The sequence below is a fragment of the Candidatus Clostridium helianthi genome (genome assembly GCF_045310795.1).
Classification (GTDB): domain Bacteria; phylum Bacillota; class Clostridia; order Clostridiales; family Clostridiaceae; genus Clostridium; species Clostridium helianthi.
Window position 1 is genome coordinate 57672 of sequence record NZ_JBJIAB010000009.1, and the last position, 88034, is coordinate 145705.

Genomic DNA, 88034 nt, shown 5'->3' on the forward strand with positions numbered 1-88034 from the left:
AATGGAAAGATAATAAATAATGAAACAAATGAATTTAAGTACGATTACATCCATAACGATGATGGAACTTGTGATATAGTGACACATATTTACTTAGACAATATAGATACAAGTCAAAATTTAAATATTTTAATCGATTATGATAAGATAGGGGTAACTAGTACAGCCAATATTGACTCGTATGTAACAGGGAATTGGAAATTCAATTTTGCAATTGGCGCATCTCAAATAGACAAGCCAATTTTAACCAAGGATATTAATCAAACTCTAGTAATAGATGGCCATGAACTATATGTGCACAATATAAAAATATTCCCATACAGAATTGAATTTACAGGAGGCAGTGATATCGATAGTTTTAGTGATACTACAGATATGGCATCATGGGAACTTACGGATGATAAAGGAAATAAGATTAAGGAATCAGATGGTCATGGATCTGATAAAAGTATAATGTTAAATTATTTTGTTGACACAACTGATATGAGAAGTGTAACGATAATCCCAAGAACTTCTTTTAACAACCCTGATACAGCATATCCTAGAAAATTTCCTACTATTAGCAATTATGATAAAGCCATTACAATAAATATAAGATAATAAGTAAAAGAAATACTTAGAGTAATAAGAACTTTAAGTATTTCTTTACTTATGTAGGAGAATTATCATGAGAAAAAAACTAAGCGTATCTATATTTTTAATTACTGTGCTAATAGTTTGCGCATCATATTATTTATATCCTAGAAAAGGAACTTTAAATAATTTTTTATTTAGTAATTATAACAAGGAAAATATAGAGGAAATTGAGATTAGAAGTACATCTGGAGGTGAAGATAAGACAATTAAAGATAAGATTGAGATAAACGATATTTTATTTAATTTATCTAAAATAAAACTAATTCAACATTATGGTAGCATATCAAATAGGTCAAAAGGTTCTTATAATATATATATTTACGATAAAAATAGTATATCTGCTGAAGTTACTATACAAGGCAAGGAATATATCAGTATTGCTAATAATATTAATAATTCTAATAAAGAATATAGAATTATTGAAAATACTTTAGATTTGGATTATATAAATAAACTAATTTCGCAGTGAGGAATATCCAGCGTTCATATAAGTCAATAATATGTTTTTAATATTTGGATACCAAAATACAAATAAGCTTCGAGTAGTATGTTTCTATAGCTATAATTACATATAGATTAAGCATTTATATTTTAAGTAGGCAAAATAAAATTTTTACAAATTAAATGTTGTGTATATTGTATAGACAAGCAATACAATATATATTTTCTAGATAAGATTAAGGAAATTTACGCTTTTTATAAGGTAATTGAGGTATAAGAACCATACTAATAACATAAAAAAGAATACTAAAATAAGTATTAAATTTAGATAGGAAATTTATAAGTAGATTGTATTACAATTCCCATATGAAAGTATTTGAATGGAATATAGGAGCAAGAAAGTAGTTATGACAACATATATAATAGTGTGCTAAGATTGAATAGTAAGATAGTAATGTATTACAATAATGTTATTGCAACTATTGAAATCGTATAATAATTAGAGGATGATTAAAAATGAAAGTTGATCTAAGCAAAATTGTTAATAATAAAAAAATCACACCTATAGAAGAACAAGTATTAGAATATATAATCAATAATATTGATAGTGTAATGGATCTTGGCGTTAGAGGGGTTGCTGCTGAAAACTACACATCTACATCAACTATTATGAGACTTTCAAAAAAATTAGGTTTTACAGGATTTATAGATATGATTTATAATATAACACCACTAATAGATGGTGGTGGCACGGGAATTATAGAAGAGTCAGAAGCATTAATAGGTACTGATATTAAGTTTTTATCTAAATATACAGATGAGGAAAATGTAAAAAGGTTTATAGAAATATTGGCAAGTGGAACCAAAAAGTATATTTTTATTTATGCAAGAGGCTACTCTGAAATCACTGGAGAATACTTTAACAAAAAGCTGCTTGGGGTAGGGATAAAGAGCATATTAATAGATTCTAAGGGGAGTTTTGAAAATAATCTAGAAGACATGGAAACATTAATAGTAATATCAAAGTCTGGAGAGACTAAAGAAGTATTAGATAAGGTTCAAGTGGCGAAGAAGAAAAATAAAGTAGTAATTTCCTTCACAAAGGAAGTAGAAAACAGTATTTCAGCTCTTTCGGATATTTCATTTAAGATATTTGATATGCATAAATTAGATGACAGTAATGTGCTGCCTAACTCGTTTTTTGCAAATATGCTTATGTTTATGGAATACTTAATCTACAGATATTATCAAGAAACAAGAAAATAAATAGTCAAATTAAGAAACCTGTTATCTTTTAAGCTAACAGGTTTCTTAATGCTTGCAATCTATTTCAATTAAATGAAAACGTATATATAATGAGCCTATGGATGACACAATAATTTGATAAGAGGTGGAATATATGAAGGATAAAATTATGAATGCTATGCAAAGATTTTCTAAGGCCATGTTTATTCCAGTATTAATACTTCCGATTGTAGGTATATTAATAGCTTTTGGAAATATTCTCACAAATACCAAATTAGCAGAATATGCACCGTTCTTAAAAAATAGTGTAATATTTGGATTTGGAAAAATATTATCAGGGTCCTTGGTTCCTATACTATCAAACCTTGGAATAATATTCTGTGTTGGTTTAGCTGTAGGACTTGCAAAAGAGAAAAAAGCAGAATCAGGTTTCACATCAGTATTAGTTTATTTAATATTTAATAATGCGATGAATATTTTCTTGAGTTTATCAGGGAAGTTAGTAAATCCAGATAATTTAAGAGGTTCTGGTCAGGCGATTGTGCTTGGGACTCAAGTTTTGGATATGGGAGTTTTTTTAGGAATAATTTTAGGTATAGTGGTAGCGTATTTTCATAATAAATATTGCAGGAAAGAATTTAATGGAGCATTTCAAATATATGGAGGTTCAAGATTAGTATTCTTAATATTAATTCCAGTAGTTGTTGTATTAGCTGTAATACTTTCTTATGTTTGGCCATCAGTACAGTGGGGAATATCAAGTTTAGGGTATTACATACAAAAGAGTGGTAACTTTGGAGTATTTATGTATGGAATGCTAGAAAGACTTTTAATTCCAACAGGATTGCATCATTTGGTATATACTCCATTCTTATATAGTCAGCTTGGAGGAATAGAGACTATAGGGGGGAAGGCGATAGAAGGAGCAAGAAACATTTATTTTGCACAAATTGCAGATCCTTCAATTAAAGTTTTATCTAGCACAGTTATATGGGATGCTAGAGGATTATCAAAGATGTTTGGATTAGTAGGAGCATGTTTAGCACTTTATCACACAGCTGATGCTGATAAGAAAAAGAAGGCTAGAGCGATTCTTATACCAGCAGCAGTAACTTCAATAATAGCAGGTGTTACAGAACCTATAGAATTTTCATTCTTATTTACAGCACCAATATTATTTGGAGTACATGCAGTTTTAAGCGGTCTTGGAATGGTAGCTTTAAATATATTAAACGTAAGGGCTATAGCACCTAATGGATTTATAGATTTCTTACTTTATAATTTACCATTAGGTATAGAGAAAACAGGTTGGCCAATGTTTATTTTAGTAGGTGTAGTGCAATTCGCAGTTTACTATGTAATATTTAGATTTCTAATAGTTAAGCTTAACTTAAAGACTACTGGAAGAGAAGACAGTAATGAAGAAGTTAAACTTTATACTAAGCAAGATTATAAGGATAAAGTAACAGGAGGCCAAGGGTCTGGAGATAAAGAATCAACATCAGGAAATGAAGCACTTGTAATAATAGAGGCCCTAGGAGGAAAAGAAAATATTAAAAAAGTAGATAACTGTTTCACAAGACTAAGATTAATCCTTGATGACACATCAAAAGTTGATGAAGCTACATTAAAGGGAACAGGAGCTACAGGAGTAGTTAAAAAAGGAGAAAATGTTCAAGTAATTTATGGGTTACATGTAACTAGAATAAGATCTATAGTGGATGAAGCATTAGGAATTGTAGGAGAATAATAATATAAATCGTAGAAGTATTTGAAGAATAATATAAATTAAAGGAAAGAGGTAATATATATGAAAAAACATTCTATTGTTATTGCAGGAGGCGGAAGTACATTCACTCCAGGAATAGTTATGATGCTATTAGATAATCTACACCGTTTTCCAATTAGAAAATTAAAATTATATGATAATGATGCTGAGCGTCAAAGTGTCATTGGTGAAGCTTTAGAAATTGTATTAAAAGAAAATGCACCAGATATCGAATTTTCTTATACAACAGATCCAAAGGAAGCGTTTACGGATGTTGATTTCTGTATGGCCCATATACGTGTTGGAAAATATGAAATGCGTGAGAAGGATGAAAAGATTCCTTTAAAATATGGAGTGCTTGGTCAAGAAACTTGTGGACCAGGAGGAATTGCTTATGGAATGAGAAGTATAGGAGGTATGCTAGAGTTAATAGATTTGATGGAAAAATATTCACCAGACTGTTGGATGTTGAATTACTCTAACCCAGCATCAATTGTTGCTGAAGCCTGCCGCAGATTAAAATCAAATTCGAAGGTATTAAACATTTGTGACATGCCGGTTGGAACACTTCGTCGTATGGCTGGTATTGTGGACCTAGAACCAAGTGATTTAGAAGTTAAGTACTTTGGATTAAATCACTTTGGATGGTGGACTAGCATTAAGGATAAACAAGGGAATGATCTAACAGATAGAATTAAAGCCTATGTTGCAGAAAATGGATATTTGACAGTAAAAGAAGTAGAGACACAACATACTGATCCAAGCTGGCAGGAAACTCATAAAAAAGCAAAGGATTTATTAGCAGTAGATCCAAGATTTTTACCTAATACTTATTTAAAATATTATCTATATCCAGATTATGTTGTAGAGCATTCTAATGCAGAATATTCTAGGGCAAACGAAGTAATGGACGGAAGAGAAAAAGATGTATTTAATGCAGCGCGTGCTATTACAAAGGCAGGAACAGCAAAAGGCGAAGAATTCCATATTGATGCTCATGCTACCTTTATCGTAGATTTAGCTAGAGCGATTGCCTATAACACTCACGAAAGAATGTTATGCATTGTAGAAAATAAAGGTGCCATTTCTAATTTTGATTCTACAGCTATGGTGGAAGTTCCATGTATTGTTGGAAGTGATGGACCAGAACCTTTAGCACAAGGAGAAATTCCACAATTCCAAAAGGGATTAATGGAGCAACAAGTATCAGTAGAAAAATTAGTTGTTGAGGCATGGATTGAAAATAGCTATTTGAAATTATGGCAGGCACTTACTTTATCTAAGACTGTACCAAGTGCTAGAGTTGCTAAATTATTACTAGATGATCTTATTGAAGCTAATAAGGGATATTGGCCGGAATTAAAGTAGGAGTATGTATGTTTAAGAATTTGTTTAATAAAAATAAGAATAAAGTATTTTATGCTTTTGCTAATGGTGTAAGTGTTGACCTAAGTGAGGTTAATGATGAAGTGTTCTCACAAAAAATGATGGGGGAAGGAGTTGCGATTAAACCAAGTGAAGGAAAAATATATTCACCTTGTGATGGAACGATAGCGGCAGTTATGAAGGAAAGTAAGCATGCTGTTGGAATAAGGACCAAAGATGGAGTAGAATTTCTAATTCACGTGGGAATTGATACTGTAGCTCTAAACGGAGAAGGTTTTGAACTATATTGTGAAGAAGGAAAAGCGGTAAAAAAAGGTGATCTTCTTTTAAGCTTTGACAGAAAATTTATTAAGGAAAAGGGCTTAGACGATATTACTATGCTAGTAATATCAGAACTTAATAATCATAAAATTGTGGATATTCATATTGATTTGGATATGAAGGCAAATGAGATAATCCTACTAGAGTACAACTAGTTTGTTAAAGATATAATAAATTAAAATGATAAATTATGAAGGTTGATTTAAATAATCTAGAGTATAATATGCGAATATATGCTCTAGATTATTTTTTATTCTCTAAGATTATAGTTGTTAAATAATCCTTTGTATAAATCAATATACTGGCAAGAGAGTCAAGTCTATATACTGGAGTGACTTATGCAAGTGATAATGTTTATATAATATAAAAAACAAAATACGAAAGAAGTCGAGAGATTTTATAATTTTTATACTATATTTTTACAAAAAAATGTAAAACAAGTGTGATATTGTATGTAATGTATAAATCGTAATTACATTATATACATTACGTAGAATGGGGGGATACGATGAAAGATGCTACCATAATGCTCAGAGTTACAACAGAACAGAAGCTAGCTATAAAAAGAATGGCTAGAAAGCAAGGAATGACTATTACAGAATTTATGCTATTTAATATGATGAAATCGATTAGTAAATCTGAATTATCTGAAATAAATGGAGATATTGATTTGGATTTAGAATCAAAAGAATAGCAAGTTGATCGTGAGTTTTACCTGCTTGTATATAAAATATAGACAAGCAATACATTGTACAAATACTGTTTAATGGCCTAAGGTAATAGCAGTATGATAGCTATATAAACTACATACAAAGGAATATTAATGGAGAAACATTTCATAAGGATAAATAATTTTTAGGTGAACGGTGGTATAAACGCCATAAAAAGATATTCAAATAGAATGTAAAAGTAAAAAAGGGGGATTAAAAAATGAGAATCAGTGCAGATATAGGCTACAATACAACAAATTTTATTGGACATAACATAGAAGGCTCCTTTTCATCGACAGTAAAAGAAAAGATGCACGAGTTAGAGACCGCTAAATATACTGTTGAGTACAATAATAAAACATATTTAATTGGTAATGATGATGGATTTACCAGCATAGAACATTCAAGAGATAAGGATATTATATTTCATATTTGCCTATATACAGCTATAGCAGCTACAATGAGTTCAACAATAGATAACAATGTAAGGGTTATAACAGGACTTCCTGCTCAATTTTTTGCAGAACAAAAGAATTCTCTGATAAAAGCTCTTGAAAATAGACGAGTCTTTATGAAACTTAATGGAGAAAATAGAAGTTTTACAATTACCAAAGTAATTGTATTTCCTCAGTCGGCAGGATTATTTTTATATGATAAATCATTAGTAGAAAAGGATACGCTAGTAGTAGATATAGGTGGTGGTACATTAGATATAGCATATATGAGCAATGGCCAATTTAAAGAAGGTAGAACATATCCATTGGGAGTAAATCCCACATATGATGTACTTCTACAAGAGTTAACCAAATATGGAGTGAACTATTCTAATCGTATGAAAGCAGAACAAATAATTGCAGATAAAGCTATATTTGTAGAAGGAAAAGAAGTAGATGTAAGTAACGATATTGATAATGTATTAAGTTTGAGAGCAGGAGAAATAATAAATGCTATAAAACAGGCATTTCCAGAGCAATCAAAATATTCGAGATTTGTTTTCATAGGTGGGGGAGCCTTATTGCTTAAAAATTATTTAAAAGACTACAGAGTATTAGATGATGCACAGATGATTAATGTAAAAACTTATGACATAATAGGTAAGAGTAAGAATGTGTAAAAAGTTAAAAACTACAATTACTTTAGCTCCCCATATTAAGGAATTTGCATCTAAAGAAGCCAAATCTCTTGGCTTAGATTTTTCTGCATATATAACTGTACTAATAGGTGAAAAAATGAGAGGGACTATGATACCTTCAACTATTAAAAAAGTTAGTGATGATAAAATTGATGAGGCAGCCATATCCATAGACGAAAAAGAATCTATAAAAATAGATAGTGAGCAGGAAAATGAGATAGATAGATTGCTTCAGTGGTAAAGAACAGATGAAAATTTTCATCTGTTCTTATGCATCTCATTATTAATAAAAGGATATGAATGTATAGTTGCTGGATTATAGAAATTTATATGAAATCTATGTAATATTTCACAAAAAGTAAAAGAACTAATATAATTTATTGCTCTTAGTATGTATAATAGTAATTAAGTAATGATAAAATGAAATTTTCATTGAAATAAATTTTGATTTTATGCTTACTACATCATATAAATTAATTTAAAATATTTACTATAGATATAACTGTTTAAAGGGGGAGTGAGAATATGGAAGTTGTTTTAGAACAGTTTATTCCATCAGATAAGCCTAAGAGAATTAGTAACATACTCCAAAAGATTTCAATTGTTTTTTTTGTAGTTGGATTAATGATTGTTTTTGCATCACCAATAATCGGAATAGCGCTAATAATAGTAGCATTAATATTTTTTGTGGGAAGTTACTTTATGTATATTGATTATGAGTATGAGTTATATAATGGTGATATAACAATAACTAAGGTCTATAATGCAAGTAGAAGAAAGATTGCTCAAAAGATTAGTAGAGATGATGTGAGAAAAGTATACATTACAGAACGGAAAGATGCTCTTAAGAGCGGGGTGGCAGCATATTATAATACTAATATAAATGGACTAAAGATTTATACTTTTGAATTAAACAACAATAAAATAATACAATTAGCCTTAAATGAAGAACTTGAAAAAATAGTTAAGATAATCTATGTTCAAAAAATTACATTTTAAAAATAAAGTATAGTTAATAAGTGTATTCCTTAAACTACAAAAAGGAGTACACTTTTTTTATGTTCTAAGAACTAATTGTTTTATATATAAATTTAATTTTTAAAATTAGCAATAATAGTGGGAACAGTACCACATAAGATGAATTATAGTTTTCGAAAATATAAATCATATGAATAGGGAGGCGTAATGGATAATGTATTAGAAACCATGCATTGTACATGGGGGAGAAAGGAAATTTATATAATTTATTATTTAGGTAAAAAACGTATTGACACATTATGTATGGAACTGGTATCATATTAACATGAAAACGGTTTTCGAGGTTAATTGAATTAGGAGGGGACATTAATGAAGGAACAAATAGTAGCAAAAGAAATTCTAGAGAATATTGGTGGAAAAGAAAATATAAAATCAGTAGAACATTGTGCAACTAGATTAAGACTTATACTTAATGATAAGGAAAAAATAAATGAAAAAGCTATTGAAAATATTGATGGTGTAAAAGGACAATTTTTCTCGGCAGCGCAATACCAAATAATTCTTGGAACAGGATTTGTAAATAAAGTTTATGATGTCATAGTTGGACAAAATTCTGACTTAGTAACTGGAAATAATAAAGAGGAAGCTTATAGCCAAATGACATTAATTCAAAAAATATCTAGAACTTTTGGAGATGTATTTGTACCTATAATACCAGTATTAGTTGCAACAGGTTTGTTTATGGGACTAAGAGGTCTTTTGACAAATCTAGGAGTTCAAATGAATGAGAATTTTGTTCTCTTTACTCAAGTATTAACAGATACTGCTTTTGCATTTTTACCAGCATTAGTTGCATGGTCAACCATGAAAAAGTTTGGAGGTACACCAGTAATAGGTATAGTAATAGGATTAATGCTTGTATCACCGAGTTTACCAAATGCTTATGCTGTGGCAGCGGGAACAGCAACTCCAATTAATCTAACTATACTAGGATTAAATATTCCTGTAGTTGGATATCAAGGGTCTGTGTTGCCAGCATTAGTATTAGGAATTATTGCAGCTAAAACTCAAAAAGCACTTAAGAAAGTAGTTCCGGATGTATTAGATCTAATAGTAACTCCATTTATTACATTATTATTTTCAATGGTACTCGGATTATTAATAGTTGGGCCAATTATGCATAATGCTGAGCAATTAATATTTGGAGCAATCAAAGGATTCATGGGGCTTCCATTTGGATTAGGTGGACTAGTTGTAGGAGGAGTACATCAACTTATAGTTGTTACTGGAGTTCACCATGCATTAAATGCTTTAGAAGTTGAATTACTATCTAGCACAGGAAAAGATGCATTTAATGCAATGATAACTTGTGGTATTGTAGCACAAGGTGCGGCAGCTTTAGCAGTAGCCTTCAAAACAAAAGATAAAAAGAAGCGCTCATTATATATTTCATCAGCAATTCCAGCATTTTTAGGTATTACTGAACCAGCAATATTTGGCGTTAACTTAAGATTCATAAAGCCATTTATATTTGGATGTGCAGGAGGGGCAGTTGGAGGGATGCTTTCAGGAATACTTCATCTAGCAGGTACAGGAATGGGAATTACAGCATTACCAGGTATGCTATTATATGTGAACAATCTTGGAAGTTACATTTTAGTTAACGTTGTAGCTATAGCTGTTGCTTTTTGCTTAACATTGTTCTTCTTCAAGCCAGAAGAATAGGAATAATAAAAAATATTTAGATGAATTATAGATAGATTTAGTAGGGATAATTTTGCTTGCTAAATCTATCAAGCTATATAAAGCTATATTTTATATATTAATATCCATATAAGTTTATAAGTTATCTTTTCAATAATATGTATTAATGATATATAATAATATTTATATAAAACATATATGGAGGATAATATGGATCGAAAAGTCACAATTCAAGATATTGCTAATATGGTTAATGTTTCAAAGAGTAGTGTTTCTAGATATTTGAATAATGGATATGTGAGCGAAGAAAATGCTAAGAAGATAAAAGAAGCGATTGAAAAGACTGGATTTGAAACTAATTTTTTTGCAAAGAGATTAAAGACTAAAAAAAGTGGATTAGTTGGAATTGTAATTCCTAGAATCGATTCTGTTACAATAGGCAAAGTATTAACTGGTATCAATAAAAAATTAATGGAAAATGATTATCAAGGAATTATCTTGATCAGTGAATTAGATATAGAGAAAGAACTAGCAAACATTAATAGCCTTTATCAGCAAGGAGTTGATGGAATAATTATTAATTCTATGGCTATTACTAAAAAGCATATTCAATTAATTAGTAGGCTTAGTATTCCAACTATATTTACAGGACAAAAAAATGAGTTTACTAATTATATAAAAATAGATGATTATGAAGCAGGAAAAATACTTGGAAGTTATTTTAAATCTAAGGGGCATAAAAATATAGTATTTTTAGGAGTAAATGAATGGGATATAGCAGTAGGAGTGGATCGTAAAAATGGATTCATTGATGCCGTGAAGAAAGATAATCCAGATTGTAATGTTCAATTTGTTGAAACTGATTTTTCATTTACTAATGCATACAGTAAGGCTAGCCAGATATTAGAATATAAGCCCACAGCAATAGTTTGTGCAACTGATAATATTTGTTTAGGAGTACTTAGATATTTACATGAAAATAATATTAAAGTTCCAGAAGAAATTTCAGTAGCTGGATTTGGAGGATATGATATAGGAAGTGTTTCATACCCTACACTTACAACAGTAGCTTTTGATTATGAATTAATTGGTATAAAAGCAGCTCAAGGAATTCTAGATTTAATAGAGGGAAAAGAGTTAGAAGAGAATAAGGATACTTCCTTGAGGCTAATAGAAAGAGAAAGTGTGGGTGGGATTAATTAAATTAATAGGAGAAGAGGAAAGATGCCAAACCCAAAATCATACCAGGAAATAAACCAAAATTTAAATAATTATTACAGTAATAAAGAAACGAGTATATGGCGAAACAACTTTCACATTGAGATGCCGTTTGGTCTGATCAATGACCCAAATGGATTAAGTTATTACGACAATAAGTTTTATATATTCTATCAATGGAATCCATTTGGATGTGAGCATAAAACAAAGCACTGGGGATTAGTAACAACAACCAATTTCATTAACTTTACTAAGCCCAAAATAGCGTTAAAACCACAAGATTGGTTTGATAGAAATGGATGCTATTCAGGGTGTGCATTGATTAAAGATAATGAGTTAAAGTTATACTACACAGGAAACGTAAAAGGTCCAAATGGTGAAAGAGAGTCATATCAGTGCTTAGCCACTTGTAATAAAGATGGAATAATAGAGAAACATGGAGTAATTATAGATAAACAACCAAACGGATATACATCTCACTTTAGAGATCCATACGTATTTATAGAAGATGACACTTATTACATGATATTAGGTGTTCAAAGTGAAGATTTAAAAGGAAGAGCTTTAATTTATGAATCAATAGATTCAGTTAAATGGAATTTGCTTGGTGAGTTAAAAACCGATATGAAAGACTTTGGATACATGTGGGAATGCCCTAATATAATAAGGATAAGTAAAGATAAACACGCATTGATATTTTCACCACAAGGTTTAGAAAAAGAAGAATTGAAAAATCAAAATTTATATCAGTCCGGATATGTAATTGGTGAGCTAGATATAAAGAGTGTTGAGTTGAAAAATCATAGCAGATTTAAAGAATTAGATATGGGATTTGATTTTTATGCTCCGCAAATATTTAATCATAATGGTAAAAATATAATGATTGGATGGATTGGAATGCCAGATAGGGACTCTGAATATCCGACATATGAGAATGGATGGATGTATTCACTAACTATACCTAGAGTTTTAGAGTATAAGAATAATGTCCTTTATCAAAAGCCCATTAATGAAATTAGAAATTTAAGAGAAACTCAATTAATAGATATTAAAGGATTAACTTTGAATAACTACAATTTAGCTTTAGAGTCTCGTTCAGTAGAAATAATGATAAGTATAGAAGTTGAGAATGTTGAATTTACAGAAGTTAAATTTAAATTTAATGACGAGTATATTTCTATAACATATGATAATAAAAAACAACTATGTACAGTTGATAGAAGTAATATGAATATTGGCGGAAAAGGTATAAGAAAATTCAAATTAAATTCTTTAAAAGAACTAAAAATGAATGTATTTATTGACAATTCGGTGATGGAAATATATTATCAAGATGGATTGGAAGTAACAACATTAACATATTACCCTAAGAGTGAAGGATTAGAACTTGAAATAAGAAATGATAGAAAAGTTACAATTAATGAGCTAAATATGTGGAACTTAAGGAGTGTGAAGTATGAATAATAATGTTTTTTGCATTGGGGAACTTTTAATTGATATGGTTTGTGTAGATAATAAAGGTTTAAAAAATGGAGAGAAATTTGAGAAAAAAGCAGGTGGAGCACCAGCAAATGTAGCAGCGAGTATTTGTAAATTAGAAGGTAATGCTTATTTTTTAGGACAAGTAGGTAATGATTTTTTTGGTAAGCACTTAGTTGAGCTGCTAAAAAGCTTGAATATAAATACTGAGATGACCGTAGAAAGAGGAAGTACAACAATTGCATTAGTTGGAATTGATGCAAATGGTGAACGTAACTTTGACTTCTTAAGAGGTAGTGATGGGGAATATTCGTTTGATAATATAGATTTATCAAAGATAAGTAATTCGGATATAATTCATTTCGGGTCCGCAACGGGATTTTTAGAGGGAGAGTTAAAAAAGACATATTTTAAACTATTAGAATATGCGAAATCTAATAACATATATGTATCATTTGATCCTAATTACCGCGATGCACTAATCACTCAAGACAAGTTAGAGCTGTTTGTTGAGGATTGTGTTAAATTCTTGAGATACAGTAACTTTACGAAACTAAGTGATGAAGAATTATATTTAATAACAAAAGAAAAAGATATAGAAAGCGCTGTTAACAAGTTACATGAAATTGGAGTTAAGGTTGTAACAGTTACTTTAGGGTCTAAGGGCACATACTTAAGTGTTAATGGAAAAAATGAAGTAATACCATCTATAAAAATTAAGCAAGTAGATTCCACTGGTGCAGGAGACGCATTTGTTGGAGCTGTATTAAGACAGGTATCTGATATTGATGACAAAGAGAGTATAAGTTTTGATAGATGGAAAGATATAATTTCATTTGCAAATAAGGTAGGCGCAATAACATGCACTAACTACGGTGCTATAGCTTCAATGCCGACACTAAACGAATTAAATTAAGCCGAGCTAGATGAATTCATATATAGGAGGGAGATATTTTAAATATATCCCTTCTATATTTTTGGATTTTTATTTGATCATTGAATATAAGTTGATAATAATGAGTATGAAACTTATGATTTTATATTTTTATTATATGGTAGAATATTGAGAAAGGAACATATATAATATTAAAAATATTTAGTCAAGAAAATTCATGATGGGAGCATTACAGATGGTTGATTTTCTAAAAATTGCAAAAGAAGAAGCTAAGATGGCAATGAAAAAAGGGGAGATTCCAGTAGGAGCAGTAATTGTATTGGATGATAAAATAATAGGAAGAGCTCATAATTTAAAAGAAACCTTAAATGATAGTACTGCTCATGCTGAGATTTTAGCCATTAAAGAAGCTTCGAAATTTATTGGAGATTGGAGATTAAATAGAGCTGAGATGTATGTTACATTAGAACCTTGTCCTATGTGTGCGGGGGCGATAATTCAGAGTAGAATATCTAAAGTATATATAGGAACATTTAATAAAGATATGGGTGCTTGTGGTTCAGTAATTGATGTTACAGATAATAAATGGTTAAATTCTTTTGTAAGTACCAAATGGCTATATGATAAAGAATGTTCGGATATCATGTTGGAATTTTTTTGCCAGAGAAGAAATAAGTATAAATAAATTATAAAAAATATATATAGTTAAAATAGAATTAATTTTTAATTTCATTACAATATGGAAATAAAATATGCACTTTAAATCTTAAAAGTATTAGATTTAAGGTGCTTTTCTTATTTAAAGAGATTAGTAAAGATATAGGTAGTTAGTGAGAGCCAATTGGAAATATGGGGAATAAAATCACATTTTTAGAATATTATGAAGTTGAGATATAAAAATAAATATGATATAGTAATAACAACTGGTCAGACCACTATACCAATGATTTTTACACAAGAGGTGATTTTTAGTTGAAGTATTTAAAGCAGTTAATGATTATTCTAGTATCATATTTTTTAGGAACAATAGTACAAGTAGTTTTTAAATTACCTATACCAGGGACAGTTTTAGGTCTCATTTTTCTTTTCTTAGCTTTATATTTTGGAATTGTTAAAGTTGAGATGATTGAAGATATATGTGAGGTATTAATATCTCATATGTCATTCTTATTTATTCCAGCAGGGGTAGGGTTAGTGACATCCTTCCAAGCAATTAAAGGTAAGATTATACCTTTCTCCACTATAATTGTTATTTCCACATTTGTAGTTTGGATTGTGACTGCCTACGTTGTTAAATTTTTAAGGAAGGTGACTTCAAAATGAATGATATGATAAATTCACCTGTTTTCGGGGTTTTAATATCTATTATTGCTTATGAAATAGGTCTTTTAATAAAACAAAAACTTAAGCTTTCAATATTTAATCCATTACTTATAGCGATAATAATTCTGATTACATTTTTATTAAAATTTAATATTAAGTATGATGATTATAATAGCGGGGGACAAATAATTTCTTTCTTTTTAGCTCCAGCAACTATTGCATTAGCATTACCATTATATAAAAAGTTTTCTTTGTTTAAAGAAAATGCTTTACCTATCTTATTAGGTATTTTATTTGGAGCTGTATCTGGAATGATATCTGTAATTCTGCTTTCGAAGGCATTTAATCTTTCAAGCGAGCTTACAAAATCATTAATTCCTAAATCTATAACAACTCCTATAGGAATGGCATTATCTAAACAGTTAGGAGGGCTTCCTTCTGTAGCTGTTGTTGCTATTATAATTACTGGAATATTAGGCTCTATCATTGGACCATTTCTATATAAAATATTAAGGATAAATGATAAAGTAGCAATGGGAATTGCCATGGGAAGTTCATCACATGCTGTTGGGACAGCAAAAGCTATGGAAATAGGTGAAATTGAAGGAGCTATGAGTAGTTTAACTATTGCAATTTCTGGGATTGTGACTGTACTGATAGCACCTGTATTATGGAGTTTATTTTCAGTATTTTTAAATTAGTTAGGGGGTATTATCTTTGAGTGGAGATAAAAATAACTACAAAAAGGGAGAGAGTCCAATTAATAAGTTATTTAGTTCTATTGATAATTTATTAATTGAAGAGAGAGAACAGAGGTTAAAAGTAAAGTTAGGAAAAGAAATAAAAAATAGCATATTTACAGATGAAATTATAATGAAACTTAATGAAAATGACTTCTCTGGTTTAATTGATGAGGAAGATAATAATATGGCGATGCTTTTTTCTAGTATATTTCCAATATTTATAAAAAGTAGAGATGTTGTTTTTAGACTATATAAGCATAAAATAGAAGTTAATTTATCCGATGAAATGAGCGATAGATATATCTATATCTTTTCTGATGGGAGGTTGACCTCTGGATTATTTCAATGTTTTAAACTGAGCGATGATGAATATGTATATGGAATAAAGAGAATAATTGATAGTATTCCTCTTTTTAAAATTGCTATTATGAACACATTGGATAGCTTTAGAAAAAATATTAGTATACATAATCATAAAATAGAGAATTCAAAAAATAAAGAACTGTTAGCAGAAAAAAATTACAACGAATTACTTAACTACTTATCAAAAGCAAACATATAAAGTTTTGAGAGGATGATATCGATGTTAAGTCCTGTGAAGAGTACAAAAATATATGAAATAGTAATAGAGCAAATAAAAGAAATTGTTAAAAGAGGAGAACTAAAGAGTGGAGATAAATTACCATCGGAGAGAGATTTATGCGAGAAGCTTGAGGTTAGCAGAGCATCTGTTAGAGAAGCACTAAAATCTTTACAAATGCTTGGACTTATAGAATCTAAGCATGGGGAAGGGAATTTTATCAATGAAAAATTTGAAAATAGTCTGCTTGAACCTCTATCTATTGTATTCTTACTTCTAGGAAGCAAAAGTGAGGATGTTCTTGAGCTTAGAAAAATAATTGAACCAGAAACAGCAGCTATCGCTGCTAAAAATATAACTGATGAACAACTTATAGAATTGAAGGAAATAATGGACGAATTAAATAATAATTCAGATATTCAAGCCTGTGCTATATTAGACAAAAAATTTCATTATAAAATAGCGCAAGCTACTGGCAATCACTTAATTTCAACTATAATGTTTTCTATATCTTCTTTGGTTGAAAAATATATTGAAAATTCAAAAGTTCATACTATTAATAAAATACTTGTTAAAGACCATCATGAAGAAATATGGAAGGCTTTAAAAGACCACAATTCTAGTGCAGCTTCAATTGCAGCACAAAAACACTTGGAATTAAATCATATTGTTTAGAATCTATTTAGAAATTTAATTTGCATATTTCTGTTTAAAGTTCTATATTTAATAATTAATTTTAAATGGGGAGATGATTATCATGATTATTGATAAAATATTTTACAAAACATTATTTAAGAATTTATTTTCAGATACTTTTGAATTAAAACTTTGGGATGGAAGTTCAGAAATTTATGGGGAAGGGAATCCAGAATTTGGAATAATATTTAATGAGCCTATTCCTAAAGCCGATATTATAAAGGATCCTTCATTAACATTTGGTGAAGCTTATATGACTAAAAAAATAGATATTGAAGGAAGTATTCAAAAGGTTATAGAATCTTTATATAATAATCAGGAAAGTTTTTTGAGTAATAGTGACAAATATGCAAATTTACTAAGGATGGCTACAAATAGTATCAAAAATAGCAAGAAAAATATTGAGTTCCACTACGATATTGGAAATGATTTTTATAAGTTATGGTTAGATGATACTATGACATATTCATGTGGATACTTCAAATCCAAAAGTGATTCATTAACTCAAGCACAAAAGAATAAAGTAGAACATATTCTTAAAAAGTTAAACTTAAAAGAAGGAGAAACACTACTTGATATAGGTTGTGGTTGGGGTGAACTGATAATATCTGCGGCAAAAAAATATAAGGTAAAAGCGATGGGTATAACTTTAAGTTCTGAACAATTAGCAAAAGTTAAAGAAAGAATAAAAAGTGAAGGATTAGAGGATCTTCTTGAAGTTGAACTTGTAGATTACAGGGAACTAAAAAATAGAACATTTGATAAAATAGTTAGTGTGGGAATGTTAGAACATGTAGGGCAAGATCATCTTGCAGAGTATTTTTCAAATGTCAATAACTTATTAAATGATAAAGGTGTATCTTTACTCCACTGCATAACATCAACAGAGGTTGGAGGAAATAATACATGGATTGATAAATATATATTTCCAGGTGGATATGTTCCAGCAGTTAGAGAGCTAATCAATTGTATGTCGGATGAAAAGTTCACTTTAATCGATGCAGAAAACTTAAGACTTCATTATGGAAGAACTTTGGAGCATTGGGCAAAGAATTTTGAGAATGCATTGCCAGAGATAAGGAAGACTAAGGATGAAACATTTATAAGAATGTGGAGATTGTATTTAAATGCTTGTGCAGCATCTTTTAACTCCGGAAATATAAGTATTCATCAATTTGTATTCAATAAAGGAGTAAACAACGATTTACCATGGACTAGAGAGTATATGTATAAATAAGTTTATATAAGCACTTTAAGAGATAACTTTGTGTTATTACTATCTATTTCATTATAGAAATGATAGCTAATTAAATTAGAAGTAATTTATAGTAGGCAAAAGTACTTAAATTTTAAGTATTTCTGCCTATTATTTGCATTAATTACGAAAATGGAAGGATGATGGTTTATATTGAATATGAATAAATAGATTCTATTATATTAAATGATAGGATTTCTATATATAAAATATTCAGTTGAATCGATAACAATTATATGATATTATAATAAAGCATTAAATACTATATGGAGAGATGTCCGAGTGGTCGAAGGAGCACGCCTGGAAAGCGTGTATAGGGGCAACTCTATCAGGGGTTCAAATCCCCTTCTCTCCGCCATGAAATAAGATGTGAAGAATGCCTGAGTGCTAAGTAAAACTAAGCACTCAGGCATTTTTTAATATTTTTTAGTTGTCCAAATCATACCTCAAACTACCGTATAAGACGTTAATTTTCCAGCTATATTGTAATCAAATAGGGCGATGCAACCAACGCTTTATGCGAGCGTGGATGGGAGATAATAATATAAAGAAGGAGTGTGCTACTTAGAGTGGAAAAAGACTTACACAGCGTTTCGAGATATATAGAATTTTAAATGAACTGTTATGGCTAGATAAAAAATATAAATAAGTTTGTAAAAATAATTTTGAAGGACAGTGGAGAACTAAGATGTGAAGATGAAGCGTTGCAAGATTATAACAAATGATTAATTGCATCTATAGCCATATCATCATTATTACCAATTATGAGTTAAATGAGTTTTTGCTTCATCTTCATAAAATATGTAAAAATAAACAAATAGATTGACTAGTCAACTTGACGATGACAAAGTATTGTTGATTGGTCAATTATATTGGGATATGATAAGATGATAAATTTTAAAAGTATAAATTTGATAATGTTTATAAGTAAATATTGATAAGGAGCTGTTATATTATCACTTTGTAGTAAGAGATCAACTATGATGCTTTCAATAATTAAAAAGATTATTCAAAAGTAATTTATATAAGTCTGTTGTGAGAACGGGGTGTATGATGATCAAGATTATATGAATATAAATAGAATATTTGTATTCTATTTAGTAAAAATGTTCCATTATAAAAGTTGACAAGTCAACATAGTGTAAATATAATATAGTAGACTAATCAATTATATTATAAGGAGAGAATGATTATGGATGTTGAAAGCATGAACCTCATAATGATTACAAGTAAAATTTTTAGATATAAGCAAATGTATTTAGAAAAGGCCTTAAAAAAATATGGATTAAGCAGTGGTTCCAGCCCATATTTGTTTAATCTTGAAGGAAACGAAGGTATAAGCCAAAACGGCTTAAGCAAAGAACTTGGTAATGACAAGGCAATGTCTGCAAGAACAATTACAAAATTAGTAGATCTTGGTTATGTTTATAAAAAACAAGATGAAAAAGATAGTAGATCTTATAAATTATATTTAACAGAGAAAGCTAAAGAAGTATTGCCAAAAATTCATGAAGATGTTCAAACGTTGATGAGTTTAATAACACAAGATATATCAGAAGCAGAAATGTTAATTACAATGCAGTCTTTAAAGAAAATTCTAATCAATATTCGAAGATTAAACGAATTTGAGAATTAAGGTAATATGGCTATGTAAGCTAAATAGTGACAAGTGATAAAGGAGGAAAATTGATGGAAAATGCAAAAAATAGAAACAAGTGGTCTATATTGGTAATAGTTTTAATGTTTACAGTTATGTCTGCCCTAGATGGTAGCATTGTAAATGTAGCATTACCTAAAATGGCCATTGCTTTAAATGTAACAACATCTAGTATACAATTAGTTGCAACAAGTTATTTAATAGTAATCGCTGGGACAGTATTGATTTTTGGAAGACTTGGAGACATGGTTGGAAAATCCAAGATGTTCACATTTGGATTAGGATTATTTACCCTTGGATCTTTGTTATGTGGTATAACAAAATCTTTTCCAATACTTATTTTAGCAAGAATAGTACAAGCTATAGGCGCTGCTGGAACTATGGCTAATAATCAAGGGATTATTACAGAAACATTCCCTCCACATGAAAGAGGAAAAGCTCTTGGATTTTTAGGTACTTCTGTAGCTTTAGGATCTCTAATAGGACCAGGACTTGGAGGACTAATAGTAGGCGCAGCAAGTTGGGAATATATTTTTTTGATAAATGTACCTATTGGAGTAATAGCATTATTTTATGCTATTAAATTGTTGCCGAAGGGGAATAAAACAGTTAAGGGAAAATTAGATATCTTAGGAGCTGTATTATTTATGTTTGCAATAGTTCCACTTTTTGGAGCTTTAGATGAAGGTTTAAACATTGGCTTTTCAGATCCAATAATTTTATTGAGCTTTGCCATAGCAATTATCTCATTTATAATATTTATTTTTGTGGAAAAGAAAAAAGAAGATCCTCTATTACAATTGAATATATTTAGTAATAAATTATTTTCTTTAAGTATATTTTGTGCATTTGTAACTTTTGTGGCAATCTTCTGTAACAATATTATTCTGCCATTTTATCTTCAGGATGTAATGAATTATACACCCGAGCATACTGGATTAATAATGATGGTTTATCCATTACTCTTAACTGTAGTAGCACCTCTTAGTGGAAGCCTATCAGATAAAATTGGCTCAGAGCTTTTAACCTTCATAGGTTTGATACTTATAAGCCTAGGTTTAATATTAATGTCCACTTTAAATGTAAATTCAACTGTAATAATCACAATAATATTCATAGGAATTATGTCTATTGGTATGGGATTATTTCAATCGCCTAATAATTCTTTGATAATGTCAACAGTACCGAAAGAGAAACTTGGAATTGCAGGAAGCGTAAATGCTCTTGTAAGAAACTTGGGAATGGTATGTGGGATAGCTTTAGCTACAACGCTTTTATATAGCATGATGAGTTCTATAATTGGATACCGTGTTACAGATTTTGTAGCAGGAAGAAATGATGCTTTTATATATGCTATGAGAACTGTATATATAGCGGCTGCAGTAATAAGCTTAATCGGGGCTGCCTTGACTTTTTTAAGACTAAGAAGTAAAAAACTGAAAAGCTCTAATATGTATTTGGAGCACCAGTTTAAAGTTTAATATGAACAAAGGTAAATATATACCTTTATTCATAGAAACATATTTAAAAAGATAACTATATTCCTATGTAGCTATAAATATATGTAAATATTTATAGGACACATAAGAACTTGAGACATCATTGTGTAAAATAAGAGTTTATAAAATATAAGCTCTTATTTTTTTGTAGTTTGCCCAGCATGGGCGCGTGCTAATTGGTGAAAGTCCGTAATGGAGGCTGATAGTGCCAGAATCATAATTATAAGAAATATACGAACATATGTTTGAAATTAATGCATTATTATTGTATAATATGGATAAAGTATAAATTTAAGGAATAAGGAAGAACGAAAGCTATGGGTATAAAGAGTGAACTTGAAAGAACTAGAGAGGAATTAAATATATTAATTAAGAATAAGGAAATAATTACAAATGATAAGGAATTATTAGAACTTAGTATAAAGTTAGATAAGTTAATTAATGAATATATGAATAGTATTAATAAAAGTATTTAGGTATTTTTTTTATCGCAAAAATTCGAACTGATGTTTTTATATTATCTGTAAATTAGTATCTATAAATCATATAGTTTTATGAAGATATAAAAACAATGATATTAGCCAGAAAATAATAAAACATGTTCTTACCATTTGCACTTAAGTGAAAATAGCAAGGCATGTTTTTCTCTTGCAAGTGTAATATTAGAATATAAGGGCTTTACAAATTTATAATTTTAATAATTCATATAAAGATAAAATAAAGTAAAATAGTCCAAGTATTAACCCAAGAGAAGAATAACTTTTAATTTTTATATCAGTTTTTTTAGATTTTATTAAGGATATCAAACTAATTACTATAGTAACAGCTGGGATAATTATTATATAACGATCTAGTATAGTATTCAATAATCCACCCATAATGAATAATGTTAAGCCTAGCAATGCCCCGACTAAAGAAAGTCTAGTGTTTAGTTTATTCGATTCCATTTAAACACCTCCTATTACAATTATATCCATTGAAATAGGATTTTCAACGCTAATTTATGAAATTTATTATGAAAGGTGAATTTGGAAGTTACAAGCCATTAATTGAGCATTAACTAGTGCATATAAATTATTATGATGAAAAAAATTATAAGCTTTTTAATAGAAGAAATAATACTATGTGGAATATATGGTTTTATATTCTAGTATATTTAATTTTATATTACACACAATAATAACTGAAAGAGGTGGTTCTCATGGACATTGATTTTAACAATAATATTTTAGGATTAGTCCGAAAATGATTTTAAAGTCCCCATAAGTACACTTGTTTCGAAACAGACCAGGGTTTAAAAATAAACCCTGGTTTTGTATTTTTTATAATTAATGAAATACTAAAAATGAATTGTTTTAATGTAGTTTAAATCTTAATACCAAGGGAAATAATTCTAATATCATTAAATTCATGGAGGAAAGTACGGTATGAATGATAAGGAAGAAAATAAAAGTGAACTTGAGGGTGTTGGAGGCATGTTTTATGGTATTGGTTGGGTAGAAGTTTTATTGATTTTAGCATATATATTTGCGCCATTAGTAATTAGAATACTATGACAGTTACTTCTACAATAACTGAATAGATAAGAGAGTATTAAAATAATGTTTACATTTATTTTAATACTGTTATTTTAACTACGTTTCAAATACTTTAGTTTCTTAGCTTTAACCTTATTAATATTTTCCCACTTAAAGTTATTATAAATTCCAGTATAACTTTCATTAGCTATGCAAAGTTTTATATTTTTTGATACTCTTGATTTTAATTATTTATAACCAAGAATATCAATATGAATAAGTTGAAATTCATACAATGGACAAAATAGTAATCGCATTTATAGACGTTTGAGAATACTGGAATTTCCATCGCTTAGTATTTAATTAACTGTAGATTAAAAGTTTCTATAAGTTTTTGGAGTCATATTCATAATCTTAAGAAAGTTTCTATTAAATGAACGGATGCTTGAGTAGCCACATTTATAAGTAATATCAGTAATCGTGTCCTCTGTATTTTTTAATAAATATGCCGCGTAATTAATTCTATTCTGATTAACAAAATCAACAAACGATATTCCGAGTACATTATTTAAATATTTGGATAGGTAATTGTAACTGTAGCAAAATTCATCTGCAATGCTTTTTAATGAGATATCTTTAGTAAAATTATTTTGAATATAGTTAAGGATTTTATGTAATAATTCATAATCATTTTTCACGCTTACAAGTAATTGCGTATGTTCCATAACTTCAGAACAAAGCAAATAAAGACAAGCTTTCATCTCGAGAACATTGACATTATCTCTGAAAATTTTGTCTAGTATAAGAGATCGCGCGTTATGTGATAAATTAAAGACTGGATTTTCGAGAAATTTACCATAGATCATGCTGTCAAATGTTTTTACATATTCAGGGGAAAATATACAAATACGAGCATCAGAGTACTTATTAGTTGAGAGAGAGTGGATTTCGTAAGGCAAAATTAATATACATTCATCCTTTTTTACTTCAAAATTTCTATTATTAACAGAAATTTGAAGATCTCCATCAATAACAGATATGAACTCGAAGCTTCGATGTAGATGAACAGGGTAATTAAGGCTAATTGGATGGTAGTGGGAAAAAAGAGTGTTTTCTCCAAAGTGATGCGACTCGTATTTTAACATAGAATACCTCCAAGAGAGTAAATTTTGTCTACAATTATATAAATACTTTCTTGTTAAGTCAACCATAAATTTTATATTATTAAATTACGAAGTGAATATTGTATTATAAATTTTAATCTCCATAAATATTTAAGGAATAGAGGGATATAGATGAATGGCGAGCAAGAAAATACTCATGAATTTGCAGTAAAGGCAGCAAAAGAATTAGTATCTAAAATGACATTACAAGAAAAAGCGGAGCAATTAACTTATCAATCACCAGCAATAAAGCACTTAAATGTACCCGAGTATAATTGGTGGAATGAAGGTCTTCATGGGGTAGCTAGAGCTGGAACAGCAACTGTGTTCCCTCAAGCGATTGGTTTAGCCGCTATATTTGATGATGAATTCCTTGGAAAGGTTGCAAATATTATTGCTACAGAGGGACGTGCTAAATACAATGAATACAGCAAAAAAGATGACAGAGGCATATATAAGGGACTAACTTATTGGTCTCCAAATATAAATATTTTTAGAGATCCTAGATGGGGACGTGGACATGAAACTTACGGGGAAGACCCTTATTTAACATCGAGATTAGGGGTTGCATTCATAAAAGGATTGCAAGGAGAAGGAAAATATTTAAAGTTAGCTGCTTGTGCAAAACATTTTGCAGTTCATAGCGGACCAGAAGGGTTAAGGCATGAATTTAATGCGGTAGTTAACAAGAAGGATCTATATGAAACATATTTACCAGCATTTGAGGCATGTGTAAAAGAGGCAAATGTTGAAAGTGTAATGGGAGCATATAATCGTACAAATGGGGAGCCATGTTGTGGTAGTAAGACTTTGTTGAAAGATATCTTAAGAGGCAAATGGGGATTTAAAGGACATGTAGTATCTGACTGCTGGGCTCTTGCAGATTTTCATTTACACCATATGGTTACAAGTACTGCAACTGAATCAGTAGCATTGGCTATAGAAAATGGCTGTGATCTTAACTGCGGAAATATGTATCTTAATTTGCTATTAGCTTATAAAGAAGGTTTAGTAACTGAAGAACAAATAACTACAGCAGCAGAAAGATTAATGACAACAAGATTTAAATTAGGTATGTTTGATGAAGATTGTGAATATAACAAGATACCATATGAAGTAAACGATTCTAGAGAACATAACGAAGTTGCATTGATAGCATCTAGAAAATCCATGGTATTACTAAAAAATAATGGAACGCTTCCATTAGATAAATCAAATTTAAAATCAATTGCAGTGATTGGTCCGAACGCAAACAGTGAGATAATGTTAAAGGGAAATTACTCAGGAACAGCATCTAAGTATACAACAATATTAGAAGGAATTCATAATGCAGTTGGTGATAATGTGAGAGTGTATTACTCTGAAGGGTGTCACCTATTTAAAGATAAAGTGGAGGATTTAGCAAGACCAGATGATAGATTATCAGAAGCGATTTCAGTAGCAGAAAGATCTGATGTAGTTGTATTATGCCTAGGATTAGATTCCACAATTGAAGGAGAACAAGGTGATGCTGGTAATAGCTACGGGGCAGGAGACAAAGAGAATTTGAACTTGCCAGGAAGGCAACAAAATTTACTTGAAAAAGTAATTGAGGTTGGAAAGCCTGTTATTGTGATTTTAGGAGCAGGAAGTGCTTTAACACTTAATGGAGCAGAAGAAAAATGTGCAGCTATTTTAAATGCATGGTATCCAGGTAGCCATGGAGGAACTGCTGTAGCAGATATATTATTTGGAAAATGTTCACCAAGTGGAAAGTTACCAGTAACTTTTTATAAAGACGCAGCTAAGCTTCCTGAGTTTACTGATTATTCAATGAAGGGAAGAACTTATAGATATTTAGAGCATGAGAGTTTATATCCATTTGGGTATGGCTTAACTTATTCAACAGTAGAATTATCTAATTTACAAGTGCCTTTTGTTAAGCCTGGCTTTGAGAGTTTTGATATCAGCATAGAGATTAAAAATACTGGGGAATATGATATTGAAGAAGTAGTTCAATGCTATGTAAAAGATATAGAATCAAAATATGCTGTACTAAATCATAGTCTCGCAGGATTCAAACGTGTTTCATTGAAAAAAGGAGAAAGCAAAACTGTAACAATGAAATTGGATAAGAAATCATTCGAAGTTGTAAATGATGACGGAGAAAGGCTTCTTGATAGTAAGCAATTCAAATTATTTGTAGGGGTATCACAACCAGATAAGAGAAGCTTTGAGCTTACCTCAGTAGCACCATTGGAAGTAAATATTGAATTAATATGAAGATTTAAATTAAGTATTAAACGCTTAAATCGTAATTATAAAAGAATAATCGTAAGTTGACTCGTAAATAAATATTCAAAGAAAAGATAGGAGAGAATCATATGAAAGATATTGCAAAACAAAACGAACCTCTAGTAACTCATATTTATACGGCAGATCCTTCTGCTCATGTATTTGAAGGTAAAATCTACATCTACCCTTCTCATGATCTTGACCAAGTACAGATTTCAAACGATAATGGTGACCAATATAACATGGAAGATTACCATATTTTATCTCTTGATGATACTAATTCACCTTGTATCGACAATGGAGAAGCACTGCACTTAAAAGATATTCCATGGGCAAGTAAACAATTATGGGCTCCAGATGCTGCTTATAAGAATGGAACTTATTACTTGTTTTTCCCGGCAAGAGATAAAGAAGATATCTTTAGACTTGGAGTAGCTACTAGTGAATCGCCTTCGGGACCATTCAAAGCGCAAGAAGGTTATATACCTGGAAGCTATAGCATTGATCCTGCTGTTTTAATGGATGACGATAATAGATCATATGTTTATTTTGGAGGCCTTTGGGGAGGACAGCTAGAAAAATGGCAAACTGGCACTTTTAATCCAGATGGAGATGGTCCTGCTGCTACAGCACCTGCTATAGGTCCAAGAGTAGCTGAATTAAATGATGATATGCTTACATTTAAAGAAGCTCCAGAGGAGATATCAATTGTTGATGAAGATGGAAATCCTATACTTGCTGGTGATGAAGAAAGAAGATATTTTGAAGGACCATGGGTTCATAAATATAATGGAAATTATTATCTTTCATACTCTACTGGTAGCACACATTGCATAGTATATGCTATGAGTAAGAATCCAAAGGGACCTTATACATTTAAAGGGAAAATACTTGATCCTGTAATTGGTTGGACAACTCATCACTCAATTGTTGAGTTCCAAGGTAAATGGTATTTATTCTATCATGATAGTTCTTTGTCTGGTGGAGCTGATAATAGACGTTGTGTAAAATACACTGAAATAAAGTACAATGATGATGGCACTTTACAAAAAGTAGAGTTGTCTTAATAATCGAAATTATGATAAATATGTATCTTGAAGATTTATAAAAAGGTACTTCATATTTGAAATTCACTCTGTCAAGTAGACAGGAGAAATAATGAAAGATTATGATGCTAAGGTCTGATTTCAATAGTCCATTGGAGTCAGACCTTTCAATATTTTCTGTAGTCTTTCTATATATAAAATTCTTAACTTAAGGAGGATAATTATGTTAAAAATTAAAAATCCAATCTTAAAGGGATTTAATCCAGATCCATCTATATGTAAAGCTGAGGATAACTACTATATTGCAACCTCTACTTTTGAATGGTTTCCAGGAGTTCAAATTCATCATTCTAAGGATTTAGTGAATTGGGAGCTTATAGCACATCCTTTGAATAGAGTCTCTCAGCTAAATATGTTAGGAACTCCTGATTCGGGTGGAATTTGGGCACCATGTCTGTCCTATGATAATGGCATCTTTTACTTAATATATACAATAGTAAACAACAACGGACACATTAAAGATACCCACAATTATTTGGTAACCTCAAGCGATATTTGTGGTGAGTGGTCAGAGCCTGTGTATCTTAATTCGAGTGGTTTTGATCCATCTCTATTCCATGACGATGACGGAAAAAAGTGGCTTATAAACATGAAATGGGATAATCGTATAGGAAAGAATAATTTTGCTGGTCATCTTTTACAAGAATATGATGAAAAAAACAAATGCCTTACTGGTCCTGCAATGAATATCTTTAAAGGGACAGATTTAGGTTGTTCTGAGGGTCCTCATATATATAAGCATAATGACTATTATTATTTGATGGCGGCCGAAGGAGGCACTAGTTATGAACATGCAGTAACACTTGCTCGTTCGAGAAAACTTACGGGTCCCTATGAGGTTCATCCACAAAATCCAATTCTTACTTCTGTGGGAAGTGATATGCATAAGGTTCTTCAAAAAGCAGGACATGCAAGCATTGTGGAAGGTCCTAATAATGAATGGTTTATGGTTCACCTTTGTGGAAGACCTCTTCCTGAAACAGATCGCTGTATTTTAGGAAGAGAAACGGCTATACAAAAGGTGGAATGGCGTGAAGATGATTGGCTTTATTTATGTTCTGACACAGATAACTTACCTTCTTGGGAAATAGAAATTAACAATAACAGTGAAAGTGAATCAAATAATGAAGAAGATGTCTTAGTTTCACAGTATGACGATTTCAATAATACTTTATTAAATATAAATTTTCAGTCCTTAAGAGTTCCAGCGGAAACCTTTATGTCACTTACTGAAAGGCCAGGATTTTTAAGGTTATATGGAAAAGAATCAATGTTTTCCAAGTTTACACAAAGTATGATAGCAAGACGCCAGCAGAACTTTGTTTATTCTGCCGAAACCTGTGTTGAATTTGAACCTGAAATAACGTTGCAGCTTGCAGGATTAATTTGCTATTATAACACAGAAAACTATTATTATTTGAGGATAAGTATGGATGAAGAATTAGGAGGCAAATGCATAGGGGTTCTAGCTAGCATAAATAATGATTTATCAGAGTCCATGACTCAGGATGATAACATCTTGATAACTGATGTAGAACGTATTTATCTAAAAGTGGAAGTGAATTTTAGGCAACTTAGATTTTTCTTTGCTACCAATAAGGATGAGTGGAGGCCTATAGGCAAAGTTTATGACGCAAGTACATTGTCAGATGATGCGATTAAAGGTTCATGGGCTTTCACCGGTGCTTTTGTAGGAATTGCGTGCCAGGACTTATCAGGTATGAATAAGTATGCAGATTTTGATTATTTTTCATATGTAGAGGGGAGATAAGTTAAATCAAAAAGATTTAGATAGAGTGGAAGAAGCGGCGAAAGATAAAGAAATTGAAACTGAAATGATTAATTTATATGATTTTAACTTCAGATTGCCAAAAGGCATTTGAAATAGGAGCTAGTCTAATCGGGTAATATATTCTTATTATATAAATTTAAGCATAAAATATTTTACAAAGTTATAATAGATGAGGTATAAAGATATTAACTTAAATGAATGGAGATGTATATATGAAATTTATAGAATTAGCTACCAAAAGATATTCTGTGAGAAGTTTTGATACAAAGAAAATCAGTGAGGAGGATTTAAATTTAATTTTAAAAGCAGGCCAATTAGCTCCGACTGCGGCAAATCGTCAGCCGCAAAGAATTTTGGTACTTGAAAGTGAGGATGCTCTTGCTAAACTACAAACTTGCACAATTTATCATTTTAATGCACCGTTAGCCTTACTTATATGCGCTGATAAAAATGAAGCATGGGAGCGTAGTTATGATGGAAAAATCCATACTGATATTGATGGAAGTATTATTGCTACACATATGATGCTACAAGCTGCTGAGCTTGGTTTAGGATCAACATGGGTGGGCCATTTTGACCCTGTTGCTATACGTGCTGCTTTTAATATACCAACAGACCTTGAACCAGTATGTCTTTTACCAATTGGTTATCCAAGTAACGAGGCTAAACCAAATCCTAACCACGAAAAAAGAAAAGATATTTCCCAAACTGTCTTTTATAATAAATTTAATGAATGATTTATCTATTAACATAATTTAATCATACAATTAATGTGAGTTCTTCGGAATTCACATTTTTTTTATTGTCTAGGAAAGTATAGAATTTTTTGATTTTGAAAGCCAGTGATACCAATGGTTATAAGGATATTGACCTGTAAAAAATGGTATAAAGAAAGAGCGTGGCGCAGCCACTTTTGTTCTTATTTAGGAATTTATATTCTAGTAAAAAATGTTCTTATATGCAGCAGAGCCGCTATTTCTGATGTGCAGATTTTTCTCACATGCGTTCGAAAAGGCAGATGCGTGAAAAAAATCTACACCTATGAAAAGAGTGCGAAGCACAATACGGAACTTAACCATAGTCGCCTGCGATTTTTTTATTCTTCAGAGAATTATATTTATAAAATTGAGGTTCTACAAAACTAAATCTGTTGGTTTAGCAACAGTTTCTATTAAATTTAATAAATAACGACTTTTTAAAATAAGTTTAAGAAGTAAAGATTTCAAATGTAGAGGTAAAGATATTACATATAATTAATTAATGCATTACTGTAAAATAACAAATGTAAACGATGTTAAACGCTTTGAAGATGAGAGTTTAGCAAACGTATTCTTAGAGATTTAATAACTTTTTAATCATTATTTAAAAAGTAAAAATTTCAAATGTACAGGTAAAGATATTAAATATAACTAACTAATATATTATTGTAAAATGTTCATGAAAACGATTAGTGAAAGTTGAGGTGGTTAGAATTGAGTAATGTATTTTTAGAAATGAAAAATATACATAAAAGATTTCCAGGAGTTTATGCTCTTAAGGGAGCACAGTTGGAAATTAAAAAAGGTGAAGTACATGCTTTATTAGGAGAAAACGGTGCTGGAAAATCAACTTTAATGAAAATACTTGGAGGAGTTCATACACAGGATGAAGGTCAAATATTTGTTGAAGGAGTTGATTGTGGAGTTATTAATCCAACTAAAGCTGCACAATTAGGTATTGGATTTGTTCATCAAGAGCTAAATCTAGCAGAGACATTGACAGTTGCAGAAAATGTTTATATGGGAAGACTACCATATAAAAATGAAGCCTTGGGCATTGTTGACTACAAGAAATTACACGAAGATACAGATTCTATAATAAAAAAATTAGGAATAGATATAAAAGCTACTGACCTAGTTATGCAGCTTCCAACTGCAAAGAAACAGATGGTGGAAATAGCAAAGGCAATAAGTTTAAATGCAAAAGCGATTATTTTTGATGAACCAACAACATCGTTATCTCAGAAGGACGTTGAAAACCTTTTTAAAGTTATAAAAACACTAAAAAAGGAAGGTGTTGCAGCAATATATATATCACATAGATTAAAAGAGGTTTTTGATATTTGTGATAGAGCTACAGTACTCAGAGATGGTACTTATATTGAAAGCTGTGAACTAGAAGGGATAACTCAGGAAAGACTTATAAATATGATGGTAGGAAGAGATTTGACAGAGCTATTTCCTAAGGAGATTTTTGAGCCTAAAGAATACGTTTTAGAAGTAGAAAATATTAGTGATAATGTTGGTAGAGTTAAGAATGTTAGTTTGAAAGCAAGAAAAGGTGAAATTTTAGGACTAGCTGGTTTGGTTGGATCAGGTAGAACAGAACTTATGAGGCTTGTATTTGGCGCTGATAAAATAAGTGAAGGTAAGATAAAAATCAATGGGAAGGAAGTTAAGATTAATTCACCTATGGATGCAATCAATAATGGTATCTGCCTTTTAACAGAAGATAGGAAAAGCCAAGGATTATCTCTAGTAATGAGTGTGCTTGATAATATAACTTTAACTAACTTAAAAGATTTTGTGTTAAATCATAAAAAGTTAAGGGAAACTGGAGAAAGATTTAAGGACGCACTTGAGATTAAAACAGCAAATCTTGATGTTATGGCAGGAACACTATCAGGTGGAAATCAACAAAAATTAATACTAGCTAAATGGTTAAATACGGACTCGGAAATATTTATTTTTGATGAGCCGACTAAAGGAATAGACGTTGGTACTAAAGCTGAAATATATCACATAATGAATGATCTAGTTAGAAAGGGCAAAGTAGTTATAATGGTGTCTTCTGAATTACCTGAGTTATTAGGTATGTCAGATAGAATATATGTTATGTGTGAAGGAAAACTCACTGGAGAACTTAGCAGAGAAGAAGCGACACAAGAAAAGATTATGAAATTAGCTACGCTTGGAGGGATTAATAAAGATGAATCAAACAATTAATAATAAAATTGTACAAGAAGAAGGTATTAAGATGAAAAAGGAAGGGTTTAATATTAAAAACTTATTTCTCAAATATTCAATCTATCTAGTACTTGTAGTGCTTATTTTAGTATTCTCAATAGCAAGCCCGGACTTTTTGGGGGCAGCAAATGCTTCAAATTTCTTAAGACAAATTCCTACAGTGGGAATTTTAACTGTTGCTATTACTATGGTAATAATAACTGGAGGTGTTGATCTTTCCATTGGTGCAATAGCTGCATTTTCTGGATGTACAGTAGCCTATCTAGCCGTAAAAGGGGTTAGCGTACCAGTTTCTTTACTTGCAGGGTTATTAGTAGGTGCAGTTTGGGGATTATTTAATGGAGTATTAATTACAAAATTTAAGTTAGAATCTTTTATACTTACTATGGGTACAAGTTATTTGATAAGAGGATTAATACTATTTTTCACAAATGGGATTTATATAAAGGGTGTTCCAGATTGGTTCTATAATATTTCTAACACAGAAGTTGGAATATCAATAATACACACTAACACTATAGTATTTATCATAATAGTATTAGTGATGGCTTACTTAATGAAAAATACAAGATTTGGTAGATACTGCTATGTGGTTGGATCAAACAAGGAAGCAGGAAGATTATCAGGAATAAATGTAAACAAGCATGTTATAAAGGTATATGCAATAGAAGGTGTTTTAGCTGCAATAGCTGGTATATTACTAATGTCTAGTATAAATGTTGGTGCTCCAAGTGAAATAAATGGTCCAGATCTATTTGCAATGGCTGGTGCAATCATGGGTGGAGTACAATTCGGTGGAGGAGTAGGAACCATCGGTGGAGCTATGGTAGGAATATTTACTATACAAGTATTCCAAAGTGGATTAGCAATCCTTGGAATTAATTCATTCTTACAACAAGCTGTAACAGGAGCTGTTATTGTGCTTGCTATAGTTGTTGACTTCTACAGAAAAGGAAGTTTGTTTAAGAAAAAAAGCTAATCATAAAAAGTCGTTTGAGCGTAATTTGGTAGACTTTAGGCTTAAGTGTTTACTACTGAATAAGGCTTAAAATATAAAAACATATCTAAAAAATTGGAATTACGGAAGGGGAAAAATTATGAAGAAGAAAATAATTGCTTTATTATCAACAGTATTTATTGTTGGTAGCTTAGCAGGGTGTGGAACAAAGACACAATCTGGGGGAACAGCAAGTACAAGTGGAAAAAAGGTTATTTATTTTATTCCAATAGTTGATACAGGAGCTTACTGGTCACCTATGAAGAAAGCAGCCGAGGATGAGGCTAAGGCATTAGGATATGATTTAGTAGTTAAAACTTCACCACCAAATGAAACACAAAAGAACGAAAAGCATATAGGATTCCTTGACGAAGCTATAAAGAATAAAGCAGCAGGAATAGCTATTGCTCCAATGGATCCAGATATGTTTGATAAGAAGGTTAAGGAAGCAAATGATAAGGGAATTCCAGTAGTAACTTTTGATGCTGATGTAAAGACAAAGGAAAATAGAACATCTTATATAGGAACAGACAACAAGCTAGCAGGAGAACAACTTGGTGAAAATGGTGCTAAAGCTTTGAAGGAAAAGGGTGTAACAAAAGGTAAAATTGCAATGGCAGCAGTAAACTTAACTCAAACAACTATGACATATAGACAAGATGGAATAAAAGCTGGATTTGAAAAAGTTATGGGAGCAGATGCCAAGAATTTTGAGTGGTTAGAACCAATCCAAGATAATGACCAATCAGCAGAATCTAAAAGACAATTAGAAGGACAAATAACATCAAATCCTGATATGGTAGCTGTATTCTCATTAGGATCAGAAGGACCAGATACAGGTGTAATGGAAGCTATAAAATCTCAAGGTAAATCAGGAAGTATCTATCACTTTGGTTTTGACTATACTCCAACTTGGGAAAATGGTGTAAGTAGCAATTTAATATCAGGAATTGTTGACCAAGATTCTTATGCAATAGGTAAAACTATAATTGATACTTTAGATAAGAAAATAAAAGGTGAAAAAGTTGATGATGTTTATCCAGTACCAGTTAAATGGGTAACTCCAGATAAAATTGTTGAATACGGAAAAGAAAAACAAAAGCAATTTACAACAGAAACTAAATAATAATTAAATACAAATAAAATTAATAAGGGCTAACTCAAATGATTAATGTATTCAAATTTACTTTAGTATATTTTCAAATTGAGTTACCCTTTTTATTGCTATTTAATTAAATAACTATACATATTAATTGGTAATAGGGAATGATTTATAAGTGATTTAAGATACATATGAAAATCAAGCTTTGAACTAAAGGTTACAAGGAGGTTTAGAGGATGAATTTTGGGAATAATTTTAGTGTGGGTAAAAGACTGGTAATTTCATACACGCTATTATTCATAATTATAACATCGGTAGGAGTCATAGGTTTAAAGAGTTTAAGTAAAGTTAATAATGCATCAGATAGTATGTACAATACAGATCTCGTATCTATAGATGTTTTACATAGATTAAACGCAAATTCATTGGAAATAAATAATAACATATTAAGCCTAATTTATGATAGAGATGAATTAATGATAAAAAAATTAAATGATGACATTTCAAAAGGATTTGAACAAGGAAATATACTTATAGATGAATATAGAGAGCTAAATTTAGATGACTATCAAGAGAATGAGCTTCTAAATTATAATGAAATTTATAAGGATTATAAGGAAAAAAGTAATTCATTGCTAAAGTTTGTAAAGGAAAATAATTATGATGAAGCTATACTAGATTATCGAAGTTTATCAGTATCACGAAGCAAGGTTGCAGCATCGCTAACTAAATTATTAGAGTATAGCTCGATTAAGGCAAAGAATGAGAATATTAACAATGCTGATTTATATAGTAAGGTAGAGATACAAATATTAACTTTTATAATAGTAGGGTTGATGCTTACTATAGTTTTAGGATATGCAATGACTAGAAATATGATAGTACCTTTAAAGAAGATAAAGAATTATGCAAATAATCTTGCACAGTATAATTTTTCGGAGGAAATTATACTTAAGGGAAAAGATGAATTTGCACAAACAGGAGACGCTCTTAATATAGCATTGAAAAATGTAAGGGAACTTATTAGGACAATTCTAGATAACTCAACAGAACTATCAGCGTCATCTGAGGAATTAACTGCATCTGTTCACGAGATAAGTTCAAAGCTTTCTTTTATAAATGAATCGACAGATGAAATAGCAGTGGGAGCTGAGCAGACGAGTTCATCAACCGAGAAATTTGTTTTATCTATCCAAAAGATTAATGAAAATATAAATAATCTAGCTGCAATAGTAAATCAAGAGGTTAGAAAATCAGTAGATATAAAAACTAAATCAAGTAGCATGATGGAAAAAAGCGAAGATTCCATACAATTATCTAGAAAGATATATGAGGAGAAAAACAAAAAAAATAAAGATGCTATAGAGAGGGGAAAGGTAGTTAAAGAAATAGAAGTTTTAAGTGAATCTATAGTAAGCATTGCTTCAGAGACTAACCTTTTAGCCTTAAATGCAAGAATAGAGGCAGCAAGAGCGGGAGAAATGGGAAAAGGTTTCTCAGTTGTTGCAGATGAAGTTGGAAAGCTAGCAGAAGAATCTATTACTACTGTAAGTGGTATTCATGGAATTATAGAAGAAATAAAAAATGTATTTGAATATTTATCAGAAAATTCAAAAGGAATTTTAAAGTATATAGAACAAAACGTAAACGATGATTATGAGTTTATGATAGAATCCAGTAAAAGTTATGAAAATGATGCTAGATTTATAAATGAAATGTCTGAGGAAATTGCTATCATGGTAAAGGCAATAAATTCAAATATTGACAATGTAGATAGTACAATGAGAGAGTTTTCAAGTAATATAGAGAAATCTAAAAACAATTCTAATGAAATATTAGATAGTATAAATGAAGTAACCAAAGAAGTAGAGCAAATTTCCTTTAATACGCAGAATCAAAGTGAATTAACATTAAAATTGAATGAGGTCATTAACAGGTTTACTATCTAAATGAGCTGTATTAATAGGTGAATTTCGGTTTTATCAAAACATAAAGTATATTTATGCTTGAAGAAGAACTTGAAGTCTTGCAGTAAAAGCATAATACAGATATAGTTAAAGAAGGAAAATTTAAAGGCAGAAAGATCTAGAATAAGTTTATCAACTATAAATTAGGAAACTGATGATATCATAGTAAAGTACATTAAAATTTATAATGATAAGTGAGAATTTTTTATCAGGTAGGAAGATGAGATTAGTTTTGTTTATAAAAATGCTTATAGCAAAGTTATACAGTAATTGCTCAGTATCTACCTAATTATCAGTTTCTTTGGGAGGGATAATTATTAAAAAAGTAATTTTATTTCCTATAATTTTAATATTTTTAGTTAGTTTCGGTGGTTGCTCTTTAGATAACAAAAATGATACAGAAAATAAAGAAAAAATAACATTAACAATGTGGCATATATGGTCACAAACCACAATGGATGCTAATGGAAGGATAATTCAGGATACGGTGGAAGAATGGAATAAGGCTAATCCTAATGTCCAAATTAAAGTTGAGGCTGTGGAAAATGAAAGGTATAAGGCAAAGATAAAGACAGCATTTGCTGTAAACGAGCTACCTGATATATTTTATTCTTGGGGAGGTGGCTTTAGTAAGCCATTTATAGAATCTGGAAAAGTATTAAATCTTAATGAATATATAGATGAAGATACAAAAGATAAGATTAATAAAGATATGCTTAACAATGTAACTTACGATAACAACATATATGGATTACCAATGACCTTATCAGTTGGGACATTTTACTGTAATACAAAGCTTTTTTCACAAGCAAATATTAAAGTACCAGAAAATTATGATGAATTTCTAGATGCAATAAAAGCTTTTAGGAATAAAGGTATAACACCTCTTTTAGTAGGGGAAAAAGATAATTGGACAGGAATTCTCTATTATGATATTTTAGCGCTACGAGAAGGAGGAATAGGCGGAACTAGTGATCCACATATAGGCGCAAATAAAAGTGATACAATATTAAAGGCCGCATATAGATTAAAGGAATTAATAGATTTAAAGGCTTTTAATGAATCAAGTATGGAGCTTACAAGAGATGAGTCTGAAATTTTATTTAAACAAGGAAAGATTCCTATGTACTATACAGGAAACTGGTTCATCGGTGAGATAGGGAATATGGACCCATCTATAAAGGAGAATGTAATCGTTAAGAAATTCCCGATAGTTAAAGAAGGAGATGGGAATGATAGAGAATTTTTAGGTGGAGCAGTGGATCACTTAATGGTAAGCAATAATACAAAATATAAGAAAGAGGCTGTTGATGCGGCAAAATTTATAGCTGAAAGAATATCAAAAAGATATTTTGAATTCGGTTCGGGACTTCCAGCATGGAAATACACTGATGATAAGAGTAAGGTAAATAAATTATCTAAAGAATTAGAGACATTAACAGAGAACGCATCATATAGCTTATATGGCGATATTTACTTGGGAGAGGAAAAAGGAAACAAAGAAAAGGAATTAGTTAGTCAGTTGTTTAAAGGACAAATAAGTCCTGAAGAATTCACAAAGGAAATGGTGAAAATAGAATGATGAGGATATGATTAAATGTATAATAAATTTTTTATATTAAAGAATTTGAAAGATAAATATTTAAATTCGAAAATAAGTATAAAGATTATTGTATATTTTTCAATAATTTTTGTGCTTTCAACAGTCATACTTACCTTTGCATATAAGAAAATAAATTCTATTTATAATATAGAAAAGATGAAACAAAGTTCAGTTGAGGTTTTGGAAAGTGCAGAAACTAATACGAGCATGATAATTGATAATGTTAATAACGTCTCAAAGATGATTATATCAAGTGACAATGTTCAAAATACATTAAAGAGAGTTCAGAAAGAAGGAAATGCCTATGATAATATTAGTAATTATCTGATACAATTCACTAATTTTAGCTCTAATATATCTTCAATATATATATTAGATAACTATGGCAATAAGTATTATTCCGAAAATGTCTTTTATAAGGATTTTCAGATGGATAAGATTAAAAATTCTGAATGGTATAATGAATTATTAGAGGGTAAGGGTAAATATATACTAAGATTAAATGGTGGAGGATTTTTTGAGGGTTATGGTAATAATTATGTATCCCTCATAAGAGAAATAAATGATATAAATACCGGTGAAAAAATTGGTTTAATAATTATAAATATGAACGAGAATGCGTTCTATAATTTAAGTTTGAAGCTAAATAATCAGTATGGAACAAGACTGATTATAAAGAATGATAAAGGTGAATTGATAACAGGGTCAGAGGCTGATTCTAAAATGCTAAGTAGAATAAAAAATTATAATGATTCTAAATCAAAAGTGTTTTTTTTAGAGGAAAGAATACAAGATAAAGATTATATAATATCAAATCTTAAAAATTCAGACTACAACTGGAATCTGACGACTGTAGCAGAATACAATGAATCTCCAGAGCAAACAAAGTATACTAATTATTTTCTTTTGTGTTTTAGTATAATAAATTTCCTATTAATTATTATTGGGTCTATAGTAATATCTAAATTTATAACAATGCCTTTAAAGAAGCTCAGTGAATCAATGAAGGGGATTCAAAGTGGAGAGTTTAATATTGTTAATATAAAAACGTACAATGATGAAGTAGGAGAATTAAAAAAGGGATATAACATTGCAATTTCTCAAATTAATTTACTTTTGGATAAAATACGTAAAGATGAAAAGATAAAAAGGCAAAATGAATTGAATTTGTTAATGTCACAAATAAAGCCTCACTTTCTATACAATACGTTTGATACTATTAATTCTTTAGCTCTACTCGGAAAAAATAAAACAATATATGAAATGATAAAAGCCTTGGGTAAATTCTATAGAACAAGTTTAAATAATGGAAAAGATATTATTACTGTAAAAGAAGAAATAAATACTGTAAAAAGCTATCTGATAATTCAAAATATAAGATATGAGGATATGTTTGAGGTTGAATATGATTTAGATCCACGATGCGACGATTTTAAGATAATAAAGTTAGTATTACAGCCGTTAGTTGAAAATGCTATTTATCATGGGATTAGAAGCAGCAAGAATAAAGGAAGAATAAGGATATCTACCTTTCAGGAGGAAGAAAAAGTTATATTGACCCTAGAGGATAATGGGAATGGCATGGATGAATCACAAGTTAGAAATATAAACGAAAATAAAACTACTGGCATTGGAGTAAGGACTACAAAGGAAAGATTAAGAGTGTTCTATGGAGATGAGCACGAATTTATTGTTGAAAGCAAAAAAAATGTTGGTACCAGAATAACTATTAAGATGCCTAGAATTAAGAAATAGCTTAAGTTTTCTAACAAATATTCTAAAGGGAAGTGGATTAATTTATGGATAACATTATAAAAGTTATGATAATTGATGACGAACATCTTATAAGGGATCTAATAAAAAATTGTATTGATTGGAATGAAATCGGCATGGAGATAGTAGCAGAAGCTTCTAATGCAGTGGCGGGATTAAATCTAATAAATAAAGAAAAGCCAGATATTATTTTAACAGATATAAATATGCCTGTAACAGATGGATTGGATATGAGTAAAAGCATATTGGAGATGTATCCAGATATAAAAGTTATTGTGATTACAGGTTACAATGAATTTGAATATGCTAAAAGAAGTATAAAGATTGGTGTAAATGATTTTATCCTTAAGCCTATAGATGAAGATGAATTAAGAAATTCAGTATTAAAGCTAAAAGATGAGATTCAAGACGAATATCTAAAGAAAAAGGAATACAAGGATATTAAAGAAAAGATGGTTGTGTACAACAATATAATAAATTTAAATGATACTAATGAAACTGAGAATAAAAATTTAAGTATAGAACAAATTAAAAAATTTATAGTGAAAAATATATCTAATCGAGATTTATCTTTAAAACTGGTAGCTGAATATTTTTATGTTAATCCAAGTTACCTAAGCAGAATTTTTAAGGAAAAAACTGATGAGACTTTTTCGGAATATATTGTAAATACTAAAGTGAAAATAGTTACTGAAATGCTCAAAAACCCAAATGCGAAGGCTTATGAAATTTCAAAAAAGATTGGTATTGATGATCCTAACTATTTTAGCAATTGGTTTAAAAAGTGTACTGGTCTATCAATTAAAGAATATAAAAAACAAAAATCATGAATTTACAAGAATATAGAGATATGCAGTAGAAATGTAGGAATATGTAGTTTATAAAAATTATATATTCTTACATTTCTTTTTTTATATTTAAGTTTCAATAGCCTTAAATCAACAAATAGATAATAAAAAATAGAAGTAGAAAGTTATAATTTTCACGATAATGTTTATATTCATCAACTAATGAATATAAAATAATTCACAAGAATAAAAAATTTAAAGACACAGATAATAAAATAAGTTATGAATGATTAGTCTATGTTTAATGCAGCTAGGCATTTAAACAATAAAGTAAGAAAAAGGAGAATAAAAATGTTTAAAGAATTTAAAGAATTTGCTATGAAAGGAAACATGGTTAGTCTTGCGATAGGAGTTGTTATTGGTGGAGCTTTTAGCAAAATTGTTACATCTTTAGTTAATGATATTATAATGCCACTAGTTGGCTTATTGATGGGAAGAGTTGACTTCTCTAATTTATTTTTTACTTTAGGAAGTGGGAATTTTAAAACTGTTCAAGAAGCTAAAGATGCAGGAGTAGCTACAGTTAACTATGGGATATTTATAAATAATATAATAGATTTTCTGATTGTAGCATTCTCAATTTTTATTATTATACAGCAAATAAGCAAACTTACCAAGAAAAAGGAAGAAAATATTATTCCTGATAAGAAAAAGTGTAAATACTGCTGTACTGAAATTGATCCGAAGGCAACAAGATGTCCTAATTGTACATCTGAATTGAAAGAAAAATAGATAAGTGAGATGGTATATAAATACAGAAAAATGAAAGAAAAAATTTTTTAAATTTCATATTTATGAAAAAAAATAACTTATAGCCATAGTAAAAATCGTGTAAAAATTAATAGAAAAGATAAATAATATGTATCATTTAGCGTCAAATATGTTATAATCAATATATTAATTTTTTAATGAACAAAATTTGTATTATGACAACTTATGAGTTATAAAAATTGCATAATTAGTTTTTAAGAACTAATCCATGCATTAAAAGATAATTCATATGAAATAAAAAATAAGCATTGAAGGAGTTGTATTTTAATTGGGGAAAAAATTTAAAAGAGTACTGGTTGCAAACAGAGGCGAAATAGCAATAAGAATTTTCAGAGCTTGTCATGAACTTGGAATAAGAACTGTGGCTATATACACAGAAGAAGATAAGTTTGCTCTTTTTAGAACTAAAGCTCATGAAGCATACCAAATTGGAAAAAATAAGGGGCCAGTTGAAGCTTATTTAAACATTGACGAAATAATAAATCTTGCATTAAAAAAACATGTAGACGCTATCCATCCAGGATATGGATTTTTATCTGAAAATCCAGACTTTGCTAGAAGATGTGAAGAAGCGGGTATAGAATTCATTGGTCCGAAACCAGAAATGATGGATAAATTAGGGGATAAAATCAAATCAAAAATAGTAGCTAAAAGTGTTGGTGTTCCAGTAATACCAGGAGTAGAAAAGCCTATAGCTTCTGAGGATGAAGCCTTTGAAGTTGCTAAATTGTGTGGTTTCCCTGTAATGATAAAAGCTGCTGCAGGTGGTGGCGGCAGAGGTATGAGAATAGTAAGGAACGAGGAAGAACTTCTTGTTGCTTTTAGAAATGCTAAAAATGAGGCTAAAAAAGCTTTTGGTAATGACGATATGTTTATCGAAAAATATATCGAAGGACCAAAACATATTGAAATACAGGTGCTAGGAGATAAGTACGGAAATATAGTTCATCTTTATGAGAGAGATTGTTCTATTCAAAGAAGACATCAAAAGGTTGTCGAAATTGCTCCAGCATTATCATTAACGCAAGAAAAAAGAGAAGAAATATGTGCAGATGCACTTAAAATAGCTAAATCTGTAGGATATAGAAGTGCAGGAACTTTAGAATTTTTAGTTGATATGCATGGAAATCACTATTTTATAGAAATGAATCCAAGAATTCAAGTTGAACATACAATAACTGAAATGACTACAGGTATTGATATAGTTCAAAGCCAAATATTAATAGCAGAAGGATACGAATTAGGTTCTAAGGAAGTAGGAATAAATTCTCAAGATGATATAAAACCAAGAGGATATGCAATACAATGTAGAATAACTACAGAAGATCCTACAAATAACTTTTCACCAGATACAGGTAAAATTGATGTGTATAGAACTGGATCAGGTTTTGGTATTAGACTTGATGGAGGGAATGGATATAGTGGCGCAATAATAAGTCCATATTATGATAGTTTACTTGTAAAGAGTACTGCATATGCGAGAACCTTTGATGATGCAGTTAGAAAGTCTATACGTGCAATTAAGGAATTAACAATTTCAGGCGTTAAGACAAACGTTGATTTCTTAATAAACGTGTTAAATCATGAAAAGTTCAAAAAAGGTGAATGTGATACTAACTTTATAGCTGATAATCCGCAATTATTTGATATAACAGCGAGAAGTGATGAAGAATATAGAATTTTAAAATTCATTGGAGAAAAAGTTGTAAATGAGACTAAAGGAAAGAAGAGAGAATATGATGTACCGGATATTCCAGTTATAACTTCTTTAGATGGATTAAGTGGTACTAAGCAAATTTTAGATGCTCAAGGTCCAGAAGGTGTAGTTAAATGGATAAAAGATCAAAAGAAACTACTTCTTACAGATACAACAATGAGAGATGCACAACAATCATTAATGGCAACTCGTGTTAGAACTCAGGATATGAAGAACATAGCGAAGGCAACAGCTGTTTATGGAAATGACTTATTCTCACTTGAAATGTGGGGTGGAGCTACTTTTGATACAGCTTATAGATTTTTAAAGGAATCTCCATGGAAGAGACTTGAGTCATTAAGAAAGAGAATTCCGAATGTTATGTTCCAAATGCTTATTAGAGGGGCAAATGCTGTTGGATATAAGAACTATCCTGACAATGTAATAAGAGAATTTATAAAAGAATCGGCAGAGAATGGAATAGATGTATTTAGAATTTTTGATTCACTCAACTGGTTGAAAGGCATAGAGGTGTCATTAGATGAAGTACTAAAATGTAATAAGGTAGCAGAAGTTGCATTATGTTATACTGGTGATATTTTAGATGAAACTAGAGACAAATATAGCTTGAAATATTATGTAGATAAAGCTAAGGAAATTGAAAAAATGGGAGCACATATTCTTGCTATAAAGGATATGTCTGCATTACTTAAACCTTATGCAGCTAAGAAACTTATAACTGCATTGAAGAATGAAGTTTCAATTCCTATTCATCTTCATACGCATGATACTACTGGTAATGGTGTTGCTACAGTATTAATGGCAGCAGATGCTGGAGTTGATATAGTTGACACAACTTTCAATAGTATGTCAGGTCTTACAAGTCAGCCAGCGTTAAACTCAATAGTAGCAGCTCTTGGAAATACAGATAGAGATACAGGTATCGATTTAAGTGGAATTCAAAAAGTATCTGATTACTGGGATACAGTAAGACCAGTTTATAATCAATTTGAGTCTGATTTGAAATCAGGAAGTGCCGAAATTTATAAATTTGAGATTCCTGGCGGACAATATTCAAACTTAAAACCACAAGTTGAAAGTTTTGGACTTGGGCATAGATTTAACGATGTAAAACATATGTATAAAAAAGTAAATGATATGCTTGGAGATATAATAAAGGTTACTCCGTCATCAAAAATGGTTGGAGATATGGCTATATTCATGGTTAAAAATGATTTGACACCAGAAAATATACTTGAAAAGGCTAAGAATATGGCATTTCCAGATTCAATAGTTTCATATTTCAAAGGAATGATGGGTCAACCAGAGGGTGGATTCCCTAAGGAATTACAGGAACTTGTTTTAAGAGGAGAAGAGCCTATAACTGTTAGACCTGGAGAATTACTACCTCCAGAGGATTTTAATAAAATTGAAGCATATTTAAAAGATAAATACAAATTTACACCATGCATGAAAGATATAATAAGTTATGCATTATATCCAGATGTATTTGAAGCATATATTAAGTCTATATTAGAGTATGGTGATTTAAGCCGCATGGGTAGTGATGTATTCTTCCATGGACTTACAGAAGGTGAAACTAGTGAAATTGAAGTCGCAGAAGGTAAAACAATGATTGTTCAACTAGTTGAAATTGGCAAGTTAGATGAAGAAGGAAATAGAACTTTAGATTTTGAAATTAACGGAAATAGAAGAGAGATAAAAATAAAAGATAAAACAGAAAGAATAATAAGCAGCTCTAATTCAGTTAATGCTTCCAAGATGGCTGATACTGATAATAAGTTAGAAATTGGTGCAAGTATTCCAGGAACTATAATTAAGGTACTTGTTAAAGCTGGAGATACAGTTAAAGAAGGAGATAGTTTACTTGTAGTAGAAGCAATGAAGATGGAAACAAATATTGTTGCATCTAGTGCGGGAACTATTGAATCTGTTTTAGTAAGTGAAGGACAACAAGTTAAAACAGGTGAATTATTAGTAAAACTTAAATAATAAGTATATATGAATAGCCCTATAAGATAGCTTATAGGGCTATTCATAGTGGATGGAATATTACATAAAAGGTTATTACTGTAATTGACTTTATTTTTTTATATTAAAATACTCTTTGGGGAATAAATATAGATAAATTAAAAGTTTGTAAGCATAGGTGTTATCTGAGAATACAGAAAATGACAAGCTTAAAATATAATATAAATATTAAATAAGAAATAGGGCAATTTACTGATTTTTATCCTAACTATAATATGTATTAATATGATAAATTTATTATATTATGTAGAAATTTCGTTGAGTATTAGTAGAATTTAAAATATAATGATAATATGATTAACTTACAAAGCATATTAATTTTAATGGTTATTTTTAAAAAGAGAATTGTGAGACAGATTGATATTAAAGTTAGGTAGGTTGATTGTATTTATAAATAAAGGGGTAGGTGGTGTAATTATGAAAAATGTGAATATTGTTATAGTGGATGACTCGCCTTTTCAAATTGCTTTATTGAGAGATTTATTAACAGAAAGTGGATTTAATGTTGTGGGTGAAGCAGGTTCTTTAGCTGAAACCATTGAGGTTGTTACAAATGTGAAGCCGGATTTAGTAACAATGGATATGACTATGCCGGGAACTGATGGATTTGAATGTACAAGGGAAATACATAAAATTGATCCTAATATTAAAGTTATAATTGTTAGTTCTATGATGGATGATGAAATAGTAAGAAAAGCGAAAAAGAATCACGTATGTGGGTACGCACAAAAGCCAGTAGATGCAGAAGAATTAACATTATTAATAAATAGAGTTATGGCAGATGAAGAACTGTTTTTAGAATTGGAAGGTCTATATTCATCAGTGTTTAGAGAGGCTCTATTAGATGTATTTAATAAGCTTACTAAAACAGTACCGGTGATTACACATGAAAGCAATGAAAATGTTGAGAAAATTAGCAAGGGAATTTCAATTGTCATGGGGGTTATAGGAAAGTATTCAGGAAGAATAATTTTCGATATGTCATTTGAAACTGCTAATAGCATAGGAAAGGCATTGCTTAAGAGAGAGGTAAAGAATACTGAAGAAATGCTTAATGTTATGTCTGAGATAACAAATATGGCGGCAGGAAATGCATGTTCAATGATAAACAAAAGAAATAGGATATTTGGATTAAGGGTTGCTCCGCCAACCACATTCCATGGAGAATCAATTAGTATATCGAAAGCAGAATTAGAAACTACTTATTCTGCAAATGCAAAAACTCAGTTCGGAGATTTATCAATTAGTATAGGCTTTGGAAGAGGTGAAGGAGAATGGATGTCAATTATATAAATCCAATATTAAATTCTTTTGCAAGTGTATTGCCACAGTTAGGGTTACCTGATGTAGAGAAAAAAGGAATAAGTCTAAGAGGCAGATTTATAGAGAGTCCTGGAGTTGTCATTATTGTTGGTATTATAGGTGACATTAAAGGTAATGTTATTTATGGGTTAAGCTTAGATGATGCAAAACGAATAGCATCTACAATGATGATGGGAATGCCAGTTGAACAATTTGATGAATTGGCTCAAAGTGCAATTTCAGAACTTACAAATATGTTAACTGCAACTGTAGCAACTAATTTTTCAAAAGAAGATATTAATATAAATATATCTACACCAACTCTTGTACATGGAAGCTTTACTGCAAATGCGAGTTCAGATAAAGTTGTATGTGTGCAAATGGGTGTTGGAGATATGAATATTGAGGTTAACATTTCAATGGAGAAAAACACAATTTAGAATATTTATAATTTTTATAATAAAACCATTTGTGATTTTGAATCATAAGTGGTTTTATTAAAGGCGAATTAGATTATTTAAGGAAGTGAATTCATATAAATAAGAGTATATTTTCAAAAGTTTTAAGAATAGCTTTGGGGATTTGTAGAGATATATTTTATGCGATATCAATTATATCCATTATAGTTTTAAGTGTTTTAAATACAACTAGTATATATGGTTATGCAATACAAAGATATAAATTAAATGAATACACTGGATTATCAACAGAAATATTAATGGATAACTATAAAAGAGTAATTTATTATGTTCAGAATCCGTTTATTAAGGAATTAAAGTTTAATAGTATAACTATGAGTGAATTCGGAAGGATACACTTTTTTGAGGTGAAGAGAATATTTATAGCGCTATATGTATTTAGTATAATATTTATTGGAGTTATAATCTTTAAAGTATTGGCTAATAAATCAAATGATTTAAAAAAGAGGCTTATAGCAAATTTTAATAGTGGTGTAAATATGATGGCAGTAATATTCATATTTGTTGGTGCAATATCAGCAAAGGATTTTTCTAAAGCATTTATTTATTTTCATAAAATATTCTTTAGAAATAATTACTGGATATTTGATCCTAGAACTGATCCTATAATAAATGCATTGCCAGAAGAGTTTTTTATGCTTGAATTAATGAGCATAATAATTTTGTTGGTAGTAGTTACTGTGGTTATAAAGTTACTTTATATTAGAAACAAATTAGGTTCGAAAAGTTAATTATAATTTACTTTTGAAACTCTCTGATATATAATAACATTTATAAGAAAAACTGATTAAATATAGCGAGGTTAATATGACATACGCTATGTGAAAGACTCTTGCTTTAGAAGGCGGGAGTTTTTTTATTATTAAGGAGGAGATTATTTTGCAAAAGATTATTTATGTTGGAATAGGTGGTTGCATTGGAGCTGTAATGAGATACCTAGTGACCATACAATCAGCAAAAATGATAAATTCTAATATTCCATTGGGAACATTAATAGTAAACGTAGTTGGAGGTTTCCTTATAGGAATGATAATGGAACTAAGTGTTTCAACAGATTTGATATCGCCCAATTTAAAGCTCTTTTTGACAACAGGTGTTATGGGTGGGTTAACAACATTTTCAACATTTAGCTATGAAACAATAAATTTAATTAGCGACGGAAGATACTTATTTGGAATTGCTAACATTTTATTAAATGTATTTTTAAGCATAGGGGGAGTTGCCTTAGCTAGACTAGTATGCAGTATATCAATTTAGAAAAGAATAGTTGTTTTAAAAAACTAAAAAAGATAATATTAAGGCAATGAGTTTATGAAAAGTATGTTAAAATATATATGAAATTTAAGGGGGATGGACTATTTGAAGTGTAAAATATGTGGTATGGAAATAAATGAAAGAAATTTTAATTTTAATGAAGAAGCTTTTATTAATAAGAATTCGATAGACAATATTATTCATTGTCCATTTTGTGGTGTAGGTAAGGAGTATTTGAGTGAAAGTAACGAAATAATTACAGTACAAAGTGACTCGTTTGATGAAAATACTTTGAAGATTTTAGACCATGCTGTTAAGCTTGAGCTCTTTAATGGTGACTTTTATAATACGGCAGCTATGAGAGCTAAAAATGATAAAGTCAAAAAAGTATTTGGAGCATTATCAAAAATAGAAATATGTCATTCAAAAATACATCAAAGACTAGGTGATTTTATAAAGGCTCCTAATTTAAGTAAAGTCAGCTATGATAGATATGATAGTGATAGCGCACTTTTACAATTAGCAAAACAAAAAGAAGAACATGCTGTTGGATATTATGAAAAATATAAAAATCAGGTTAATGACAGCAATTTACTTGAAATATTTGCAGCTTTAGCTGGCGTAGAGAAGGAGCATATCATTCTTGTTGAAGAATAGATAATCTTTAATTTGAAAAGATTTAAGGCTTATTTAAATAAAAAATATGAGGGAAGAATTGATGTAAAGTTAATTTTGTTATTGTATTATGGTATGTATGGAATAAATTTAACATAAAGACAGTAATAATGTTCTTGAATTTAGACTTTTTATGTGTTATCATTAACAAGTATCGAAAATGACATTTAATAAATTAATAATAATTTTAAAAATGTGTTTTTGATAAAAGCAATGATTAACATGGTTTGACGTCTGAGAAGAGACGATTTTCTCAATAGGAGAAATTAAGGTGCAAACCCTTATCATTCCACCATTGCCATGCTAGATGGGGAGTTAGCGGTGCCCTGTAACCTGCAATCCGCTATAGCAGGATTGAATTCCTCGCTTAGGTATTAGCGATTTATAGTCTGACTTTTGTAAGTGGTGTTGATGACTGGGTCCCACGCAATGGAAGCCCATGAACCTCGTCAGATCTGGAAGGAAGCAGCGATAAGTGGTTCCTTCCATGTGCCGTGGATCAATCTGGTCTGAGCTAACTGCATTAGTAACGTATAGAAAACTAATAACGAAGCGAGGTGCATGGTTTATTTTAATGTTTAATTATAGCATGGAAATGAAAAATTAATTAGGTTATTCTTCAATAGGATTAACATAGGACACAATAGGATAAGAAAGTGAGGGCATTTCAGTAATGAAATACCCTCATTTTCTTATCCTATTTAATTTAAATTTACTATTTACTTTACAATATTTTTAAGACAGCCTATACCTTCAATTTCGCATTCAACTATATCGCCAGGCTTTAGGAATTTAGGTGGTATGAATCCCATGCCTACACCGGCTGGAGTTCCCATTGCAATAATAGTTCCAGCCTTTAAAGTAATTCCCTGAGACAATTCATGAATTACGTCTTGTATTGAAGTAATCATAAGATCAGTAGTACTATTTTGTCTTAGCTCTCCGTTAACTCTAGAGCATATCCTTAATACTGGAGGATTAACAAATTCATCTTTAGTGACAATACAAGGCCCCATTGGAGTAAAACCATCTAAACTTTTACCAAAATACCATTGTTTATGTCTTGTTTGAAGGTTTCTTGCACTTACATCATTTATTATAGTATAACCAAAAACATAATCAAAAGCTTTTTCATTAGGTACATCTTTAGCGTCTTTTCCAATGATGACTGCTAATTCAGCCTCATAATCTAGACTATCAACTATTTGTGGATAACTAGGGATATAATCACCATCAGCAGTCGCAGTATTCACTCTTTTAGAAAAATATACTGCATATGGTCTATCCCCACCAAAGGCTTCGTTTTTATATCGAGCAGATTCAACCGCATGTTCCATATAGTTGATACCTAAACAAATAATATCTTGATTAGGATTAGGTATTGGAGGCATTTTAGAAATATCCTCTATGGAGATATATTCCTTATCATTATTAGTTAATGATTTTTGTAGAAGATCCATTTCATGATCTGTTATGTTTTCTATTAAACTGATCATGCTATCATAATTAATGCCAAGAGATTTTATAGGATAAACTCCTTGCTCATTGAGAGCTAGTATTCCTATTTGCTCTATGTCTTCATGCTTAAAAGTTACAAATTTCATAATACATTCCCCAATTCTAAAGATTTTTTATTTTAAAGTTGTATTTTAGCCCATTTCTAAAATAGAATTTAATTCTTTGTAATTATGATTGAGTAATATGAATTTAAAACTAATATTACTGTATATTACGCCTGTATTAAATTTACAAAAGTATAATGTAATCCATTTTTTTCATCAATAAATTTCTCTGATGTATATTCGGTATTATAATTTGAATAATTAATTCCAGGGAAATATGTATCGCCTTCAAATTCTTCATCTACTTTTGTTAAGTATAGCTTCTTTGCATAAGGGAGAAATTGTTTATAAATTTCAGCACCTCCAATTACAAAGACTTCATCTTCACACTCCAAATATCTTTGAAGTACTGAATTAAAATCGTGCTCTATTGTCACCTTATCTGAATATACATTAAAATTATTATCTCTAGTTAGAACTATATGTTCTCTATTTGGTAAAATTCCAGGCAATGATTCAAAAGTTTTTCTGCCCATAATCATTTTTTTGCCTGTAGTTATTTTTTTAAATCTCTTTAAATCCTCTGAAATATGCCATAATAATTTGTTATCTTTCCCGATTACATTATCATTAGCAATAGCAACAATTATTGAAATCATTTATTATCCCACCTATCTTAGGCACAATCAAAAGTATATTGTTTTCTTTCATATGCCTTAAATTTAATTATACTGATACGTCCATTTTTATAGATTCATGATGCTTATAATCTTCTAATTTTATGTCGTCAGGAGTAAAATCATAGAAATTTGTAATTTCTGGATTGATCCAAAGTTTTGGAGCATTATATGCATCATTTTTTCTTGTAAGTTGAAGTTTTAAACCATCTACTTGATTTTCGTATATATGAGCATTATTTATTACATGAGTAAATAATCCTGGTTTAAGTCCAGTAACTTGAGCTAATAGATGAACTAATACAGCATACTGAGATGTGTTAAATGGAACACCAAGTCCCCAATCTCCGCTTCTTTGAACAAGCATACAGTTGAGCTTCCCATCAGTTACATCCCACATTGTAAGAAAGCAGCAAGGATATAATGGAGCGCTATCTAGATATGGAATTTGCCATAAATTAATCATCATTCTTCTATCTTGTGGGTTATTTTTCAATGCATCTATTAATTTATCCATTTGATCGAATTTTTTTACTATCCAACCATAAGAAGTTCCGATAGTTCCATCTTCCATCATCCATTCATCCCATATTTTTACGTTTTGAGATTGAAGTTCTTTTACACTGTTTGATTGATCTTTAAAGATCCAAAGAAGTTCTTTAACGGCAGTTTTAAATGCCACAAATTTTGTTGTTAGTATTGGAAATTCTTTTTCTAAATTAAATTGCATAATTTGATGAGGTAGTTTATAAGTCTTGACTCCAGTTCTGTTATTATCGAAGTAACCATTTTCTAATATATCATTAGCAATGGCTAAATATTTATCATCATATAAACTCATTATAGATATGCCTCCTTATATTTAAAAACTATTTTTATAATAAAATTATTCAATATACATTTTAACCTAAACTATTTAACAAGTCATCCAATATATTTTATATAAAAGCATATTACAAGTACATGGTCTTCAGAAGGAGTGCAAGTTGAAGAAACTATTAGCAATTATTTTTAAATATTTTTATATTAAAAATATTTATTCAAATATATGTAATATAAGACTAATTGTGTATTTTGCATTGCACAAGCAATAGTGTATAATAATGTTATATTTAAGAGAAATGGCGAGGTGGTATCCCGTGGGTTATACAGCACTATATAGAGAGTGGAGACCAAAGAATTTTGAAGACGTTGTTGGGCAGGAACATATAACTACAACGTTAAAAAATGAAATTTTAAACGATAGAATTGCACATGCTTATCTTTTTTGTGGAACTAGAGGAACAGGAAAAACATCAACTGCAAAAGTAATGGCAAAGGCATTAAATTGTCTAGATTTACATAATGGAGAACCATGTAACGAGTGTGAGATGTGTAGAAAAATAAATGAGGGATTAGCAATTGATGTAACAGAACTTGATGCCGCTTCTAATAATGGTATAGACAAAATCAGAGATATTATAGATGACACAAAATATCCACCACAAGAAGCTAGGTATAAAATATATATAATGGATGAGGTTCACATGCTTTCAGTGGGAGCAGTTAATGCGTTCTTAAAAACTTTAGAAGAGCCTCCTAAGAGAGTAATATTTATATTAGCTACAACAGATCCCCAAAAGTTACCTATAACTATTCTATCTAGATGTCAAAGATTTGATTTTAAGAGAATAAGCCAAAAAGAAATATCTAGTAGACTTAAAAAGATAACAGATTCACAGGGAATAACTTATGAGCAAAAAAGTTTGGATTTAATTTCAAGAGTCTGCGATGGTGCGATGAGAGATGCATTAAGTATACTAGATCAAGCGATTGCTATGGGTGAAGATAAAATTAATTACGATGATTTAGTTAGTATATTGGGACTTGTAACTAATGAATATTTGTTTGACATAACTTACGCCATTATAGATAGAAGTATTGAAAAGTCGATGATTATAATTGATAAGCTTGTTTATTCTGGTAAGGATATGCAATTGTTCATTAAAGATTTAATAGCACATTTTAGAAATTTACTTATGGTAAAGGTTACAAATAATCCAGAAGAAGTTTTAGATATGTCTCTTGAAAATATTCATTTGATTAAAGAGCAGGGAAGAAAGATTAGAGTAGAAGAAATAATGAGAGCTATTAGAATACTTCAGGATTCGGAAATAAATTCAAAAGCTAGCAAGCAAAGTAGATTATATTTAGAGCTTGCTATTATAAAGATGTGTAAAATTGAGTATGATACTTCAAATGAGGTTATTTTATCAAGAATAAACAAGTTGGAGGAATCATTAAAAAGTGGCAAGATTCGAATGGTTCAATCAGAAAATATTAATGAAGAATTAAAATCTGCACATAATAATATAGGAACTAATTCAAATAATAATCAAAGTAGAAATGCTATTAATAAGGGCAACATAAATAGTAATAGTGTTAATTTAGAAGCTAATCCAAACTCATCGTTAACAGTAGATGATGTTGGAAGAGTATGGACAGAAATATTAGAAAAATTCAAGGCAAAGAGGGCAATGATTGTTTATGCTTCAATCGTTACAGCAAAACCATATAGCTTAAAAAATGGTATAGTTACACTTGAATATGATTCAATGTATGCATTTAATAAAGATAGGTTGCAGAAGGCAGAATACAGAGAAATTGTGAATACCGTATTTTCAGAAGTTCTAAAGGAAAAAGTAATTGTAGATTATGTAGTAAAAAATGATAATGAAGTAAAAGATCAAGAAGAGCTATTAAAAGAAACAATAGAAGGAATACCATTTGAAATATATGATGAATAGGAAGTTACTTATTCATTAAACTTGAGTATTAATAAAAGATGTTTTATAATTAATGAATGAGATTCAAGAAAGAGGAGGATTTTTTATGGCAAAAGGTGGATTTCCAGGAGGCTTTGGTGGCGGAAATATGAATAACCTTATGAAGCAAGCACAAAAGCTTCAAAAGCAAATGGAAGATATGCAAAAGGAACTTGAGACAAAGGAATTTGAAGCATCAGTAGGTGGTGGTGCTGTAGTTGTAAAAGTAACTGGTAAAAAAGAAGTATCATCAATTAACATAAAACCAGAAGTTGTAGATGCAGATGACGTTGAAATGCTTGAAGACCTAGTAATGAGTGCTGTTAATGAAGCACTAAGAAAAGCAGAAGAGGAAACTTCAAGCAAAATGGGTAAACTAACAGGCGGAATGCCAGGCGGGTTATTCTAAGAATTTCAATAGTTATTAATAAGTTAGCATACAGGAGTGTAGAAGAAACTTCAGCCTGTATGCTTTTTATAATAGGCTAAAAATATAGATAAAGGAGAATTATAAATTATGATGGAGTTTTATCCAGTAGCCATAGAAAAGTTGATAGAAGAATTTGCCAAGCTACCAAGTATTGGACAAAAGACGGCTCAAAGATTAACATTACATATCTTAAATCTTCCGGATGATGAAGTTAAGGAATTTGCGGATGCATTAGTTAAGGCAAAAGGAACGGTTAAGTATTGCTCGGTATGTGGAAACTTTACAGATAAAGATCCTTGTGCATTATGTGGGAATCCTAATAGAGATAAGGGTACAATATGTGTTGTAGAGCAGCCAAAGGATATTATGACAATGGAAAAGGTTAAAGAGTACAATGGAATATATCATGTATTACATGGAAATATATCTCCAATGCAGGGAAGAGGTCCTCAAGATATAAGAATTAGAGAGCTTGTTTCTAGAATGAACGAAGATGTAAAGGAAGTAATATTAGCAACGAATCCTAATATAGAGGGAGAGGCGACTGCAATGTATATATCTAAGATACTTAAACCTCTTGATGTTAAAGTTACTAGGATTGCTTCAGGTATACCTGTTGGTGGTGATTTGGATTATGCAGATGAAATTACACTATCCAAAGCACTAGAGGGAAGAAAAGAGATATAAAATAAAGGAACCTAAATAAGATTAGGTTCCTAAAAAAGTGTTACATAGATGGGAGTTAGAAGTTTCTATCTGCATTAGTGAAAAGCTTCTTAAGTATAATATATATATAGATTTGAAAAAGTGTTACAGTTATTGAAATAAATTATGGAATCAAATTATGTATATTTTTACCACTAGATGGATAAAATGGTAGTAAGAAGTTTTTTGGAGGGATTTACATGAATAAAAAAAATATTGTAGAGTACCTGATGAACAAGACTAATGACTCAAGTATGTATGCTAAGTTATTACATGATATGGAAATTGCAAAAATGGAAATAAATGTGGCTCGTAGCATGTTTAATAATGTTAACGATGACAAATTAATAGAAGTAGCTATTTATTCAGAGAATGTTGCAAGAAAAAGATATGATTACTTATTATCAATAGCAAGAGAAAAGGGGATAAGAGTAGAACATAATTATGTAGTAGAAAATAATGTACGAATTGTTGAATAAATAAAGTGGGGGAGCTAAATATGGAGGGACAATATTTAATATACGGATTAGCAGGGATAATATTATTATTTTTAATGATAAGATTATTAAAATGGCCGATAAAAATACTTATAAATGGTATCATAGGCGTTGTAATATTATATTTAGCTAATTTTATTATTGCAAATCTCGGATTAATAGGCATAAATGTTAATTTTTCGCTGGCGATTAATCCAATTACCGCTTTAATAGCAGGTTTTTTTGGAGTTCCTGGTGTTATTGTGTTGATTATAATAAGGTTATTTCTTTAATTGAGTTTTAGAATTTTCATTTAGAGGATTTTGACATTGCAAAATTTAATAATTATTCAAAGGTTGTCTGTATTTAGAAATATAAAAAGTTCATTATGTTTCTAAATACAGATTTTGTTATTTTTAATTATAATTATGTTTGTTAATTAAGTGATTTTGAGTTAATATTTAATGTATAAGGATTAAAATTCCTAGAGTATTATTTATTTTCCAAGGGGGGACTCTTTTAGCCTATTGAGATTAGTTTTATATTGAAATTGATGTAGTAATTTTTTATGTATAAACAATAAAAGAGTATATTATGAGTTACGTATAAGAAATAATTTATGAAGGGGAAAAGAAAGTGAACAAAGAATTTCTTAAAAAGATTATAATAACGGGAATGACAACTCTAATGGTAACAAACATGTGTTATATCTCAGCATCAGCCAAATGGATTAATGATAAGAACAATGGTTGGAGCTGGTTAGATGGAGATATTAAAACTACTGGTTGGAAAGAAATTGATGAAAAGTGGTATTATTTTAATGCAGATGGAATAATGAAAACAGGATGGCTTAATGATAATGGGAAATGGTACAACTTATCTAATAGTGGAGAGATGACTATAGGTTGGAAAAAGGTTGGTGAAAAGTGGTATCACTTTAATAATGATGGGGCAATGAGCATAGGATGGGTAAATGACAATGGCACTTGGTATTATACTAATTTTAGTGGAGAAATGGAAACTGGAACATTAGGCATAGATGGCAAAGTTTATACTTTCTCTGATAGCGGAGAAATGCTAAATGGTAATACTGAGCAAATAGAAAGTGGATCAGAGAATGTAAATGGTGTAAAGGATGACACAAATTCTCGTATTGCATATGTTGCAACAAATAATGATTCATTAAATGTTCGATCAGATGCATCAACTTCATCGGATATAATTGATACTATATATAAAGGTGCACAGATCAAAATTGTTAATGATGAAAAGAATGGATTCTATCCTATAATAATAAATGGAAAAAAGGGATGGGTAAGCTCTAAATGGGTTACTTTTAATAAACCTGAAGATGATACAACAAAAAATACAAGCTCTTCTAATACATCTAATTCAAGTATAGATACTCCATCAATAGATAATAAAAATTCTAATACGATCAGTAGTTCACTTAGTGATATAAGGAATACACAGCCAAGTACGGATAATAAGTATTACTATTCTGATGATAATCTTTTTTATAAAGTTAAGCTTTCGCCACCATTTTATAGTGGAGGAAAACCAATTAAAGGAAATTGTACATGGTATGCTTGGGGACGAGCTTGGGAAATTACAGGAGTGAAGCCAAGTGATGCAGGATTTATAGGTAATGCCTATGAATGGTGGGACGCAAATCAAAAAAGCGGTAAATATCAGTATGGTTCTCAACCTAGAGTAGGAGCCATTGCGGTTTGGAAATCTAACATGCCTAATTCTGGAGGCGATGGACATGTAGCAATAGTTGAAAAAATAGATGGTGGTAAAATTTATATATCAGAATCAACTTGGAATGGTGTAACTTTTAGGTATAGAGAAATATATGATACTAATTATTTATATGGATATATTTATCTGGACAAGCCAAACCACTAAGAATTTTATAAGCTAAAGCGGCTAGTGAGTAGTTTTTATTAGTGAAACATAATAAATATTATTGCACATGCAATATAAATAGAGGTTAATAGTAAGTTATAAACGCTAATTATAAAAAACTATCCTGAAAGAGAGGTGTAGTAATGAAAAAAATTAAAAAGTTAAGTATCGTAGCAAGTATAGTAGCATTTATGCTGGTTGTATCTAATGGATCACATAATATTGCAATGGCAGAGGAATCATCAGTAACAAACAATAGTCAAGGAGTAAGATTAAATGATGATTTTTATGATGCAGTAAATAGTGATTGGATTAAAAATGCTAAAATTGAAGATGGAAAATCTACTGCGTCTACGTTTGATGATGTTGAGAATAAAGTGACAGAACAAATCAAAGATATAATTAACAATTTGTTGATTAATAAGGATGCGTATAAAGAAAATAGTGATGAGAAGAAAATAATAAATATTTATAATAATACTTTAAATATAGAAGCAAGAAATAGAGAAGGGATAAAACCAGTAAAGGAAAATTTAGATGAAATTAAATCAATTGGAACAATAGATGATATTACTAAGCTCTGGAAGGATAAGAGGATATTAAACTCAACAATAAAGTTTTCTGTAGAAAAAGATATAAAAGATGTGAAAACAAATATACTTTATATAAGTCCTACTGCGCTTAGTTTAGGGGATTCAGATGAATATACTAATCCAACAGAGAATAGCAAAAAAGAGCGTAAATTAACGGAAGATTATTATAATAAAATATTGATGTTAAGTGGATATACTCAACAAGAATCTCAGAAAAAAGTTGATGATATGTTTAAATTTGAAGAAATGGTAGCTCCGTATATTAAAGGAAAAAAGGAAAAGGCTACAACTAAGAATTTAATTGATGAAGAATATAATGTATATACAGTAGCAGAATTAAATAATTTAGCTCCCAATTTAAATCTACCAGAAATTATGAATTATGTGGGAATAGACAAAGCTAATAAGATTATTTTAGAAGATCCAGAATGGTTGAAAGCATTTAATAAATTATATAATCAAGAAAATTTACCTCTCATTAAAAATTATATTGAAATAGTTAATTTACTATATGCATCAAATTATTTAAGTGAGGATTTTGAAAATGCCAATAAAGAATACGCAAGTAATATGCTAGGCATAACTGGTAATGTATCAAAAGAGGAAGAGGCCGTTGATAATGTAAATTCTATGATGGGAATGGCTATTGGAAGACTTTATTCTGAAAAATATGTTCCTGAAAAGACTAAAAAAGATGTAGAGTCTATAACAAAGGATATTATAGCAGTTTACAAAAAGAGAATTGATAATCTTGATTGGATGAGTAGTCAAACTAAAAAAAATGCTATTGATAAGCTAGATAAGTTAAAGATAAAGATAGCGTATCCTGACAGTTGGAATGATTATTCAAAGTTAGATATTAAATCATACGAAGAAGGTGGATCACTTTTCCAAAATGCAATGACACTTAGAATATTTGAGCGTGATAAGATGTTTAATAAAATAAACAAACTAGTGGATAAAGATGAAGATCAGTTTAAGCCTCAAACAGTTAATGCTTTTTATAGTGCAACAGAAAATTCAATTATTATACCAGGCGGAATAATTCAAGGTCATTTTTATGATGTAAATGCACCTAAGGAAGTTAATTTAGGTGGAATTGGAGTTATTATTGGCCATGAAATTAGCCATGCCTTTGATAATACTGGAGCTCAATATGATTCTGATGGTAACCTTAATAATTGGTGGACCGAAGAGGATTATAAAGAATTCATGCAAAAAACTCAAAAGGTTGCAAATTTTTATAGTCAGATTGAAGCAATGCCTGGTAAAAAGTTAGATGGTAATCTTACTGTGGGAGAAAATATTGCAGATATAGGTGGAGTATCCTGTCTTTTAGATATATTAGGTGAAATGAATAATGCAAATTATAAAGCGTTTTTTGAAAGTTATGCAGTCACTTGGAGACAGATAACAACAAAAGAATATGCAACATATGCATTAATCATAGATGTTCACTCTCCTAATAAGGTTAGAGTAAATGCAGTCCTACCACAATTTCAAAAGTTCTATGATACATATGGAATTACTGAAAAAGATGGTATGTATGTTAAGCCGGGGGATAGAATAGGGATTTGGTAGTAAAGATGTTTCTATGATAATAATCATTAAATTATATTGCTATTGTAATTTCAAATAATTCGGTTAAGAAGTTGACATTAATTAACTTTGAGCTAATATTTAAATTATACAGTTTAATTAAAGGAGTAGTGATACTATTATGCCAGCAGGAAATGGAGTAAATTGCGGAGATTGTGGTGAACTAAAGCAAGGAAGATGTAATGGAAAGGATCTGACTTGTTTATGTTATAAATGTCCAAGAAAATTAGCACAGTGTATGTGTGTTAAATATTGTAGAGAAACTGAATCAGTATTATATTTTGATGAAGAGAATTAAAATATAAATTTGTAATTACTTTAAATATACTCCTAAAGGAGTATATTTAGTATAAAAAATAATCAAATGATAATGTTGAAAGGCGAATAGCGAGAGAGTAAAATAATGTATAAATAAATGGATATGTGCAAAGAGGCATATGTAAATATCTCATTAAGAGAATTACATATGCCTCTTATTTTATATTATTTAATACTTTAGGAAAGGAAGTTTTAGCAAATGCGTAGTTTAGAAACAAATATAAATTATAGAAATTTATAAAATTAAGTAAAAGACAAAAAGTCTCAATGATAATAATAATTTAAATCTATAAATAAATTAGGACAATCATATAAATACTATTTTACATCAGATTATGATATCAAAAAAAGTATAGAGTTTAGTAAAAAAACTCTATATTTTTTTAATATAAAAGAAATTGTAATTGGAATAATAAGTTATAGCTTTGTACTGAGAAGAATATAATATTGATCATTAGAAACTAGTTAAAATCACGAATATTTAGATTTGTAATGCATATATTTAGTTCATCATAATGGTAATATTTTATGAAATTTACATAGAGTTGATATTATCTATTTCAAATATAATGTTGACATTTTTAGAGAATAAGATTATTATTATAGTATTAAATTGAGAATAAATTAAATTTTATGGAGTAAAAATTAAATATTGATAAATAGATAACAACGGAGTTATTAGACATTTTAGTTTTGTTTAATGACTCCATTGCCATAATATATTGAAATTTTTAAGCGAATGTGGAAGCGCTTCCAAGAAAACAGAAAATATTTAAAATTTTATTAAGAATTTTAAATAATCATACAGAATTTCCAAATATTAAAAAATAAATTATATAAAATAAAAAAAGAAGGAGAGAAATACATGTTAAAATATATTGGAAAAAGATTTCTTATAAGCCTTGTAACCATATGGGCTATAATCACAATAGTATTTTTTCTAATGAGACTTATGCCAGGAGGACCATTTGATGGTGAAAAGTTAACACCACAAATTAAGGCAAATATGGAAGCTAAATATGGAATGGACAAGCCGGTATTAGAGCAATATGGGATGTACATGAAGAATTTAGTTCAAGGAGATTTTGGCGAATCAATGACTTTTAAGGGAAGAGGCGTTACAGATACTATAGCTAAATCTTTTCCAGCATCTGCAAAAATTGGAGGCGTAGCAGTAGGAATGGCCGTGATAACAGGTATAATTCTTGGAGTGCTTGCAGCTCTTAAAAATGGAAAATGGCCGGATAAATTAATAGTGTTTATTTCTACATTATGCATAACTATACCAAGTTTTGTAATAGGTGCGGTTTTAATATATGTACTAGCAGTTCAGTTAGGGTTATTACCAGCGACTGGATTTGGAGAATGGGAGAATTATGTAATGCCATGTATGGCACTAGCAGCAGCACCATTGTCATTTATCACAAGACTTACAAGAAGTAAATTAATAGATGTATTGAAAGCTGATTATATAAGAACTGCGAAAGCAAAAGGCTTAAGCAAAACTACAATTATATTCAAACATGCATTGAGAAATTCTTTGATACCAATAGTTACATATATTGGACCATTAATAGCAAGCATATTAACAGGAAGTTTTGTAACAGAAAAGATTTTTGCGATTCCAGGGCTTGGAAATGAATTCGTACAATCAGTTACAAATAGAGATTACAGTATGCTGCTTGGAGTAACTATATTCTATGGAACAATGTTAGTATTTTTTGCTTTCTTTGTAGATGTAATATACGTATTAATTGATCCAAGAATAAAACTACAAGATGCAGAAGTTTAGGGAGGAAGAGAAGATGGAAAATGGATTAAAAGTTAAAAAGGATTTATTTACTCCTCTAAGCGAAGAAGAAAAGAAAATTGAGGTATCAGTAAGACCAAGTATTAGTTATTGGAAAGATGCTTGGATGAGATTAAAAAAAGATAAGTTTGCTATAATATCACTTGTTGTAATAGTAGCTGTAATCCTTGGAGCTATCTTTGTTCCATGGTTATCTAAATACAATTATGCAGCAAATGATTTATCATCAACATATTTGAAACCTTCAGCAGAGCATTGGTTTGGAACAGATAATCTTGGAAGAGATTTATTCGTTAGAAACTTTTATGGAGCAAGATATTCACTTCTTATTGCGGTTTTAGCGGCAGTTATTAATTTAGTAATAGGAGTATTTTACGGTGGAATAGCTGGTTTCTTTGGTGGAAAAGTAGATGCTATATTAATGAGAATAGTTGATATTATATATGCAATTCCGTTAACTATATATGTAATAATATTTATGGCTATTTTAAACAAGCCAGGTTCAGGCGGAAGTGGACTTCTTACAATAGTAATAGCACTTTCTATATCGTATTGGATTGGAATGGCTAGAATAGTTAGAGGTGATATACTTCAATTAAAGCAACAAGAATTTGTTCTTGCAGCAAAATCATTAGGTGCATCAAATGCAAGAATATTAATAAGGCATTTAATACCTAACTGTATAGGGTCAATAATGGTTACATTAACACTATTAATTCCTGAAGCAGTATTTACTGAAGCATTTTTGAGCTTTATCGGTCTTGGAATAGCTGCTCCAAGAGCATCTCTTGGAACTTTAGCAAATGAAGCAATGGTTGGTATTTATACATATCCATATCAATTAATATTTCCAGCAGCGATGATTTGTATAATTATATTAGCGTTTAACCTTTTTGGTGATGGATTGAGCCAAGCATTAGATCCTAAGAACAAGAGATAGGAGGAAGAAAGAGTATATGGAAAGATTATTGGATGTAAAAGACCTACAAACTTCCTTTAAAACTAGTGCTGGTGAAGTACACTCAGTAAGAGGAGTATCCTTCTACTTAGAAAAAGGAGAGGCATTAGGAATAGTTGGGGAATCAGGTTGTGGTAAAAGTGTTACTATGATGTCTATAATGAGACTTCTAGCTGATAATGGAAAAATTGTTGGTGGAGAAATACATTTTAATGGAAAAGATATCTCTAATATTAGGGAATCTGAAATGGAAACTATAAGAGGTAATGATATAGGAATGATTTTTCAGGATCCTATGACATCATTAAATCCTGTATATACAATAGGTGACCAATTAATGGAGCCTCTTTTAAAACATAGAAAAATTAGTAGAGCAGAAGCAAAAAAAGAAGCTATAAAGATGCTTGGATTAGTTGGAATTCCAAGTCCTGAAAAGAGAATGAAACAATATCCTCATGAATTTTCAGGTGGTATGAGGCAGAGAGCGATGATTGCTATGAGTCTAATTTGTGAGCCAAAGCTTATTATTGCAGATGAACCAACAACAGCATTAGATGTTACTATTCAAGCTCAAATTTTAGATTTAATGAAGGATTTAAGAGAAAAGCTTAATACTGCAATTATATTAATAACTCATGACTTAGGAGTTGTTGCAGATGTTTGTTCAAGGATAAATGTAATGTACGGTGGAATAATAGTAGAGACTGGAACAACAGAAGATATATTCTACAGAGGGAAACATCCTTATACATGGGGACTTTTAAGAAGTGTTCCAAATCCTAAAGAAGATATAAAGGAGAAGCTTATTCCAATTGAAGGGCAACCACCAGATTTATTAAATCCACCAGTTGGGTGCCCGTTTACAGCTAGATGTGATTATGCAATGAAGATATGTCTTCAAAAGCAGCCTCCACTATTTGAAGTAGGAGAAAAACATAAAGCAGCATGTTGGTTATGCCATGAGGATGCACCAGAAGTTGAATCACCTATAAGGAGGATAAAGTAGTGGAAGCTAATAAAGATATAATTTTAGAAGTTAAAGACTTATGTAAATACTTCCCTGCAAAGAAAGGCTTATTTAAAGGCAATAGCTATGTTAAGGCTGTAGATAGAGTTTCATTTACAATTAAAAAGGGAGAGACTTTAGGACTTGTAGGTGAATCTGGTTGTGGTAAGACAACTACAGGAAGAACAATACTGAAGCTTTATGAGCCAACATCAGGACAAATAATATTTAATGGAAAAGATATAACAAAGAATTCAGTAAAAGAAATGGTTCCGTTAAGAAAAGAAATGCAGATGATATTTCAAGATCCATATGCATCTTTAAATCCAAGAATGACTGTTGGGGACATAATTGGAGAGGCTATAGATATTCATAAGTTGCTAACAGGTGAAGCAAGAACAGAAAGAATAAGAAGTTTATTATCAAAAGTTGGGCTTGCTAGTGATCATATAAATAGATATCCACATGAATTTTCAGGTGGGCAAAGACAAAGAATTGGTATTGCAAGGGCATTAGCTGTTGAACCATCACTAATAGTTTGTGATGAACCTATATCAGCGCTGGATGTTTCTATTCAAGCTCAAGTTATAAATATGCTTGAAGAACTCCAAGAAGAACTTGGGTTAACTTATCTATTTATAGCTCACGATCTTTCAATGGTTAAACATATATCAACCCATATTGGAGTTATGTATCTTGGAAGAATGGTTGAAAAGGGAGAAAGCAATAAAGTTTATTCAGAAGGATTACATCCATATACACAAGCATTGCTTTCGGCAGTACCAATACCAGATCCAGGTGTAGCTAAGAATAGCAAAAGAATAGTGCTTGAGGGAGATATTCCATCGCCAATAGATCCACCGCCAGGATGTAGATTTAAGGGTAGATGTAAATATGCAAAGCCAATTTGTTCAGAAGTTGATCCAGAGTTAAAGGAAGTAAAACCAGGTCATTTCGTGGCATGCCACTTGTATGATAACTAATGTTTATCAAGAAAAGTAATTAGTTACAATTTAATAATAATTAAGAAATAAAAAAATAATTAGATATTTAGCATACTGTTAAAGAATTTTGGGAAAAATGATTTAAACAGATATAAATAATAAATAATAAATTAAGGGGGAATATAAATGAAAACAAGCAAAGTAAAACAACTTTGTGCAGTAGCTTTGGCAGCAACACTTGGAATGTCAATCTTAGTTGGTTGTGGTTCAAATAAAGGTGGAGATAAAGCAGCTGCAAGTAAACAAGAAATAACTTATAATTTAGGAGCAGATCCAAGAACTTTAGATCCAGCATTGTGTACAGATACTACTGGAACTACTGTATTAGCAAATGCTTTTTCAGGTTTAGCTGAATTAGATGAGAATGAAAAGGCGATTCCAGGTCAAGCTGAGAAATGGGATGTATCTGATGATAAACTAACATATACTTTCCACTTAAAGAAGGATCTTAAATGGTCAAATGGAGATCCAGTTAAAGCAAGTGATTATGAATATGAGTGGAAGAGATTATTAAATCCTGAAACTGCTTCAGAATACGCTTATGCATTATACTATCTTAAAGGCGGAGAAGCTTATAACAAAGGAAAAGGAAATGCGGATACTGTTGGGGTAAAGGCAACTGATGATAATACACTAGTTGTTACTTTAGAAGCTCCATGTCCATATTTCTTAGAGTTAACAGCACAATCATACTACTTCCCAGTAGATCAAAAGGTTGTTGAAAGTAATAAAGATTGGGCAAATGATGCAAAGACATTAGTTTCTAATGGTCCATTTAAAATCACAAATTATACAATAAAAGACTCAGTAGTTTTAGAAAAGAACGAAAATTACTATGATAAAGATAAAGTTAAACTTGATAAGTTAAACTTAAAATTTGTTGCAGAAGAAACATCAGCATGGGCAAGTTATAAATCAGGTCAATTTGATGTAGTTGATACAGTTCCAAAATCTGATGTACAAGGTGCTTTAAAAGATGGAAGTGCTAAGTCATTCCCTAATTTAGCAACTTATTTCTTATCAGTAAATGTTTCAGATAAGGCAAAAGCTGTAGACCCAAATGCTGCTAAGGTTTTAAGTGATCCAAAGGTAAGAAAGGCTTTAAATCTTGCAATTGATAGACAATCAATTGTTGATAATGTTACTAAGGCTGGCCAAATTCCTGCTCATGGTATTGTAGGAAAAGGAATTATAGGTCCATATGGAAAAGACTATACAGAAAAAACTACTTATTTTGATCCAAAGGGAAATGTAGAAGAAGCTAAAAAATTATTAGCTGAAGCTGGATATCCAGATGGTCAAGGATTACCAACACTTCAACTACTTTATAACCCAGAGTCTGGTCACGGTGATACAATGCAAGCGATTCAAGATATGTGGAAAAAGATAGGAGTAAATGCTGAACTTCAAAGCCAAGAATGGAAAGTATTCTTAACAACAAGAGTTCAAAAACAATTTGAGATTGCAAGAGATGGTTGGAATGCTGATTATGTGGATCCTATGACTTTCTTAGATATGTTCCAATCAACATCAGATCAAAATAATTGCGGATATAACAATCCATCATATGATGCTTTAATTGATGCTGCAAAGAAAGAATTAGATCCACAAAAGAGATTTGATATAATGCATCAAGCAGAAGATATGTTAATGAATGATATGCCAGTTATTCCTTTATACTATTACACTAGAACAATAGGTATAAAAGATTATGTTAAAGGCGCTAGAGTATCTGTAATGAACACTATCTACTTTAAAAATGCTTATGTAGAAGGTAAAAAATAATAAACTTTAGTTAAATAAATTGCAAGAACTACTTTAAAATATGCTTATATTTTAAAGTAGTTCTTTTATTTTTTAGGAAGATATAATTAAGTTAAATCCGAAGATAGCTCTTAAAAATAATAGAAATACGCAATCTCAAAAGTGAAGCATGTCCCTATAAAGAAAACTATTTAATATATTCTATTGCAAGCGAGTTTTTACGTTTCCAGCTGAATTAAGTATAAGTACTCGATTACTAGGATTTTGAAAATATATACTTTAGGATTTATATTAAGCAATTTTTAAGACATATTTACATAGATTTAACAGTATAAAAGCATCAATATTAAAATCATAATTTGGCCCATAAAGTATTGAATTAAAGCCAAATAAGTAGTAAAATAAAAAAGATAGGATTTAAGAAGTGAAATAAATATTCCAAGTCCAAAGATAAAATTTAAAGTTTATTATAGAGTAATTTATATGGTGCAGAAGCTTAGAATTATATAGAAATATAAGGAATTTAAGTCTATGCAATTTTTTTAGCTCTACAATTCAGATAAGTTTAATAGGATATGGGAATTGGATATTGTTTATGGCACTTTAGTAGTGGAATTATAATTAATTGTGTGAATTTATGTTAGCTATTATGAAAAGGCGGATAATTTATCTGACTAATAATATTAGTAGTTAATAACTATGATATAACAATTAGTTATTGTTTGAAGCTTATAAATTTTATTAGAAATATTAGCAATAAGCGTATTTAAATTAAGGGGGATTTTAAACATGATCAAAGTATTAACAAACGACGGATTAGAAAATGCGTCAATTGAGGCATTGAATGGATTGGGAGTAGAAGTTGTCAATGAACACTTTAACCAAGATATATTGGGGGCGAAATTAAAGGAATTTGATGCAGTTGTTATTAGATCAGCTACTAAGCTTACAGCTGATGTATTTGAAGCAGAAGCAGGCGGAAATTTAAAATTGGCTATTAGAGCTGGTGTTGGAATAGATAACATAGATATTCCTGCTGCACAAGGAAAAGGAGTAACAGTAAGAAATACTCCATCAGCAAGCTCAGATTCAGTTGCAGAACTTGCAATTGGTCATATGTTTGCACTTGCAAGATTTATTGCGATATCTAACTACACTATGAGAAATGGTGAATGGAATAAAAAGAAATATGAAGGAACTGAAATTGCGGGTAAAACACTTGGAATCGTTGGAATGGGAAGAATAGGTCAATCTTTAGCTAAAAAGGCAACTGCTTTGGGTATGAAGGTTGTATATTATACAATTGAAGGAAAACATGATGATTTAGATTATGATTTTGTATCTTTAGAAGAAGTATTAAAGGTTTCAGATTTTATTTCACTTCATGTACCTTATGATAAAGTGGCTGGTTCCCTAATAGGAAAAAAAGAATTGGAATTAATGAAGAATACAGCATATCTTATTAATTGTGCTAGAGGTAAGGTTGTTGATGAAGCAGCATTAATAGAAGCACTTAATAAAGGTGAAATTGCTGGAGCTGGTATTGATGTATTTGAAGAGGAACCAACTAAGAATGAAGAATTAATTAACCATCCAAAAGTTAGTGCTACCCCACACATTGGAGCTGCAACTAAAGAAGCTCAAACAAGAATAGGTGAAGAAGTAGTTTCAGTAATAAAGGAATTCTTTAATCTATAATTTAGGAGGAATTTTTGATGGCGATAGTTAAAGCTTTTAGAGGAATTAGACCAGTTAAGGAATTAGCTTCAAAAATAGCAGCTTTACCATATGATGTAATGAGTAGTGATGAAGCAAGAGAAATGGTGGTTGGAAATCCACACTCATTTCTCCATGTTGATAGACCAGAAATAGATTTAGATCCAGAAATAGATGTACATGATCCTAAAGTATATGCAAAGGCTAAAGAAAATCTTGATAGAATGATAAGAGATGGAGAATTTATTCAAGATGAGGAACCTTGTTTATACATATATAGGCAAATAATGAATGGAAGATCTCAAACAGGAATTGTATTCTGTGCATCCATAGATGATTATATGAATAATATAATTAAAAAACACGAGTTTACGAGGGCGGATAAGGAACAAGATAGAATTAATCATGTTGATTATTGTGATGCAAATACTGGGCCAATTTTCTTAACATACAAGGAAGATCAAATTGCATCAGAAATAATAGATGCTTGGATTCAGAATGAAAGTAAAAGAAAACCTATATATAATTTCGTAGCCGAAGATGGTATAACTCACATTGTATGGGTTGTAGATAATGAAATTATTATAGACGAAATAATTGATTTATTTAAAGAAATAGATTATTTATATATTGCAGATGGACATCATAGATCAGCTTCCGCTGTAAAAGTTGGGCTTAAGAGAAGAGCCGAAAATCCAAATTATACTGGTGAGGAAGAATTTAACTATTTCTTAGCAGTTGCTTTCCCTGATAATGATCTAATGGTTATGGATTATAACAGAGTTGTTAAAGATTTAAATGGAATGACTAAAGAAGAATTGATTACAAAGTTAGAAGAAAACTTTATTGTAACTAAATCTGAAAATAATGCGCCTGTAAAGCCTGCTAAGAAGCATACATTTGGAATGGATGTTGAAGGAGAATGGTATTTATTAGAGGCAAAAGATGGAACGTTTGATGAAAATAATCCTATAGCGCAACTTGATGTTGCAATTCTTCAAAGTAATGTGTTAACACCAATCTTAGGAATTGAAGATGTAAGAACATCAGATAGAATTGACTTTATAGGCGGTATCAGAGGAATCAAAGAGCTTGAAAAGAGAGTTAATTCAGATATGAAGATTGCTTTTTCAATGTATCCAACAGAGGTTCATGATATTATGGATGTTGCTGATATTGGAGAGGTAATGCCACCAAAATCGACATGGTTTGAGCCTAAATTAAGAAGTGGATTATTTATTCATGAATTAAAATAGTTGTCCTCCAACAATAATCTTTGACGACATGATAAAAAAGATTGAAGATTTTAAGGCAAAAGGACAAGAAAAAAGAATCAAAAATATTGAAATTTATATTGAAATTTAAATAGAAAAGAATTAGAGGGATAAGATTAAAATATTGACTTTCAAGGCTTGAGAGAGTATTGAAATAAAATATGATAAATCTTATCCCTTTTCTCATGTCTTTTTTTCTGTTTAGTTTTCTGCAAACTTTATTATAAAGATCTGTGATTAATGTGGATATATTGAGGCTGAAATTGATGGTTTTGTGAACAATTTTTCTCCAGACTTTATTATAAAGTGTGAATGTTTTGAAGATTTGATGGGAGGGAGAATGGGATGGATAGGTGGATGGAAGGGTGTTGGAAGAATGAGGGGTTCGTCAATCTTTAATATAAAAACACAATAGTTGTCCCTAAACAAAAATCTTTGACGACATCATAAGAAAGATTGATTTCATGATAAAAAAGTTTGAAGGTTTTATTGAAAAGGACAAGAAAAAGAATCAACAATATTGATTTTTATATTGAAATTTAAATAGGAAAAAATTAGAGGGATAAGATTAGAGTATTGATTTTCAAGGCTTGAGAGAGTATTGAGATAAGATATTGATAGATCTTATCCCTTTTCTCATGTAATTTTTTGCTCACATTTTTGCAAACTTTATTATAGAAATCTGTGATTAATGTGGATATATCTAAGTTAAAGAGGAAGGATCTGTGGATAAATTTATACAGACTTTAAATAAGATAAAATGATTTAGAATTTAATAAATAGAAAATTAGAATTAATAAAGGAATTGAAGGATGTTAGCAAAGTGGAATTCCACTAATGCAACAACCTTTTAATCTAAGAAAGTTTCTCTTCTATAATTTCTGGTTCTTTAGAATTATCTATAAAAACATAATAGGAGTATATTAATAAAAGCAAAATTATAAAAATAGCAGAAAATCTATACATAATTGCATAACTTTTATGCTCAGCAATGAAACTTAGAAGAATTGATCCAAGTGTATAGGATAAATCCATGGAAGATAAGAAAGTTCCGTTAGCAGCTCCTTGCCTATTAGAAGGAGATCGGTTTACAGCCCAAGCCTGAAGAGAAGGCTGAACGGCACCATACCCAAGCCCGTAGAATAAGGAGGAGAGTATAAGCATTAAAATAGAGTTTGCATAGGAGAGCGTTATAAGACCTATTATTAAGCAAATTGAGCCGGGTAATATTACTACAGCATGTCCTTTTTCATCAAATATTTTTCCAACAAGAGGACGTGTTATTAAAATCATTGCAACAAATCCAATAAAATAAATCCAAATAGAAGATATTTTTAGCTCCTGTCCGTATAACATTATATAACTCATAATTCCACATAATGTGATTACAAGAAAAAAGCATAATAAAGAAGGTAAGGCAGCTTTTTTTTCAAAGGAATCTTTTAATGAGCATTTGGAAATTGTACTAGATGTTGAAGAGATTTTTATAGTTGATTTAACTTGACTGAGAAATATAATACCAATACCTACTAAAGTTATTGAAATAAGAACAATATTTTTAAAACTGTATAAATTCATTATTACTATTGCAACCATAGGGGATAATGCCATGGATATTATCATTGAAAGAGAATAGTAGCCCATGCCCTCACCGCGTTTTTCTTTTGGTACAATATTAGAAAAAATTGCAGCAGCACCAGTAGAAGCAAGTCCCCAACCTATGCCTTGAATAACGCGAACCAATATTATTGCATCTATTGGAAGCCAGATATATGATAGCGTGCTTCCAGCAAGTATTAGAGCGCCTAAAAGCAGCAGAGGTTTGATTTCAATCCTATCCATAATATTGCCTATGAATAATCTAACAAGTAAAGAAGTTATTGAAAATGTACTTACAACTAGGCTTGCTTCTAAATTATTACCACCACATAGCTTGGCATATGCAGGAAGAGTTGGAGTTAACATATAAAAAGCTAAGTATATAAATAAATTTGAAAGTAGCATAAATATATAATTTTTGGTCCAAAGTTTTGAGGTTTTTAAATTCTTTTTCATTTCCATGTTAAATTCTCCTTTTGTATTATAAGTCATTTATATTGTTATCAATTTTTAAAAGAACCGCATTATATGCATCCAGTTTTTCATGAGATATATCTTTAAGTAATTTATTAAATAAATCTTCTAAAAAAGGAGAAACCTCTTCAACAAGATTTAAACCACTATCTGTTATATGAATTTCAAAGGAACGTCTATCTTCTTTGCTTGGATGTCTTTCAATGAAAGCCTTTCTTTCAAGTATATCAAGTATTCTAGCTAAAGTGGATTGGTCTTTGCCTGAAACCTCAGCTAAAAGTTTCTGACTTATTTTATTCTGATTAGAGAGTTTTAGTATTACTGTCCATTGCTCAGTTGTAATATTAAATTTTTCTAATTTATTATTTAGATAAGATGTTAATTTCTTAGAAACTTTATTTGTTAACATTCCAATATCTTGGTCATAAGATTCAAACATATAATTACCTCCAGTAAATAAAGTTGTTGTAAATATAATTGGCTTACAAATAATTGCTACAACAACTAATTATAAACACATCTGAAAAAATTTCAAGATTAACTTCATTATAAAATAAAAACTATGATGAAAAGAAGATTTATTAATAGTAAAAAGATCCACATTATAAACAAAGTTATCAACAGATTCTGTTGATAACTTTGTTTATAATGTGTGAACAATAACATAAATATTTAATACTTATGCCATTTTTATATTTGATTGATAAATATATGTTCTACTAATCAATCGAGAGATATATTTAGACGAAATTAATTTAACTGTCTTGGCTATTTTGAGTTATAAATTACTTCAAATTAAATGAATTTAAATGTTGCTGAAGGATTTTAATAAGTTTATATAGTGATTTGATTCTCTAAGAACATGATCAGCAAAGAGTGGTAGAATTATTGATTTTATTTTACAAGTTAAAAGGCCTTCAGTACTCTGGGCTTTGAAATTTCTGAGATTAGTGGCTGCACTTAAGGTAGTCTCAGTAAGTTCAGACAAATCTTCTGCTGATTTATCCATATCGGAAGCCTCATCTCTCAATGTCTCGAATTCTTTTCCAAAATTATTAGCTATAGTGAATAATTCTACTTCGGTAGGATCTAGCATTCCTCTAATAGTAAATGAATGTTCTGCTAACTTATCATCCCAAAAATTTTCAAGTATCAGTATATCTCTCTTAGTACCAATTCCGACACCACTTTGCAATCGTGTTAGAAGTTCTGTAAATATTATTGCTTCACTAAGCACATGGTTTAGAACTGCAGGATATAAAGTTGTAAATACCTTGCAAGATAAGACGTCATTTCTAAGTTTTGTTTTAAATTTAATAATCATATTAGTTGCGGCTATAGATTGGTGGTTAAGCATATATACGTTATCGGTTAGCATAGATGTATCACTATTTCTCATACCAGATATTAATGACTTTTCCATAGAAGTTATATTAGAGTCTATAAAAATTCCAGTAGCAAATTGAGTAGCTTTTTCAGCATCCATAGTATATTTTGTGATTATTTCATTGGAATCTAATGTTTCGAAAGGGATAACTCCATCTGATAGTAATATGGCACGAGATAGTAAAGTTGTAAATTCATTTTTAAAAGCATCAGCTTGGCTTATAAGATCTTTGTTCTTTGGTGGTAGGGCTGCTTCAATAAATATCGAGTGTTCCCGCATAATTCTTAGAAAGAATAAGTTTAATTCTAAAGATTGGTTAATAAACTCTTGTTTTGATAGCATTTTTTACTCCTGAATATATTCGTTATATCTTTATAATATATTCAAAAATATAAATTAAGTGATATATTAATTTTCATCAGTTCGCATTATTATGGAAGCTGTGTGGTAAATAATATATAATAACTATAATAGTGCAGTTTTTCTTGAATAATTTTACAGTTGAATAAAAAAACAGATTCTTAAGCTATTTTTAATGACTCAAAAATTTTTTCTATCGGCGTACCGCTTGCGGCAGCTTTGTAAATATATATTACTTTGGACTTTTCTAAATTTTTTTTAGCAGCTTTATATCCAGTATTAAAGTGAAGAGAATCAGTACAGTATATTTTGCAATAATTATAATTTACTAACATTATAATTAGATATCTATTAATGCTTTTTCCACTTCTTACTTGATATCCATCTAGTCCTAAGTACGTTTTGCAATCTCTAAAAAATGGTTCGATTGCCCATCGGTCGGTATATTGAGTTAAAATATCTAACGGTGCTAATGATTTCTCTAAGGAAATAAAAGTTTTCAATGCGCCATCTTTTTGGAAAGCATCTTTAGGATAACTTAAAACAATAGAAACATTCTTTCTATCTTTTAAGTTGCCAACATAATTATAAATGTAGTATTGCTTGTCTTTGACGGTGACGAGGTCAAAGTCTTCAATCTTTAATAATGTAGCAAACTTATGAAGTTTTATTCCTAGTCTTTCATGGCCATACGGAAAAATGACCCTATTAGTTTTTAAAGCACCAATATAGCTATAGCTGGCTTTTTCAGAAGCATTAAAAATATCCTTACAACTATACCAACTATCTGCTAACACATAGCCTTTATTTTCAGGCTTTGGAAGTGTTGTAATTAATTTTTGAGTTAATTCTATTTTACTCATATATTCTTTATCATAAATATCAATTGAGTATGGTAGCACTAATCCGTCACACGATAGTAAAGAAACTACTATTTGATGACCATATACATTCTTACCTTTTAGATGAGAATTATGAAACGAACACTTTTCAATTGGATTTTTAGCCTTTGACGAGGGCTTTGTCTTTTCAGAAATAGTGTCATCAATAATAAAGTATATTGGCTGTTTGGATTCTCTTGATTTAGCCCAAATAAGTTCTATGATATATGCTTTTAATGCTCTTTCTAAAAGTTTTTCATTCCAATTACTATTTGAAAAAAATCTAGTAATACTAGTTCGATGTTTCGAAGGAACAAGCTCCGCTATGTCGGAAATTTTACCGTTATAACCCTTTGATATCATAGCATTCATTATATTTTCTAAATGCCTTAATTGAGGCTTAGTTAAGTAAAAATCAAAATTTAGTTGTTTTAAAAAATTGTATATTGATAGCTCATCTGATATAATTGTATTCTGAAACATTTATGTATAGCTCCTTGCTGTCATTGTTGTGTGGTAACTCAATTATAACAAGGATTTATCATAGATGTTTTTTTATTTTATTCAGTTGTAAAATTATTCAAGTGTTTTTGCACTATTATAGATAATAAAATAAAAGTTATATATACTTTAGGATGAGGTAGATAATGAATAGAGAAGTATTAACTAAAGGCTTTGATGAATTAGAGCTAGGAAAAGATATTAAAGAAACAGATGATTTTATATTGATTGATAAAGATGGAGTTATATTAGAATATAGAGTCATTTCTACAGAGCAAGAGCTATTGGAATATCTTGATAACCATAAAGGTCATATAGAAGATAGAAGTGACTTATTAGTGGCATTTGAATGTAATAATATTTTAGGAGAATTTTATAATACGATATTTTTAAAGAAATTTAGATTTGATAGTTATTCTAATAATGAAATAAATAATTCCTCGTTATTGATATTTAATAATTGTGAGTTTGTTGAGGATATAGAATTATTAGGTGGAGATTATAAAAGAATAAAAATTAATAATTGCTTAATAAGAAATAACATGTTTGTAAGGTTCATAAATTGTGATAAGTTAAGAATAAGTGAAACTATAGTTAAAGAAAGCATAGTAGTGGAAAATTCTGAGTTTGGAAAGTTCTATGGAAATGCATCTATATTTAAAGAAAATTTACTTTTTCAAGAAGTTAATATACTAAATGATTTTATTTTGGATAAAATCAAAGGGGAAAAAGAATTGTGTTTTGTTGATTGTAGGTTCGAAGGGTTAAGTAAGTTAGAGTTAGATATAAATGGAGAATTAAGTTTTTTACAATGTTCTTTTTATAAAAAATCAGAAATTAATTTTGATGATCTTAAAGGTAAGTTTAGTTTGTACAAGACTAATTTCTCAGATAAGTGTTATCTGGAGTACGAGTTGTTGGAAAATAAAAAGTACAAGCCTTTGATTTTTGATAATGACTTTAAAAAAACAAAATGGAATTTTTTGATTGTATCAGATGTATATAAATCGAGCGGAAGGATAGATCAATATCTAGAAACGCTGTATTATTTTAAGAAGTATGAGAGACTGGAAAGAAAAAGTAAAAATAAAGGTAATTCTAATTTGCTGTATTATTTAATTGGAATAACCACGAAGTATTATACAAGTTGGGAGAGAACACTATTATCTATGATAGTGGTGATTATATCATTTTTTTTACTATACTGTTTTTTTCCGAATCTGCTTATGTGCAAAGATGTTCAATTGAATTCAAAAAATCTATTCATAGCAGTATTTGAAATGTTTAAGACTTCAAATTTTGATATTAATTTTTTAATTAGTAAATTTGGTAATACATTATATTTTACAATAATAACATTTACGACGGTTGGATACGGCGATATAATTCCACTGAATTGGATGAAGATGGTTGTTGGTTTAGAATCATTTTTAGGAGTATTTTTTACATCAAGCTTTGTAGTATCTCTATCACGAAGATTTATGTAATAAAATTAACTCTTGAGAATTTATAAATAGGGATAAAAAAATCACTGCATTTTGCGGTGATTTTTATTTATAAAAATTCGTTAGCTTGACAAATAAATGTTGAATAGTATACTGTATGATATACAGTATGCTATTCAACACATAAAGTATTATAGAAATAGGAGGTGACAATATGGGAGAAAATGATGCTAAAGAAAAGTTGATAGCTGTTACTATACATATGATATGTGAAGGTAAAAAGCCTAGTGAAATTACTGTAAAAGATATTACTGAGAAAGCAGGACTGGGTAATGGTATGGTAAATTATCATTTCCAGAGTAAAGATAATTTAATTCGTTTAGCAGTAAAAAAGGTTATGAGCTGTGCAACGAGATCTTTAAGTGAGAAAATGAAATCAAAGAATAATGAATCAGCAATTAATAGACTTACTTTCATATTAAAAGAAGTTGCAAACTTTATTGCAGATAATTCTGAAATTTCTAAGATTGCGATTTTAGATGACCTGGAGAGTAATCAGATGACAGCACATCTACTAGATTCAGAGGAGTCGTATAATAAGTGTCTTAGAGAACTTTATGGAGATGACATGCATAAGTTCTGGATTAAGAACTATTTGATTGCAGGATATCTAAATTACATATTTTTAAAAGCAGAAAATATAAAAAATGAAATGGGATTTGACTTCTATAAAAAAGAAGATAGAGAAAAAACAATTGAAAATTTAGTTAATGAACTAGCAAATTGTAAAATGTCTAAGATGAAATAGGCAGGCAAATTTATATAAATATATTGTTAGCACTTAAAAATAATAATAGATGAATTTAATATAAAAGGAGTAATTATACTATGATGATTGTAGATAAAGAAAAGTGTGTGGGATGTGGACTTTGTGTTAAAGATTGTTTTCCTAATGATATTGAAATAAATGGGAACAAGGCAGAAATTAAAAATGTTAGATGTATGAAGTGTGGACACTGTATTGCAGTTTGTCCTAAAGAAGCAGTATCTACAGATGAATATAATATGGAAGATGTAAAAGATTATAATGAGTCTGAGTTTAAGATAGAATCAGAGAAACTTCTTAATTTTATTAAATTTAGGAGGACTACAAGACAATTTAAAGATAAAGAAGTAGAAAAAGAAAAGATATTAAAAATTATTGAGGCTGGTAGATTCACTCAAACTGGAACTAATAGTCAAAATGTTTCGTATGTGGTTGTAGAAGATAACATTGAATTATTAAAGGAAATGGCTTTAAGAAACCTAAAACTTAGAGGGGAAGAAATGCTTAAAAATCTAAATCCACAAACTTTACCTTTCAAGAGATATGCACAAATGTGGATTAAAATGTATAATGATTATAAAGAGGATTCTAAGAAGAATGATAAATTATTTTTTAATGCACCTGCGTTGATTCTTGCAGTTTCAGATTCGACTGTGAATGCTTCTTTAGCGTCATCCAATATGGAACTTATGACTAATGCGTTAGGTCTTGGAACATTTTTTAGTGGATTCTTTACAAGGGCGGCACAAGGAAATGATGAAATAAGAGACTTGCTTGGTTTAAAAGGTAAAGAAGAAATTGTAACATGCATGGTTGTTGGATATCCTAATGTGAAATATGTTAGAACTGTTCCAAGAAGAGATGCAAATATTTCGTGGAAATAAAAATTAATATCATATAGCAAAAAATAGAGTTATCTTAGATCAGGTTTCTGGTATAAGATGACTCTATTTTATTGATAAAAATTAAAAATCTTTGTAATCAAAAATAATTATTTATGATAATAACGTAATTAGGTCGGATTAGATATAAGATTAGCTTAACATTTATATTTGGTAGTAAAAGTGAATATTAAGATTAAGTATATTCAATTAGCTTATTTTCGACTACTTGAATATAGTAAAATACAATGTTATCATGAAAATATTATATTTGCCCTGTTAAGCTATATTATTACAAATAAGTTGTGTTTATATTTATTATTTGTAGTACTGTGTATATGAATGGAGTTTATTCTAGAAAAAGATAAAGTTTATAGGAGTGTTAATGAAATGAATAGAAATAGTAAGCTGTTTAGAAAGATAGTGATTGGAATTATCATTATGCTTCTACTTCCAACTATAACTGTTGGATTAGTAGCAATTTTTAAGTCTAATGTTGTTTTGGAGAATAATTTAAAGACTACAAGTGTGCAAACTATTAAAGAAGTTGATAAAGGTTTTTCGCAATATCTAGAAATTTTAAATACTCAATTGAGAGTGATATCGAAAAATGCCGATATCAAAGATTTATCAAATCCGCAAGTAGATCATGCACTAATATCTAAATATGTACAAGGTATGTTTAAAGATACTAAGGATTCAATAAATGGAATTATTAATGCAGGATATGCAACTGAATATGGAGAGCTTGTATTAGATAGTGGAACGATGAATATTAATGATTTCAATTATAAAGAAAGGGAATGGTATAAGAAAGCTAAGGAAGCTGATGGAAAGGTTGTATACATAAAACCATATAAAGATAGCGTAACAGGAAAGCAAGTAATGACAGTTGCTCAGGCTGTTAAAGATAATAATGGACAAATCACTGGGGTAATAGTAATAGATATGTCTTTAGACTCCATGCAAGAATATATTAGTAACATAAAACTACTGAATACGGGATTCATAGTACTAGTTGATAACGATGGAGATGTAGTAGCAAATAACAATAATAATAAAGAGATAGATGATAATATTAGTAAATTACCATTTTGGGAATCAGCTAAAAATGAAGAAAGAGGAGTATATAATTGGGAAAATAATGGGAAAGCATTTTATGCCTGTCAAGAAACAGATGCTTTAACAGGGTGGAAAATGGTAGGTATAATTGATGGCAAAGAAGTAACAAATAATGTTTTAACAATGAAGGTAACAGTTATTACTGCTAATTTATTATGTGTAATTATAGGAATAATTATATCAATGATTTCAGCATCGTATATTGTGAAAGAAATACATAAATTAAAAGAAGCGTTTAGTACAGTAGCTGAAGGAGACTTCAGTAAAAGAATAATTGTAACGGCTAAAGATGAATTCGCTGAGCTTGGAGATAACTTTAATTTTATGGTAGAGAATATCTCGAAGTTATTGAAAGGAATTCAAAATACATCATCTGATTTATTGGAGGCATCAGGAAATATATCTAGTATGTCTGAGGAAACAACTGCATCAGTATCAGAAGTTTCAAATGCAATACAAGAAGTTGCAAATGGAGCTACAAATCAAGCGCAATCAGCAACAGAGGTTGCAACGAGTACTGAAGAATTATCAAATAGGATAGATGAAGTTGATGGAGAGACTAATCATATTAATGAGTTAGCTGGTGAAGCTGAGAAATTAGGTACTCAAGGATTATCTATACTTAATGACTTGATATTTAAAGCTGAAAAGTCTAAAGAAAATGCAATTAAGTCTGGCGGCATGGTTCATGAAATGGGAGAAAGTATAAATAAAATAAATTATATATCGGACGTAATAGCAGGAATAACTGAACAAACTAATCTTTTAGCTTTAAATGCAAGTATAGAAGCTGCAAGAGCTGGAGAAGCAGGAAAAGGCTTTGCGGTGGTTGCAGAAGAAATCAGAAAACTAGCAGAAGAATCAAAAAAATCTACAGATGAAATAAAAGCAATTGTTTCAGAAATAAATAATAAGAGCGATTCTACTAAAATAGCTATGAAAGAAAGTAGAGAAATGTCACAGAAACAAGGACAAGCAATAAAGGAAACAGAAAGTATATTTAATGAAATAGTTGATTCTATAATTCCTTTAACAGGCGCAATAGAAAATATTAAGGTCTTAAATGAAAAAATGAAATTAAATAAAGAAGAAGTTAAGACACAAATTGAAAATATAGCAGCGGTTTCAGAGGAATCGGCATCAATATCTGAAGAGGTTACAGCATCAGCTCAGGAAGTAAATGCAACAATGGCAGAATTAACAGAGTATGCTGGCAATTTGCAACAAATATCATATAAATTGCAAGAGGAATTAAAGATGTTTACTGTAGAATAGTATTTTAAATAGGAAGACATTAATATAAAGAAAGCCATCTTTTGTAAGTGTATATAAATATGTTTAGACACTTTCAAGAGATGGCCTTTATATATTAAGATATTATTTTTACTACATCATTTCTAACATTTGTTTTATTATTCTAGTAGAATTTTTAACTGCGATTGGTACAAATTTCTCATAATCCATATGAGCACCATTATTTGCGTTATCAGAAATAGATCTTATAACTACAAAAGGAATTGCGTTTAGATAGCAAACTTGAGCTATACTAGCGCCTTCCATTTCACAAGATATTGCTCCAAACTCCTGATCAAGCCAATGAATTTTTTCTATATTTGCTATGAATTGGTCACCAGAAGCGATTCTTCCTGTAAAACTATTTAATTCTGCAATTTTCTCGCATGCATTCTTAGCTATAGAAACCATTTCTTTATCACATTTAAAGTCAAATGTATCGAGTCTTGGAATCTGCCCAACCTTATCTCCGAAAGCTGTAGTATCCATGTCATGTTGAACTAAATTTTCAGCAACAACAATATCACCAGGATAAATTTCTTTTCCTATTCCACCAGCAACTCCTACATTGATAATTTTATCTACTTTGTATTCAGATGCTAATATTTGAGTGCAAATAGCTGAATTAACTTTACCGATACCGCAAACTACAGCTACAACATCTTTTCCATATAATTTTCCTTTGTGGAAAGTCATATTAGCCTTATCTTTTTTTTCTTCAATAGTTAAATCATTTAGTAATAGTTCTAATTCTTCTGCCATAGCAGCAATTATTCCAATAATCATATATAAAGTGAGCCTCCTAAAATAATTAATTAATAAATATGATATAACCTATGTATATATTTAATTATTATGTAAATTTATTGAGCAATATATAGAAACTAGAAATGAACAAGTTCTTAATATGAACAAAAGCAGTAAATTTCATCATATCCATACTAAATTCAATAAATTATAGTAAAATAAATATTTTGGTTAAACATATATGATACTTAATATATATTATAATCATTAGTTTGACAATTTAATAGATAAATTTGTAAAATTATTTGTGCACTCCATGTGAGGGTAAAAGAAAGGCTTTGGTATTAATTAACATATATATGTAAATAATCATTATTAAGGCTATAATATATAATAATTATACTGCCAATTTTCGATTGTTTTTGTGTTATAATATCAATTAAAAGTATAAGATAATAAGGAGAGAAAATTTATGACAGCACAACATTCTTTATCAAGAACTGAACTTTTGATAGGTAAAGATGGATTAGATAAATTAAAACATAGTAAAGTTATTGTTTTTGGAGTAGGTGGAGTTGGAAGTTACACTATAGAAGCTCTTGCAAGAGCAGGAGTAGGTGAGTTAATCATAGTTGATGATGATACTGTTTGCTTAACAAATTTAAATAGACAAGTGCATGCTACATATAAGACAATAAGTCAACCTAAAGTAGAAGTGATGAAAGAAAGAATATTATCTATAAATAGAACATGCAATGTTATAACACATCAAATTTTTGTTACACAAGAAAATATAGAGTCTATAATTCCTGATGATGTAGATTATGTAGTTGATGCAATAGATACAGTGTCAGCTAAATTAGGTTTAGTAGAATATTGTTATAAAAAGGGCATAAGAATAATGAGTTCTATGGGAACTGGTAATAAATTAGATCCTACACAATTTAAAGTTACAGATATATTTAAAACGAAAATTTGTCCTTTGGCTAAGGTTATGAGATCTGAGTTACGTAAAAGAGGAATAGAAAAATTAAAGGTAGTTTATTCAGAAGAAGTTCCGATAAAACCTAACTATGATGATGTTGTTACATGTAAAACAGGATGTGTTTGTACTGGTGGTACTAAGAAGTGCGCTATTAAAAGACAAATACCGGGAAGTATATCATTTGTTCCTCCGGTTGCAGGAATGATAATTGGTGGAGAGGTTATAAAAGATATATTAGAAATAAAGTAATACTAGATTCAGGTATTGGTCTAAAAGCTTCAAGTATATAGTAAATTTATAGTGATTGATTTTAACTGACTCTTTTGGTTAAGTATATTGTAATTTTTTTAGTAAAAGGATACTATATATTTACTTGAAAGAGTTAGTTTTTTATTAATTATAGACAAATCTAAAAGAAGGTGAGCATCATGAAGCGTATTGATAGGATTTACAATTATATCGAAAATAGCTCAAAAAAATTTACAAAGGATAAGCTCTTAGAAGTTAAAGGATTTAGCGCGCAAGAGATAGGAGAACATCTTGAAATATTAAGAAGTAACGTATCAAGGGAACTTAATACACTATGTAGAGATTCTAAAATTATCAAGATTAAAAATAGACCTGTTCTTTACTTTGATAGAAAAAGTTTTGAGGAAATATTATCTGTAAAGTTACCAGACGACTTGGAAGAGATATCAGATATAATGAAATTTGCCTCGAGTGAAGATGTGGTAAGAGATGAAGAGCAATCTCCTTTTAACTATTTAATTGGAGCTAATACTAGCCTAAAAAATCAAATCGAACAAGCAAAGGCTGCGCTCTTATATCCTCCTAATGGACTTCACACCTTGATAATTGGAAGTACAGGAGTTGGAAAAAGCTTATTTGTTAATATAATGTACCAGTATTCAAAATATATAAAAAAGTTACCTGAAGATGCGCCTTTTGTTGTTTTCAATTGTGCAGATTACGCTAATAATCCACAATTACTTTTATCGTATATTTTTGGACATATTAAGGGGGCTTTTACAGGAGCTGATAAGGAAAAAGAGGGAATTGTTGAAAAGGCTGATGGAGGAATACTATTCTTAGATGAGATACATAGATTACCACCTGAAGGGCAAGAAATGATTTTTTATTTTATGGATACAGGAACCTATAATAAGCTTGGAGAAACAGATAGGCAGCGCAAAGCTAATGTATTGTTAATAGGTGCTACAACAGAAGATCCTAATTCTACATTACTAAATACTTTTATTAGAAGAATTCCTATAACCATAGTTATTCCGAATTTTGAAGAGAGATCATTACAAGATAAATTAGAACTTATACACTATTTACTTTCTAAGGAAGCTCAACGGGTAAATAAGACTATTAAAATTTCATCGGAGTCGATAAAAGCATTAATTGGAAGTACAACATATGGAAATGTGGGTCAATTAAAGTCAAATATACAGCTAGTTTGTGCCACAGGATTTCTAAATTGCATGAATACAGATAAATGTATTGAGATAAATTTAGATTTACTACCAGAAAGCATGAGAAATGGGATAGTTAATTTTGAAGGTAAAATAAAAGATGATTCCAATTTTTGGGGAAGGGTTCCTAGTACATTAGTGGTTAAACCTGATGGTAATAAAACTTTTTTAGAGACTGACGCTTATGAGCCACCATTTAATATTTACAATATTATAGAGGACAAGGCGTTTGTCTTACAAGAAGAAGGCATGAGTGACCAGGATATTAAAAATTATATAACAACAGATATAAATGTTCATTTAAAGCAATTTTATGCTAGATTCAAGAATGATGCGTATCGTAGAGAAGGTTTACTGAAAATTGTTGATAAAGATATTGTTGATTTTGCTGAAGAAATAAAAATGTTAGCTGAAAATAGATTGAGCAGAAAGTTAAGTGATAGATTTATATATGCTATAAGCCTACATTTCAGCGCGTTATTTAATCGTATAAAGAAAAACACAGTATCATTTTCAACAAATATTGAGTTAACATTATCATCTAATAGTAAAGAATATGGAGTAGCTAAAGAGATTCATAAGTTAATAGAGGATAGATATAACTTAATAATTCCAGAAGTTGAAATAGAATATTTAGCTTTACTTCTAAGCTCAATACAAGAATTATCACATCAAGAAAGAGTTGGAATAGTAGTTGCATCTCATGGTACAAGCACTGCTACAAGCATGGTGGCAGTGGCTAAAAAACTTTTTGATGCAGATAATATTGCAGCAGTTGATATGCCGCTTGAAAGAAAACCTGCTGATATTATAGACAGTGTTATTGAAAAAGTTAAGCAAGTAGATGAAGGGAAAGGTGTATTACTTTTAGTAGATATGGGATCTTTAAATAGTTTTGGTGAAGCTATAACGAAAAAGACCAAGATAAATATTAAGAGTATTGATATGGTATCAACGGCTCTAGTACTAGAAGCAGTCAGAAAATGCTCAATTTTTGATGCTGATCTAAATTCAGTATATTCATATTTAATTACTGATTTTAGAGGATATACGAATAATATGATGACAGAAGGTAAAATGGGAGAGGAGAATGCTATAATTACAATTTGCTCAACAGGTAAGGGCGCTGCAATTAAACTCAAAGAGTTAGTTGAAGCTGTAGCAAAGAATATCTCAATTAACGATAATGTTAGAATAATCCCAGTAGGATTAAATAATCTAAATGAGTCAATAAAACAGATTTCGCGGAAAAATAAAATTTTAGCACTTGTGGGAATAGCAAATCCTAATATGGGAATTCCCTTTATATCGATTGAAGAACTAATTGATGGATCTGGAGAAAATATTTTAAGAAATATAATTGAAGGAAAGGATATTAATCCGGTTATAAAAGGAGAAAATCAGATTGTTTTAAAAAATCTTTGTAAGCAAACTTTAACAGAGATTTTAACCTTTCTTAATCCTGAAAAGATATATTCGTTATTAGATGATTTTATAAAATCTATCGAAAAATCTTTGAATGTACATTATGAGAATCCAACTAAACTAAGAATTATGTTTCATGTTGCATGTGCATTAGAAAGGATGCTTTTAAATAATGGACTGGTATATGATTCATCTGATTCAGAATTAAATCCAAGATATCTGGAAGTGTTAAGAAGAGCAAATTTAATATTTAAAGAAGCTTTATCAATAGAGCTGACGGATGATGAGCTATACTATATGATTGATGTTATAGATGTGTGTTAAATTTAGTTTATATAAGAAAAATAATGTGTCAAAATACAATTAAAAGTGTGTCAAATAATACTTTAGAGTGTCAAGGTGAAAACTTATCCGCATTGTATGCGTTTAGAATTCATGTTTGGAGAAAGGTATTTGTTGACACACTTTTTTTGGCATGGGAATTGCTAGGTATATTGGTATAGAAATAATATATGTAGCAGGAAAGGATGATGAAATAATGATAGCAGTAATCATAGGTACTCATGGTATATTCTCGGAAGAAATCCTTAAATCAGCTGAAATGATTTTTGGAGTCCAAGAAAATGTGGGAAGTGTTACTTTTCAGCCAGGCGAGGGTATAGATGCTCTAGTTGAAAAATACAATTCACTTATAGAAAAAATGAATTCAACAGATGGCGTATTGTTCATGGTAGACCTTTTTGGAGGAAGTCCATTTAATGCAGCGAGCATAATTGCAATGAAGCATGAGAATATGGAAATTGTGACAGGTGTTAATCTCCCAATGATATTAGAGGTTCTAGGAAGTAGAGATTTTTCAAGTGTGTCAGAACTTTTATCAATTGCAGAAAATTCGGGAAAGGAGGCTATAAGAACTTTATCTAAAAATATTGCAGAGGATTTAGATGATGAGATAATATAGCAACCTATGATTAGTTAGTATAAGAATTACATGAATTTAATTATAATATGAAATTTGAAAGGTGAGATATAAAGATGGAAATTAGTTTTGTAAGAATAGATGACAGATTAATACATGGACAAGTTGCAACAGTTTGGACAAAGTATAGTGGATGCAATAGAATATTTGCCTGCAGTGATGAAGTTGCAGCAGATGACTTAAGAAAACAATTAGTAATTCAAGTAGCGCCTCCAGGGATAAAAGCATATGTGCTTCCAATAGCAAAGGCAATTGAAGCATATAATAATCCTAAATTTGACAGTTTTAAAACTTTATTCTTATTTACAAACCCTACAGATGTATTAAGAATGGTTGAAGGTGGAGTACCTATTAAATCTGTAAACGTCGGAGGAATGTGCTATAAAGCTGGAGATAAACAGGTTACAAATGCATTGTGCATGAATGATGTTGATATTGAGGCATTTAAAAAGCTTAATGAAAAAGGCATCGAATTAGAGGTGAGGAAACTAGCAAAAGATCCTAAAGTAAATTTGATGGACAAATTTAAAGAATTACAACTTATATAGACATAAATTTTACCTAAAAACCAAAGATAAGATCCTTTAAAAACTCTTAGATTTTGATGGAAGGAATAATAAATCCTGTTAAAAGATTAGATATATAAAATTTAAAAAAGTTTTTATATATAAATTAAAAGAAAGAGGGGAATTTACAAATGAGCACTTTACAATTAATTTTATTAGTAATAGTTGCAGCAATTACTGGTATGGCAAGTGTACTTGATGAGGCACAATTTCATAGACCAATAATTGCATGTACATTGGTTGGACTTGTACTAGGGGATATTAAAACAGGAATTATACTAGGTGGAACACTTGAAATGTTAGCATTAGGATGGATGAATGTTGGTGCAGCTATGGCACCAGATGCGGCGCTTGCAAGTGTAATTTCAGCAATACTTGTTATAATCGGTAAACAATCAATTGGAGCAGGTATAGCAGTAGCAGTACCAATTGCAGCTGCAGGACAAGTTCTTACTATATTTGTGAGAACAATAACTGTATTTTTCCAACACTTAGCTGATAAATATGCTGAAAAGGGTAACACAAGAGGAATAGAAATGTGTCATATACTAGGGCTATCACTTCAAGCAATACGTGTAGCGATACCAGCAGCCATAGTAGGAGTACTTGCAGGAACAGATGCAGTAAATGCAGCACTTGCAGCTATACCACAAGTTATTACAAGAGGACTTCAAGTGTCAGGTGGATTTATAGTAGTTGTTGGTTATGCAATGGTAATGAATATGATGAATAGTAAATCATTACTACCATTCTTCTTCATTGGATTCCTACTAGCAGCATTTACAAACTTCAATTTAATTGGTTTTGGTGCTGTAGGTGTTATTGCAGCAATATTCCATATAAAATCAATAGCTAATGAGGGTAAAGTAGCAGTAGCAGGAACAGGAAGTATTGATGATATTGATGATTCAGAGTTAATGTAAGTACAGAAAGGAGATAAAATAATGAGTGAAAAGAAATTAAATAAAAGTGATATAGTAAAAATGTTTATCCGTTCAAATTTCTTATTGGGATCATTTAATTTTGAAAGAATGCAAGCAATAGGTTTTTGTGTTACATTAATTCCAGCTTTGAAGAAATTATATAAAGGTGACGAATTAAGTGCAGCACTTAAAAGACATTTGGAATTCTTTAATACACAACCATTTATGGCAACGCCAATTATGGGAATAACAGCAGCCATGGAAGAACAAAAGGCAAATGGGGCAGATATAGATGAGGCATCAATAAGTGGTGTTAAGATTGGTCTTATGGGACCACTTGCCGGAGTTGGAGACCCAATATTCTGGGGAACACTAAGACCTGTGCTTGCAGCATTAGGAGCAGGACTTGCACTTACAGGAAGTATAATTGGACCATTAATTTTCTTCATAGGATTCAATGCAATAAGACTTGCAACAAACTGGTATGGAATGTTCTATGGATATGAAAAAGGA

At 30.1% G+C, this 88034-nt stretch carries 78 protein-coding genes, 1 tRNA gene, 1 other RNA gene and 1 pseudogene (1 of these 81 only partly in view); 71 read left to right on the forward strand and 10 right to left on the reverse strand.

The window, feature by feature from the left end; genetic code table 11:
- From ACJDTP_RS09410 to ACJDTP_RS09525, 24 genes are all read left to right on the forward strand, one after another.
- Nucleotides 1-600, forward strand: partial view of a DUF4179 domain-containing protein gene (locus ACJDTP_RS09410; RefSeq protein WP_406761017.1) — the 3' portion only. Its footprint begins 351 nt before the window's first position; 600 of the gene's 951 nt are visible here — the last part of the coding sequence; the start codon falls outside the window, past its left edge; the stop codon is at nt 598-600.
- A 67-nt stretch (nt 601-667) separates the two neighbouring features.
- The gene (locus ACJDTP_RS09415) at nt 668-1105 is read left to right on the forward strand and encodes a hypothetical protein (protein WP_406761018.1); all 438 of its coding nucleotides are present in this window, start codon (nt 668-670) and stop codon (nt 1103-1105) included.
- Nucleotides 1106-1593: 488 nt separating this feature from the next.
- A complete protein-coding gene (locus ACJDTP_RS09420; protein ID WP_406761019.1) occupies nt 1594-2343 on the forward strand; it encodes a MurR/RpiR family transcriptional regulator in 750 nt (249 codons plus the stop codon).
- Nucleotides 2344-2476: 133 nt separating this feature from the next.
- Nucleotides 2477-4072, forward strand: coding sequence for a PTS transporter subunit EIIC (locus ACJDTP_RS09425; protein WP_103698981.1), 1596 nt, complete (start codon nt 2477-2479; stop codon nt 4070-4072).
- Nucleotides 4073-4132: 60 nt separating this feature from the next.
- Nucleotides 4133-5458 carry a 6-phospho-alpha-glucosidase gene (locus tag ACJDTP_RS09430; protein ID WP_103698980.1) on the forward strand — a complete coding sequence of 442 codons (1326 nt, stop codon included), beginning with the start codon at nt 4133-4135 and terminating at the stop codon, nt 5456-5458.
- An 8-nt stretch (nt 5459-5466) separates the two neighbouring features.
- Nucleotides 5467-5952 (forward strand): PTS sugar transporter subunit IIA, encoded by a 486-nt coding sequence (locus ACJDTP_RS09435; protein WP_103698979.1) that lies wholly within the window; start codon nt 5467-5469, stop codon nt 5950-5952.
- A gap of 353 nt (nt 5953-6305) precedes the next feature.
- A complete protein-coding gene (locus ACJDTP_RS09440) occupies nt 6306-6491 on the forward strand; it encodes a plasmid mobilization protein (RefSeq protein WP_077838487.1) in 186 nt (61 codons plus the stop codon).
- Between the two features lie 236 nt (nt 6492-6727).
- Nucleotides 6728-7621 (forward strand): ParM/StbA family protein, encoded by an 894-nt coding sequence (locus tag ACJDTP_RS09445; protein WP_077309960.1) that lies wholly within the window; start codon nt 6728-6730, stop codon nt 7619-7621.
- Entirely contained in the window at nt 7614-7880 is a 267-nt protein-coding gene (locus ACJDTP_RS09450; protein WP_012061163.1) for a hypothetical protein, read from the forward strand. The genes ACJDTP_RS09445 and ACJDTP_RS09450 overlap by 8 nt, the downstream gene beginning before the upstream one ends.
- Nucleotides 7881-8164: 284 nt before the next feature.
- A complete protein-coding gene (locus ACJDTP_RS09455; protein WP_017212314.1) occupies nt 8165-8638 on the forward strand; it encodes a hypothetical protein in 474 nt (157 codons plus the stop codon).
- A gap of 348 nt (nt 8639-8986) precedes the next feature.
- The gene (locus tag ACJDTP_RS09460; RefSeq protein ID WP_065417898.1) at nt 8987-10342 is read left to right on the forward strand and encodes a sucrose-specific PTS transporter subunit IIBC; all 1356 of its coding nucleotides are present in this window, start codon (nt 8987-8989) and stop codon (nt 10340-10342) included.
- A 189-nt stretch (nt 10343-10531) separates the two neighbouring features.
- Nucleotides 10532-11524: a LacI family DNA-binding transcriptional regulator gene (locus tag ACJDTP_RS09465; RefSeq protein ID WP_017212311.1), complete on the forward strand. Its 993-nt coding sequence runs from the start codon at nt 10532-10534 to the stop codon at nt 11522-11524.
- 21 nt (nt 11525-11545) lie between these two features.
- The gene (locus ACJDTP_RS09470; protein ID WP_406761020.1) at nt 11546-13003 is read left to right on the forward strand and encodes a glycoside hydrolase family 32 protein; all 1458 of its coding nucleotides are present in this window, start codon (nt 11546-11548) and stop codon (nt 13001-13003) included.
- A complete protein-coding gene (locus ACJDTP_RS09475; RefSeq protein ID WP_406761021.1) occupies nt 12996-13934 on the forward strand; it encodes a carbohydrate kinase family protein in 939 nt (312 codons plus the stop codon). The genes ACJDTP_RS09470 and ACJDTP_RS09475 overlap by 8 nt, the downstream gene beginning before the upstream one ends.
- Nucleotides 13935-14148: 214 nt before the next feature.
- A complete protein-coding gene (locus ACJDTP_RS09480; RefSeq protein ID WP_012061157.1) occupies nt 14149-14598 on the forward strand; it encodes a nucleoside deaminase in 450 nt (149 codons plus the stop codon).
- Nucleotides 14599-14885: 287 nt separating this feature from the next.
- The gene (locus ACJDTP_RS09485; RefSeq protein WP_077838480.1) at nt 14886-15236 is read left to right on the forward strand and encodes a CidA/LrgA family protein; all 351 of its coding nucleotides are present in this window, start codon (nt 14886-14888) and stop codon (nt 15234-15236) included.
- Nucleotides 15233-15937, forward strand: a complete 705-nt coding sequence (locus ACJDTP_RS09490) for an LrgB family protein (protein WP_077830653.1) — start codon at nt 15233-15235, stop codon at nt 15935-15937. Before ACJDTP_RS09485 ends, ACJDTP_RS09490 begins: the two co-directional genes overlap by 4 nt.
- Nucleotides 15938-15953: 16 nt before the next feature.
- On the forward strand, nt 15954-16541 hold the full coding sequence (locus ACJDTP_RS09495; protein ID WP_406761022.1) for a hypothetical protein: 588 nt from the start codon (nt 15954-15956) through the stop codon (nt 16539-16541).
- Nucleotides 16542-16562: 21 nt separating this feature from the next.
- A complete protein-coding gene (locus ACJDTP_RS09500) occupies nt 16563-17234 on the forward strand; it encodes a FadR/GntR family transcriptional regulator (RefSeq protein ID WP_406761023.1) in 672 nt (223 codons plus the stop codon).
- A gap of 82 nt (nt 17235-17316) precedes the next feature.
- Entirely contained in the window at nt 17317-18492 is a 1176-nt protein-coding gene (locus ACJDTP_RS09505; RefSeq protein ID WP_406761024.1) for a class I SAM-dependent methyltransferase, read from the forward strand.
- Between the two features lie 286 nt (nt 18493-18778).
- Nucleotides 18779-18868, forward strand: a tRNA-Ser gene (locus tag ACJDTP_RS09510).
- A gap of 834 nt (nt 18869-19702) precedes the next feature.
- The gene (locus ACJDTP_RS09515; RefSeq protein ID WP_406761025.1) at nt 19703-20146 is read left to right on the forward strand and encodes a MarR family winged helix-turn-helix transcriptional regulator; all 444 of its coding nucleotides are present in this window, start codon (nt 19703-19705) and stop codon (nt 20144-20146) included.
- A gap of 53 nt (nt 20147-20199) precedes the next feature.
- Nucleotides 20200-21648, forward strand: coding sequence for an MFS transporter (locus ACJDTP_RS09520; protein WP_406761026.1), 1449 nt, complete (start codon nt 20200-20202; stop codon nt 21646-21648).
- A 335-nt stretch (nt 21649-21983) separates the two neighbouring features.
- Entirely contained in the window at nt 21984-22142 is a 159-nt protein-coding gene (locus ACJDTP_RS09525) for an aspartyl-phosphate phosphatase Spo0E family protein (RefSeq protein ID WP_023974926.1), read from the forward strand.
- Nucleotides 22143-22352: 210 nt separating this feature from the next.
- On the opposite strand, the gene ACJDTP_RS09530 is transcribed toward ACJDTP_RS09525, so the two are convergent.
- A complete protein-coding gene (locus ACJDTP_RS09530; RefSeq protein WP_103698398.1) occupies nt 22353-22613 on the reverse strand; it encodes a hypothetical protein in 261 nt (86 codons plus the stop codon).
- Between the two features lie 480 nt (nt 22614-23093).
- Here ACJDTP_RS09530 and ACJDTP_RS09535 point away from each other — a divergent pair, with 480 nt between their 5' ends.
- Nucleotides 23094-23222, forward strand: coding sequence for a hypothetical protein (locus tag ACJDTP_RS09535; protein WP_278045933.1), 129 nt, complete (start codon nt 23094-23096; stop codon nt 23220-23222).
- Between the two features lie 335 nt (nt 23223-23557).
- On the opposite strand, the gene ACJDTP_RS09540 is transcribed toward ACJDTP_RS09535, so the two are convergent.
- Entirely contained in the window at nt 23558-24328 is a 771-nt protein-coding gene (locus tag ACJDTP_RS09540) for a helix-turn-helix domain-containing protein (protein ID WP_406761027.1), read from the reverse strand.
- A 150-nt stretch (nt 24329-24478) separates the two neighbouring features.
- Here ACJDTP_RS09540 and ACJDTP_RS09545 point away from each other — a divergent pair, with 150 nt between their 5' ends.
- The 20 genes and pseudogenes from ACJDTP_RS09545 (at nt 24479) to ffs (ending at nt 49607) form a co-directional block, all read left to right on the forward strand.
- Nucleotides 24479-26608 (forward strand): glycoside hydrolase family 3 C-terminal domain-containing protein, encoded by a 2130-nt coding sequence (locus ACJDTP_RS09545; protein WP_406761028.1) that lies wholly within the window; start codon nt 24479-24481, stop codon nt 26606-26608.
- Nucleotides 26609-26709: 101 nt separating this feature from the next.
- Nucleotides 26710-27687: a glycoside hydrolase family 43 protein gene (locus tag ACJDTP_RS09550; protein ID WP_406761029.1), complete on the forward strand. Its 978-nt coding sequence runs from the start codon at nt 26710-26712 to the stop codon at nt 27685-27687.
- Nucleotides 27688-27889: 202 nt separating this feature from the next.
- Nucleotides 27890-29497 carry a glycoside hydrolase family 43 protein gene (locus tag ACJDTP_RS09555; protein ID WP_406761030.1) on the forward strand — a complete coding sequence of 536 codons (1608 nt, stop codon included), beginning with the start codon at nt 27890-27892 and terminating at the stop codon, nt 29495-29497.
- 1 nt (nt 29498) lies between these two features.
- A pseudogene (locus ACJDTP_RS09560) lies at nt 29499-29588 on the forward strand (flavodoxin family protein); the annotation flags it as partial.
- A 142-nt stretch (nt 29589-29730) separates the two neighbouring features.
- Complete coding sequence (locus ACJDTP_RS09565; protein ID WP_406761031.1) at nt 29731-30255, forward strand: nitroreductase family protein; 525 nt, start codon at nt 29731-29733, stop codon at nt 30253-30255.
- 735 nt (nt 30256-30990) lie between these two features.
- Nucleotides 30991-32502, forward strand: a complete 1512-nt coding sequence (locus tag ACJDTP_RS09570; RefSeq protein ID WP_077839604.1) for a sugar ABC transporter ATP-binding protein — start codon at nt 30991-30993, stop codon at nt 32500-32502.
- A complete protein-coding gene (locus ACJDTP_RS09575) occupies nt 32486-33502 on the forward strand; it encodes an ABC transporter permease (protein ID WP_077839605.1) in 1017 nt (338 codons plus the stop codon). The genes ACJDTP_RS09570 and ACJDTP_RS09575 overlap by 17 nt, the downstream gene beginning before the upstream one ends.
- Before the next feature lie 118 nt (nt 33503-33620).
- Nucleotides 33621-34646: a sugar ABC transporter substrate-binding protein gene (locus ACJDTP_RS09580; protein ID WP_173712482.1), complete on the forward strand. Its 1026-nt coding sequence runs from the start codon at nt 33621-33623 to the stop codon at nt 34644-34646.
- Between the two features lie 212 nt (nt 34647-34858).
- Entirely contained in the window at nt 34859-36571 is a 1713-nt protein-coding gene (locus ACJDTP_RS09585) for a methyl-accepting chemotaxis protein (protein WP_406761032.1), read from the forward strand.
- 319 nt (nt 36572-36890) lie between these two features.
- Entirely contained in the window at nt 36891-38171 is a 1281-nt protein-coding gene (locus ACJDTP_RS09590) for an extracellular solute-binding protein (protein WP_406761033.1), read from the forward strand.
- A gap of 15 nt (nt 38172-38186) precedes the next feature.
- Nucleotides 38187-39947 (forward strand): sensor histidine kinase, encoded by a 1761-nt coding sequence (locus tag ACJDTP_RS09595; protein WP_168981441.1) that lies wholly within the window; start codon nt 38187-38189, stop codon nt 39945-39947.
- Nucleotides 39948-39991: 44 nt separating this feature from the next.
- Complete coding sequence (locus ACJDTP_RS09600; RefSeq protein ID WP_406761034.1) at nt 39992-40795, forward strand: response regulator transcription factor; 804 nt, start codon at nt 39992-39994, stop codon at nt 40793-40795.
- 309 nt (nt 40796-41104) lie between these two features.
- Entirely contained in the window at nt 41105-41545 is a 441-nt protein-coding gene (mscL, locus tag ACJDTP_RS09605) for a large conductance mechanosensitive channel protein MscL (RefSeq protein WP_078117529.1), read from the forward strand.
- A gap of 307 nt (nt 41546-41852) precedes the next feature.
- A complete protein-coding gene (locus ACJDTP_RS09610; RefSeq protein WP_406761035.1) occupies nt 41853-45293 on the forward strand; it encodes a pyruvate carboxylase in 3441 nt (1146 codons plus the stop codon).
- A 456-nt stretch (nt 45294-45749) separates the two neighbouring features.
- Entirely contained in the window at nt 45750-46625 is an 876-nt protein-coding gene (locus ACJDTP_RS09615; protein ID WP_078117527.1) for a response regulator, read from the forward strand.
- Nucleotides 46607-47074: a chemotaxis protein CheX gene (locus tag ACJDTP_RS09620; RefSeq protein ID WP_078117526.1), complete on the forward strand. Its 468-nt coding sequence runs from the start codon at nt 46607-46609 to the stop codon at nt 47072-47074. The genes ACJDTP_RS09615 and ACJDTP_RS09620 overlap by 19 nt, the downstream gene beginning before the upstream one ends.
- A 134-nt stretch (nt 47075-47208) precedes the next feature.
- Nucleotides 47209-47844: a TIGR01906 family membrane protein gene (locus ACJDTP_RS09625; protein WP_078117525.1), complete on the forward strand. Its 636-nt coding sequence runs from the start codon at nt 47209-47211 to the stop codon at nt 47842-47844.
- 148 nt (nt 47845-47992) lie between these two features.
- The gene (gene crcB / locus ACJDTP_RS09630) at nt 47993-48370 is read left to right on the forward strand and encodes a fluoride efflux transporter CrcB (RefSeq protein WP_026015860.1); all 378 of its coding nucleotides are present in this window, start codon (nt 47993-47995) and stop codon (nt 48368-48370) included.
- Nucleotides 48371-48472: 102 nt separating this feature from the next.
- Nucleotides 48473-49024, forward strand: a complete 552-nt coding sequence (locus tag ACJDTP_RS09635) for a ferritin-like domain-containing protein (protein ID WP_173712488.1) — start codon at nt 48473-48475, stop codon at nt 49022-49024.
- A gap of 316 nt (nt 49025-49340) precedes the next feature.
- Nucleotides 49341-49607: signal recognition particle sRNA large type (gene ffs / locus ACJDTP_RS09640), an RNA gene on the forward strand.
- Between the two features lie 154 nt (nt 49608-49761).
- Here ffs and ACJDTP_RS09645 read toward each other — a convergent pair.
- The 3 genes from ACJDTP_RS09645 to ACJDTP_RS09655 all read right to left on the reverse strand — a co-directional run bounded on the left by ACJDTP_RS09645 (nt 49762) and on the right by ACJDTP_RS09655 (nt 52122).
- The gene (locus ACJDTP_RS09645; RefSeq protein WP_406761036.1) at nt 49762-50646 is read right to left on the reverse strand and encodes a fumarylacetoacetate hydrolase family protein; all 885 of its coding nucleotides are present in this window, start codon (nt 50644-50646) and stop codon (nt 49762-49764) included.
- Nucleotides 50647-50771: 125 nt separating this feature from the next.
- Complete coding sequence (locus tag ACJDTP_RS09650; RefSeq protein ID WP_406761037.1) at nt 50772-51263, reverse strand: dihydrofolate reductase; 492 nt, start codon at nt 51261-51263, stop codon at nt 50772-50774.
- Nucleotides 51264-51330: 67 nt separating this feature from the next.
- Nucleotides 51331-52122: a thymidylate synthase gene (locus ACJDTP_RS09655; protein ID WP_017212280.1), complete on the reverse strand. Its 792-nt coding sequence runs from the start codon at nt 52120-52122 to the stop codon at nt 51331-51333.
- 298 nt (nt 52123-52420) lie between these two features.
- Between ACJDTP_RS09655 and dnaX the strand changes: the two genes are divergently transcribed.
- The 16 genes from dnaX to ACJDTP_RS09735 all read left to right on the forward strand — a co-directional run bounded on the left by dnaX (nt 52421) and on the right by ACJDTP_RS09735 (nt 70064).
- Nucleotides 52421-54067, forward strand: coding sequence for a DNA polymerase III subunit gamma/tau (gene dnaX, locus ACJDTP_RS09660; protein ID WP_078117521.1), 1647 nt, complete (start codon nt 52421-52423; stop codon nt 54065-54067).
- Nucleotides 54068-54152: 85 nt separating this feature from the next.
- A complete protein-coding gene (locus ACJDTP_RS09665; RefSeq protein ID WP_023974902.1) occupies nt 54153-54494 on the forward strand; it encodes a YbaB/EbfC family nucleoid-associated protein in 342 nt (113 codons plus the stop codon).
- Nucleotides 54495-54605: 111 nt separating this feature from the next.
- Nucleotides 54606-55202: a recombination mediator RecR gene (gene recR / locus ACJDTP_RS09670; protein ID WP_077844315.1), complete on the forward strand. Its 597-nt coding sequence runs from the start codon at nt 54606-54608 to the stop codon at nt 55200-55202.
- Between the two features lie 218 nt (nt 55203-55420).
- Nucleotides 55421-55699 carry a YaaL family protein gene (locus ACJDTP_RS09675; RefSeq protein WP_077838921.1) on the forward strand — a complete coding sequence of 93 codons (279 nt, stop codon included), beginning with the start codon at nt 55421-55423 and terminating at the stop codon, nt 55697-55699.
- A 20-nt stretch (nt 55700-55719) separates the two neighbouring features.
- Nucleotides 55720-55989 carry a pro-sigmaK processing inhibitor BofA family protein gene (locus ACJDTP_RS09680; RefSeq protein ID WP_023974900.1) on the forward strand — a complete coding sequence of 90 codons (270 nt, stop codon included), beginning with the start codon at nt 55720-55722 and terminating at the stop codon, nt 55987-55989.
- A gap of 343 nt (nt 55990-56332) precedes the next feature.
- Nucleotides 56333-57607, forward strand: coding sequence for a CHAP domain-containing protein (locus ACJDTP_RS09685; RefSeq protein ID WP_406761038.1), 1275 nt, complete (start codon nt 56333-56335; stop codon nt 57605-57607).
- A gap of 143 nt (nt 57608-57750) precedes the next feature.
- Entirely contained in the window at nt 57751-59781 is a 2031-nt protein-coding gene (locus ACJDTP_RS09690) for a M13-type metalloendopeptidase (RefSeq protein WP_406761039.1), read from the forward strand.
- A 139-nt stretch (nt 59782-59920) separates the two neighbouring features.
- The gene (locus ACJDTP_RS09695; RefSeq protein WP_012061094.1) at nt 59921-60097 is read left to right on the forward strand and encodes a hypothetical protein; all 177 of its coding nucleotides are present in this window, start codon (nt 59921-59923) and stop codon (nt 60095-60097) included.
- Nucleotides 60098-60982: 885 nt separating this feature from the next.
- Complete coding sequence (locus ACJDTP_RS09700; RefSeq protein WP_012061082.1) at nt 60983-61909, forward strand: ABC transporter permease; 927 nt, start codon at nt 60983-60985, stop codon at nt 61907-61909.
- A 13-nt stretch (nt 61910-61922) separates the two neighbouring features.
- Nucleotides 61923-62867, forward strand: coding sequence for an ABC transporter permease (locus ACJDTP_RS09705; protein WP_012061081.1), 945 nt, complete (start codon nt 61923-61925; stop codon nt 62865-62867).
- A gap of 16 nt (nt 62868-62883) precedes the next feature.
- Nucleotides 62884-63891, forward strand: coding sequence for an ABC transporter ATP-binding protein (locus ACJDTP_RS09710; protein WP_077838909.1), 1008 nt, complete (start codon nt 62884-62886; stop codon nt 63889-63891).
- A complete protein-coding gene (locus ACJDTP_RS09715; protein ID WP_406761040.1) occupies nt 63891-64874 on the forward strand; it encodes an ABC transporter ATP-binding protein in 984 nt (327 codons plus the stop codon). The genes ACJDTP_RS09710 and ACJDTP_RS09715 overlap by 1 nt, the downstream gene beginning before the upstream one ends.
- Nucleotides 64875-65021: 147 nt before the next feature.
- Complete coding sequence (locus ACJDTP_RS09720) at nt 65022-66680, forward strand: peptide ABC transporter substrate-binding protein (protein WP_406761041.1); 1659 nt, start codon at nt 65022-65024, stop codon at nt 66678-66680.
- A gap of 768 nt (nt 66681-67448) precedes the next feature.
- Entirely contained in the window at nt 67449-68357 is a 909-nt protein-coding gene (locus tag ACJDTP_RS09725; protein WP_406761042.1) for a D-2-hydroxyacid dehydrogenase, read from the forward strand.
- A gap of 17 nt (nt 68358-68374) precedes the next feature.
- On the forward strand, nt 68375-69631 hold the full coding sequence (locus tag ACJDTP_RS09730; protein WP_406761043.1) for a DUF1015 domain-containing protein: 1257 nt from the start codon (nt 68375-68377) through the stop codon (nt 69629-69631).
- 292 nt (nt 69632-69923) lie between these two features.
- The gene (locus ACJDTP_RS09735) at nt 69924-70064 is read left to right on the forward strand and encodes a hypothetical protein (RefSeq protein ID WP_406761044.1); all 141 of its coding nucleotides are present in this window, start codon (nt 69924-69926) and stop codon (nt 70062-70064) included.
- Between the two features lie 440 nt (nt 70065-70504).
- On the opposite strand, the gene ACJDTP_RS09740 is transcribed toward ACJDTP_RS09735, so the two are convergent.
- The 4 genes from ACJDTP_RS09740 to ACJDTP_RS09755 all read right to left on the reverse strand — a co-directional run bounded on the left by ACJDTP_RS09740 (nt 70505) and on the right by ACJDTP_RS09755 (nt 74833).
- Entirely contained in the window at nt 70505-71710 is a 1206-nt protein-coding gene (locus ACJDTP_RS09740; protein WP_406761045.1) for an MFS transporter, read from the reverse strand.
- Nucleotides 71711-71729: 19 nt separating this feature from the next.
- Nucleotides 71730-72161 carry a MarR family winged helix-turn-helix transcriptional regulator gene (locus tag ACJDTP_RS09745; RefSeq protein ID WP_406761046.1) on the reverse strand — a complete coding sequence of 144 codons (432 nt, stop codon included), beginning with the start codon at nt 72159-72161 and terminating at the stop codon, nt 71730-71732.
- 366 nt (nt 72162-72527) lie between these two features.
- The gene (locus ACJDTP_RS09750) at nt 72528-73451 is read right to left on the reverse strand and encodes a DUF2935 domain-containing protein (protein ID WP_406761047.1); all 924 of its coding nucleotides are present in this window, start codon (nt 73449-73451) and stop codon (nt 72528-72530) included.
- Nucleotides 73452-73630: 179 nt separating this feature from the next.
- On the reverse strand, nt 73631-74833 hold the full coding sequence (locus tag ACJDTP_RS09755; protein WP_406761048.1) for an IS701 family transposase: 1203 nt from the start codon (nt 74831-74833) through the stop codon (nt 73631-73633).
- A gap of 164 nt (nt 74834-74997) precedes the next feature.
- On the opposite strand from ACJDTP_RS09755, the gene ACJDTP_RS09760 reads away from it, so the two are divergent.
- From ACJDTP_RS09760 to ACJDTP_RS09775, 4 genes are all read left to right on the forward strand, one after another.
- Nucleotides 74998-76338 (forward strand): potassium channel family protein, encoded by a 1341-nt coding sequence (locus tag ACJDTP_RS09760; protein ID WP_406761049.1) that lies wholly within the window; start codon nt 74998-75000, stop codon nt 76336-76338.
- Between the two features lie 172 nt (nt 76339-76510).
- Nucleotides 76511-77104: a TetR/AcrR family transcriptional regulator gene (locus ACJDTP_RS09765; protein ID WP_406761050.1), complete on the forward strand. Its 594-nt coding sequence runs from the start codon at nt 76511-76513 to the stop codon at nt 77102-77104.
- Nucleotides 77105-77184: 80 nt separating this feature from the next.
- Entirely contained in the window at nt 77185-78006 is an 822-nt protein-coding gene (locus tag ACJDTP_RS09770) for a nitroreductase family protein (protein ID WP_406761051.1), read from the forward strand.
- Between the two features lie 387 nt (nt 78007-78393).
- Nucleotides 78394-80400 carry a methyl-accepting chemotaxis protein gene (locus ACJDTP_RS09775; RefSeq protein ID WP_077844312.1) on the forward strand — a complete coding sequence of 669 codons (2007 nt, stop codon included), beginning with the start codon at nt 78394-78396 and terminating at the stop codon, nt 80398-80400.
- 111 nt (nt 80401-80511) lie between these two features.
- Here the strand turns inward: ACJDTP_RS09775 and ACJDTP_RS09780 are convergent, their stop codons facing one another.
- The gene (locus tag ACJDTP_RS09780; RefSeq protein ID WP_012061067.1) at nt 80512-81204 is read right to left on the reverse strand and encodes a 5'-methylthioadenosine/adenosylhomocysteine nucleosidase; all 693 of its coding nucleotides are present in this window, start codon (nt 81202-81204) and stop codon (nt 80512-80514) included.
- A gap of 433 nt (nt 81205-81637) precedes the next feature.
- Between ACJDTP_RS09780 and ACJDTP_RS09785 the strand changes: the two genes are divergently transcribed.
- From ACJDTP_RS09785 to ACJDTP_RS09810, 6 genes are all read left to right on the forward strand, one after another.
- Nucleotides 81638-82399, forward strand: coding sequence for a tRNA threonylcarbamoyladenosine dehydratase (locus ACJDTP_RS09785; protein ID WP_017212254.1), 762 nt, complete (start codon nt 81638-81640; stop codon nt 82397-82399).
- Between the two features lie 179 nt (nt 82400-82578).
- The gene (locus ACJDTP_RS09790) at nt 82579-85377 is read left to right on the forward strand and encodes a sigma-54-dependent transcriptional regulator (RefSeq protein ID WP_077854779.1); all 2799 of its coding nucleotides are present in this window, start codon (nt 82579-82581) and stop codon (nt 85375-85377) included.
- Nucleotides 85378-85591: 214 nt separating this feature from the next.
- Nucleotides 85592-86014, forward strand: coding sequence for a mannose/fructose/sorbose PTS transporter subunit IIA (locus ACJDTP_RS09795; RefSeq protein WP_031276367.1), 423 nt, complete (start codon nt 85592-85594; stop codon nt 86012-86014).
- Nucleotides 86015-86088: 74 nt separating this feature from the next.
- Nucleotides 86089-86580, forward strand: coding sequence for a mannose/fructose/sorbose PTS transporter subunit IIB (locus ACJDTP_RS09800; RefSeq protein WP_023976850.1), 492 nt, complete (start codon nt 86089-86091; stop codon nt 86578-86580).
- A 149-nt stretch (nt 86581-86729) separates the two neighbouring features.
- Nucleotides 86730-87521 carry a PTS mannose/fructose/sorbose transporter subunit IIC gene (locus ACJDTP_RS09805; RefSeq protein WP_012061062.1) on the forward strand — a complete coding sequence of 264 codons (792 nt, stop codon included), beginning with the start codon at nt 86730-86732 and terminating at the stop codon, nt 87519-87521.
- Nucleotides 87522-87542: 21 nt separating this feature from the next.
- On the forward strand, nt 87543-88034 hold a 492-nt coding region (locus ACJDTP_RS09810; RefSeq protein WP_406761052.1), incomplete at its 3' end, for a PTS system mannose/fructose/sorbose family transporter subunit IID.

What these genes read in the sequence shown, in the direction of transcription:
- ACJDTP_RS09695 (WP_012061094.1), top strand. Translation starts at nt 59,921, where the DNA reads ATGCCAGCAGGAAATGGAGTAAATTGCGGAGATTGTGGTGAACTAAAG.
- ACJDTP_RS09680 (WP_023974900.1), top strand. Translation starts at nt 55,720, where the DNA reads ATGGAGGGACAATATTTAATATACGGATTAGCAGGGATAATATTATTA.
- ACJDTP_RS09435 (WP_103698979.1), top strand. Translation starts at nt 5,467, where the DNA reads ATGTTTAAGAATTTGTTTAATAAAAATAAGAATAAAGTATTTTATGCT.
- ACJDTP_RS09460 (WP_065417898.1), top strand. Translation starts at nt 8,987, where the DNA reads ATGAAGGAACAAATAGTAGCAAAAGAAATTCTAGAGAATATTGGTGGA.
- ACJDTP_RS09550 (WP_406761029.1), top strand. Translation starts at nt 26,710, where the DNA reads ATGAAAGATATTGCAAAACAAAACGAACCTCTAGTAACTCATATTTAT.
- ACJDTP_RS09545 (WP_406761028.1), top strand. Translation starts at nt 24,479, where the DNA reads ATGAATGGCGAGCAAGAAAATACTCATGAATTTGCAGTAAAGGCAGCA.
- ACJDTP_RS09475 (WP_406761021.1), top strand. Translation starts at nt 12,996, where the DNA reads ATGAATAATAATGTTTTTTGCATTGGGGAACTTTTAATTGATATGGTT.
- ACJDTP_RS09755 (WP_406761048.1), bottom strand. Translation starts at nt 74,833, where the DNA reads ATGTTTCAGAATACAATTATATCAGATGAGCTATCAATATACAATTTT.
- ACJDTP_RS09575 (WP_077839605.1), top strand. Translation starts at nt 32,486, where the DNA reads ATGAATCAAACAATTAATAATAAAATTGTACAAGAAGAAGGTATTAAG.
- ACJDTP_RS09580 (WP_173712482.1), top strand. Translation starts at nt 33,621, where the DNA reads ATGAAGAAGAAAATAATTGCTTTATTATCAACAGTATTTATTGTTGGT.
- ACJDTP_RS09470 (WP_406761020.1), top strand. Translation starts at nt 11,546, where the DNA reads ATGCCAAACCCAAAATCATACCAGGAAATAAACCAAAATTTAAATAAT.
- ACJDTP_RS09540 (WP_406761027.1), bottom strand. Translation starts at nt 24,328, where the DNA reads ATGTTAAAATACGAGTCGCATCACTTTGGAGAAAACACTCTTTTTTCC.
- ACJDTP_RS09665 (WP_023974902.1), top strand. Translation starts at nt 54,153, where the DNA reads ATGGCAAAAGGTGGATTTCCAGGAGGCTTTGGTGGCGGAAATATGAAT.
- ACJDTP_RS09595 (WP_168981441.1), top strand. Translation starts at nt 38,187, where the DNA reads ATGTATAATAAATTTTTTATATTAAAGAATTTGAAAGATAAATATTTA.
- ACJDTP_RS09430 (WP_103698980.1), top strand. Translation starts at nt 4,133, where the DNA reads ATGAAAAAACATTCTATTGTTATTGCAGGAGGCGGAAGTACATTCACT.
- ACJDTP_RS09415 (WP_406761018.1), top strand. Translation starts at nt 668, where the DNA reads ATGAGAAAAAAACTAAGCGTATCTATATTTTTAATTACTGTGCTAATA.
- ACJDTP_RS09785 (WP_017212254.1), top strand. Translation starts at nt 81,638, where the DNA reads ATGACAGCACAACATTCTTTATCAAGAACTGAACTTTTGATAGGTAAA.
- ACJDTP_RS09700 (WP_012061082.1), top strand. Translation starts at nt 60,983, where the DNA reads ATGTTAAAATATATTGGAAAAAGATTTCTTATAAGCCTTGTAACCATA.
- ACJDTP_RS09480 (WP_012061157.1), top strand. Translation starts at nt 14,149, where the DNA reads ATGGTTGATTTTCTAAAAATTGCAAAAGAAGAAGCTAAGATGGCAATG.
- ACJDTP_RS09705 (WP_012061081.1), top strand. Translation starts at nt 61,923, where the DNA reads ATGGAAAATGGATTAAAAGTTAAAAAGGATTTATTTACTCCTCTAAGC.
- ACJDTP_RS09420 (WP_406761019.1), top strand. Translation starts at nt 1,594, where the DNA reads ATGAAAGTTGATCTAAGCAAAATTGTTAATAATAAAAAAATCACACCT.
- ACJDTP_RS09450 (WP_012061163.1), top strand. Translation starts at nt 7,614, where the DNA reads ATGTGTAAAAAGTTAAAAACTACAATTACTTTAGCTCCCCATATTAAG.
- ACJDTP_RS09565 (WP_406761031.1), top strand. Translation starts at nt 29,731, where the DNA reads ATGAAATTTATAGAATTAGCTACCAAAAGATATTCTGTGAGAAGTTTT.
- ACJDTP_RS09800 (WP_023976850.1), top strand. Translation starts at nt 86,089, where the DNA reads ATGGAAATTAGTTTTGTAAGAATAGATGACAGATTAATACATGGACAA.
- ACJDTP_RS09675 (WP_077838921.1), top strand. Translation starts at nt 55,421, where the DNA reads ATGAATAAAAAAAATATTGTAGAGTACCTGATGAACAAGACTAATGAC.
- ACJDTP_RS09795 (WP_031276367.1), top strand. Translation starts at nt 85,592, where the DNA reads ATGATAGCAGTAATCATAGGTACTCATGGTATATTCTCGGAAGAAATC.
- ACJDTP_RS09465 (WP_017212311.1), top strand. Translation starts at nt 10,532, where the DNA reads ATGGATCGAAAAGTCACAATTCAAGATATTGCTAATATGGTTAATGTT.
- ACJDTP_RS09690 (WP_406761039.1), top strand. Translation starts at nt 57,751, where the DNA reads ATGAAAAAAATTAAAAAGTTAAGTATCGTAGCAAGTATAGTAGCATTT.
- ACJDTP_RS09515 (WP_406761025.1), top strand. Translation starts at nt 19,703, where the DNA reads ATGGATGTTGAAAGCATGAACCTCATAATGATTACAAGTAAAATTTTT.
- ACJDTP_RS09765 (WP_406761050.1), top strand. Translation starts at nt 76,511, where the DNA reads ATGGGAGAAAATGATGCTAAAGAAAAGTTGATAGCTGTTACTATACAT.
- ACJDTP_RS09440 (WP_077838487.1), top strand. Translation starts at nt 6,306, where the DNA reads ATGAAAGATGCTACCATAATGCTCAGAGTTACAACAGAACAGAAGCTA.
- ACJDTP_RS09615 (WP_078117527.1), top strand. Translation starts at nt 45,750, where the DNA reads ATGAAAAATGTGAATATTGTTATAGTGGATGACTCGCCTTTTCAAATT.
- ACJDTP_RS09760 (WP_406761049.1), top strand. Translation starts at nt 74,998, where the DNA reads ATGAATAGAGAAGTATTAACTAAAGGCTTTGATGAATTAGAGCTAGGA.
- ACJDTP_RS09505 (WP_406761024.1), top strand. Translation starts at nt 17,317, where the DNA reads ATGATTATTGATAAAATATTTTACAAAACATTATTTAAGAATTTATTT.
- ACJDTP_RS09725 (WP_406761042.1), top strand. Translation starts at nt 67,449, where the DNA reads ATGATCAAAGTATTAACAAACGACGGATTAGAAAATGCGTCAATTGAG.
- ACJDTP_RS09445 (WP_077309960.1), top strand. Translation starts at nt 6,728, where the DNA reads ATGAGAATCAGTGCAGATATAGGCTACAATACAACAAATTTTATTGGA.
- ACJDTP_RS09745 (WP_406761046.1), bottom strand. Translation starts at nt 72,161, where the DNA reads ATGTTTGAATCTTATGACCAAGATATTGGAATGTTAACAAATAAAGTT.
- ACJDTP_RS09600 (WP_406761034.1), top strand. Translation starts at nt 39,992, where the DNA reads ATGGATAACATTATAAAAGTTATGATAATTGATGACGAACATCTTATA.
- ACJDTP_RS09710 (WP_077838909.1), top strand. Translation starts at nt 62,884, where the DNA reads ATGGAAAGATTATTGGATGTAAAAGACCTACAAACTTCCTTTAAAACT.
- ACJDTP_RS09720 (WP_406761041.1), top strand. Translation starts at nt 65,022, where the DNA reads ATGAAAACAAGCAAAGTAAAACAACTTTGTGCAGTAGCTTTGGCAGCA.
- ACJDTP_RS09620 (WP_078117526.1), top strand. Translation starts at nt 46,607, where the DNA reads ATGGATGTCAATTATATAAATCCAATATTAAATTCTTTTGCAAGTGTA.
- ACJDTP_RS09500 (WP_406761023.1), top strand. Translation starts at nt 16,563, where the DNA reads ATGTTAAGTCCTGTGAAGAGTACAAAAATATATGAAATAGTAATAGAG.
- ACJDTP_RS09525 (WP_023974926.1), top strand. Translation starts at nt 21,984, where the DNA reads ATGGGTATAAAGAGTGAACTTGAAAGAACTAGAGAGGAATTAAATATA.
- ACJDTP_RS09790 (WP_077854779.1), top strand. Translation starts at nt 82,579, where the DNA reads ATGAAGCGTATTGATAGGATTTACAATTATATCGAAAATAGCTCAAAA.
- ACJDTP_RS09535 (WP_278045933.1), top strand. Translation starts at nt 23,094, where the DNA reads ATGAATGATAAGGAAGAAAATAAAAGTGAACTTGAGGGTGTTGGAGGC.
- recR (WP_077844315.1), top strand. Translation starts at nt 54,606, where the DNA reads ATGGAGTTTTATCCAGTAGCCATAGAAAAGTTGATAGAAGAATTTGCC.
- ACJDTP_RS09730 (WP_406761043.1), top strand. Translation starts at nt 68,375, where the DNA reads ATGGCGATAGTTAAAGCTTTTAGAGGAATTAGACCAGTTAAGGAATTA.
- mscL (WP_078117529.1), top strand. Translation starts at nt 41,105, where the DNA reads ATGTTTAAAGAATTTAAAGAATTTGCTATGAAAGGAAACATGGTTAGT.
- ACJDTP_RS09740 (WP_406761045.1), bottom strand. Translation starts at nt 71,710, where the DNA reads ATGGAAATGAAAAAGAATTTAAAAACCTCAAAACTTTGGACCAAAAAT.
- ACJDTP_RS09750 (WP_406761047.1), bottom strand. Translation starts at nt 73,451, where the DNA reads ATGCTATCAAAACAAGAGTTTATTAACCAATCTTTAGAATTAAACTTA.
- ACJDTP_RS09650 (WP_406761037.1), bottom strand. Translation starts at nt 51,263, where the DNA reads ATGATTTCAATAATTGTTGCTATTGCTAATGATAATGTAATCGGGAAA.
- ACJDTP_RS09780 (WP_012061067.1), bottom strand. Translation starts at nt 81,204, where the DNA reads ATGATTATTGGAATAATTGCTGCTATGGCAGAAGAATTAGAACTATTA.
- ACJDTP_RS09775 (WP_077844312.1), top strand. Translation starts at nt 78,394, where the DNA reads ATGAATAGAAATAGTAAGCTGTTTAGAAAGATAGTGATTGGAATTATC.
- ACJDTP_RS09520 (WP_406761026.1), top strand. Translation starts at nt 20,200, where the DNA reads ATGGAAAATGCAAAAAATAGAAACAAGTGGTCTATATTGGTAATAGTT.
- ACJDTP_RS09805 (WP_012061062.1), top strand. Translation starts at nt 86,730, where the DNA reads ATGAGCACTTTACAATTAATTTTATTAGTAATAGTTGCAGCAATTACT.
- ACJDTP_RS09770 (WP_406761051.1), top strand. Translation starts at nt 77,185, where the DNA reads ATGATGATTGTAGATAAAGAAAAGTGTGTGGGATGTGGACTTTGTGTT.
- ACJDTP_RS09585 (WP_406761032.1), top strand. Translation starts at nt 34,859, where the DNA reads ATGAATTTTGGGAATAATTTTAGTGTGGGTAAAAGACTGGTAATTTCA.
- ACJDTP_RS09490 (WP_077830653.1), top strand. Translation starts at nt 15,233, where the DNA reads ATGAATGATATGATAAATTCACCTGTTTTCGGGGTTTTAATATCTATT.
- ACJDTP_RS09425 (WP_103698981.1), top strand. Translation starts at nt 2,477, where the DNA reads ATGAAGGATAAAATTATGAATGCTATGCAAAGATTTTCTAAGGCCATG.
- ACJDTP_RS09530 (WP_103698398.1), bottom strand. Translation starts at nt 22,613, where the DNA reads ATGGAATCGAATAAACTAAACACTAGACTTTCTTTAGTCGGGGCATTG.
- ACJDTP_RS09655 (WP_017212280.1), bottom strand. Translation starts at nt 52,122, where the DNA reads ATGAGTTTATATGATGATAAATATTTAGCCATTGCTAATGATATATTA.
- ACJDTP_RS09645 (WP_406761036.1), bottom strand. Translation starts at nt 50,646, where the DNA reads ATGAAATTTGTAACTTTTAAGCATGAAGACATAGAGCAAATAGGAATA.
- ACJDTP_RS09455 (WP_017212314.1), top strand. Translation starts at nt 8,165, where the DNA reads ATGGAAGTTGTTTTAGAACAGTTTATTCCATCAGATAAGCCTAAGAGA.
- ACJDTP_RS09555 (WP_406761030.1), top strand. Translation starts at nt 27,890, where the DNA reads ATGTTAAAAATTAAAAATCCAATCTTAAAGGGATTTAATCCAGATCCA.